The sequence below is a fragment of the Methylobacillus arboreus genome (assembly GCF_020532725.1).
Taxonomy (GTDB): Bacteria; Pseudomonadota; Gammaproteobacteria; order Burkholderiales; family Methylophilaceae; genus Methylobacillus; species Methylobacillus arboreus.
The window spans coordinates 74,274-188,195 of the sequence record NZ_JAJAVC010000007.1 but is presented as its reverse complement, the minus strand read 5'-3'; the positions used below and the strand labels follow the sequence as shown (position 1 = coordinate 188,195).

General features: G+C 55.0%; 111 protein-coding genes, 1 tRNA gene and 1 pseudogene (1 of these 113 cut by a window edge). 38 read left to right on the top strand and 75 right to left on the bottom strand.

All coding sequences use genetic code 11. From position 1 onward, the window contains the following. Positions 1-253, top strand: partial view of a YegP family protein gene (locus tag LG198_RS10895; protein ID WP_230343210.1) — the 3' portion only. Its footprint begins 83 nt before the window's first position; the window shows 253 of its 336 coding nt (coding positions 84-336); its start codon lies beyond the left edge, outside the window; it ends in the stop codon at positions 251-253. Here the strand turns inward: LG198_RS10895 and LG198_RS10890 are convergent. The 8 genes from LG198_RS10890 to LG198_RS10855 form a co-directional block, all read right to left on the bottom strand. Continuing rightward, the gene (locus LG198_RS10890) at positions 250-1,353 is read right to left on the bottom strand and encodes a response regulator transcription factor (RefSeq protein WP_230343209.1); all 1,104 of its coding nucleotides are present in this window, start codon (positions 1,351-1,353) and stop codon (positions 250-252) included. The genes LG198_RS10895 and LG198_RS10890 overlap by 4 nt on opposite strands. A 364-nt stretch (positions 1,354-1,717) precedes the next feature. Further along, entirely contained in the window at positions 1,718-4,051 is a 2,334-nt protein-coding gene (locus LG198_RS10885) for a LamG domain-containing protein (protein WP_230343208.1), read from the bottom strand. A gap of 82 nt (positions 4,052-4,133) precedes the next feature. Next, positions 4,134-5,282: a porin gene (locus LG198_RS10880; protein WP_230343207.1), complete on the bottom strand. Its 1,149-nt coding sequence runs from the start codon at positions 5,280-5,282 to the stop codon at positions 4,134-4,136. Between the two features lie 53 nt (positions 5,283-5,335). Beyond that, positions 5,336-6,973, bottom strand: coding sequence for a branched-chain amino acid ABC transporter permease (locus tag LG198_RS10875; protein ID WP_230343206.1), 1,638 nt, complete (start codon positions 6,971-6,973; stop codon positions 5,336-5,338). A gap of 2 nt (positions 6,974-6,975) precedes the next feature. After that, entirely contained in the window at positions 6,976-7,863 is an 888-nt protein-coding gene (locus LG198_RS10870) for a branched-chain amino acid ABC transporter permease (RefSeq protein WP_230343205.1), read from the bottom strand. 4 nt (positions 7,864-7,867) lie between these two features. After that, complete coding sequence (locus LG198_RS10865; RefSeq protein WP_230343204.1) at positions 7,868-8,593, bottom strand: ABC transporter ATP-binding protein; 726 nt, start codon at positions 8,591-8,593, stop codon at positions 7,868-7,870. A gap of 47 nt (positions 8,594-8,640) precedes the next feature. Continuing rightward, entirely contained in the window at positions 8,641-9,357 is a 717-nt protein-coding gene (locus LG198_RS10860) for an ABC transporter ATP-binding protein (RefSeq protein ID WP_230343203.1), read from the bottom strand. A 38-nt stretch (positions 9,358-9,395) separates the two neighbouring features. Then, on the bottom strand, positions 9,396-10,694 hold the full coding sequence (locus LG198_RS10855; RefSeq protein WP_230343202.1) for an ABC transporter substrate-binding protein: 1,299 nt from the start codon (positions 10,692-10,694) through the stop codon (positions 9,396-9,398). Positions 10,695-10,934: 240 nt separating this feature from the next. Here LG198_RS10855 and LG198_RS10850 point away from each other — a divergent pair, with 240 nt between their 5' ends. The 4 genes from LG198_RS10850 to LG198_RS10835 all read left to right on the top strand — a co-directional run bounded on the left by LG198_RS10850 (position 10,935) and on the right by LG198_RS10835 (position 14,565). Then, positions 10,935-11,360, top strand: coding sequence for a hypothetical protein (locus LG198_RS10850; RefSeq protein WP_230343201.1), 426 nt, complete (start codon positions 10,935-10,937; stop codon positions 11,358-11,360). A gap of 354 nt (positions 11,361-11,714) precedes the next feature. Next, complete coding sequence (locus LG198_RS10845) at positions 11,715-12,734, top strand: aliphatic amidase (RefSeq protein ID WP_230343200.1); 1,020 nt, start codon at positions 11,715-11,717, stop codon at positions 12,732-12,734. A 54-nt stretch (positions 12,735-12,788) separates the two neighbouring features. Next, positions 12,789-13,955 carry a transporter substrate-binding domain-containing protein gene (locus LG198_RS10840; RefSeq protein WP_230343199.1) on the top strand — a complete coding sequence of 389 codons (1,167 nt, stop codon included), beginning with the start codon at positions 12,789-12,791 and terminating at the stop codon, positions 13,953-13,955. Further along, positions 13,948-14,565: an ANTAR domain-containing response regulator gene (locus tag LG198_RS10835; RefSeq protein WP_230343198.1), complete on the top strand. Its 618-nt coding sequence runs from the start codon at positions 13,948-13,950 to the stop codon at positions 14,563-14,565. The genes LG198_RS10840 and LG198_RS10835 overlap by 8 nt, the downstream gene beginning before the upstream one ends. A gap of 463 nt (positions 14,566-15,028) precedes the next feature. Here the strand turns inward: LG198_RS10835 and LG198_RS10830 are convergent, their stop codons facing one another. The 8 genes from LG198_RS10830 to LG198_RS10795 are packed head-to-tail and all read right to left on the bottom strand — an operon-like array spanning position 15,029 to position 24,455. Then, positions 15,029-16,363, bottom strand: a complete 1,335-nt coding sequence (locus tag LG198_RS10830) for an FMN-binding glutamate synthase family protein (protein WP_230343197.1) — start codon at positions 16,361-16,363, stop codon at positions 15,029-15,031. Positions 16,364-16,365: 2 nt separating this feature from the next. Next, entirely contained in the window at positions 16,366-17,058 is a 693-nt protein-coding gene (locus LG198_RS10825; protein ID WP_230343196.1) for a GltB/FmdC/FwdC-like GXGXG domain-containing protein, read from the bottom strand. Further along, positions 17,046-17,942 carry a class II glutamine amidotransferase gene (locus LG198_RS10820; protein WP_230343195.1) on the bottom strand — a complete coding sequence of 299 codons (897 nt, stop codon included), beginning with the start codon at positions 17,940-17,942 and terminating at the stop codon, positions 17,046-17,048. Before LG198_RS10820 ends, LG198_RS10825 begins: the two co-directional genes overlap by 13 nt. Before the next feature lie 26 nt (positions 17,943-17,968). Continuing rightward, positions 17,969-19,348, bottom strand: a complete 1,380-nt coding sequence (gene glnT, locus LG198_RS10815; protein ID WP_230343194.1) for a type III glutamate--ammonia ligase — start codon at positions 19,346-19,348, stop codon at positions 17,969-17,971. 23 nt (positions 19,349-19,371) lie between these two features. Next, entirely contained in the window at positions 19,372-20,043 is a 672-nt protein-coding gene (locus LG198_RS10810; RefSeq protein ID WP_230343193.1) for an aminomethyltransferase family protein, read from the bottom strand. 8 nt (positions 20,044-20,051) lie between these two features. Further along, positions 20,052-22,943, bottom strand: coding sequence for an FAD-dependent oxidoreductase (locus tag LG198_RS10805; protein WP_230343192.1), 2,892 nt, complete (start codon positions 22,941-22,943; stop codon positions 20,052-20,054). Further along, positions 22,940-23,200, bottom strand: coding sequence for a sarcosine oxidase subunit delta (locus tag LG198_RS10800; protein WP_230343191.1), 261 nt, complete (start codon positions 23,198-23,200; stop codon positions 22,940-22,942). Before LG198_RS10800 ends, LG198_RS10805 begins: the two co-directional genes overlap by 4 nt. 13 nt (positions 23,201-23,213) lie before the next feature. Continuing rightward, complete coding sequence (locus tag LG198_RS10795) at positions 23,214-24,455, bottom strand: FAD-dependent oxidoreductase (protein ID WP_230343190.1); 1,242 nt, start codon at positions 24,453-24,455, stop codon at positions 23,214-23,216. A 660-nt stretch (positions 24,456-25,115) separates the two neighbouring features. Here LG198_RS10795 and LG198_RS10790 point away from each other — a divergent pair. Further along, positions 25,116-25,775 (top strand): MarC family NAAT transporter, encoded by a 660-nt coding sequence (locus tag LG198_RS10790; protein ID WP_230343189.1) that lies wholly within the window; start codon positions 25,116-25,118, stop codon positions 25,773-25,775. Between the two features lie 69 nt (positions 25,776-25,844). Here LG198_RS10790 and LG198_RS10785 read toward each other — a convergent pair whose 3' ends face one another. From LG198_RS10785 to LG198_RS10775, 3 genes are all read right to left on the bottom strand, one after another. Next, entirely contained in the window at positions 25,845-27,539 is a 1,695-nt protein-coding gene (locus LG198_RS10785; RefSeq protein ID WP_230343188.1) for an APC family permease, read from the bottom strand. 325 nt (positions 27,540-27,864) lie between these two features. Next, the gene (gene narL / locus LG198_RS10780; RefSeq protein WP_230343187.1) at positions 27,865-28,512 is read right to left on the bottom strand and encodes a two-component system response regulator NarL; all 648 of its coding nucleotides are present in this window, start codon (positions 28,510-28,512) and stop codon (positions 27,865-27,867) included. An 84-nt stretch (positions 28,513-28,596) separates the two neighbouring features. Next, entirely contained in the window at positions 28,597-30,393 is a 1,797-nt protein-coding gene (locus LG198_RS10775) for a histidine kinase (protein WP_230343186.1), read from the bottom strand. 57 nt (positions 30,394-30,450) lie between these two features. Between LG198_RS10775 and LG198_RS10770 the strand changes: the two genes are divergently transcribed. Next, positions 30,451-31,839: a PAS domain-containing protein gene (locus LG198_RS10770; RefSeq protein WP_230343185.1), complete on the top strand. Its 1,389-nt coding sequence runs from the start codon at positions 30,451-30,453 to the stop codon at positions 31,837-31,839. A gap of 72 nt (positions 31,840-31,911) precedes the next feature. Here LG198_RS10770 and LG198_RS10765 read toward each other — a convergent pair whose 3' ends face one another. The 5 genes from LG198_RS10765 to LG198_RS10745 all read right to left on the bottom strand — a co-directional run bounded on the left by LG198_RS10765 (position 31,912) and on the right by LG198_RS10745 (position 36,466). After that, complete coding sequence (locus LG198_RS10765; protein ID WP_230343184.1) at positions 31,912-32,955, bottom strand: heme-dependent oxidative N-demethylase family protein; 1,044 nt, start codon at positions 32,953-32,955, stop codon at positions 31,912-31,914. Positions 32,956-32,963: 8 nt separating this feature from the next. Further along, the gene (locus tag LG198_RS10760) at positions 32,964-33,917 is read right to left on the bottom strand and encodes a PDR/VanB family oxidoreductase (protein WP_230343183.1); all 954 of its coding nucleotides are present in this window, start codon (positions 33,915-33,917) and stop codon (positions 32,964-32,966) included. Continuing rightward, the gene (locus LG198_RS10755; protein ID WP_230343182.1) at positions 33,914-34,510 is read right to left on the bottom strand and encodes a dimethylamine monooxygenase subunit DmmA family protein; all 597 of its coding nucleotides are present in this window, start codon (positions 34,508-34,510) and stop codon (positions 33,914-33,916) included. The genes LG198_RS10760 and LG198_RS10755 overlap by 4 nt, the downstream gene beginning before the upstream one ends. 2 nt (positions 34,511-34,512) lie before the next feature. Next, a complete protein-coding gene (locus LG198_RS10750) occupies positions 34,513-35,631 on the bottom strand; it encodes an aminomethyltransferase family protein (protein WP_230343181.1) in 1,119 nt (372 codons plus the stop codon). 109 nt (positions 35,632-35,740) lie between these two features. Then, on the bottom strand, positions 35,741-36,466 hold the full coding sequence (locus LG198_RS10745) for a type 1 glutamine amidotransferase (RefSeq protein ID WP_230343180.1): 726 nt from the start codon (positions 36,464-36,466) through the stop codon (positions 35,741-35,743). Positions 36,467-36,658: 192 nt separating this feature from the next. Here LG198_RS10745 and LG198_RS10740 point away from each other — a divergent pair, with 192 nt between their 5' ends. The 3 genes from LG198_RS10740 to LG198_RS10730 all read left to right on the top strand — a co-directional run bounded on the left by LG198_RS10740 (position 36,659) and on the right by LG198_RS10730 (position 39,815). Further along, positions 36,659-37,297, top strand: a complete 639-nt coding sequence (locus tag LG198_RS10740) for a helix-turn-helix domain-containing protein (protein WP_230343235.1) — start codon at positions 36,659-36,661, stop codon at positions 37,295-37,297. Continuing rightward, positions 37,290-37,751, top strand: coding sequence for a GNAT family N-acetyltransferase (locus LG198_RS10735; protein ID WP_230343179.1), 462 nt, complete (start codon positions 37,290-37,292; stop codon positions 37,749-37,751). Before LG198_RS10740 ends, LG198_RS10735 begins: the two co-directional genes overlap by 8 nt. Positions 37,752-37,841: 90 nt before the next feature. Then, complete coding sequence (locus tag LG198_RS10730; protein WP_230343178.1) at positions 37,842-39,815, top strand: acyltransferase family protein; 1,974 nt, start codon at positions 37,842-37,844, stop codon at positions 39,813-39,815. Between the two features lie 108 nt (positions 39,816-39,923). Here the strand turns inward: LG198_RS10730 and LG198_RS10725 are convergent, their stop codons facing one another. The 4 genes from LG198_RS10725 to glnK form a co-directional block, all read right to left on the bottom strand. After that, positions 39,924-40,280 (bottom strand): type II toxin-antitoxin system ChpB family toxin, encoded by a 357-nt coding sequence (locus LG198_RS10725; RefSeq protein WP_230343177.1) that lies wholly within the window; start codon positions 40,278-40,280, stop codon positions 39,924-39,926. Beyond that, positions 40,281-40,541 carry an AbrB/MazE/SpoVT family DNA-binding domain-containing protein gene (locus LG198_RS10720; protein ID WP_230343176.1) on the bottom strand — a complete coding sequence of 87 codons (261 nt, stop codon included), beginning with the start codon at positions 40,539-40,541 and terminating at the stop codon, positions 40,281-40,283. 233 nt (positions 40,542-40,774) lie between these two features. Continuing rightward, on the bottom strand, positions 40,775-42,043 hold the full coding sequence (locus LG198_RS10715; RefSeq protein ID WP_407659191.1) for an ammonium transporter: 1,269 nt from the start codon (positions 42,041-42,043) through the stop codon (positions 40,775-40,777). A gap of 50 nt (positions 42,044-42,093) precedes the next feature. Continuing rightward, positions 42,094-42,432, bottom strand: coding sequence for a P-II family nitrogen regulator (gene glnK, locus LG198_RS10710; protein WP_011478800.1), 339 nt, complete (start codon positions 42,430-42,432; stop codon positions 42,094-42,096). 359 nt (positions 42,433-42,791) lie between these two features. On the opposite strand from glnK, the gene LG198_RS10705 reads away from it, so the two are divergent. The 4 genes from LG198_RS10705 (at position 42,792) to LG198_RS10690 (ending at position 49,258) form a co-directional block, all read left to right on the top strand. Continuing rightward, positions 42,792-43,505, top strand: coding sequence for a response regulator transcription factor (locus LG198_RS10705; protein ID WP_230343175.1), 714 nt, complete (start codon positions 42,792-42,794; stop codon positions 43,503-43,505). A 303-nt stretch (positions 43,506-43,808) separates the two neighbouring features. Then, a complete protein-coding gene (locus LG198_RS10700) occupies positions 43,809-45,440 on the top strand; it encodes a FecR family protein (RefSeq protein ID WP_230343174.1) in 1,632 nt (543 codons plus the stop codon). Between the two features lie 17 nt (positions 45,441-45,457). Further along, complete coding sequence (locus LG198_RS10695; protein WP_230343173.1) at positions 45,458-47,731, top strand: CHASE2 domain-containing protein; 2,274 nt, start codon at positions 45,458-45,460, stop codon at positions 47,729-47,731. A gap of 111 nt (positions 47,732-47,842) precedes the next feature. Beyond that, positions 47,843-49,258, top strand: coding sequence for a GGDEF domain-containing protein (locus LG198_RS10690; RefSeq protein ID WP_230343172.1), 1,416 nt, complete (start codon positions 47,843-47,845; stop codon positions 49,256-49,258). A gap of 187 nt (positions 49,259-49,445) precedes the next feature. Here LG198_RS10690 and LG198_RS10685 read toward each other — a convergent pair whose 3' ends face one another. The 6 genes from LG198_RS10685 to LG198_RS10660 form a co-directional block, all read right to left on the bottom strand. After that, the gene (locus tag LG198_RS10685) at positions 49,446-51,023 is read right to left on the bottom strand and encodes a sulfite reductase subunit alpha (RefSeq protein WP_230343171.1); all 1,578 of its coding nucleotides are present in this window, start codon (positions 51,021-51,023) and stop codon (positions 49,446-49,448) included. Continuing rightward, positions 51,020-52,018 (bottom strand): FAD:protein FMN transferase, encoded by a 999-nt coding sequence (locus LG198_RS10680; RefSeq protein ID WP_230343170.1) that lies wholly within the window; start codon positions 52,016-52,018, stop codon positions 51,020-51,022. Before LG198_RS10680 ends, LG198_RS10685 begins: the two co-directional genes overlap by 4 nt. 2 nt (positions 52,019-52,020) lie before the next feature. Beyond that, positions 52,021-52,818, bottom strand: a complete 798-nt coding sequence (locus LG198_RS10675; RefSeq protein WP_230343169.1) for a DUF4198 domain-containing protein — start codon at positions 52,816-52,818, stop codon at positions 52,021-52,023. A 38-nt stretch (positions 52,819-52,856) separates the two neighbouring features. After that, on the bottom strand, positions 52,857-53,372 hold the full coding sequence (locus tag LG198_RS10670; RefSeq protein ID WP_230343168.1) for a DUF2271 domain-containing protein: 516 nt from the start codon (positions 53,370-53,372) through the stop codon (positions 52,857-52,859). Between the two features lie 10 nt (positions 53,373-53,382). Then, the gene (locus LG198_RS10665; protein WP_230343167.1) at positions 53,383-54,006 is read right to left on the bottom strand and encodes a PepSY-associated TM helix domain-containing protein; all 624 of its coding nucleotides are present in this window, start codon (positions 54,004-54,006) and stop codon (positions 53,383-53,385) included. Between the two features lie 260 nt (positions 54,007-54,266). Further along, positions 54,267-54,351: transfer RNA gene (locus tag LG198_RS10660), tRNA-Leu, on the bottom strand. A 33-nt stretch (positions 54,352-54,384) separates the two neighbouring features. Here LG198_RS10660 and queA point away from each other — a divergent pair. Both queA and LG198_RS10650 read left to right on the top strand, forming a co-directional pair. Further along, positions 54,385-55,413, top strand: coding sequence for a tRNA preQ1(34) S-adenosylmethionine ribosyltransferase-isomerase QueA (gene queA, locus LG198_RS10655; RefSeq protein WP_230343233.1), 1,029 nt, complete (start codon positions 54,385-54,387; stop codon positions 55,411-55,413). Positions 55,414-55,715: 302 nt separating this feature from the next. Next, entirely contained in the window at positions 55,716-57,326 is a 1,611-nt protein-coding gene (locus tag LG198_RS10650; protein WP_230343166.1) for an inorganic phosphate transporter, read from the top strand. A gap of 3 nt (positions 57,327-57,329) precedes the next feature. Here the strand turns inward: LG198_RS10650 and LG198_RS10645 are convergent, their stop codons facing one another. From LG198_RS10645 to LG198_RS10630, 4 genes are all read right to left on the bottom strand, one after another. Further along, positions 57,330-58,436, bottom strand: coding sequence for a hypothetical protein (locus LG198_RS10645; protein WP_230343165.1), 1,107 nt, complete (start codon positions 58,434-58,436; stop codon positions 57,330-57,332). Between the two features lie 4 nt (positions 58,437-58,440). Next, a complete protein-coding gene (locus tag LG198_RS10640) occupies positions 58,441-59,070 on the bottom strand; it encodes a lytic transglycosylase domain-containing protein (protein WP_230343164.1) in 630 nt (209 codons plus the stop codon). Continuing rightward, positions 59,070-60,791: a proline--tRNA ligase gene (locus LG198_RS10635; RefSeq protein ID WP_230343163.1), complete on the bottom strand. Its 1,722-nt coding sequence runs from the start codon at positions 60,789-60,791 to the stop codon at positions 59,070-59,072. Before LG198_RS10635 ends, LG198_RS10640 begins: the two co-directional genes overlap by 1 nt. A 73-nt stretch (positions 60,792-60,864) precedes the next feature. Beyond that, positions 60,865-61,269, bottom strand: a complete 405-nt coding sequence (locus LG198_RS10630) for a hypothetical protein (protein ID WP_230343162.1) — start codon at positions 61,267-61,269, stop codon at positions 60,865-60,867. A gap of 246 nt (positions 61,270-61,515) precedes the next feature. Between LG198_RS10630 and LG198_RS10625 the strand changes: the two genes are divergently transcribed. After that, entirely contained in the window at positions 61,516-62,046 is a 531-nt protein-coding gene (locus LG198_RS10625) for a hypothetical protein (RefSeq protein WP_230343161.1), read from the top strand. Positions 62,047-62,069: 23 nt separating this feature from the next. Here LG198_RS10625 and LG198_RS10620 read toward each other — a convergent pair whose 3' ends face one another. The 8 genes from LG198_RS10620 to LG198_RS10585 all read right to left on the bottom strand — a co-directional run bounded on the left by LG198_RS10620 (position 62,070) and on the right by LG198_RS10585 (position 68,698). Beyond that, complete coding sequence (locus tag LG198_RS10620) at positions 62,070-62,579, bottom strand: TPM domain-containing protein (protein WP_230343160.1); 510 nt, start codon at positions 62,577-62,579, stop codon at positions 62,070-62,072. A gap of 3 nt (positions 62,580-62,582) precedes the next feature. After that, positions 62,583-63,422 (bottom strand): TPM domain-containing protein, encoded by an 840-nt coding sequence (locus tag LG198_RS10615; protein ID WP_230343159.1) that lies wholly within the window; start codon positions 63,420-63,422, stop codon positions 62,583-62,585. A 39-nt stretch (positions 63,423-63,461) separates the two neighbouring features. Then, positions 63,462-64,055 carry a LemA family protein gene (locus tag LG198_RS10610; protein ID WP_230343158.1) on the bottom strand — a complete coding sequence of 198 codons (594 nt, stop codon included), beginning with the start codon at positions 64,053-64,055 and terminating at the stop codon, positions 63,462-63,464. A gap of 64 nt (positions 64,056-64,119) precedes the next feature. After that, positions 64,120-65,058 (bottom strand): uracil-DNA glycosylase, encoded by a 939-nt coding sequence (locus LG198_RS10605; protein WP_230343157.1) that lies wholly within the window; start codon positions 65,056-65,058, stop codon positions 64,120-64,122. Positions 65,059-65,068: 10 nt separating this feature from the next. Then, positions 65,069-65,530 (bottom strand): ribosomal protein S18-alanine N-acetyltransferase, encoded by a 462-nt coding sequence (rimI, locus tag LG198_RS10600; protein WP_230343156.1) that lies wholly within the window; start codon positions 65,528-65,530, stop codon positions 65,069-65,071. After that, positions 65,527-66,222, bottom strand: a complete 696-nt coding sequence (gene tsaB / locus LG198_RS10595; RefSeq protein WP_230343155.1) for a tRNA (adenosine(37)-N6)-threonylcarbamoyltransferase complex dimerization subunit type 1 TsaB — start codon at positions 66,220-66,222, stop codon at positions 65,527-65,529. The genes rimI and tsaB overlap by 4 nt, the downstream gene beginning before the upstream one ends. Beyond that, positions 66,219-68,159 carry an ATP-dependent DNA helicase gene (locus LG198_RS10590; protein ID WP_230343154.1) on the bottom strand — a complete coding sequence of 647 codons (1,941 nt, stop codon included), beginning with the start codon at positions 68,157-68,159 and terminating at the stop codon, positions 66,219-66,221. The genes tsaB and LG198_RS10590 overlap by 4 nt, the downstream gene beginning before the upstream one ends. An 83-nt stretch (positions 68,160-68,242) precedes the next feature. Continuing rightward, a complete protein-coding gene (locus tag LG198_RS10585) occupies positions 68,243-68,698 on the bottom strand; it encodes a PACE efflux transporter (RefSeq protein ID WP_230343153.1) in 456 nt (151 codons plus the stop codon). A 92-nt stretch (positions 68,699-68,790) separates the two neighbouring features. On the opposite strand from LG198_RS10585, the gene LG198_RS10580 reads away from it, so the two are divergent. Further along, entirely contained in the window at positions 68,791-69,678 is an 888-nt protein-coding gene (locus LG198_RS10580; RefSeq protein WP_230343152.1) for a LysR family transcriptional regulator, read from the top strand. 10 nt (positions 69,679-69,688) lie between these two features. Here the strand turns inward: LG198_RS10580 and LG198_RS10575 are convergent, their stop codons facing one another. Then, positions 69,689-70,417, bottom strand: a complete 729-nt coding sequence (locus tag LG198_RS10575; RefSeq protein WP_230343151.1) for a proteasome-type protease — start codon at positions 70,415-70,417, stop codon at positions 69,689-69,691. A gap of 138 nt (positions 70,418-70,555) precedes the next feature. Between LG198_RS10575 and LG198_RS10570 the strand changes: the two genes are divergently transcribed. From LG198_RS10570 to LG198_RS10550, 5 genes are all read left to right on the top strand, one after another. Further along, complete coding sequence (locus tag LG198_RS10570; protein ID WP_230343150.1) at positions 70,556-71,596, top strand: aldo/keto reductase; 1,041 nt, start codon at positions 70,556-70,558, stop codon at positions 71,594-71,596. A gap of 168 nt (positions 71,597-71,764) precedes the next feature. Then, the gene (locus LG198_RS10565) at positions 71,765-73,852 is read left to right on the top strand and encodes a TonB-dependent siderophore receptor (protein WP_230343149.1); all 2,088 of its coding nucleotides are present in this window, start codon (positions 71,765-71,767) and stop codon (positions 73,850-73,852) included. A 447-nt stretch (positions 73,853-74,299) separates the two neighbouring features. Beyond that, positions 74,300-75,295 (top strand): 2-hydroxyacid dehydrogenase, encoded by a 996-nt coding sequence (locus LG198_RS10560; RefSeq protein ID WP_230343148.1) that lies wholly within the window; start codon positions 74,300-74,302, stop codon positions 75,293-75,295. Further along, positions 75,292-75,591, top strand: coding sequence for a DUF1971 domain-containing protein (locus tag LG198_RS10555; protein WP_230343147.1), 300 nt, complete (start codon positions 75,292-75,294; stop codon positions 75,589-75,591). Before LG198_RS10560 ends, LG198_RS10555 begins: the two co-directional genes overlap by 4 nt. Before the next feature lie 60 nt (positions 75,592-75,651). Next, positions 75,652-75,789, top strand: coding sequence for an AraC family transcriptional regulator (locus LG198_RS10550; RefSeq protein ID WP_230343146.1), 138 nt, complete (start codon positions 75,652-75,654; stop codon positions 75,787-75,789). Here LG198_RS10550 and LG198_RS10545 read toward each other — a convergent pair. Both LG198_RS10545 and LG198_RS10540 read right to left on the bottom strand, forming a co-directional pair. Next, on the bottom strand, positions 75,786-76,016 hold the full coding sequence (locus LG198_RS10545; protein WP_230343145.1) for a DUF2798 domain-containing protein: 231 nt from the start codon (positions 76,014-76,016) through the stop codon (positions 75,786-75,788). The two genes, LG198_RS10550 and LG198_RS10545, sit on opposite strands and share 4 nt — an antisense overlap. Before the next feature lie 12 nt (positions 76,017-76,028). Further along, complete coding sequence (locus LG198_RS10540) at positions 76,029-76,772, bottom strand: SDR family oxidoreductase (protein ID WP_230343144.1); 744 nt, start codon at positions 76,770-76,772, stop codon at positions 76,029-76,031. Between the two features lie 119 nt (positions 76,773-76,891). On the opposite strand from LG198_RS10540, the gene LG198_RS10535 reads away from it, so the two are divergent. Next, the gene (locus tag LG198_RS10535; protein ID WP_230343143.1) at positions 76,892-77,512 is read left to right on the top strand and encodes a TetR/AcrR family transcriptional regulator; all 621 of its coding nucleotides are present in this window, start codon (positions 76,892-76,894) and stop codon (positions 77,510-77,512) included. Here LG198_RS10535 and LG198_RS10530 read toward each other — a convergent pair. Continuing rightward, positions 77,509-79,428: a peptidase U32 family protein gene (locus LG198_RS10530; protein WP_230343142.1), complete on the bottom strand. Its 1,920-nt coding sequence runs from the start codon at positions 79,426-79,428 to the stop codon at positions 77,509-77,511. The genes LG198_RS10535 and LG198_RS10530 overlap by 4 nt on opposite strands. A gap of 438 nt (positions 79,429-79,866) precedes the next feature. On the opposite strand from LG198_RS10530, the gene LG198_RS10525 reads away from it, so the two are divergent. After that, complete coding sequence (locus LG198_RS10525; RefSeq protein ID WP_230343141.1) at positions 79,867-80,073, top strand: hypothetical protein; 207 nt, start codon at positions 79,867-79,869, stop codon at positions 80,071-80,073. Here the strand turns inward: LG198_RS10525 and LG198_RS10520 are convergent. The 6 genes from LG198_RS10520 to LG198_RS10495 all read right to left on the bottom strand — a co-directional run bounded on the left by LG198_RS10520 (position 80,070) and on the right by LG198_RS10495 (position 86,962). Then, positions 80,070-81,287: a hypothetical protein gene (locus LG198_RS10520; protein WP_230343140.1), complete on the bottom strand. Its 1,218-nt coding sequence runs from the start codon at positions 81,285-81,287 to the stop codon at positions 80,070-80,072. The genes LG198_RS10525 and LG198_RS10520 overlap by 4 nt on opposite strands. Positions 81,288-81,474: 187 nt before the next feature. Next, complete coding sequence (locus LG198_RS10515) at positions 81,475-82,266, bottom strand: transglutaminase family protein (RefSeq protein WP_230343139.1); 792 nt, start codon at positions 82,264-82,266, stop codon at positions 81,475-81,477. Between the two features lie 26 nt (positions 82,267-82,292). Beyond that, on the bottom strand, positions 82,293-83,243 hold the full coding sequence (locus tag LG198_RS10510; RefSeq protein WP_230343138.1) for an alpha-E domain-containing protein: 951 nt from the start codon (positions 83,241-83,243) through the stop codon (positions 82,293-82,295). A gap of 4 nt (positions 83,244-83,247) precedes the next feature. Next, positions 83,248-84,669, bottom strand: a complete 1,422-nt coding sequence (locus LG198_RS10505) for a circularly permuted type 2 ATP-grasp protein (protein WP_230343137.1) — start codon at positions 84,667-84,669, stop codon at positions 83,248-83,250. Positions 84,670-84,918: 249 nt separating this feature from the next. Next, on the bottom strand, positions 84,919-86,598 hold the full coding sequence (locus LG198_RS10500; RefSeq protein ID WP_230343136.1) for an ABC1 kinase family protein: 1,680 nt from the start codon (positions 86,596-86,598) through the stop codon (positions 84,919-84,921). A 22-nt stretch (positions 86,599-86,620) separates the two neighbouring features. Next, positions 86,621-86,962: a class I SAM-dependent methyltransferase gene (locus tag LG198_RS10495; protein ID WP_230343135.1), complete on the bottom strand. Its 342-nt coding sequence runs from the start codon at positions 86,960-86,962 to the stop codon at positions 86,621-86,623. A 160-nt stretch (positions 86,963-87,122) separates the two neighbouring features. Here LG198_RS10495 and LG198_RS10490 point away from each other — a divergent pair, with 160 nt between their 5' ends. Next, a complete protein-coding gene (locus LG198_RS10490; protein WP_230343134.1) occupies positions 87,123-87,629 on the top strand; it encodes a C40 family peptidase in 507 nt (168 codons plus the stop codon). Between the two features lie 15 nt (positions 87,630-87,644). On the opposite strand, the gene LG198_RS10485 is transcribed toward LG198_RS10490, so the two are convergent. The 5 genes from LG198_RS10485 to LG198_RS10465 all read right to left on the bottom strand — a co-directional run bounded on the left by LG198_RS10485 (position 87,645) and on the right by LG198_RS10465 (position 91,173). Further along, positions 87,645-88,547: a ZIP family metal transporter gene (locus LG198_RS10485; RefSeq protein WP_230343133.1), complete on the bottom strand. Its 903-nt coding sequence runs from the start codon at positions 88,545-88,547 to the stop codon at positions 87,645-87,647. A gap of 18 nt (positions 88,548-88,565) precedes the next feature. Further along, a complete protein-coding gene (locus LG198_RS10480) occupies positions 88,566-89,177 on the bottom strand; it encodes a superoxide dismutase (protein WP_230343132.1) in 612 nt (203 codons plus the stop codon). Positions 89,178-89,292: 115 nt separating this feature from the next. Further along, positions 89,293-89,781, bottom strand: a complete 489-nt coding sequence (locus LG198_RS10475) for a hypothetical protein (RefSeq protein ID WP_230343131.1) — start codon at positions 89,779-89,781, stop codon at positions 89,293-89,295. Between the two features lie 156 nt (positions 89,782-89,937). Further along, on the bottom strand, positions 89,938-90,723 hold the full coding sequence (locus LG198_RS10470) for an EAL domain-containing protein (RefSeq protein ID WP_230343130.1): 786 nt from the start codon (positions 90,721-90,723) through the stop codon (positions 89,938-89,940). Between the two features lie 162 nt (positions 90,724-90,885). Continuing rightward, positions 90,886-91,173 carry a SelT/SelW/SelH family protein gene (locus LG198_RS10465; protein ID WP_230343129.1) on the bottom strand — a complete coding sequence of 96 codons (288 nt, stop codon included), beginning with the start codon at positions 91,171-91,173 and terminating at the stop codon, positions 90,886-90,888. 197 nt (positions 91,174-91,370) lie between these two features. Here LG198_RS10465 and LG198_RS10460 point away from each other — a divergent pair, with 197 nt between their 5' ends. The 3 genes from LG198_RS10460 (at position 91,371) to LG198_RS10450 (ending at position 93,813) form a co-directional block, all read left to right on the top strand. Further along, positions 91,371-92,810: a S41 family peptidase gene (locus LG198_RS10460; RefSeq protein ID WP_328485407.1), complete on the top strand. Its 1,440-nt coding sequence runs from the start codon at positions 91,371-91,373 to the stop codon at positions 92,808-92,810. Positions 92,811-92,881: 71 nt separating this feature from the next. Beyond that, on the top strand, positions 92,882-93,502 hold the full coding sequence (coq7, locus tag LG198_RS10455) for a 2-polyprenyl-3-methyl-6-methoxy-1,4-benzoquinone monooxygenase (protein ID WP_230343128.1): 621 nt from the start codon (positions 92,882-92,884) through the stop codon (positions 93,500-93,502). After that, entirely contained in the window at positions 93,499-93,813 is a 315-nt protein-coding gene (locus LG198_RS10450) for a DUF2322 family protein (RefSeq protein WP_230343127.1), read from the top strand. The genes coq7 and LG198_RS10450 overlap by 4 nt, the downstream gene beginning before the upstream one ends. A gap of 63 nt (positions 93,814-93,876) precedes the next feature. Here LG198_RS10450 and LG198_RS10445 read toward each other — a convergent pair whose 3' ends face one another. The 7 genes from LG198_RS10445 to LG198_RS10415 form a co-directional block, all read right to left on the bottom strand. Continuing rightward, positions 93,877-94,254, bottom strand: coding sequence for a VOC family protein (locus LG198_RS10445; RefSeq protein ID WP_230343231.1), 378 nt, complete (start codon positions 94,252-94,254; stop codon positions 93,877-93,879). A gap of 14 nt (positions 94,255-94,268) precedes the next feature. Beyond that, positions 94,269-94,691 carry an OsmC family protein gene (locus tag LG198_RS10440; RefSeq protein WP_230343126.1) on the bottom strand — a complete coding sequence of 141 codons (423 nt, stop codon included), beginning with the start codon at positions 94,689-94,691 and terminating at the stop codon, positions 94,269-94,271. Between the two features lie 86 nt (positions 94,692-94,777). Next, positions 94,778-95,137 carry an FKBP-type peptidyl-prolyl cis-trans isomerase gene (locus LG198_RS10435; RefSeq protein WP_407659190.1) on the bottom strand — a complete coding sequence of 120 codons (360 nt, stop codon included), beginning with the start codon at positions 95,135-95,137 and terminating at the stop codon, positions 94,778-94,780. Between the two features lie 210 nt (positions 95,138-95,347). Further along, positions 95,348-96,751: a D-alanyl-D-alanine carboxypeptidase/D-alanyl-D-alanine endopeptidase gene (dacB, locus tag LG198_RS10430; protein ID WP_230343124.1), complete on the bottom strand. Its 1,404-nt coding sequence runs from the start codon at positions 96,749-96,751 to the stop codon at positions 95,348-95,350. After that, a complete protein-coding gene (gene bioA, locus LG198_RS10425; RefSeq protein ID WP_230343123.1) occupies positions 96,748-98,058 on the bottom strand; it encodes an adenosylmethionine--8-amino-7-oxononanoate transaminase in 1,311 nt (436 codons plus the stop codon). Before bioA ends, dacB begins: the two co-directional genes overlap by 4 nt. Before the next feature lie 18 nt (positions 98,059-98,076). After that, on the bottom strand, positions 98,077-98,622 hold the full coding sequence (locus LG198_RS10420) for a hypothetical protein (RefSeq protein ID WP_230343122.1): 546 nt from the start codon (positions 98,620-98,622) through the stop codon (positions 98,077-98,079). A 207-nt stretch (positions 98,623-98,829) separates the two neighbouring features. Next, positions 98,830-99,141 carry an ArsR/SmtB family transcription factor gene (locus LG198_RS10415; RefSeq protein ID WP_230343121.1) on the bottom strand — a complete coding sequence of 104 codons (312 nt, stop codon included), beginning with the start codon at positions 99,139-99,141 and terminating at the stop codon, positions 98,830-98,832. A gap of 132 nt (positions 99,142-99,273) precedes the next feature. Between LG198_RS10415 and LG198_RS10410 the strand changes: the two genes are divergently transcribed. The 5 genes from LG198_RS10410 (at position 99,274) to LG198_RS10390 (ending at position 103,713) form a co-directional block, all read left to right on the top strand. After that, positions 99,274-100,383 (top strand): NADH:flavin oxidoreductase/NADH oxidase, encoded by a 1,110-nt coding sequence (locus LG198_RS10410; protein ID WP_230343120.1) that lies wholly within the window; start codon positions 99,274-99,276, stop codon positions 100,381-100,383. A 303-nt stretch (positions 100,384-100,686) separates the two neighbouring features. Further along, complete coding sequence (locus LG198_RS10405; protein ID WP_230343119.1) at positions 100,687-101,415, top strand: TetR/AcrR family transcriptional regulator; 729 nt, start codon at positions 100,687-100,689, stop codon at positions 101,413-101,415. A 55-nt stretch (positions 101,416-101,470) separates the two neighbouring features. Further along, positions 101,471-102,349 (top strand): MlaA family lipoprotein, encoded by an 879-nt coding sequence (locus LG198_RS10400; protein ID WP_230343118.1) that lies wholly within the window; start codon positions 101,471-101,473, stop codon positions 102,347-102,349. Between the two features lie 48 nt (positions 102,350-102,397). Continuing rightward, on the top strand, positions 102,398-102,865 hold the full coding sequence (locus tag LG198_RS10395) for a siderophore-interacting protein (protein ID WP_230343117.1): 468 nt from the start codon (positions 102,398-102,400) through the stop codon (positions 102,863-102,865). A 62-nt stretch (positions 102,866-102,927) separates the two neighbouring features. Continuing rightward, positions 102,928-103,713: a MipA/OmpV family protein gene (locus LG198_RS10390; RefSeq protein ID WP_230343116.1), complete on the top strand. Its 786-nt coding sequence runs from the start codon at positions 102,928-102,930 to the stop codon at positions 103,711-103,713. A 200-nt stretch (positions 103,714-103,913) separates the two neighbouring features. On the opposite strand, the gene arsH is transcribed toward LG198_RS10390, so the two are convergent. Genes arsH through LG198_RS10370 form a run of 4 tightly spaced genes read right to left on the bottom strand, consistent with a single transcriptional unit; the run spans position 103,914 to position 106,487 of the window. Further along, positions 103,914-104,636, bottom strand: coding sequence for an arsenical resistance protein ArsH (gene arsH / locus LG198_RS10385; protein WP_230343115.1), 723 nt, complete (start codon positions 104,634-104,636; stop codon positions 103,914-103,916). Positions 104,637-104,653: 17 nt separating this feature from the next. After that, entirely contained in the window at positions 104,654-105,673 is a 1,020-nt protein-coding gene (gene arsB / locus LG198_RS10380) for an ACR3 family arsenite efflux transporter (RefSeq protein ID WP_230343114.1), read from the bottom strand. Then, a complete protein-coding gene (locus LG198_RS10375) occupies positions 105,670-106,158 on the bottom strand; it encodes an arsenate reductase ArsC (RefSeq protein ID WP_230343113.1) in 489 nt (162 codons plus the stop codon). The genes arsB and LG198_RS10375 overlap by 4 nt, the downstream gene beginning before the upstream one ends. Next, positions 106,155-106,487 (bottom strand): ArsR/SmtB family transcription factor, encoded by a 333-nt coding sequence (locus LG198_RS10370; RefSeq protein ID WP_230343112.1) that lies wholly within the window; start codon positions 106,485-106,487, stop codon positions 106,155-106,157. Before LG198_RS10370 ends, LG198_RS10375 begins: the two co-directional genes overlap by 4 nt. 399 nt (positions 106,488-106,886) lie before the next feature. Between LG198_RS10370 and groES the strand changes: the two genes are divergently transcribed. From groES to LG198_RS10355, 3 genes are all read left to right on the top strand, one after another. Further along, a complete protein-coding gene (gene groES / locus LG198_RS10365; protein WP_230343111.1) occupies positions 106,887-107,177 on the top strand; it encodes a co-chaperone GroES in 291 nt (96 codons plus the stop codon). A 46-nt stretch (positions 107,178-107,223) separates the two neighbouring features. Continuing rightward, entirely contained in the window at positions 107,224-108,861 is a 1,638-nt protein-coding gene (groL, locus tag LG198_RS10360) for a chaperonin GroEL (RefSeq protein WP_230343110.1), read from the top strand. A gap of 509 nt (positions 108,862-109,370) precedes the next feature. After that, entirely contained in the window at positions 109,371-111,563 is a 2,193-nt protein-coding gene (locus LG198_RS10355) for a UvrD-helicase domain-containing protein (protein WP_230343109.1), read from the top strand. A 61-nt stretch (positions 111,564-111,624) separates the two neighbouring features. Here the strand turns inward: LG198_RS10355 and LG198_RS10350 are convergent, their stop codons facing one another. Then, a complete protein-coding gene (locus LG198_RS10350; protein WP_230343108.1) occupies positions 111,625-112,377 on the bottom strand; it encodes an SDR family NAD(P)-dependent oxidoreductase in 753 nt (250 codons plus the stop codon). Positions 112,378-112,478: 101 nt separating this feature from the next. Here LG198_RS10350 and LG198_RS10345 point away from each other — a divergent pair, with 101 nt between their 5' ends. Then, positions 112,479-112,796 carry an ArsR/SmtB family transcription factor gene (locus LG198_RS10345; RefSeq protein ID WP_230343107.1) on the top strand — a complete coding sequence of 106 codons (318 nt, stop codon included), beginning with the start codon at positions 112,479-112,481 and terminating at the stop codon, positions 112,794-112,796. A 57-nt stretch (positions 112,797-112,853) separates the two neighbouring features. On the opposite strand, the gene LG198_RS10340 is transcribed toward LG198_RS10345, so the two are convergent. Both LG198_RS10340 and LG198_RS10335 read right to left on the bottom strand, forming a co-directional pair. Next, entirely contained in the window at positions 112,854-113,639 is a 786-nt protein-coding gene (locus LG198_RS10340) for a BPSS1780 family membrane protein (protein ID WP_230343106.1), read from the bottom strand. Positions 113,640-113,647: 8 nt separating this feature from the next. Beyond that, positions 113,648-113,922, bottom strand: a pseudogene (locus LG198_RS10335) (homoserine kinase); the annotation flags it as partial.

Sequence of the window (113,922 nt, the reverse complement as noted above, 5' to 3'; positions counted from 1 at the left end):
CCTGACAAGCGAGCAATATGTAGCTAAAGCATCTGCCGAGAACGGCATAGAGTCAGTGAGGACCAATAGCCCCAATGATGCACGCTACGAAAAACTGACGGCGTCCAACGGCAAGCCCTACTTCAACCTTAAGGCCTCCAATGGGCAAGTGATTGGGACCAGCCAGCTATATGCCTCCGCTGATAGCCGGGATAAAGGGATTGAATCCGTGAAGACAAACGGTTCAACTGAAACAGTCAAGGACAATACTTAAGCCACCTCTTCAAGAGCCAGGCATAGACCTGGCTCTTGTTTACCATTGCCTTGCTTGCTGGGAACATTACTCGCCAGGATATTGTTCACCCGATAGGATTGTATCCAGGTTTTCTGTGATGCCGACAAGCTGGTATTACATATGATAGCCGCCATTTCCGCCTTGTCGTTCACATCCAGCTTCTCGTAAATGACACGCAGGTAATACCGAATTGTGGTCGGGGAAAGGTTGGCCGACCTGGCAATTTCCTTATAACTTGCACCGGTAGAGAAGGCGTTGGCAACCATGAGTTCACGCTTGGTAAGCAAGTCTATTCGCTGCCTTTCTCTGATAGCCAGGATGCAAAAGTCACCAATAAACTCGTAATGAGCAATGATCTTGGAAAGCTTGAGTTCCCCGCTTTTTTCAGAGCGGTTTATTTTAGTGACAAAGCCCAACGGCAGCGTAGTGCTGTTAAGGGTAGGCCATTCAAGCCGCAGGACGTCAAAAAAAGCGGTATCCGCATCAAAAATCTGGTATTGCCGGTCGACAATTGCCAGATACGTTGAAGCGTCATTCAATTTCCCCTTGTATTGCTCGCTGTAGCGCATTCTATTGCTTTCCCAGAATGCGCAGAGATGGGGCATCAGATACTTATTGATAAGGCACTCTTTCATATTGAACCGCGGAGAACCATCCTCGCGGTACAAGGACAAGAAGACAAAAGCGTTTTCCGAAGGCAGGTAGTGCGAAGTACAGAAAGCCTGGGTGACAGCATGTTCGCCCATTAGTGTTGCCAGGCCAGGCGCTTCGTCAAAGGCAGGTTGGTCGAAATAGACGGTCTGGGCAGGCTTGACCTCTACCGCTTTTGCCAGGGCATCATCATATTTGAGCTCCTCCCACATGGGGACGAAAGAATCCGGCAAATTGTGCAAATGGGAACCATGCAAGCGGAAACTCACTTCGTTTGGCGACATGATGCCCCACCATGCCGTATCAAAAGGCAGAATTTCCTGCACGGCGTCCAACGCAAGCTCCTGATAGCGGTCAATAGGTGCAAACTCGGCGATATCATGCAACTTGAGCAATACTTTACTGAATGCCTCAACGCTACGGCTCATGGCTTAGCACTCCTTGCAATATCCCGGCAGAAATCCATGTCATCGAATTGGGGCAACCCCGCACAATCTTGGGTCACCTACTATGGAGTGTCCGCCAAGGCATTTGCTAAAAATAAATTTAATTTCTATTAAAACAATAGGTTAATTATTTTCATGGTGTTTCTTCATCAACGATTGCACTAGATTGGCTTTTCAATAGGTAAATAAGCAATTTGGATGCCAAAACCAATTCAAATCAAATAGATACTTACAGATAACTTGCTGATCTAAATTCAGAGACAAAAAAAGCCAGCTATGCTGGAAGCGATAGCTGGCGAGGGGGAGGATGGTTGAATTTGAAGAGGCTAATCCAGGTTGGATCCCGTCAGCGCCATTGTTTTTCGTTGGATATCCAATGGCCTCCGGGAAGCGGCCCCGGCTTGATGAAGGCATTGACCACATTGGCCAGGAGCTTGGAGATATTGTTGTCAAAATTATAGGCGGGCAAGGCCTGGCCGAACGCGATGGAGCCAGTCGAGAATACGCCGCCGTGGTTGGGTGCGGTGAAAAACACGATATCCGCCCTGATCCTGTAGTCCTGGGTGCCGCCCACGCCAGGGTGAGCATACAACAACTCTTCCGTCGACAGGCAGTAATTGTCTGTATGGCCGCCCGATGAGGCAATGATCTTGGCATGTGGCGGCGTACCCAGGCTCAGGTCGTAGCGGTCAAGCTCCACACCTGCAGCACCGCCATGTGCCAGGCCGAAGTCCCCCAGGATTTCGCCTTCTATCCCTTCTGTAATCCAGGATACCGTCCTGTGGTAGCTGTCCGGCATGCGCCGGAATGGACGACCGGTTTCAAAACCTTCGCCAATGAATCCAACACCCAGCAGTTTTTGCGGAGCCCGGCCAAGATTTTTCCAGATGCCGCTTTTCTGGCCGGTCGTCTGCAAATAATGCTCGCCGGGCCTGGCTGCCCAGGCACGCATGCCTGAATCCAGTTTCCTCACTTCCATGACCCATGGTTCATCATCGCGATACGCCACATTCCAGTAATAGCCATTGCCTCCCATGTAAATGAGACGGCCACCCTGCTCGACAAAATCTTCATGCGCATCAAGAATGCGTTCCGAGATATATTCAGGATGGGTGCCCGTCATGATGCATTTGTAGGGCGCCATGGCAGACAGGCCTTCCAAGTGGATGTCTTCCTCAGTGAGGACTTCATAGTCATACTTCATGTGCTCCAGCCAGCCGACTATCGATAAATCGGCAGGGAACTGCCAAGTTGAGCCCATGCTGGATATCCGGAACTTGGGCCGCATATTGACGATGGGACGGTGATAGGAACTGAAGCAAACCCCTGCGCCATCCATGTAGCTGTCATAGGTCGAGAGGCCGAATTCGGGATTCTGGTACATTTCGATATCAACTGCCGAGACGATAGGCGGCTGCCCGCTCATGGGCTGAATGATTTGGGCGTCAAAACTCAAGTGCTCATTGGCATAGGCGAGATAACTGCCAGTGGGAATCAGCAATGCCAGCGCACTCTTGGGCTGTTTCGCGCGCACAAAGAACACGACGTACTCTTCATCCAGTTCCTGCGTTGTCTGTTTGCTGTTGTCCGCACGCAAACGGATGGCATACACCCCACTGCGCAAATCATCGGGAATGCGTAACTTCTTGGTTTGTTTCCAGTTGCAGTCGATCATGGCATCGGCATGGAACTCAACCCCGCCATATTCCTGCGGCGCCAGCCGGAAGCTGTCATTGCGGCCGTTCCAGTTCCAGCCAGTCTGCGCGCGTACCGGCCGGTTATAACCGTACGCATGCAAATCATTGCCGGACACATCCACGACCTTGTCCCCAATGCCATTGTCGGTATAGCCTGCGGTGGTATCCCAGTGGGCAAGCAATCCATCTGGGGATGGCGGTTTACCTGACTTGAGCTGGTCCAGCTCTTCACGTGAAAGCGCCCGCCCATACATACCGGGACGGTCAATTTTCCCGCAATAGGCCTGGCTGACAAAATGTCCCCTGAGTTCGTGCCAGTCCTGGGAGCCCGCCATGAGGAAGGGAACTTCCGGGATATTGTTGGCCTTGAAGCGCATGGTTTCCCGCACATGCGAACGGTAATCCAGCGGGGAGACCTTGCCGAGCAGGCTGTTATAGCGGTTGGCAACGCTTTCCTGATACAACGTTGCCCTGCCGGTCGAAGCATCATAGCTCACCGCTACGAAGTACCACATCTTAGCAACAAGAGGCACTTCCGCTGCGACATAATCCACTTCTTTGCCATCGCCAAGCCAGAATTCCAGCAGCCCCTGTTTATTGATACCAAGACAATAACCCTGGTTGTTGTAACAATCCCAGCGCCCCAGCAGTGCCTGCCTCAAGCCGACGTCAGGAAGCGTCGGCCAGATATAGGCATAGAGCGTAAAGCTTCCGTTGTGTGCCAGTTTATTACCCGGATCGGCAACCTTAAGGAATGACCCCACCTGGGTAAACTGCTTTTGCACATCCCATTCGCCATTCACAGGGCAAGGCATTTCTTGCTCAATGAAACCGGGCCCATCCGGATGACCGTCACCATGAATCAGACGGACCAATTGCGCAGCAACTTTTTTCGTACCATCAACACTCACATGGAATCCGATATCGTCACCAGGCTTAACTGAGATTTTGTCGGTATAGCCGAATATCTTGATTTGAGACATACATATTTCCTGACTGAAAAAAGCGTTTAAACCCGCCAACCATGCAGCCTGGAACCATCATCGATGACCCCAGGCTGGGTAGTTAGAATTGCAGCTGAAGGCCAACGACAAACTTGTCGTAGCTATCCTGATTTTCCGTCTTGTTTTTGGTGTAAACACCGCTGATACGTGCGTTGTGGCCGTCGATGATGTAGTTCAGGCCGATGTCGTATTCCCTGACATCCAAGCTGGCATTTCCGTCGGCAGAAAACTTCTGATAGCGTGTGTAAGGCTGGAACTTCCCCCATCCCACTGTCTGGGGAAACATCCAGGACACGACGCCAAGGTAGGCCTTGCCTGCCTGCACCCGGCTAATGCCATTGATATCCGCTCCCGCCAGCACCGCATCGTTATCGAAGTCATATCGGTATGCCGCCGCCTCGATATCCAGCACACCGCCGGGCAATACCTTTTCCAGCAGGAAATCCACGTTGTAGCCCAGGTAATCATCCTTGGCGAACACACTGCCGACAGCATCCTTCTGGTAACGGCCGGAAAGCCCGAGGGAAAGTACGTCCTTGCCGAAATAGACGCTGCTGGTGTAGAACCCTGGGTCCAGGTCAGCCTCCCAGAAGTCATATTGCAGGCGTCCTGCATACATAAGGCTGTCACGGCGGTTGGGGTCCAGTGCATTGTTGCCCGCGAATGCTGAAGCCTGGTTGCCTTCATAGATGCCGGCGGAATACACCAGCCGCTTGTCCAGCAGCTTCCCCCAGAACAAGATGCCGTTATCACGCCCTGTTTGCTTGTTCTGGTATTGCGAGACCACGCCAGGGAAGCTCCAGCCGTTCATGAAGAAATGCCCATCCATATTGACGCGGTCGGAAGGCGGCAGCAGCAGCCCAAACCAGATGTTGAATTCCGGCATGAACTCCAGGCGCCCGTATGCATCAATGACCTTGAGTGAGTCTTCCCCCATTTTGTCCAGGGTCACGGTTCCCTTGATGTATTGATTCAAGGATGCCGATAGATAAATACGGGCAATATCCAGATCAAAATCCTTGCTTCTGGAATGTTCATTAGGTGCAGCATCCTCCGTACTGGTAAATGCTGTACGTATGCCAAATCCCAGCGACACCCATTTGTCTTCACCAAAATTGATGGTCCCGCCTGCTTGCGCAGTGGAAGCCAGGCCCACACTACAGGCCAGCATCATGGATGGTAAAAGGTTGTTTCTAAGCCTGTTCTTCATCACAAAATCCTTAAAAAATTAACGTGGTTGATTCGCAGATTTTGTTTTAGGCATTAACTCTCCAATAAGTCCTGTACACGACGCATGAACACAGCGTGATAGGCTTCTGTTTCTGATGTATAGATCTTGTCTTCCACCACGCGGGGCGGCACTCCACGCTGCCCTGACATCGCAATGATGCGGTAGGACTTGTAGAGCTCGATTGCCACGATGGCGTATTTGTCGCTTTGCGGTTGCCTGCGGAAATAAGTGAGCAGGCGCTCCAGTGGTTCGCTGTGCTGCCCCAGCGGGCTGCGCTTGTGCTCTTCAATGATTTCCTCAGTCACCAGCGTCTTCAGGTAGTCGCGCTGCATCTTGTCAAAGCGGCGCATGAATATCTGGTCCTTGTCATGTGTTTCTGTAGCTTCTTCAGGTAACATTTCCCCACCTTTTTCTGCACGAGTTGAACGGTTTTCACTTTTCTTCTTGTTGCGCCAGGCGCGAAACTGCTGCTTGATCCCGAAAACCCCGCCTTTCAGGAATAACACCACCAGCAGCATGATCAGGCCGATGAGGATCAATCGCAGTGGCCCCCATTCGATAAAGACCTTGTCGATGATCACCACTACCAATGTTCCGAACACGGCCCCTTCAGAGCGCCCGATTCCCCCAATCACCAGCATCGCCAGTCCGAGCAGGACCGCATCCATGGAAAACAGCGAAGGAGACGCGCCGTGGAAATGGCTGGCGTATACCCCGCCCAGCGCGCCCAATACGACTGAAGTAATGATGAAGACCTGGATACGCGCCCAGCGGTAGTTCACACCTGTCGCTTCGGCAAACGCCTCGCGCTTTTCAGGCGCCATGCGCAGGATGCGGCCCAGGCGCTTGCCTTGAATGAAACGGAACATGAACAGCACCACCAACATGACGACAAAGCACACGTAGTAGCTGATGGTCAGTTCGCTGAGTTCGCTGATGCCGTCAGGCAAATAACTGTCCGCTCCATAGACGCCGCCGGTTGCGGAGCCGAAAGTGCGCGACTGGATCACATACACCCGGCACAGCTCGACCAGCCCCAAAGTGAGCAGCGCGTAATAAAAACCTTCCAGCCGCGTTGCCGGCAATGCGATCAGGATGCCGAAGACAAGGCCAATCACAGACCCCACCATCGGCAGTGACCACCACGGCAGTCCATGTGTGAGGGATAGATATGCAGCGCCATAGGCACCTGCCCCGACGATGGCCATGGAGGCCAGCGAGAAAATGCCTGCCGTACCGATCACCAATGTCCAGCACAAGTTAATGGCGGCATAAATAAAGAACACCGCGCCCGCATTGAGCAATGTGCTTTCAAAACTGACCGGCATGAACAAGGGTGCCATCAGCATGGCGAGGAAACTCAGCACCCAGTACACCGGGCGTCGGTCAAGAATGGTCTTTTCCCGGCGCAGGCTCTTGGCGTTGTACTCGCCGCGAATATTCAGGATACGCCGGCGCGTGAAGGGATAGCGCCACCGGTGCCAGGTCCTGGCCCCGTGTCCGGGGAATTTATAGTAGTAGCGCAGGCGCCCTACCTTATACAGCTTCTGTTTCGCCTTGACCGTCTCAATCCAGGGCTTGATGGGAGAGGTCCATGGAATGGTCGGCGCATTGTCCACCTCTTCCTTGACGCCCCAGTTGGCGATGGGATTTTTCCAGAGATTTGCCATGATTACGCCTCGCGTTGTTTATCGAGAATGCCGGCGATACCGCGCGGACGGATAATGAGGACCAAGATGATCAGCAGGAACTGCGTAATCAGGATGTATTGCCCGCCGAGGATGTCGGCCGTCAGCGCCTCATTGACGCCAATCATGACGGCGGCAATCATCGCTCCCCCGACACTGCCCAGCCCGCCGCACAAGGCCACGCTCAATCCCTTGATCAAAGGCGTGACACCGGAAAAAGGGCTGACAAAGTAAGTCTGTGACAGCAACACGGATGCCAGGCCGGCAAGCCCCCCGGTCAAGGCCATGACATAGAACCCAGTACGGCGGACACCGATTCCCACCAGCGAGGCAGCATGCGGATTCATCATCATGGCCCGGATTTCAAGCCCGCGACGGCTGGAACGCATCCACCACAAAGCCAGGGTGAGCATCAGGATGGAGGTCAGGATCGCCCCGCCCTTGTCGGCAGTCAGCACCACCTCGCCGAGCTCAAGCTCCCAGTCCCCAAACAATGGAGGCAGCGTTTTCGATTGCGGCCCAAAGAAATAAAGCAATGCCTGTGTGCCGATCAGGCTCAACGCCAGCGATGCAATCAGCCCGCGCACCGTGAAGTTGGGTTTATCGTGGATGGGGATGAAGGCCACGGCACATACCAGCACGCCGACCAGCGCACCGGTGAGGATTCCTCCCAGAATCACGACCGGCCCCGATGAGGAAATATATTCACTGACCAGCCAGGCCCCATAACCTGATGTCGCAAAGGTAAACCCGTAACTCATATTGATCAGGCCGAGGCTGGACCAGGTGATCGACACCCCGATTGCCAGGGTGCCGTATATACAGGCCAGAGTGACCGCCGTGATGGCAACAAAACCGATATCAATATCCATGGCCCTATACCTCCCTTCTTGATTCATGGGCAAGCGAAGTGGATGCCTCGCCTTTCAGTTTCCCCACATGCATGCCAATCACCCGATCCACCTGCCCCTCAAGCAAGGCCATGTTCTGCTCCGCAATGATCATCGCGGAATTGCCTAACTGGATTTCCATCAACGCCTTCATGACGCCCTTGCCAATCTTCGGCGCCAGCCCCAGTGAGGGTTCGTCCACCAACAGAAGTGAGGCATCCGACATCAAGCCCCGCCCTAGCGACACCATGCGCCGCTCGCCGCCTGACAAGCGCCCGACCGGAGTACTCATCAACTTCCGCAGCGGGGGAAATATCTCCAGGATCTTTTCCTTGCGCGCCTTGCGATCACGCCATGCGGCAGGAGTAAAAGCGCCGCTATCCAGATGCTCCTCCACCGTCAGGCCTGTAAAAATCTCATCGCCCTGCGGCATCAGGGCTAACCCCTGCCTCACCACCAGGTGCGTATAGCGGCCGGGGCCCTGGCTGCGGGTTCCCCCTACTTCCTTGCCGTTAAGCTTGATGGAGCCGCGCTGCCAGTCCGTCATGCCCGCAATCGCGGAAAACAGGGTGGATTTGCCATGGCCGTTCAAGCCCACGATGCCGATGCGCTCACCGGCGTAAACAACCAGATCCAGGTCATGAATGACACGCATAGGCCCCCACCCGGCAGAAAGCCCATTGATATTGAGGATTTCTCTTCGCTCACTCACAGCAGATCCCCCATTGAATGCCATCCCTCATCATCTTCCCCATGTCTTTACTCGACGTTCTCGAAATAGGCTGCATGCACTTGCGGATTTGCCAGGACGCTGGCCAGGGAGCCCTCGGCAATCGGCTCTCCCGCATCCATCACCATGACCCGGTCCGCAATCATTTCCAGCAACTCCATGCGGTGCTCCACAATGATGATGGAGACGCCCATTTCCTTCGAAAGCAGGCGTATCAGGTGATCCAGCTCATCCACTTCGGAATTGATCAGGCCTGCCGCCGGCTCATCCAGCAGCAACAGCGGCGGGCGCCTCATAAGCAGGCATGCCAATAGCAATTTGCGCCGGTTCAGCGTTTCCAGCTCCCGGGCATACTGGTCAAAATCCACCTGCAGATTCACCAGATCCAGGCCCCACTCGGCATCATGGCTGGTGAGATATGGGAGATAAGCCTGGCGTGCTGCCTTCAATACTTCACCGACCCGGAGCTCATCCGGAACCAGCGGCGTCTGGTACGTGCGCCCGATCCCCAGCCGCGCCCGCTTGAAAAGCGGCATGGATGTCACGTCCTGCCCCTTGAACAACACCTGGCCGCTCTTGGGGAAAATCCGGCCGCTCAATACTTCAAACAGGCTGGTTTTTCCCGCGCCATTCGGGCCTATGATCCCCATCACTTCGCCCGTTTCCACGGAAAGCGAAATGCCTTTCAGGATCTCCCGTCCGCCGAGCTCCAGCTTGATATCCCTGCCTTCAAATAGAACTGTCATCACCCAAACCCAATAGAATCGTTGTATGGAAGCCTGGGTTACATCCAGGGGGCGGGCTTGAAATCGACTTCCTTGAGTTGCGGCGGGTAAATAATCTTGTGTTTGCCGCCCTGGACCTGGAAGTAAAGCTGGCTCATGCCGCTATCGATACTCTGTGTGCCAACCGGGAAATGCCGCGCTTCCTGCCTAGCATTCCCCATGTAGGACCAGCCGCAGACGCCCCGGAATGCGGTCTTGCGGAGATAGTCGTTCACGGCCTTGAAATCATCGGGAGAGCCCACGGCATTCCAGGCCTGGGCCAGCATATTGACGATGTCGTAGCCGCCGCCCGTGTAGCACAGCCCCATCGTCTTGGCCGGGAAGCGCTTCTGATACTTGCCGCGGAAAGCCTGCCCTTTCTTATCCGCGTAAACCCCCAGCACCGTACTCCAGACAAAGCCTTCAGCCGCGCTCCCTGTCAGCTCCAGAAACTCAGGCTGCGACGGACCATATTGCAAGTAAATCAACGTCCCCTTGAGCGGGTTTGCCCGGAACTGTTTACAGAATGCGGCATACTCGGCAGCCACCCAGTGATCCATCATCACCGTACCGGCGCCCGTCTTCTTGATCTCCCGGATCACGCTGCCCCAGTCCTGCACCGGATACTGGATATCCGTCACCTTGGCGAGCTCGAAACGACTCTTCTTGAGCGCCTCCTGGCAAGAACGAGAGATGGTTTGACAATAGGCAATCTGCTCCTGAACGATATGCACCTTGTTGTTCTTCGGCTTCCAGCTGCCACTGGCTTCCAGGCTTTCAAGAAACACCGGAAAGGTCTCCCCGTAGAACACCTCGGAAGGATCCATCTGGAAGATGTGGTTGTACTTTTCGGGATACTTGGCGACCAGATCAGTCGCCGCACGCTGGGTATTGCCATTGACATAAGGACACTTGTAATTGGCCGAAGCATCCATTGCAGGAATTGGCACAAACAGGAAAGGCGAGCTGATCGCATGCACTTTCAAGTCCACCAGCTTGCGGACAGAGGCTTGGCAGCTTTCTGCCGACAGGAGGTCGACATCAATCGGCCGCAGCTCCAACGGACGGCCGAGAATCCCGCCATTGGCATTGATCTCTTCCTGCGCGAGAATCGAGCCATTCATATGGTCGGCATGGTCCGCAACCCCAGCCGCTGCCGTTGTCGAAATAGTCAGGCCAAGTACGATAGGCTTGCCGGAGGGTTTCTTCGGCGGACTGCCATCAGCCGCAGCGGCAAGCGTGCTGAGAGGGGCTGCAGCGGCGGCAGAAGCCGCTGCCAAAACCTTCATGATATTCCTGCGCTCAAAATTCGTATCCATACTGATTTCCTCGCTGGTGACTTGAAATGAGATGAGTCAAAGTCTAGCGAGGGGAAAATCAGAAAAACACCGTTCAAATGTACGGTTTTTGGGCGGAAATACACAAAAAATGGCGATTCGGCTGATGAATGCAGTCATGCGGATGATGATCCGCATGACTGGGGATGCAACAGATCACCCGAGGCCGGCCATATTCATAAAAGACTGGAATACCTGCCAATTGGAGCAAGCGCTTGAACTATGGCAGAATGGGCCATCGAAAAAAAAGAACAAACCATGCTATCGGACGAAACCATTGCACTTGCCAAGGCAAGGGCAAATTACGCGGGCTTTGTTCCCGTGCATCAGAACAACGATTGCATCAGAATCGCTTATGCCTGGCTGGACGCGCAAATCAAGACGGCTGGAGTGCGCGAGGTTCCAGTCAGCCAACGCGGCCTGATACGCGCATGGGGTGGGGCATTGGTGATGTATGGCGACATCATCGTGGCGGCGGAGATTCATCCCGACATTCGGGGGACATACCCTCACCTAAACCTTTCCAACGAGCTGACGCTGCCAGACTCAGCCCGCCTGGCAGGGATTCAAGGCGCCAATGAACATCCCGGGTTGAAACAGTTTGATCCGGCACGTTTCTACAATCACATCGAGAAACTGCGCAAGTAAACTTAGAACGGCTAACAAAACTCAGCGAAGCGATCCTGGCTAGACGCTTTGCCGCAGGCAGTACAAGTAGTACGGCAAGGCAACAACGCCAGGAGGGTTTTGTTAGCCGTTCTTAAAGCGATCAACACCATGCCTGTTGACGGCTGCAAAAAAGAGGACTACATTTCCACCCAAGGATTACTCATGCCAACAGCGGCGTCCTGACATTTTTTCCATACCAGCAACAGCGCTGGTAATGGTCAGAGCAAAAAAGCTCGCCAACCGTTTCAACACGGTTGGCGAGCTTTTTTTTCGCCTGTCGCTAGCGTGGGAAGCCTGGATTTTTACGAATCAATTTACTCAAGGAGCAAGAAAATGATACATGGTGATATTTCCAGCAGTAACGATACCGTCGGCGTCGCAGTAGTCAATTACAAGATGCCGCGCCTGCACACAAAGGCCGAGATTCTCGACAACTGCAAGAAGATCGCGGACATGGTGGTCAACATGAAGGCCGGACTGCCAGGCATGGACCTGGTGATCTTTCCCGAATACAGCACGCACGGCATCATGTACGACGGCCAGGAGATGTACGACAACGCCACCACCATACCCGGCCCGGAAACTGCGATTTTTGCCGAGGCCTGCCGCAAGGCCAAGGTCTGGGGCGTATTCTCGCTCACCGGCGAACAGCACGAGGAACACCCGAACAAGGCACCCTACAACACATTAATCCTGATGAACGACCAGGGCGAGATTGTGCAGAAATACCGCAAGATCATGCCATGGGTGCCGATCGAGGGCTGGTATCCCGGCAAGGAAACCTTTGTCAGCGAGGGGCCCAAGGGACTGAAGGTCAGCCTGATCATCTGTGATGACGGCAACTACCCGGAAATCTGGCGTGATTGCGCGATGAAGGGCGCTGAACTCATCGTCCGCTGCCAGGGCTATATGTACCCCGCCAAGGAACAGCAAATCCTCATCAGCAAAGCCATGGCATTCGCCAACAACACCTATGTCGCCGTCGCCAATGCCGCGGGCTTTGACGGCGTGTATTCCTACTTCGGGCACTCCGCCATCGTCGGCTTTGACGGCCGCACACTGGGCGAATGCGGCGAAGAGGAAAACGGCGTGCAATATGCCGCATTGAGCAAGCACCTGATCCGCGACTTCCGCCAACATGGCCAGTCCGAGAATCACCTGTTCAAGCTGTTGCACCGCGGCTACACCGGCGTACTCAACTCCAAGGACGGCGAACACGGCGTGGCGGAATGCCCTTACAGCTTCTATGCAAAATGGGTGCAGGATCCACAAGGCGCGCGTGAAGTGGTAGAGTCGTTTACACGCACTACCCTGGGCACCAAGGAAGCACCGATCGAGGGGTTGCCTAACTAGGGCCTGTCCAGCAACCAGCCCCGGCCCAGCCGGGGCGCAGCATGAAAGTAAGCAATGGCGAACTCCGATCCTATCCATGTTGGCGTCTTGTTTTCGACCAGCGGGACCACGGCGACCATTGAACGCTCGCAGGCATTTGCCACCTTCTTCGCCATCGGCGAGATCAATGCGGCAGGCGGCATCAATGGACGTGAGCTGGTGCCGATCTATTACGACCCCCAGGGCATTCCCAAGCAATACCAGGCATTCGCCGAGCGCATGATTCGGGACGACTGTGTCAATGTGATCTTCGGCTGCTACATGTCGAGCACCCGCAAGGCGGTGATTCCCGTGGTGGAAAAATGGCGCAGGCTGCTGCTCTACCCCACGCCTTACGAGGGCTTCGAATTCTCGCCCCACGTGATCTACACCGGTGCCGCTCCCAACCAGAACAGCGCCCAGCTAGCCGATTACATGACCCGGCATTACGGCGCGCGCATCTACCTGATCGGCAGCGATTACATCTATCCTTACGAATCCAACCGCATCATGAGCGACTTCATCCTGGAGGTGCCCGGAGGCAAGAAGCTGGCGGAACGCTATGTGCCGCTGGATGCGAGCGAAAAGGACTTTATCGGCATCGTCAAGGACATCAAGGCCAAGGCGCCGGATTTCGTGTTCTCCACCGTCGTGGGCAAAGCCACGCGCATGCTCTACCAAGCCTATGCCGACATCGGGATTGACGCCTCGAAAACGCCGATTGCGAGCCTGACCACCTGCGAGGCGGAGATTGCCGAAATGGGCCTCAGGATCGCGGCCGGGCACATTACGTCCGCCCCCTACTTCCAGTCGATTGCGAGCGAGCACAACCAGGCCTGCCTGGCCCGTTTCCACCAGCAATTCGGTGAGGAAATCGAACCCAATATGTGCTGGGAAGCCGCCTATTTCCAGACTCACCTGTTCGCCGAGGCCATGCGCGAAGCGGGCGACGATGCCTATGATGCATTGCTGCCGCACCTGTTGGGCCGCGAATACCACGCCTTGCAAGGCAAGATCGCGATCAATCCGGCCAACCACCACACCCGCCTTAACCCGCGCCTGGGCCGCGTCAACCAGGAAGGCAACTTTGACATCATTGCCGAATCGGCACCCAGCGGCGTGGAACCCGACCCTTATCTGGTAACCCATACCGGGGAAGAATGGAATCTATTGCAGCGTCCGCCGGAGGCCCTGTATGGCTAGCCCCGGCAAAAGCCAGCGCTCTACGCTGGACCTGTTCCGCGGCCTGCGCAATGCGCGCATCATGATTTTCCATCCCAAGGACGAAAACCGCGACACGCTGGTGCAGCAATTGCAGCGCATTGGTTGCCAGGCCCTCACCATGTGGCCGCCGCTCGCGGAACTGCCGGAAAATACCGATATCGTGTTTTTCCTGCTCAATGCCGAAGCCAGCGCCAAGAAAAAACCTGCGTGGCTGGGCCCATCCTCCCCCATTCCGCTGATCGGCATTGTCGAATATGAAAACCCCACTACCCTCGACACTGCCACGAGCCTGGGCAGCCACGGCATCCTGGTAAGTCCCATCCATGCCAGCGGCATCCTCGCCACGCTGATCCTGGCGATCCATCATTTCCAGGAGATCAAGACGCTCACCAAGCGCAACCAGCGCCTGGAGCAAAAACTGCAGGCCGCAAACCAGATCAGCGCCGCCCAGGCCATCTTGGTGCGTACGCGCAACATCAGCATCACCGAAGCCTACAAGGTGATGCGCGAGCAAGCGATGCTGAAGCGAACCACCATAGAAGAAATCGCCCGCGCCATCATCCATGCCGATGGCATTTTATCCAGCTGAGTTTTTGCTGGCATCCCGCATGAGAGCACTCTATCGTTCGTGAAAAAATGAAGGAGGCACATCTGAGCAAAGGCTTGCTCCGGATGCGGCTCTTTCCAATACTCCATATGATGAACATGAAGCAGGCATCGCTAATAAAAGCCTGATTATTGTCAGCCACTACCAGCAAACAGGCTATTACCCTCAAGAATTACAACCAAAGAAGTAGCCCTCCTCGGTCAGGAGCTGGTACTGGGTGGAAGATGGTGAGTATTGGAGATAAAACTTGGCGATACCCTATGGCAGCCTAGCCACAACGGCACGATTGTATGAGAAGCCACCCGGTTTTACCTGAAAAAAATGGGTACATGCAAAGCAACGCGCCAATCAAACTACCAGGAGGAAAACCCGGCAGACTCGACAGTGGAATACTTACCTTGCATGTACCTAGGACAACCCAACAACGTCAGTACAACAAATACAACTAAAACTGGCTTACTCCAGGAATCCAGTTGGTACCCGCCAGCGGCACCTTGGCCATGGCCGAAGCCTCTAAGGTAAGCGCAACCAGGTCTTCCGGCTCCAGGTTATGCAGGTGCGACTTGCCGCAGGCGCGCGCAATCACCTGGGCCTCCATGGTCAGCACCGAGAGGTAGTTGGCAAGGCGGCGGCCGGCCTTGACCGGATCCAGGCGCTTCATCAGCTCAGGATCCTGGGTGGTGATGCCAGCCGGGTCCTTGCCTTCATGCCAATCGTCATATGCGCCAGCAGTGGTGCCTAGCTTGTTGTACTCTTCTTCCAGGTGGGGATCGTTGTCGCCCAGCGCGATCAATGCGGCCGTGCCAATTGCCACGGCATCCGCGCCCAGCGCCAGCGCCTTAGCCACATCAGCGCCGTTGCGAATGCCACCGGAGACGATGAGCTGCACCTTGCGGTGCATGCCCAGATCCTGCAGCGCCTGCACTGCGGGACGGATTGCCGCGAGGATGGGAATGCCCACGTGCTCGATGAACACTTCCTGCGTCGCTGCGGTACCGCCCTGCATGCCGTCCAGCACCACGACGTCGGCACCGGCTTTCACGGCCAGCGCTACGTCGAAGTAAGGGCGGGTCGCGCCGACCTTGACGTAGATAGGTTTCTCCCAATCGGTGATCTCGCGGATTTCGGCAATCTTGATTTCCAGGTCGTCCGGGCCGGTCCAGTCAGGGTGACGACAGGCAGAACGCTGGTCTACGCCCTTGGGCAGGCAGCGCATCTTGGCGACGCGGTCGCTGATCTTCTGGCCCAGCAGCATGCCGCCGCCGCCCGGCTTGGCGCCCTGGCCGATCACCACTTCAATCGCGTCGGCCTTGCGCAGGTCGTCCGGGTTCATGCCATAGCGGGAAGGCAAATATTGATAGACCAGGATGGATGACTGTCCGCGCTCTTCCGGCGTCATGCCGCCGTCGCCGGTGGTGGTGCTGGTGCCGACGGCGCTTGCGCCACGGCCCAATGCTTCCTTGGCCGGGCCGGACAATGCGCCGAAGCTCATGCCGGCAATCGTCACCGGGGTTTTCAGGTGAATGGGCTTCTTGGCAAAGCGGTTGCCCAGGATCACGTCCGTGCCGCATTTTTCACGGTAGCCTTCAAGCGGGTAGCGGCTGATGGAGGCGCCAAGGAACAGGAGGTCGTCAAAGTGCGGCAGCTTGCGCTTGGCACCTGCGCCGCGAATGTCATAAATACCCGTAGCAGCGGCACGGCGGATTTCAGACGCGGTGTTCTTGTCGAAAGTCGCGGAGTAGCGCGGCTCGGTTTGCGGGATTTTTGGTGCGTCGCTCATGATTAATAGGCTCCTGCGTTATCTACGTGGAAGTTGTACAGCGTGCGGGCGGAGCCCAACAGCGTGAAGCTGTCAGGGTCGACATCGGCATGGCCTGATTCTTTCAACAGCTTGACCAGTATCTGGCGTGCCTCTTCATCCATGGGCTTGACCTCGCAGTCGGCCCCCAGGCTCTGGATATTGCCGCGCACGAAGATGCGGGCTTCGTAGAGGGAGTCGCCCAGCGCTTCGCCGGCATCGCCCAGGATCACCAAGTTGCCTGCCTGCGCCATGAAAGCTGAGAAACTGCCGACAGAGCCGCCGACAACAATATCGACGCCCTTCATGGAAATGCCGCAGCGCAAACCCGCATCGCCGTCGATGACCAGCAGGCCGCCCTGTGCAGTGGCACCTGCCGCATTGGAGGCAAAGCCTTTCACATGCACGCGGCCGGACATCATGTTCTCGGCCACGCCGGTCCCGGCGCTGCCCTCGATCACCACGTTGGCGACCTGGTTCATGCCGGCGGCGTAATAGCCTGCGTGCCCGTCGATCACCACATCGACATCAGCCTTGAGGCCGACGGCAATGTTGTGTGTGCCGCCTGGGTTGGTGATGGTGACCGTCTTGCCATCAAGCTCGGCAGCATCGCTGTGCAGGTACTGGTTCACCTCGCGCAGCGGGGTTTTTTCCAGGTCAAATGTTACAGCTTCCATACGTACATCTCCTTTGGTGCAGGCTCGAATACCTTGGCGTTCTTGATATCGGGCAAGTGGGCCAGCGAGCGGAACTCGGACGCGATCGCGACATAGTCGTCGTGCTCGGCCACAATCGCGGGCTTGCAGGCGAATGGGTCGCGCACCAGCGCCAGTTGGTCCTTGGTGCCCATCAGCAGGGTGTAGAAACCGTCCAGCTCTTCAAAGCCATGCTCAAGCGCGGTCTTAAGGTCGTCGCCCTCGCGCATGCGCCATTGCAGGAAGCGGCAGGCAGCCTCAGTGTCGTTGTCGGTCTCGAACGAGATGCCTTCGTGCTCGAGTTTGCGGCGGATACTGTGCGCATTGGAAAGGGAGCCGTTGTGCACCAGGCACCAGTCCTCGCCCGCGGTGAACGGGTGGGCATGCGACGGGGTGATCGCGGACTCGGTCGCCATGCGGGTATGGCCCACCAGGTGGCTGCCTGACAGCTTGGAGAAGTCATAGCGGCTGGCCACCTGGGCCGGGGTGCCGGTGTCCTTGTAGATGTCCATGAGCTGGCCCACGGACAGCAGGTGTACCTGCGGATAATGTTCCTTGAGCCAGGCCTTGACGCTCTCTGGGCTGGTGTTGGTCGTCACCACGGCGTGGTTGACCTTCACTTCCACCTTGGCATCGGCCTTGAGGCCGTTGTTGAGGTCGACACTGAGCTTGGCCCAGTCGAATTCGGGGGAGGCGCAATACAGGCTGAACTTGCGCTCGCTGTTGTCCACGGGCGCGCCGAAAATCGCCAGGCCGGCGGAATCAGGGCCGCGTTCGGTCATGCCGATCAACATAGGCAGCATCAGTTCGCCAATATTGGCCCGCATTTTCTGGTTCTTTACCAGCAATCCAACGATTCCACACATGATGTTCTCCTTCAGAATCCAAATTTTTAGAAAAACTCGATGTAGCGGTTGATTTCCCAATCCGATACATGTCGTTGATAGTCGATCCACTCGGCGCGCTTGAGCTTGATGAATTCCTCGGTAAGGGAATTGCCCAAGGCATCGCGCAGCACCTGGTTGTTTTCAAGCTTATCCAGCGACTCGTTGAGGTTTTGCGGCAGGATGCCGATACCATGCTGCTTCATTTCCGCGAATGACAGGTCGAACAGGTTGATGGAGTGCCCCGCGCCGGGGTCAAGCTCGCGCTTGACGCCATCCAGGCCGGCTGCGATCACCGCAGCCGTGGTCAGGTAAGGGTTACAGCTGCCATCCGGCAAACGCAGTTCCAGGCGGCCATAAGGGATGCGCACCATGGTCGAGCGGTTGTTGTTGCCGTAGGAAATATAAGCAGGCGCCCAGGTGGATCCGGTGAGCGACTGGCTCACCACCAGGCGCTTGTACGAGTTGACGGTGGGTGCCGCCAGCGCGGTCAGTGCCGGGGCGTGGTGCAGGATGCCGCCCAGGAAGTGATAGGCCAGCTGCGAAAGCCCGTGGCCGGTCTTGTCCGCGTCGTCCTGGAACAAGCTCTTTTTGCCGTCGCCTATAGACATATGCATGTGCATGCCGTTGCCGGGGCGGTTGCCGAAGGGCTTGGGCATGAATGAGCAGATCATGCCCATCTCATTGGCGATGTGGCTGGCCGCCATCTTGAACAGGATGTAGTCGTCCGCGCTGCGCAGGCAGTCCGCATAGGTGTAATTGATCTCGAACTGGCCGTTGGCGTCTTCATGGTCTATCTGGTACACATCGAGGCCCGCCGCGATCAAGGCCTCAGTCAGGCGCTCAAGAAATTCCGCCTGCCGCGTCATGCCCTTGTAGTCATAACAGGGCTTCTGCAAGGTGTCGCTATCGTCACAGGGATGAATGCCGCCCTTCTCGTCCTTCTTAAGCAGGGAGAATTCAGGCTCTAGGCCGGTGTACAGCGTCCACCCGTTCGCGCTCAGGCGCTCGATCTGTTTTTTCAGCACCACGCGCGAGTCGTACTCGTAAGGCTTGTCTTCCACATGGCCGTCGCAAATGATGCGCGCGTATCCCGGCTGCCATGGAATCAGGCTGAGGGTGGACAGGTCGCCCACTGCCATATAGTCGGGGCCGTTGGGCAATATGCCCATGCCCCAGATGGCACCGCCGGCAAAACCCGCGCCTCCCTTGAGGATGGAACGCAAATGGGCGGCAGGCACCGACTTCACCTTGGCTACGCCGTGAATGTCCACAAACTGCGCCAGCACGTATTTCACATTGTTTTCCGCCAGGAACTGCTCTGCTTCAGCCAGCTCCTGGGCAGGAGTGCTTGGTTGGTATGTGAACTTTCCGTCTACTGTTTTCATATAACTCTCCGAGTCCGATTTATTCATTTATAGGCACTGAAATAGTTGCCTATCCCAATTGGTCCGCCACTGTGCTCGTTAGCTATGCCTGCCATCACTTCCCACAAATATGGACCGTACGAACTATCGCACCACACCCTGTAGCGGGCCTCCCCCTCCAGGTCCTGGTGCATCAGGACTACGCTTACCCCGGCAAATTGAGTCATGACGACTTCTTGTACGCCCAGGGCAGCGCGAGTTAAATCAATTGAACATACTTCCGCAAACAACTCCTGTACCGCGTTGCCGCTCAACACAAACGACGCTTCAACATGTGGTACCAGGTATACACCTGCCGGCTTTGCATCTGCTTTAAGCAGCTTTTCGCAAAGATTGCCGCCCGGCGCATTCTCGATCAGGAATTCACTGCCGCCCAGCCGCAACACCAGGCTGCCATCGGCGTTACCAGCCCAGCTGTTAGGCTGCTCGGGAACAACAATGCCCTGGTCTTGCAACCACTGCGCTGCGTTACGTCCCTTTACGCCAAACTTGCCAAGAAAACTGGCGTCGGCAATTCCCAAAAACTCTTTCCTGGCTTCTTCCTCATCACTACCCACAAACCGTGTCACCACCTGCATGCCGTTGATGACACCCCATGCAACTGATCCAACCGGAAAAGCATGGGCAATCGGGGTGATTAATTTTTCTGTCTGCATGGCGACGCTCACTTTTGCATTGCAAGAAATTGGGAAGAAACCACTGTGGCATTGACCAGCGCCCCACTGTCGGCACGAATCTGGAATCGTGATCCCAGCGCGCTATGTTCAGGCGCCACGTAGGCAAAACCGATCACACGGCCTATCGTCCTGGAGTAGGCGATACTGGTCACGCGGCCTTCGATTTCACCTTGGCGTATCACCAGGTTGCATTCAAACGGCATCTCGCCGGCATAGCCTGCATCCAGCTCAAACGCCACCAGAGTTTTCTTCACTGGGCGCTTGGCGATAATCTGCAGGCTGCGCTTACCGATGAAGTCAGGCTTGTCCAGGCTGATCGCATGCTCGGCGCTGATCTCGTAGGGGTTGGTCAGGCCGTCGGTATCAATGCCAGGCATGGCGTGGCCCATTTCCAGGCGCAACAATCGCTGCGCATCGGTACCGAAAGGCTTTAGCCCCAATGCCTGGCCTGCCCCCATCACGCGCTCCCAGACAAAGGCTGCCTGCGGCGTGGGGATATGCAATTCGTAAGTAGAATCCGAGACAAAAGCCACGCGTATCAGGCGTACCGGCACGCCGGCAATTTCAGTCTCGCGTATGCTCTGGGCGGGCAGTGCGCTGTCATCCAGGCTGATATTGACCAGCCCGGACAAGACCTGCCTGGCGAGCGGCCCGGCGACATTGATGGCCGCATAGGCGCCGGTGACATTGACCAACCCGATATCCAGCTGCCATATCTGCTGCCAGCGCTGCATCTCGCGGTAAACCGCGGCTGCATTGGATGTGCCGGAAGACAGGTAGAACAAATCTTCTGCCAGGCAGTGCGCCAGGCCGTCGTCCACCACCACGCCGGACTCGTCCAGCAGCATGGTGTAACGGGAGGAGCCGACTGCCTGAGGGATGTAATTGCCAGTGAAGAAGCGCTCCAGGAACAATGCAGCATCCGGGCCGTGCACTTCGATCTTGCCGAAGGAGCTGCTGTCGATGATGCCTGCCTTGGTCCTAACCGCCTCGACTTCGGCCAGCACGGTGTCCGCCACGCCGAGACCTGCCACCTTGTAATAAGCCGCGCGCTTCCAGGCGCCGACATCGGTAAATACGGCGCCAAGCTTATGGTTCACGTCATGCAATGGCGTGAGGCGATGCGGATGGAAACCGCGGCCGCCCAGATGGCCTATCGGTGTTGGGTGGAAGAACGGGCGCGATGTCGTGGTGCCGATCTGCTCTACCGGCACGCCGCGCACGCGCGCCAAGATGCGGATGGCGTTCATGTTGGAATGCTTGCCCTGGCTGGGGCCCATGCCGACCGTGGTGAAGCGCTTCATCAACTCAATATTGTCAAAGCCCTCTTTGGCGGCATTGATGAAATCCTTGACCTGGATATCCTCGTCGAAGTCGACGAAATTCTTGCCCTTGGGGTGCGGCACAATAGGATAGGCATGGCTTTGGGCGCGGGTAGAAGGCTGTACGGATGGCAGCTCAGGCACATCAAGGCCAATGTGAAGCAAGGCTTGTGCAGCCGCACGCGCACCATCCTGGACTTTTTGAGCCAGCTCATACACCCCATTGACACGTCCAGCGGCGAAAATGCCAGCAGGCAGCCTGTTGGGCACGAACTGGTGCACGCCATAGTCGTAGCGCATGGCGGTGCCGGCTTGGTACAACAGGTTGGCGGCAGGCGCCCACCCGGCGCACATGGCAACCCCGTCACATTCCAGGGTGACCTTGTCGCGGGTCAGCGCTTCATTGGTTTTTTCGTCATATTCGGTGACAGTCACGGACTTGACGCCGGTCTTGTCCGCATTGGCCTGTACTTCATAGATACAGCTGCCAGCAATGGTCTTGACGCCACGGCGCGCAAGCTGCGCAGCCAGCGGGCCATCCTTGGCATCGCTGCGCAAATCCACCACCGCCGCCAGCTTGATTCCGGCTTCCAGCAAATCCTGCGCGACGCGGTAGCCGTAATCGTTGGCGGTAAATACCACGCCATTGCTGAACGGCTTGACGCTGTAGCGGTGCAGCAGGCGCTGGGCGGCCGAACCCAGCATCACGCCGGGAATGTCATTGTTGCGGAACACCGGCGGCTGCTCAAATGCGCCGCTTGCCATGATGACCGAACCGGCGCGCACCTTGGTGATACCCTCACGCGTCACCACCGGAATCAAGTGGTCAGGATAGTAGCCAGCGGCATAAGCCCCGGCTATCAGGCTGACATTCGGCAGGCTCTCGAGCTTGGCCAGTAATTCCTGCAATAGATTGGCCGACTCCTGGCTGCCGCCCCAGTCGAACCCGAGGCTGCCGCCAAGTTGGGCATTCTCGTCCACCAGCACCACGCGCAAGCCGCTCTTGCCTGCCTCATAGGCCGCGGAAAGGCCTGTAGCCCCGCCGCCGATCACCAAAACATCGCAGTGGGCATGAAGCTTGCGCTTGAGAATGCGTGGATAGTTGAAGTTGACGACACCAAGTCCGGCTGCCTTGCGGATGATGTTCTCCCAGAACGGAAACATCTTCTTCGGCGTATGGAAAGCCTTGTAATAGAAGCCTACCGGCAGTAATGGCGAGATGGAGTCTATCAGCCGGCTGCGGTCCTTCTTCACGCCACCGTCAGTGTTCACCGCTGCCAATGCCATGCCTGCTGCCACAGGCACCACATCGCCGCGGATATTGGTGTCCATGCCGTCGGTCACCATCACGTTGATGTCATGGTTGGCAAGGCTCAGGATGCCGCGCGGGCGATGGTACTTGAAGCTGCGGCCCAGCACTTGCTCGCCACTGGCCCAGAGGGCGCTGGTAATCGAGTCACCTTCAAAGCCGCTGAACTCCTTGCCTTCAAAGCTGAACTTGATGGTTGAGGCACGGTTGACCCATTCGCCCTTTTGCCTGGCTAAACGCGCGCTCATTGCTTGCCCTCCTGGCCTTTCAGAAATGTACGTATCACTTGATCGGTTAATGTATTGCGCTCGGCGATAAACCAGGTGCCGCTGGGCGCGTGGTACCACCACTCCTGCTTGATGCCGGGGGCGCCGTGACGGTTGTGCACGTAATCGGCCCATACCTTGTCACTGCAATCCGCGGCGGGAGGCACGCGGCACTCGCCGCCAAACACAAATTCGCTCAAAGGCCTGGTGCCATTCACTGGGCATGTCAGTAGTTTCATGGTGCTTGTCCTCTTAATGGCCGACCGACGCCGCGCCTTTTTCACCCGTGAGCTCGTAATCCTCAAAGCGTGACAGGCGGAAGGAATGGATAAGGTCTGGCGCATGGTCGCGCGCGATGGTTTCCGCCATGGTCTTGCCGCTGATGGGCGTGGCCTTGAAACCCCAGGTGCCCCAGCCGGCATCCAGGTAGAAACCCTCTATTGGCGTCTTGCCCATGATGGGCGCGAAATCCGGCGTCATGTCCGCCATGCCGGCCCACTGGCGCACCACCTTGATATTGGAAAGAAAAGGGAACATGTCCAGCATGTGCGAAGTGAGGCCCTCGACAAAATCCAGGGTGGAACGGGTGGAATGCACTTCATAAGGGTCCAGCGAAGACCCCATGACCAGTTCGCCGCGCGAAGACTGGCTGACATATACATGCAGGCTGCCGGAAACCAGGATGGTATCCAGCCAAGGCTTCATCGGCTCGGTGACGCAGGCCTGCAATGGATGGATGACAATCGGCGTATCCAGCCCCACCATCTCGCAAATGCGCGGGGTAAAGCCCGCTACCGCTGACAACACCTTGGTAGTGGCAATATAGCCCTTGCTGGTCTTGACCCCTGCCACTTTGCCGCCTTGGACATCGATGCCCAGCACTTCGGTATTCTGGAAAATCTCCACACCGAGGCGGTCCGCGCCGCGGGCATAGCCCCAGGCCACGCCGTCATGGCGGGCGACAGAGCCAGGCGCGTGATACAGCGCGCCGAGGATGGGCGCCTGGCCGCTACAGCTCATATCGAGCTGGGGACAGGCTTTGGAGATTTCCTCGGGACCAACCACATAGCTTTCAACGCCGACATGCTTGTTGACCTCGGCACGCCAGCGCATGGTGCGCATGGCGGATTCGGTATGCGCCAGCGTGAAATGGCCGCGTGTGGAGTAGAACAGGTTGAGGTCCAGCTCTTCTGACAAACCCTCATAGATCTTGACGCTGGCGTCGTAGAACTTTACGCCTTCAGGCGTCAGGTAATTGGAGCGCACGATGGTGGTGTTGCGTCCGGTATTGCCACCGCCGATGTAGCCCTTTTCCAGTACCGCCACATTGGTGATGCCATGTTCTTTGGCCAGGTAATAGGCCGCTGCCAGCCCATGGCCGCCACCGCCGATGATCACCACGTCATAAGACTTCTTTGGGGTCTCATGCGCCTTGAAAAACCTCGTTCCCGGATAGTCTTTGCTTAACGCGTATTTGAGCAGTCTTAACGGCATCTATGGTGGCTCCAATGGATTGGTTCAAACATCCAGCGATTGAATCAAAAATAAACTTTTTTTCTTAACAAGAAACTTAAGCGTATTTATACCGAGTGCCAAAATCAGTGTCAACAGTTTTATGAAACTTTTTTTCATATCAAGAAACACTATCAGAATGTCAATACTTCCAAGGGAGTAATTGCCGGGTTTCATAGCGTCCTGAAAGAGAATATTTAAGGTATGTATTTCCCCACTACGCGGATAAATAAAAATCCACACCGGGTGCCTTTCACGCCTTGCACTGCCATTGAAAACAAGCAGGGCTCGTACCAATCAACCTTAAAATAGCGCTGGGGAAAAATTGCCTGATGCCAAGAGGTAGCGAGATACAGCCGGGAATGGCAGAGAGACTGGGGAGCACATGTAATCGAGAGGAAAGGCCAAGCTGACAAGCAGGAATTCAAGTACGATATCTGCGGTCAACATACGCACCAGAATGGAGCATTGGTGGAAGCCTGCTTCGGATTGGTGCCTGGCCAGAAATTATCTTTGCCATATGAAGCGGAAAATGTTGATAAGCTTGCGATCATAGAAAAAACAGACAAAGCCCACCCCACGCCATTGAATCTTGCGGATTAATGCAGATGGGATACAGGGGAAGACGAAAAGGATAATGCATTGACCATACTGGAATTCATCAAATACATCTCAATCGTGGTGATCGGCCTGCTGCCTATCATGAACCCGCTCACCACCATTCCGCTCTACATGGCACTGACACAGAAGATGACCGCCGAGACCAGGCAGCGGCAAGCCAGGAAGGCATGCCTGTATGCGTTTTGCATCCTGACCATATTCCTGCTTCTAGGGAATGGCATCATCAGCCTGTTTGGCATTTCCATGCCGGGCATCCGCGTTGCCGGCGGCCTTATCATCCTGATCCTGGCATTGCGCATGATCTTTTCCGGGCTGGACTCATCCTCGAGCGTGGATACCGAGCCTGATGAAATCAAGCATGCCAACCTGGATTACTCGTTCTCGCCTTTGGCCATGCCCAGTTTGGCAGGACCAGGTTCCATCGCGGTGATCATGGGGTTCGGTTCCCAGATTCCGGAAGGCTCGCATATCCTGGGAGATGCCATCGTCATCACCGGGATTGCCATCACCATCGGCATCGCCTACCTGGCGCTTTCTTCAGCAAGCTATATTGAAAAATTCCTGGGCGAGCACGGCATGCAGGCAGTGACCAAAATCATGGGGTTCCTGCTGACATGTGTTGCTGTGCAATTCCTGGCCTCTGGAATAAGGGACTTTTACATCGAGTTTGCCAAGATGTAGGCATGTTTTGAGTCTTAAGCAAAAGGCCTCACAAATGTGAGGCCTTTTTATCATGCAGCGTTACAGCCTTTACAACTGCTGCATATAGACCACGATGAAGATAGCCACCCCGATCGCCACGAACGGCAGGATACCCGCACGGGTTTTCACGCCCTCCTCATCGCCGATATGCATATGCTCCACCATAGCCTTGGGAAACACGCCCTTGTCCTGCACATAATGGCGGAACAGGAATACCGGCAGGATCAGCGAGGCGCAGATAACACCCGACCAGAGCGTGCCCTCTCCCCAGATATTGGCTCCCAGTCCCATCAAGGCCACGTTGACGAAACTGAGGATAGTGCCGAGCACCAGCAGAATCACCGGCGCCTTGTAGGGGCGCTCCCAGTTGGGGCGGTCCATGCGGTGGATCCAGCCTGCATTGAGGTTGAGGAAGTTGAACATGATATAGCAGACGTTGGACACCGCCAGCACAAACACATAGTCCGACATCAGCAGCAACCCCAGGTTGAAGCAGAGGTCAGTCCACATGGCGCGGGTAGGTGCGCCATGCTCGTTGGCATGTGAAAGGTATTTGGGCAGCCAGCCGTCCACTGCGCCCTGGTACAGCGTGCGGGAAGAACCCGCCATGGAAGTCATAATGGAAAGCAGCAGGGCCAGCACCAGCATGATCACGATCACGTTGCCGATCTGCTGGCTGCCGCCCAGCATGGCGGCAAGCGCGCCGGCAACACCCATGCCGCTGTAGATATCCGGCGCCAGCATGCCGTCATAAACGGCAGGGCTGATTTCATTGCCTGCGGCATCCAGCACAGCAGGCGTTACCAGGTGGCCCAACCCCAGGTCGGCCTGGAAAGCGATAGGCACCAGGGTAAAAACCGCAAGGCACAATAGGCCGGAGTAGAAAATCGCCTTGAAGGTGTCGGTCTTGGGATTGCGGAACTCGCGGGTGTAGCACACCGAAGTCTCGAATGCGTAAGTGGACCAGGCCGCAATGAACATGCCGCCCGCCATCAGCTTCCAGCCTTCGATATCCCACACGCCGTTGACCACGTTGCCGGCCTCGTCATAGGCCAGCGGCGCAATGGGCAGGAAATTGGCAGCGGAAATATCCCCGGTCAGCACAGGCACGATGCCGATCAGCATGAGCGGGATCAGCGCCGCCAGGCCCAGGATCATAGTCACGCGCGAGGAGCGCAAAATGCCGCCATGCTGGATGCCGAAAACCGCGAGCAGCACCGCCGCCCCGAGGATGAAGGTAGCGTCGATACGCAGGCTCAGCCCTGACTTGATGAAGCCCAGGTCCATCAAGGTGATCTGCCAGGTATTGATGACGGCGTCGGCGGGGAAAGACGCAAGCAGAATGTAGCCTGCCGCCAGGCCCGAACCTATCGCCAGCACCGGCGTCCAGGCCAGCCAGTTACACCAGACCGAAATCGGGGCAATGAACTTGCTGTACCGCACCCAGGCAATCGCGCCATAGACCGAGGCGCCGCCAGACTTGTGCGGAAACATACCGGCGATCTCGGCATAAGTGAAGGCCTGGATGAAACCGAACGTAATCGACAGCATCCAGGCCAGCCAGGCGGGCTTGCCGACGGTGGAGGCGATCGCGCCTATGGAAAACAGCACCAGGGCCGGTACACCGCTGGCAACCCAGAACGCACCCTGCCACCCTATCTTGCGATGCAGGCTGCCGCGTGTGGATTGATCAGTGACCGGAATATTGACAGCCGTGGCATCTAACGATGGGGTCGTGCTCAATTTGGAGTCTCCTGAAAATAATGACTTGGATGCGGACGGCATCCATCTCTCAGAGCCTGTTGATGATCTTTTCATGGGGTGCGCATAGCTTCAAAACGCGTCCAGTCAAGGCACAGTCCGCAGGTAATGCTCATTGCCTTGCCAAGGACTGCAACGCGGAATGGGCTCGTTTTGGGGCCATGCCCTCCGGGTTGTCTCGGCAGCGCAGCCGGGGCAACGCACCTCATGAAAAGATCATCAACAGGCTCACAGGACTCCATTGGATAACGGATGGGCTGGCTGCCACAATTCCCACTACGGATTACTTCTTTATGGGTATGAGCACTTACTTCTGCCGGTGCGCCCATACGGCCGCCTCAAGCCGGCTGGTGAGCCTCAGCTTGCTCAGCAGGTGTTTCACATGCACCTTGACCGTGGTATCGGAGATGCCCAGCTTGCGGGCGATGGCCTTGTTGCTCAATCCATCAGCCAGGCATTGCAGGATTTCCTGCTCCCGGTCAGTCAGGGAAACCTGGTCGGGCGTCACCGGCGCGGGCTTGACGGAAAGCTCCTGCAATGCCTGCTTGAGGACTTCGGTCAGCCTGTCCTGGATCACCGTCACGCCGCCAAGAATTTTCTTGAGACTGGTGCAGAGCTGTGCCGGGTCCATGTCCTTCAGCAGGTAGCCATCGGCCCCAGCACGCAGGGCTTCCAGCAAATCATCCTCGGCGTCTGACACGGTCAGCACCACAAACCGCGCCGCCAGGCCGCTACCCTTGAAGCGGCGCAAGGTTTCAAGCCCGTCGACCTCTTTCATGTTGAGGTCGATGAGGACAATGTCGGGCGCAAGCTGAGGGGCAAGCGCAAGGCCTTCCAGTCCCGATGAAGCCTCGCCCACCACTTCAAATTCAGGGTCTGAGCTTATCATCTGGCTGACTCCCTTGCGAAACAAGGCATGGTCGTCAATCAGGAATACTTTGAATTTCTTGTCCACTTGTTGTTCCCATCTATATATTCATCAATTATGCCTTGGAAGAACTGGCGGGATTTTGCCGCCTGTATCCAACGAGTCCATTCTCTACTGCATCAGCTTGGGCGTGAACACGAGCCTGACGCGCGTGCCGCCCTTTCTTCTCGAGGTCACGGTAATCTCGCCCCCCAGGCTGTAGGCACGGTCACGCATGATGCTCTGGCCGTAATGCCCGTGCTCGCCACTGGCGCCAGCCATGCCCACGCCGTCATCGTCTATGGTCACCACCACGGTGCTGCCCTGGGTATAGGCCAGCGCCACCACCACGTTCTGCGCCCCTGCATGGCGGATGATATTGGACAGGGCCTCGCGGATCACATGCAGGATATGGAATTCTTCGTTCACGGTCAGTCGGCAGTTCACCAGACGGTTATCGAGCGTGATGGATACGGCAGAACGATTGGAAAATTCGTCTATGGCGGCCTGGATGGCGAATCCTAGGCCGCGCACATCCATATGCATGCGGAAGGTCGAAAGCAGTTCACGCAACTCGCGGTAGGCGTTATCCAGCCCTTCGCGCAATTCACTGGTGATTTCATTAGTTTCACCCTGCTGCAGATCCTTGTGCGTTTGCAGCCGGGCGATCTGGATTTTCATGAAGGAAAGCGACTGCGCCAGCGAATCATGCAGCTCGCGCGCAATCGCCGCCCGCTCTTCAAACAAGGCCAGGCGCCGCGCCTGCTCCTCGCGGCTTTGCGCGCCCATCACCATGGATAGCAACTGGGCAGTGATTTCCGCCAGTGTGATGTCGGACTCATAAAACTCCTGGCCCAGCTTGGCCTCCAGGATCAGCAGTCCGAAACTGTCACCCGGACAGGTAAACGTGGCGGCAATGCACTCGGTGCCGCTGGAAAAGCGGAACTTGGCTGAACGCTGGTTTGCCAGGTCGCGCAATACCGCATCAGGAAAAGCCTCAGGTTCATATTGCGAGAACAGCAGCTTCTCCCCCTGCGAGTCCACACCGCCCAATACAAAGCGAATGGACACATTGCGTAGGTCCAAGCTGGTTTCCATGGAGTAGATGATAGTCTTGATCGTGGATTCGTTGAGCTGGCTGTCTTGCAGCGACAACACCAAGCCGTGCAGAAAGGTCCTTGCCCGCAGCATGCGGCGCAACAGCTCGCTCTTAGTACGGTTGAACCATTCGGTTTCCGCCTTGAACCCCTGGCTCTGGACAGCCAGCTCGTGCACCATGTTCTCCAGCAGGGAAAACTCATCCATGTTGCGCCTGTCCTGCCGCTGCGCGCCTTCGCTGGGCAATATCGACACCAGGCTGGCCACGCGGTCGATCAATACCTGCTTGGCCGTATAGGCAGCGGAAACCAGGCAGAGCAGCACTAAGACCAGTCCCATCAGCTGCAGCATGGCCAGCACGGTCTGCTTCTCCTCGACGTCGCGGCGCAAGGCATTCATGACCTCGTCGTGGTCATCCAGAATTTGCTGGGCAAGCCGATGCTCCCCTGCCACCTGTTCCTGCAATCCGCGATAGGCTTGCTCATCGGCATTGAGTTTCGCCACCAGGGCGGCAAGCTTGCCTGTTTGGTGCTCGGCATACCAGCCATAGAGCGCGTTGCCCCCGGCGAGCGCGGAAGCGCTCCATTTCGATGGCTGTTTGGATGACTGCCCACTCAGGCTGGCGTTGCTGAAGACCAGACTCCATTCGAGCTTTCTCTGGCTGACTTCCTGGATTGCAGATTGGCTGGCAGGTATGTAATCTAGCAGGAAGAAAGAGCCAACCTGCATCATCACGCTGAGGATGGCCACACACGAAAGCAGCATGGTCAGCCGCAGGTATAGCGTATGCCGCAACAGCCTTTCCACCAGCGCTGCGAACTGTTGACGCATACCAGCCAAAAAAAATTTTATAGCAAGCAAGTTTCCTAACCTTTATCTGAGCGCGCCATGAGCCTATACCTGTTCAGCACCATGATACTTAGCCTGATATTCCTGCTGGTGTTCAACAGCTGGTGGACAGCCAGCGCCCCTTTTGCCACTCACCTTACCGGCATGCTGATTGCAGGCAGCACACTGCTCTCGCTATTGCTGATGGCCGCCCTGGTGCCGGTGCTGACCCGCCAGCGGCTCGGCAAGATACAGTCCCGCTTGCATGCCCCGAACTGGGAAATGGAAGTTTCATCCCGCCTATCCGCACCTGCGGCAGTGATAGAGGGCCATACCGTCACCTTTGCCAACAAGGCGTTTCTTAACGACCTGGGCATGGCTGGCATGTCGGACCAGATCGTCGGCATGCCGCTCACCAATGTAGTATACCCCGGCGATCACAAGCTGCTGGCCGCATTGCTGGCCAATCTCGATGAACCCGCCAAGGAGGATACCACCCTGCGCCTGCTCTGCGTCGACGGCACCATACTGCCGGCCAAGCTTTCGCTTTCGCCCATAAGCGGCTCCTCCATGAGCGACAGGCTGCTGCTGCAATTCTCGCTGATCTCCAGCAGCCCCACCACCGGCATCAGCTTCAACGAGCAGTTCAACTACCACCTGCTCATCAACCGGCTGGAAGAAGTGGTATTCCAATTGCAACGCGGCAACCGTATCGCCTTTCTCAACCCCAGTTGGGAAACCCTGCTCGAATATACCCCTGAAGAGTCCCTGGGCAAGTCGTTCATTACCTTTGTCCACCCCGAAGACCAGCCGCTCATCATTGCCAGGCTGGACTCCATATCCAAAGGCAAGCGACAGCGCTGCAACGAGCAGATACGGCTGATCAGGCGCAATGGCGAATCATGCTGGGTGGAAATCCGCGCCAAAAGCTCCTCCACCATGCAGAACGAGGGAGCCAGCGTGGTCGGCACCATTACCGATATCAACGAGGCGCGCCAGGTCGAGGCCAGCCTCAAGAGCAACCGGCACTCCCTCAGCAGCCTGCTCAACAATGTGCCCTGCATGATTTATCGCCGCAAGGCCGACGCCGGCCTCAACTTCGAGTTTGTCAGCGACGGCTGTGTCGATATCACCGGCTATGGCGCGCACGAGCTGATAAGCGACCACTCACTGACATTCAAGAAACTGCTGCATCCGCAAGACCGCCCGACCTGGGAATCCGCCCATGAAAAACTCATGCAACAGCAACAGCTTCAGGCCGTCTATCGTCTCTATTCACGCAACGGCACTTACCAATGGGTATGGGAACATGGCACCGGCATCTATGCCAGCACAGGCGAACTGCTGGCAGTGGAAGGCTTTATCGCGATCCTGGATCGCGAAAGCGATGCAACTATCGGCGCAGATATCCTGAGCCAACTGCAACAGCAAATTTCTCACCAAGAGTGACTTCCCTTAACAACTCAGGCGGCCCACATGAGCCGCCTGAAAATTAAAGGCCGTCAGCCACTTGCCATTGCATTACTCAGGGTGGGCGCCCAATGCAAGCTCTGCCCCGTCATCATGCTGGGACAGCCACGCCAGCACGGCTTCGTGATATACCTTGATACCCTTGTATTCCAGCAGGTCCGGATGCAGATCTCTTAATACGCGGTGAAAACGCTTGGCCCAGCGCGGATAGGTCGCGAGCTCTTCCAGGCTGATCAGGTAGCAGCGGATGCTAAACAGGATGGCATTGCTGCGAGGCAAGCGGAACATGGTCTGCAGCTCCACCCGCAAATGCGCTTTCTCGCCGGCATTCTGCGCCGTGACTTTAAGCTTGTCCGGCCCCCATTCAGGAAAATGCTCCGGGGAGGTATCCAGGCGCGGGTTAATCGTCATGGTCCAGTTCAGCCGCCGGACCGGGTTGCCCTGCTGCAAGCTCATGAGGAACTTGAGCGCTCTGTCCATGATGCCCATTTTTTCCACCTGCGGCACCGGACCATGCCATTCATGCCAGGACATGCCGACATCAAATGCCAGCGACCAGTCGGCCTGGCTGGTGATGAACCCGGCATCGGCAAACAATGTGCCTTCCCGCTGGTCCAGCAGCACAAAATCCCCTTGCACCTGCCGCCCCATATACTCGAACGGCTCCAGCGGCAATGTAGCGGCATCGCCAAAAACAAAACTGTCCTCTATCCCCAGCGGGCCATTGCGCCATGTCCAGCGCTCACCGTCCTTGGTGAGGGTGAACAGGTGCGGATAATCGCGCGACAGGCTTTCCATGCTGAGTTCGAGAAAATCCCATTGCGCATCCATCATGTGCGGCAATGCCGCATAGCGGCCCTTATCCTGGCCTAGGGTAATCAGCTTGTCCTCGCATTCCGAGACATAATGCTCGTCTATATCAAACGCATGCTCCACGATGGAACCCTTGGCGCCGGGCTGGTGTTGCTCGATATTGACCGAGTACATGTAGTGATCCTCGGCAAACGGGAACGGAAAGCGCCTGATGGCATCAGGAGAATTGCGGTAGGTGTAATCGTCGCGGAAGGTTTCGTGCTTGTATGCAAGGTTATTCATGATTCACCTCAAAGATTGAGTTCAATGAAAGAGCACTTGGCTCTTGAGACGCAGGGCATGATCTTCTTGCCCGCACCCTTTTCGGCATCGGACAGGTAATGGTCGTGATGCTCGATCACGCCGTCAGTCGCCAGTACTTCCAGTTCGCAACGTCCGCAGGCACCGCCACGGCAGAGGTAGGGCACGTCTACCCCGGCGGCCTCCATGGCTTCTAGCATGCTGACTTCAGCGCCCACATCCACATTCTTCTGCGACTGCCTGAGCCTTATGGTGAAAGGCTCGCCCACTGGCGGCGCCAGGAATTCCTCGTTGTGGATATGCGCATCGGGCCAGCCTAGCTCATGAGCGGTAGCAATCAGCGCATCCACCATACCGTCCGGGCCGCAGACATACACATGGGTACCTAGCGGCTGCCTGCTGAGCAGAGCATGCAGATCAAGAATCTGGCCCTGGCTCTGGTCGTGGCAAACCAGCTTATTACCCAGCAACTGCTTGAGCTGGTCGATAAAGCCCGCATGCCGGGGAGAGCGGAAGGCGTAATGCAGTTCAAACCCGGCCCCTGTGCGCAGCAGGTCGTGCACCTGCGACATGAACGGCGTAATGCCTATGCCGCCGGCCACGAGGATATGTTGATGCCCTACCCGTGAAATCGGGAACAGGTTGACCGGCCAGGAAATATCCAGCCTGGTGCCCACCTTGACCTGTTCATGCATGAACCTGGAACCGCCGCGCGACTGCTCCTGCAAGCGCACGGCAATCTGGTAATTGCTGCGGTCCGCGGGCGAGCTCAGGAGCGAATAGGCATTGCGGTAGGTACGATTACCCGCAGGCATGGACACCACCACATGGCTGCCGCCGGAAAACCCGGGCAGTTCGCCGCCATCGGCTGCGATGAACGTGAAATGACGTATGCCGTCCGCTACCAGCTCTATGTTGGAGACAATGACGTTGAGCGCGCTCATGGATAGACCTCCTCGGCATCGGGCACATTGCCGGGATCCTCGGCATCTATCATCAGGCCCATGTAGGCACCTAGCCGCCGCGAGAAGTGATCGCGTACAAACAGGTGGCGCTGGCAACCTGCGCACACTGCGATATTGGTAGTCACGCCATGGGTCGTGGTCTTGCAGTGCACACAGTAGACCGGGCGTGCCAGCGACGCAGGCTGCTCGCGCATGACGTCGGCATTCAGCACGCCATGCTTGACTGCCAGCGTCGTCGCCTGCCAGAGGAAACTCTCCGTGCCGGCGGCATAGAGGCGCGTACCCATGCGCGACTGTTGCAGGACCTGGTCAAAACGCTGCCACAATTCCCTTGCATCCGGAAACACCTGCAGACTGGTGCCAACCACCGTCACCAGTGGCGCACTGTAATCCTCATTTTCTGCGGGAAGATAGAGCACGGTGACCGGCTGGTCGGGCAAACGCTGCTGATACAAACGCAAGACGGAGCGCCCTCCCTCACCGCTGGCAAGCAGCACATGAGCCTGCGCCTTGTATTGCCAGGCAAGGCTGTGATAGATGGGCTTGCTCCTGATCCAGTATCCATGCTGCATGGTTAGGCTCCGGCACGGGGATGGGTACGCAGGCGCAGTGGGTCGTAGAATGGGATTGGGGCGACATAGGCCCTGCAACTCGTCGTCTTGCCCTTGATTTCCACCTCGGTGCCATTGGCGGCAAACTCCGGTGCAATATGCGCAAGCGCAAGGGATTGCATGAGATAACGGCTGTAAGAAGCGCTAGTGACTACGCCTACCTTTTTGCCTTCACGGATAATCTCGGCACCGGCCTGCACCGCCACCGGGGAACGGCAGATCAGCCCGACCTGGCGCAAACGCTCCTTGCCCTTCAGCGCCAGCACGGCAGCCTTGCCGATATAGTCGCCAGGCTTGTCAGTATCCACGCCCCAGCCCATATTCACCTCCCATGGTGTGGTATCGCCTTCGATCATTTCAAACGGGAAGAACAGCAACGCGGCCTCTATCCGTGTCAGTTCCAGCGAGTTCCACGAGGCTGGAATCACGCCGAGCGGGGCACCCGCCTTGAGGATTTCATCCCAGATCAGGACGGCGTCTTCCGCGCGGCAATATACTTCGTACCCGAGCTCGCCCGAATACCCTCCACGCGCGATATAGACATTCTTGCCGAATATCTGGGTGGCCCTGTGCTGGAAATATTCCAGCTGGCCCAGATCAAAATTCAGCAAGGGATTGAGCACTTCCAGCGACTTGGGCCCCTGCAGCGAGAGGATATGCGAGCCCAGGTCCGGCTCCACCTTGACGTTGAGGCCAGCGGCCAGTTTGGCAAGGTTCTCCGGGGTCTTGCCGCTACCGTGGGACAGGCGGAATTCCGTCGCTGAATCACGGATCACCATAATGTCGTCGCAGATGGCGCCGGCCTCATTCAGTTCAGCGGCCAGCAATGAACTGCCGGCCTTGAGCCGGGAAATATCCCTGGCCACCAGCTGATCCACCACTTTTTCCGCATCGGGGCCGCTGACATTGACAATATTCAGCGCGGAAACATCATAGAGGCCGGCCTTGGAGCGTACTGCCACCACTTCATCATGCACGTCCGAATCATAACTCCATGGGATAGGCATCCCGTTCCATGTCTCTCCGTCCAGCTTGGAGCCCAGGGCACGGTGGCGTTCATTCAGAATTGAGTTCCTTGACATGCGCATATCCTTAAAATGGTGATTTCAAGGCTAACGATAGTCAAAATGGCATCAATGGAAAATTCTCTCGAAGGTGTACTTCAAAGGTGGTATGTGCTGCCGGCCTGCATCAGGCACGCTTCAAGCCTTGGACCCAACGCTCGTATACATGCTCGGCCAATTGATTGAGATGCAGTATCCGCGCATCCAACCCATCCAGTATCTCTTCGGTAGACTGAATTGCAGGCTGTGCCGGATCAGCCTCTGTGCCGCCCTTGAGTTCTTCTGAAGACATACGGCACCATTCATTGACCATGCCTGACTGCATTTCGATATGGCACTGGAACCCTATATGCAGGTCATCCAGCACATAGGCCTGGTTTGCACAGTGCTGGCTGCGCAGGATATGCACCCCGCCTGGCGGGATCGAAAAAGTTTGGTAATGCCATTGGAACAGGGTCAGCTCGGACTGGCTACCCAACCACTCGGCAGCTTGCGGCGCAGATGTCGGGTAACCTTTCGCCCAGCCAATTTCCGTAAAAGGGCTATCAGTAATCTCTCCGCCCATTGCCCTGGCCAGCATCTGTCCGCCAAGGCAATGGCCAATCACCGGCACCCGCTGCTGCACGGCATCAACTATCAATGCCAGAAGCCGCGGTATCCACGGCAAGTCATCATTGACGCTCATGGGGCCGCCCATCATCGCAAGGCCGGCATAGCCATCAATATGCACAGGCAATGCATCGCCCAGGTCTATTCTCAACACCTGGAATGGGATATTCTGGCGCGCTAAAAAATCCGCAAGATAGCCAGGCCCTTCGGAAGCGGTAAATTGCACGATAATGATGGGTTTCATGATTTCATCCTAGATTTAAAATTGCAAAACCGTTGCAAGCTTGTTTCCCCCTTGCTGCTCCGGCACCTATGCAATATTATAAATAAACTTTTTTTATTATTATGAAACTTACATTGCCATCTGATGTATTCATATGTCAAGGCGGCTCCACGTAACATTCGGATGAAATACGCTGAGGAAAACCAACACGACATGGCGGACAATGTGAAAAAAAATGGAGCAATAGGCACCGATACCGACACCAAGCCCTTGGGCAAGCACCTGGGCAATGTCATCAAGGACATCCGCCAGCAACACGGGCTCACCATTGCCGAGGTCGCGGAGCGCGCCAATATCAGCCGTGGCATGCTAAGCAAGATCGAGAACGGCCTGGTGTCCACCAGCCTGGACACATTGGAACAGCTCGCCAACAGCCTCGGCGTTACCATATCACGGCTGTTCCAGGGCTATAACCAGCCGACAGGCGGCGCACAGCTCGTGAAAAAAGGCCAAGGCATGGAAGTGGTACGCAGAGGCACACGGAATGGACACACTTATCACCTGCTAGCCTACGACCAAGGTCCCAAGAAACTGTTTGAACCCTTCCTGATCACGCTTGAAGACCCGGGCGAGGAATTTCCGTCTTTCGAACATGGCGGCACCGAATTTCTTTATATGCTTGAAGGCGAGCTTGGCTACCGGGTAGGCGAGGAAGTCTATATGCTGGAGCCGGGCGATTCCCTGACCTTCCGCGGTGAAATCCCACACCGCCCGGAAATCCACGCCAAGCTGCCGATACGCTTTCTCGCCATCATTCATTACGATACGGAGGAACCGGCCGAACATGAATGACGCCAGCGCCATCATTCGCCCAGCGCAGGCAGCCGATATCCCGGCATTATGCAATCTATTGCAGCAATTATTCAGTATAGAACAGGACTTCACGCCCGACTCTGCCAGGCAAGCAACGGGGTTGCAACTGCTGCTCGCAAATCCCAAACAAGGCGCCATCCTGGTAGCGCAAAATACAGAAGGCAAAGTGGTCGGCATGGTGAGCGCGCAGTTGGTGATCTCCACCGCCCAGGGCAGCCCGGCAGCCTGGATAGAAGACATGGTGATAGACAAGCAATGGCGCAGCCAGGGCCTGGGGCGGCGCCTGCTTGACGACGTCCTCGCCTGGGCCAAGGCACAAGGCGCCACCCGCGCGCAGCTATTGGTGGATATGGACAACCAGCCCGCCATCGCCTATTACGACCACCTCGGCTGGAACACCACGCGCTTGCAGGCGCGCAATATCTTGCTCTAGCCTGCATTGCCTTACGGCTCTGGCTGAATTTCAGGCCTATCCCACTGTCACACCCTGCAACAATAACGAAGGTGGATAGAAAGGGGCAGTTTGAAATACAGGCGAGAAGTGGATGGTTTGCGTGCGGTTGCAGTGCTGGCGGTGGTGTTTTTCCATGCCGGCTTATCTGGTTTCAGTGGCGGCTATGTCGGGGTGGATGTCTTCTTCGTCATCAGCGGCTACCTCATTACTTCCATCCTGCTCGCCGAGCTGGAAGGCCAGCGCTTTTCCATCGTCAACTTCTACGAGCGGCGCGCGCGCCGCATCCTGCCCGCACTCACCGTGGTCTTGCTCGCCACCAGTGTGGCGGCCTTTCTCCTCATGCCGCCATCGCTGCTCAGCGGATATGCGCAAAGCCTGGCCTCGGTAGCCGCATTCTGCTCCAACGTCTTCTTCTACCTGAGCAGCGGCTATTTCTCCACTGCCTCCGATGAAAAACCCCTTCTGCACACCTGGAGCCTGGCCGTGGAGGAGCAGTATTACCTGCTGTTCCCATTGCTGCTCGCAGGGCTATGGTTCTTGCGGCGCGCAGGAATCGCATGGCTCCTGCTGGGCCTGGCCGCCATTTCTCTGCTGACTTCGGAATACCTCTTGCGGCAAAAAGCAATTGACGCCAATTTCTACCTGATCTTCAGCCGCGCATGGGAACTGCTGGCGGGTTCACTGCTCGCCCTGGTTAGGCCCGAAAGCTGGTCGTTCATTGGCCAACGCGCACGGGCATGGTTAGCATCGATAGGATTGCTGCTGATTGTCGGCGCGGTGTTCCTGCTTGACCATAAAACACCATTTCCGGGCTTATATGCACTGCTCCCAGTCATGGGCGCCTGCCTGGTGATCACGTTCTGCGATGCCGGCAGCACAACTGGCAAACTGCTTTCCAGCCGCTTGATGGTAGGCATTGGATTAATCTCCTATTCGCTTTACCTCTGGCACCAACCCCTGTTTGCCTTCCTGCGCATGAAAACCGCATACCCGCCTACGGTCATGATGTTTGCCGCCGCCATTGTGGCTGCTTTCGCGCTGGCAATCCTGAGTTATTTTTATGTCGAACAACCCTTTCGCGACAAGCGCCGCTATTCCAGGCACAGCATCTTCCAGCTTTCCGCCGCGTCCCTGGCTGTCATGCTGCTCCTGGGTGCAATCGGCATGCAAGGCGACGGCTTGCCCGGCCGGTTCAAACAAGCGGAACTGATGGCCAGCGCCACCGCTAGCCCGATGCGTGAGCGCTGCCATACCAGCGGCACCGATTACCTCAAGCCGCAAGATGCCTGCGAATATTTCGGCAAGCAGACCACCTGGGCCACGTTGGGCGACAGCCACACCGTGGAACTGGCTTACGCGCTCGGGGAAAAGCTGCAAAAACAGGATCAGGGCGTATTGCACCTCAGCTTCAGCGGCTGCCCGCCCGGCCTGCTGTTTGAAGCCAAGCAGCCCGGTTGCAGCGCCTGGCTGCGCGAAGCCGTCGCCCACCTGGAGCAACGCGACGACATCCGCCACGTATTGGTCGGCTTCAGCTACACCCGCTTCCTGTTCGGCGACCTGGGCCACCTCTACCCGTCCATCCCCGACTACAGCCCTGCCAACAAATATCTTCCGGCCTATGCCAGCCTCAGCCCGGAAGAACTCAGGGAACAGTACTGGCTAAGCCTGAAAACCATCGTCGACCGTCTGCTTGCCGCAGGCAAGGAGGTGTATGTGGTGTACCCCATCCCGGAACTGCCCATGGACATTACCAAGGCCATTACGCCGTTTTCCATCTTCAATGACTCCTCAGCACACAATCTTGACCGCATCACCAGCCAGGATTTCTATCTTGCGCGCCACGCCTACATGCTTGAGAAGCTGGACAGCCTGACTTATGGAAATAAGCTGCATGCCATCAAGCCGCTGGAAACGCTATGTGTAAATGGCGATTGTCCCGCAGTGATTGACGACGAAGCCCTGTATTTCGACGATAACCACCTCAGCCTTGCGGGTGCGAGAAAGGTGATTACCGACCCGGAACTGGGCCTTGATACAAAATGAAAAAGCCCGGCTCATGCCGGGCTTGCTTGTCGCGTTTTATTGGTTACTCACATGCCAAATGTGTTACTGATGCATCTATCCAACTCCCGCTCCGATCGCATTTTATTGTCAGGTTGCAGGTGTTTCTGCATCAAGGATGGCAGTGATGATGTCCATTACTTCTTCGACAATATAGCCAGGCGCCTTTTCAACAAAGGTAGCACTCCTTGCATTTAGATCAAGGTTGCGGATTCCATTGCAAAGTACCACGCCTTGAGTCTCAAGGCCTGTCCCGGCCAAGGAAACAGCAAACCCCTCAACACGCGCATGCACTCCGCCCTGGCTTATCGGGACAATCCAGCTCAAACCCACCTGGTTAAAGGCTTTTGGCGTAATCACGAGTGCAGGCCGCGCTTCGCCTTGCAACTCTTTTCCAGCAACGGGGTTGAAACTAGTCCGGACAATATCCCCTTTATTAAAGACCATCTACACAAACTCCTGGCCTACAGACGGCGCGTTTTCCACTTCCACCAGCACATCAGGCATGGGCGCAGAAAGATCACATTTCGCAATCAACTCGGCCAAGGTAGGCTTTTTCCTTGCATTGCCACGCACAATAATGACCAAATCGGCCTCGCGTTCCTGAATTTCAACCAAGGCCCCGGCCGTAATGTTTCTAGGCTTGATCAAGTTGGTAGGTAAAAATATCGCGGCACTATTTCCAGATTTTTTTACAACGGTTTCCATAGAACCTCCGTACAACAATGTTGTACGATAGTGTCATAGAGGCTTATGATTGTCAAACATTGTATTACTACAGTTTAATGAGACCCAGTATCGAACCTATTGATCATCGCCTCTCAAAAATCTGGGTGTCATTAACATTCTAAATATCAAGCAAGTCAGAAGCATTTAGTGAACAAAATAAAAAAACCCGGCATTCGCCGGGTTTTCTTTAAGCCTGAAACTACCAGACTATTTTAGTTGTGATAAGCGCGCTCACCGTGGGAGGCAGTATCCAGGCCTTCACGCTCATCTTCTTCAGAGACGCGCAGACCAACTACCAGATCGACGATCTTGAACAGGATGTAGCTGACGATACCGACATAGACTACGGTGAAGCCGACGGATACCGCTTGGATGTAGAATTGCTCACCCATGGTCACGCCTTCTTCGTAGCCCACGCCGCCCAGGGATGGCGCCATGAAGATGCCTGTGCCCAGCGCGCCAATGATACCGGCAACACCGTGGACACCGAATACATCCATAGTGTCATCGTAGCCCAGGGCATTCTTGAGCTTGGTGACAGACCAGAGGCTGATGATGCTGGCAATGAAGCCGAGGACAATCGCACCCATCGGGCCAACGAAGCCGCAAGCCGGGGTGATGGCGACCAGGCCGGCAATCGCGCCAGAAACAGCGCCCAGCATGGAAGGCTTGCCCTTAATCAGCCATTCAGTCACGACCCAGCCGACAACAGCGGCGGCGGTTGCCAGTTGTGTGTTGACCACAGCCAGGCCGGCCATGCCGTCAGCTGCGAGTTCGCTGCCGACGTTGAAGCCGAACCAGCCAGCCCACAGCAGGGAGCCGCCGATCATGGTCAGGACCAGGTTGTGCGGAGGCATGGCTTCCTTGCCGTAACCGATACGCTTGCCCAGTACCAGGGCACCGACCAGTGCGGCAATACCGGCGTTCATATGCACCACGGTACCGCCAGCGAAGTCAGCTGCGCCCATTTCGCCGATCCAGCCGCCGCCCCAGACCATATGCGCCATTGGCAGGTAGGAGAAGGTCATCCACAAGACCATAAACAACAGGACTGCGGAGAACTTGATGCGCTCGGCAAAACCGCCCACGATCAGCGCCGGGGTAATGGCAGCAAACGTCATCTGGAACGTAACGAACAACAGTTCAGGAATCGTACCCTCCAGGCTATCCGGGGTAATACCAGACAGGAAAGCCTTGCTGAGACCACCGATGAAGGCATTGCCTTCTGTAAAGACCAAGCTGTAGCCATAGACTGCCCACAGTACGGATAGCAGAGAGAATGTCACCATGACCTGCATCAATACCGAAAGTATGTTCTTGGCACGCGCCATACCGCCGTAAAAAATCGCCAGCCCAGGAACTGCCATAATAATGACGAGTACCGTGGCCACAATCATCCAGGCAGTATCGCCGCTATTCAAGACTGCTGGTGCTTCTGCTGCTACTTCTTCCGCCATACAGGAGCCTGTTACGGCCAGCATGCCACCCAGCAAGGTGGATATAGATAAGAATCGCTTCATGGCTTCCTCCCTCAAAGCGCATCGCCGCCGGTTTCACCGGTGCGTATGCGATAAGCCTGTTCAAGATCAAACACAAAAATCTTGCCATCCCCGATCTTGCCGGTGCTGGCTGACTGTTCGATCGCGTCAATCACCTGGTCCAGCAAGCTGTCCTCAATGGCGACCTCCAGTTTTACCTTGGGAAGAAAATCCACCACATATTCAGCGCCGCGGTAAAGCTCGGTATGCCCCTTTTGGCGCCCGAAGCCTTTAACCTCAGTGACAGTAATCCCCTGTACGCCAATAGCGGAAAGAGCTTCCCGCACCTCGTCAAGCTTGAATGGCTTGATGATAGCGGATATGAATTTCATACATGCTCCTTGCATCAAAGTTGTTGATAATCACCAGAGTCCTGGCCCATCCATTTATTTCACTTGGAACAGGCGATGTTCAGCAACTCTTGTGCCAGCATTAATTTTCCTTATTTTTCAAATATATATAAAAAAACCAATTCCCCACCTCATTGATCACTCCGTTTTTAATGCACCAAAAACGATCAACGCACCAATAATGTGCGAACGGTCATACAAGCGGGATGGTTAACATTTGTTGACAATGTCTCTTACAGACGAAGGTATAAGATTGGCTAGGGCGGTGCGCGATATTGCCAGCAATGGCTTGGCACGTTTCGGTTGCGTATGCCTATAATGCAAAAAAGGAAAGAAAAGAAATGCGTTTTGCTGCCTTGGATGACAACAACTCAGAACTGGAACTCATCCAGAAAACCGTCGTCTCGCTGGGACACGATTGCCATACTTTTACTGATGGCAAATCCTTGCTTCGCACGTTGCAGCATGAGACTTTCGACTTCCTGATCCTGGATTGGGAGCTGCCGGATACCTCCGGCCCGGAAATCGTGCAATGGGTTCGCGCCAACATCAAGGAGGCCGTTCCTGTGCTTATGATCACCAACCGCAGTGATGAGCGCGATGTGGTGCATGGCCTGACCTGTGGCGCTGACGACTTCATGAGCAAGCCTGTGCGTGTGCGTGAGCTGCATGCGCGCATCAACGCCTTGTTGCGACGCTTGTATCCTCAGCAAACCCAGCAGGAATTCGTATGGGGAAACTACACGTGCAATGTCGCGCAACAACGCTTTGAGCATCACGGTGTGCCTGTGGCACTCAAGAACAAGGAATTCGAGCTGGCGCTGCTCCTGTTCCAGAACCAGGGCCGCCTGCTATCGCGACAGCATATTCAGGAGCAGATATGGGGCATGCAGTCGGTGGACCTGCAAACCCGTACGCTGGATACCCATATTTCCGCCATACGTTCCAAGCTGAAACTGCATCCAAACAATGGCTATAAGCTCACAGCGGTTTACGGCATGGGTTACCGGCTGGAAAGCGATACACTTATGCCGTTAGTGGAAGAAAATACTTAAGAGCCTGTTGATGATCATTTCATGGGGTACGTTGACCCGGCAGGATAGGCGAAGCAAGGCGCAACCGCAGACGGGCTGATTGCCCGGCGAGGATTTGCAACGCAGCAGCGGCTGCGCTGCCGGGGCAACCCAAAGGGCATGGCCCCAAAACGCGCCCGCTCTGCGTTGCAGTCCTTGGCAAGGCAATGAGCATTACCTGCGGACTGCGCCTTGATCGGACAAAGGGGTGAAACTAAATCTGAAGCCATGCGTATCTCATGAAATGATCATCAACAGGCTCTAATATACAAGGGGAATCAAGCAATGTGGAATTACGGAAACTCGCCGTGGCGAGCGCTCTGGCAGCCCGTCTGCATCCTGGGGTTTGCACTGGCTGCCAATCACCCGGCACAGGCAGACACGCTCAACCATACTGTGGAACCCGGGGATAACCTGCATAATCTTGCTGCGCACTATCTGGGCGATCCCAATGCCTGGCCTGATATCCAGAAACTCAACCGCATTGCCAACCCCCATCGGCTCAAGCCTGGCTCCACCCTCGTCATTCCCCGCATCAGCAGTACCGTCACAGCAAGTTTCGTTCATGGCGAAGTCATGCTGCTCGATAATACGGGACAGTCAATCAAGGCCATTGCATACGGCGAACAGCTGGCTGAGGGCAGCACCGTACGTACCGGTAACAACAGCTACTTGTCGCTGGAGTTTGCAGATAAAACCGTTGCACGCATCCTTGCCAACACCAGCATCCGCCTTGACCGCATCAAGGAAGGCAGCCTGATGCCACAAGGCCAGCGCGTCATCTATCTCGAGCAGGGCGATGTGGATGTTTCCGCGACACCAGCGCCCAAACGCAAGCAACAACACTTCAAGGTCATCACGCCACAGGCAGTTGCAGCAGTGCGCGGCACCCGCTTCATGGTAGGGACTGGAGAAGCATCGACCACCAGCAGCGTGACACAAGGCCAGGTGGAAATGCAGCAAGGCCAGGCAGCCAAACGCAAAGCAGGCACTACCTTGCAGGCTGGCCAGGGCATAGCCGCGACGGCAAATGGCCTGGGGCAGGTTCAAACACTGTTGCCGGCCCCCAATCTGAGTCAGTTGCCAGCCAGCCTTGCCGAGCAGGAACTGCTGCAATTCAGCTGGCCCGCACTGACCGACAGCAGCGAGTATCAATACCGCATTGCCCGGGACGAAAGCATGGAGCAGGTCATCTGGAATGAAGCCTCGACATCGGCAAACGCAACGCTGCCGGGCCTGGATGATGGAGACTACCGTCTAGCGGTAAGGGCACTCGACGCTCACGGTATTGCAGGATATGAGTCGCAGCACCAATTCAGTATCCGCAGCCACCCCTCCAGCCCCTGGCTGCTGGCACCACAGGCCGGACAAGCCACTGGCAGCAGTACCGAATTGCTTTGCACGCCCGTGGAAGGCGCCCATGGCTACCATCTGCAAATTGCCAGTGATAACAAGTTTGAGCAAATTATTGCGGATGCCGATCAGTTGGAAAGCTGCCAATACCAGCCAGCATCGCTGGCCCAGGGCGAATATTACTGGCGAGTAGCCACCATTGCGCCAGATACCGCCGGCAACCTGCAACAAGGGCCTTACAGCTTGCCCAGTCCGCTGGTTATCAGCGAGGATGCCGGCATATCCCGGGCCAACCCGGGCCAGGCTTACTGGATCAGCGGACAGCAGAATATCCGCTACCTGGCGCAAATCAGCCGCAATCCGCAGTTCGAGCCAGTGGAGGCGGAGCAATTGCTTGACAGTCCAACCATCGATATCCAATCATTCCCTGCGGGACGCTATTACATCAGGCTGGCAACCCAGTTGGAAAACGGCACTGGTCCATTCTCGGATGCGCGCATCATTGAAATCGAGCAGCAGGACGATGGGTTTGACCGTACCTGGTTTGACAAACCCAAATCCTGACCATTGCTTCGCGCTGCATGACTTTGTCCCACCTATCTTCAGCACCCTCGCGTAGCAAACTGCTCTGGCTGCTGATTTCGGGCACCATTCTCGCGCTGGTAGCCTTGCTGTCACAACAGCGCACGCTCATCATCGCCGATGACCTGATACAGGACTTCACCATCGCCAGCCAGCAGCATGCGCTGACCGGCAAAGTGATCATTGTGGCAATCGACGATGACAGCATTGCCACGTTTGGCCGCTGGCCCTGGCGCCGCAGCCTGCATGCTGAACTGCTCAATCGCATTAGTGAGCAGCACCCGGCTGCCATCGGCCTGGATATTCTCTTCAGCGAGGCGGACCTGCAACATCCCGAAGACGATCAGCTACTGGCAGCAGCGATGGAGAAAAGTGGCGTGGTCATACTGCCTGTCGTGTTTAGCGAGACTGGCAGACTCCAGCACGTGCAGGTACCGCATCCACTCCTGTCACGCCACGCTGCCGGCATGGGGCATGTGCACATCAAGGTGGACTATGACGGCGTTGTGCGCTCCATCCATATGCAGCAGGATGCAGACGGCAAGCATCATCCGCACTTCAGCCAGGCAACCCTGGATGCGGCAAACCACCCAGGCGTAGCCACGCCTTCACCGAAAACACAAACCCAACTGATTCCCTATGCCGGCAACGCAGGATACTTTCCGCGCATCTCCTACCGGGACGTGATTGAAGGCAGGATTCCCGATGATGTTTTCAAGGACAAGCTGGTACTGGTAGGCGCAACCGCAACCGGCATTGGCGACCAATATGCCACGCCCGTGTCTCGTGATGGGCAGTTGATGCCCGGTGTGGAAATCCTCGCCAATATCCTGGAAAGCCAGTTGAGTGGCCACCTACTCACTCCAGCCAGCCCCTGGCAGAACATTCTGCTCAACCTGACTTTTGTCGCCCTGGCATTGCTCGGCTTTATGCTGCTCAGCCCGCTCTGGGCACTACTCTTGAGCTTTTCCCTGCTGTTACTCTTACTGCTTGTCACCTATATTATTGCTCTCTCCTGCGGCATCCTGCTGGCACCATCTGCAGGCGGACTGGGGCTGATGCTGATTTATCCTCTCTGGAGCTGGCACCGCCTGGATACTGCCGCCCGCTTCCTAGCCTCGGAGTTCGAGTCTTTCAAGCGCGAATTCCCCATGCTGTCGACGCCACTGCACAATACCGCATTCAACGACTTCCTTGACCGGCGCATCAACGCCCTACACGAAGCCACCAGCCAGCTCCAGGGCATGCACCGTTTCATCAGCGACAGTGTCAACGGGCTGCCCGACCCCACCCTGGTCTGCGATCCGCACGGCATTATCCGCATCGCCAACCAGGCCGCCGCACGCTACTTTGGCGTTCACTCAACTGCGATCCTGCTCCAGCAACCACTGATCCCGCTCGTGAGCGACATTCACGAACACCAGGCCAATCAACCAGTCATCAATGCACAGTTATTACAGGCGCCGGTGGAAATCGAAGTTGAAGCACGGGATGGCAAACAGCGTGAACTGCTGATCAAGTTCGCCCCCTGCAAAGACGCGTCAGGCCATCATATCGGCTGGATATTGAGCATTATCGACGTTTCCAAGCTATGGCAGGCCGAGCGTGACCGCGACGAAGCATTCCGCTTTATCACGCACGATATCCGAGCGCCCTTGTCATCCATCATTTCCCTCGTGGAACTGCAAAAGCTCACGCCGGATAAAATTGAAGAGCGTTGGCTCGGCATGATAGAAAAACACGCCGATAACGCCTTGGCACTGGCAGATGACTTTGTGCAGCTGACCCGCGCCAAATCCGGCCATTACCAGCTCAATGACATCAACCTCGAGGATCTGCTGCATGAAGCCATTGATGATGCCTGGATTCAGGCATACTCACGCGACATCACGATAGCGTTGACAGACGCACCGCCGGAAGTCCATGCCCGCGTGGACCGCACCCTGTTCAAGCGCGCCATTGCCAACCTGCTGAGCAATGCCATCAAGTTCAGCCCGGACCACGCCACAATCACATGCAGTATTGCCGCAGAAGGACAATACTGGAGCATCGCCGTGAAGGATTCCGGTATCGGCATCTCGCCGGAGGCACAATCACAACTCTTCCAGTCCTTCAGCCGCATCCACCAGCAAAGCCATCCGCACATCGAAGGCACAGGCCTGGGCCTGGCCTTTGTCCACGCCGTTGCAGCCCGCCACCAGGGTGAAGTACGCGTCACCAGCGTACCAGGCGCAGGCAGCACCTTTCATCTTCTCGTCCCCATACAGCAATAACACCCCACATCCCCGCCTGGAGCGGCCAAATGTCAACAATTGTCAGATCGCTATGACAAGACAAGTAGCTACTGCAAGATAGGGGCAGATTAATCAAAGGGGGAGGAGGCAATGGATGCCGTCCTGAATGAGGTGATCTCATCCAGGTTACGCTGGATGACACGCCTGCTGATGTTGTTACTTGTCGCGGCAAGCCTGCTGTCCATGCTGCATACGGCACAACCGTGGCCGCAGCTGGCAGCATTCGCTCCCACCGTTGCCATCATCGTCGTACTGAGCACCACAACAACCGCCCTGCTCCTGCTGGTGCAATTCAGGATCCAGAAGCAATTCTTCCTGGTACCCCTGGCAGGCGCCTATGCCATCTACGCACTGGCCGCAGCAACCGGGCTGTTTGCCATGCATGCCGCTTCCACCAATACGCTCCCAGTCACATCCAACACCATGACAAGCTGGGGATCGTACTGGCACTTCGGTTATTGTGGTTTTATTATCATTGCGCTGTTGTTCCGCAAGATTGCGGATTCATTCCCACAGCTCAACCGCATCAGCCTAGGCAAGAATACTGTACCGTTCATGCTGACGCCGCTCATCGGCATTATTCTCTACATGCTCGCCCTCAACTCGGGCAGCCTGTTTTCTTCACTGATGTACAGCAGCGCTACTCAAGCTGCCACCGAGCAACTTGGCTGGGCCAGCTGGGCTATCTCAGCTGTTACCTTTGCGCTGGTACGCTGCATAGGCGGCGACAACAAATTCGTAACAACATTCCTGTCAGTGGCAGCGCTGTCGCACCTGTGCCAGGTATCCCATCTCCTGGTAGACAACACACCGTTCAGCGCCAACTGGTATATGGCGCAATTGCTCAGCCTGTTTTCATCCACCACCCTGCTTGCGATCCTGATCCTGCAACTGAGCCAGTTCACCCGCGACCTTGCCCGCTCACATTCGGAACTGGCAGAAAAAGCCAACAAGGATGGCCTCACCGGCATATACAACCGCGGTTACTTCGATGAAACCGCAGCCATGGAGTGGCGCCGCGCCCAGCGTACAGGCAAGGCGCTCTCCATCATCATGCTGGATATTGATTACTTCAAGGAATACAACGACCAATATGGCCACCTGAAGGGCGATAAATGCCTGAAGAACATTGCCCAGACACTGCAAGCCAACATGCAGCGGCCCGGAGATTTCGTTGCCCGCTTTGGCGGTGAGGAGTTCGTGGTGCTATTGCCCAACAGCACGCCAGAAGGCTGTCATACCGTAGCAATGAAACTACATGCCGCGATCAACAAGCTCAAGATACCGGCCCGTACGCACCGGCAAGTCACTGTCAGCATCGGCCATGCCACCTGGAATGCGCCTTATGAGAACCGCTCCATCAGTGAACTGCTGGTGCAGGCGGACCTGGCCTTGTATACAGCAAAAAGCATGGGGAGAAATCGCATCGTCCGCCATGAGGACCTGGCGCACAATTTATCCTGGAGTAAATCCCTATTCCCTCCGGAAATAATGCCACATCAATAGTCTTACGCATGCCTGGTGTCCGTCCACCCCCCGTTTTCCAGGTATGCTTTTTTATTCCCCCGGCAGCGGGACTTAGACTGGCTAACAAAACTCAGTGAAGCGATCCTGGCTAGACACTCTGCCGCAGACCATACACGGAGTACGGCAAGGCGGAGCAACAACGCCAGGAAAGTGTTGTTAGCCGCTTTTAATAAACATCCCGCCGGTACCTGCCATTGGATGCCAGTTCGGTCAATATATCCTCGCCCAAGGCCTGCAGCAGCACGGCATGCACCTCTTGCGCCATGCCGTTTGCACTGCCGCAGACATAGATGGCCGCCCCCTGCTTCACCCACTCGCTGACCAATGCGGCATGGCGTGCCAAGATATGCTGTACATACTCCCTGCCAGCCTGGTCACGCGAGAAAGCCGTGTCCAGCCTGGCCAGCACGCCACTGGCCTGCCAGGCAACCATCTCATCCATGAAATGAAAATCATGGGCAGCGTTACGCTCACCAAACAACAGCCAATTAGCTGCCTGGGAACTGACTGCCCGCGCTTTCAAATGCGCGCGCAAGCCGGCAATCCCGGTGCCATTGCCAATCAGAATCAATGGCAGGTTTTCTGCAGGCGGATGAAATGCCGCATTCTCGCGGATACGCAGTGCCACTGCGGCGCCAAGCTCAGCATATTGCGTGAGCCAGCCTGAACCCAGCCCCAGCCTGCCATCCGCATAGGATGCCTGCCGCACCAGCAACTCCACCTGCCCGTCGCCAGGCAGGGACGCAATCGAATATTCACGATGCGGCAATGGACGCAGCAGCTGCAACAACCTTTCCGGCGACAAGCCCTGCAAGGCAGCGATTTCAGCTTCGCCATGGGGTAGCAGGCGCTCTTCCAGCCACGCGGCCAAGGTCTTGTCATCCAGCACGACATCCGGGTCCAATGCCAGTTGCGACAACAGCTTGTCCACTTCATGCCGGGGATTGCGCGGCCCGATTTCAGCAATATCACCGGCCTGCCACTGCATGCCCTCCTCATCAGGGCGCAGCGCCAGGTGATAAACCGGCGCACCTGCACTGCCAGCATTGAGTTGCCTGCGCATGGCCATTCGCCAGAACTGGTACTGCGGCGCCTGCCAATCCGGCATTTCCGTGCTCCCTGCCAGCAATCCCAGCTGGTATTGCCAATGCCGCAATGCGCCCGCGTCGCCTGCATCTACCGGTACAAGATCAAACAAGGGGAGCGCATGCACATGCTGGAGCCAGCCATCCAATTGGTGGCCAAACCCGCAGAAATTGGCATAGCTGCTGTCGCCAAGCGCCAATATGCCATATTGCAAACCCTCAAGTGACGATGCCGCAGGCATCACCTTCTGCACAAATCCACGCGCATTGTCAGGCGCATCGCCTTCACCTGTCGTGCTGACGACAAACATGGCGCGGCTGGCCTTTTCCAATATAGGCAGGTCTATTTCATCCAGCGCCAGGCACCGTGTTGCCAATCCGGCCTCCCGCAAGGATTGTGCGGTCTTCAGCGCCAATTCACGCGCATAGCCGGTCTGGCTGGCATAGCCGACCAGCACGGCATCGACACCGTCTCCCGCCACTGGCAAAGCGATGCGCGATGGCCGCCGGTGACGCCTGAATATCCAGATGCAAAACAACAGATAGGCCACGCACACAGCCAACGCCAGCATGGTGCGGTTGAAAGCGGGATGATTGACCGCAGCCTGCGCCTCACTACTTAATAACAAACTGAGCGTCAGCGCATACAACCTGCTCACTGCAGCATTTCCTGCAGCCTGGGAGAAGCGCGTTGGACTAATTCGTCCTGCGCATGCACCGTGAACAAGGCAGCCAATTCATGGGTTCTGGCAAAAGCCAGCCCGCGCTCCAGTCCCATTACAGTCAAGGCCGTGGCAAAAGCATCGGCCTCCATGCAGCTTGAAGCCAGCACGCTAACTGAAACAGGCGCCTCAGCCACCGGCCAGCCTGTCGCCGGGTTGATGGTATGCGCATAGTGCCGGCCTTCATGCTCGAAATAACGGCGATAGTCCCCTGAAGTTGCCAGCCCCAGGCCATGGGCGGCCACAATATACTCATCCAGCATAGCCGCGTCCGGCGTCCGCTCCAGCGCAACCCACCAGGGCTGCCCATCCGGCTTGACGCCATAACCGTAGAACTCCCCGCCCACTTCCACCAGGTAATGCTGCAAGCCAGATTGGCGCAAGGCGGCGGCAACCTGGTCCACGCCAAAGCCCTTGGCAATGCCGGAAAAATCCAGGGTCAGCCGTCCTGACTGCTTCAGCTCACTGCGGACAGGATCAAATTGCAGCTTCTTCCAGCCGCTATCCAGCAGAGCAGCTTCCACACTTTCGGGTGCAGGCGGCAACTCCCGGCCTTGCTGTGGCCCAAATCCCCACAGGTCAACCAGGGTGCCCACTGTCGGATCAAAACAGCCATCTGTCTGGGACGCCACTGCAAGCGCCTTGGACAACACTGCCGAAAATTCCCACGGCACAGGCAAGACTGTCCCAGGTTCGGCATGATTGAACTGGTTGATGACCGATCCCTGCAACCAAGTACTCATTTGCTGCACCACCTGGTCCAGGGCAGTTTCTATGGCACTCGCCACCGCGACTTTCGGCAATCCAGGAAGATTGATATAGCGGACAGACCATGTAGTGCCCATGGTCTGTCCGCTGAGCGCGACAATATTGCCGCTCGGCAGCTCGCGCGGCAAATCGGCGAGCTGTTGCGGAATGATGACCTGGCGCATGCCTATTGCGGCAGCACTTCCAGGGTCAGCACATAGGCCAAGCTGCGCTCCTTGGCTTCCTTGGTTTGCACCTTGTTGTCGGTATAGTCTGCATCCAGCCAATACAAGCCAGCTTCAGGCAGGTGGATCGTGACCTTGCCATCGGCATCGCTCTTGAGTTTTTGCTCGCCTTTCTGGTTGCGGTAACGGGTCTGGCCCTTGATTACTTCAACCTCTACCCCTGCCGTTGGCTTGCCATCCACCAGGAATTGCAGCGTCAACGGCTCGCCTGCCACCAGGTCATTCGGATGCGTACTGGCCACGGCCTCCAGGCCGCGCCCTGTCGTTTTGACTGGGGTGGGCGATCCGACGGTCACATAGGTTTCGAGACGGTTGGCGATTTCCGCTACCTTTAGGTCCTTGGCGCCGGCAGGGACGCGCTGCTTCAGGTCCTCAGCCTTGCCCATGAAACGCTTGGGCTGGTCGCCCTCTTTCCAGAAGGCCCGCACACCTTCGCGGTACACGGATAAGCGGTAGGTGCCGTTTTTCTCGAAATAGGCATCGAACGTCGTACGCAACTCGCCTTTGCTGACATTGACCGGTTTTTGCAAGCTTTCATCAGGCGCAACAATCTGCAATTCATCCACCGGCAATGGGCGATGATTGAAGTGGAATGGATCATTGGAGACCGCAGCGTCAAAAGTCACGAACTGCGGCGCCGACAACACCGTACTCGACGGCAACAGCCAATAACCATGGGCATGGGCGACGCTGGCGCTCAAGGCAACGGCAACGGCCAGTAAATACTTCACAGGTTTCATATCAGTCAGGGCTCCGTAGTCAAGTAGTCAATATAAAGTTAAGGTTTCAATTCCAGGCTAATCGCACCGAGTTCGGACTCGCCGCTAGCTTTGAGGCTTGCAGCCTGCTGCACCGGCCACTTGAACGGGATGCGCACCAGTTCACGGTCGCCCTTCTCGCGTGCAGCCTCGACCACAAGGTTATACTCACCCGGGGCCAGCGTACCCAACGGCGGCTTGCCTTCAGTATAGGAAAGCGTGTGCTCACCTACAGGCTTGGTCGCGCCAGAGACGCCATCCAGCGGCAAGTCCAGATCGCGTCCGCCTTTGCGCCACCATTGCCGCAAATCCTTGAGCCACTTGGTGCCCTTGTTCTCAGCCTTGTCCTTGGCATACCAAACCGACAGGGTTGTGGCGATATCTTGGTTTGGCGTTTCCACCCATACAGCGAGATAGGGACGATGATATTCAGCGGCATTGATCCTGGGGATCGTCACTTTGACATCCAGCCCAGCCGCATAGCCGCTACTGGCAAACATGGCCGCGATCAGGGCCGGGATAAGTGCATGTCGCATCAAACTCTCCTTAATGAATAAATAGTATGGCCAAGACCCAGGGCAACACCATCCCCAGCCCCACCAAGGGCCACGTCAATGGGCGGTTGCCTGCATGCATATGCAGCAGGCACAGGCCTGTGATTGAAAAAACCAGCGCCATGATGGAAAAAACATCCAGAAACCAGCTCCATGCCAGCCCGGCATTGCGGCCTTTGTGCAGATCATTGAAATAGGACACCCAGCCACGCTCGGTCAATTCGTAGTTCAGTTCCCCGCTCTCACGGTCTATCACTACCCAGGCATCCCCTCCCGGGCGCGGCAGGGAAACATAGACCTCATCCTCCGACCACTCGGCCGCACGTTCACCGGCCTCAATCGCCAGCGCCCCTGCCATCCAGTCGGCAATCACCTGGGGTAAGGGCGCGTTTTCAGGTTGGGACTGCTGCAGTCTCGGCAGCAGCAAGGCAGGAAGCTGCCCGCTTTTCTTGGTCACGACAGGGTCGGACTCAATCCGGCTGGCATTGTTGAGCGTCAGGCCCGTAGCTGCAAACAGCAACATGCCGATCAGGCAGATAGCGGAACTGATCCAGTGCCAGCGATACAGATGCTTGAGCCAGAATGAGCGGTTTTTTTGTGCTTGGTTATTTTGCATGTCAACGTGCAAACGCTAGCGAGCCACCAAATGAGAATTTTTCTCATTATAACAAAGACTACAGACGCAGCCGTGCTAAGCACTGCGCTTGTACGAAAAAATATGTTGGATAAATGTAAAGAAGTGTAATGAAGGCGGAGCAAGTTGCTGCAAGCTCCGGTATAATCCCGCCTCCGCCAGGCATGAAGCATGTCGTGCATAGGCTCTAACAACTAACCGACGGAATAATAAAGGGAATTTTCTGAAGAATATTGCCTGACTGGTGCCGGGGGGGGGACTCGAACCCCCACACCTTGCGGCGGCGGATTTTGAGTCCGCTGCGTCTACCAATTCCGCCACCCCGGCAACAAGGTCGGCATTATAGCAACCCTTATGACAATGCGCACTACTGATTTCGATTTTTTATTACCTGATGATTTGATTGCCCAGTTTCCAGCCAAGGAACGCAGGGACAGCCGCCTGCTGCATCTCGATGGCAATACCGGCCAACGGCATGACCGCCTGTTTCTAGACCTGCCCACATTGGTCAATCCAGGCGACCTGTTTATCTTTAACGATACCCGCGTTATCAAGGCCAGGCTACATGGAGAAAAACTCAGTGGTGGCAAGATAGAAATTCTGGTAGAGCGTATTCTCGGGACATTTGAAGCACTGGCCCATATTCGCGCCTCACGTGCTCCCAAGCCCGGTAGCCTGCTGCGCATTGCAGATGCCATTGATGCCGAAGTCACAGCACGACAGGATGATTTATTCCAGGTGAGATTTCTTGGAAATGTGCCCTTGCTCGACTTGCTGGAGCAATATGGCGCCCTGCCGCTGCCGCCTTACATCACCCATGAGGCAGGCAACGCAGACGAAGAGCGTTACCAGACCGTTTATGCGCGCGAGCCGGGTGCCGTGGCAGCTCCCACGGCAGGCCTGCATTTCGATACCGCCATGCTGGAAACCTTGAAAAACCTGGAGATCAACCTTGCCTACGTCACCCTGAATGTCGGTGCGGGCACGTTCCAGCCGGTGCGCGTGGACAATATCAGCGAGCACAGGATGCATAGCGAGCTTTATTCCGTGCCGCAAGCCACCGTAGATATGATCCGCAGCACGCAGGCAAACGGCGGCAAGGTGACGGCAGTGGGTACAACCGCATTGCGTGCGCTGGAAAGCGCTGCACGCAGCGGCACATTGCACGCCGGTTCGGGTGACACGGATATTTTCATCACGCCTGGCTATCGCTTCAAGGTAGTGGAGCGACTGCTCACCAACTTCCACCTGCCGAAAAGTACCTTATTGATGCTGGTATCGGCATTCGCCGGCATGGATCATATCCGCGATGCATATGCCCATGCGGTAAAAGAGCGCTATCGCTTCTTCAGTTATGGCGACGCGATGCTGATCGAACGGCAGGACTAAGAGCCTGTTCACCCTCTTTTCATGGAGTGCGCATGGCATCAAAACGCGTCCGATCAAGGCGCAGTCCGCAGGTAATGCTCATTGCCTTGCCAAGGAGTGCAACGCAGAGCGGGCGCGTTTTGGGGCCATGCCCTTCGGGTTGCCCCGGCAGCGGCTGCGCTGCCGGGGCAACGTGCCCTATGAAAAGAGGGTGAACAGGCTCTAAGACACCAGTGTAGGCAAGCGTATGAAACACAAATGACATGAATATGTCATAATGCGCCAGCATAATGCTGACTCGTCCAGCGCAAACAGAATTTTTAATGAATACCAACGCTTTAGACTCCAACAAACCCGTCAGCGGACGTCCTGAACTCCGCATGAAGCCCAGCTTCATTACCCAGATTCTGTTTTTTGGCATACTCATTGCCGGCATAGTATTCACCGCTATAAGCCTTAACAATGATGTCAGCGATACTGGCACCTCGACCACGACCTGGCTCCCTTTCCTTCTTCTGGGCGTGGCTTTGCTAATCGCGCTAGGATTCGAGTTCGTCAATGGCTTCCACGATACGGCCAATGCGGTTGCCACCGTCATCTATACTCACTCTCTGCCTGCCAATTTCGCTGTGGTGTGGTCGGGCGTCTTCAATTTTCTTGGAGTGATGGCATCAAGCGGTGCCGTGGCCTTTGGCATCATCTCGCTATTGCCGGTGGAACTGATCCTGCAGGTAGGCTCTGCAGCGGGTTTTGCCATGGTATTTTCCCTGCTGATCGCCGCGATTATCTGGAACCTGGGCACCTGGTTCCTGGGCTTGCCGGCTTCATCCTCCCATACCCTGATCGGCTCCATCATCGGCGTTGGCGTAGCCAATGCGCTTATGCATGGCCGCGATGGCACCAGCGGCGTAGATTGGTCACAAGCCAGCAAAGTGGGTTATTCGCTACTATTCTCGCCACTTATCGGATTCATCGCCGCCGCACTGGTATTGCTGGCCTTGCGCACCATCGTCAAGAATCGCGAGCTGTTCCGCGAACCCAAGGGCAACAAGCCGCCACCAGCCTGGATCCGTGGCATCCTCATCCTCACCTGTACCGGCGTTTCATTCGCACATGGCTCCAATGACGGCCAGAAAGGCATGGGCTTGATCATGCTGATACTGGTCGGTACAGTGCCGATGGCTTACGCACTCAATCGCGCTATGCCAGTAGACCAGGCCGTGCAGTTCGCCGCAGTGGCACAGGTCACCCAGGCTTCATTACAAAACACTGCACCTGGCGCTGCACCTGCCGAACCTCTGGAAACGCTTTCCACCTATATCCGCACCAAGAAAGCCACATCCGAATTGTTACCGGCTCTGGCCGCAGTGACAGGCAATATCGGTGAACAGGTCAAGGGTTATGGCAGCCTGAGCAAGGTGCCTGCAGATGCCGTCGCCAACGTGCGTAACGACATGTATCTCACGTCCGAGGCCATACGGCTGATCGACAAGAATCCGGCTGCCGTGCCGCTGGATGCGGACACCCGGGCCAACCTCATGGCCTTCAAGCAGGAAATCGACAAGGCCACCAAGTTCATCCCGCTTTGGGTGAAAGTCGCCGTGGCAATCGCACTGGGCCTGGGTACCATGGTGGGCTGGAAGCGCATCGTGATTACCGTAGGCGAGCGCATCGGCAAGACACACTTGACCTATGCCCAGGGCGCTTCTGCCGAAACCGTCGCCATGCTCACCATAGGCGCGGCAGACCTTTACGGCCTGCCGGTATCTACCACGCAAGTATTATCGTCCGGCGTAGCTGGCACCATGGCGGCCAACCGTTCCGGCTTGCAAATGGCCACTATCCGCAACCTGCTGATGGCCTGGGTACTCACATTGCCAATGGCAATGCTGCTTTCAGGCTCCATCTACTGGCTGTTCTCGCAGTTCATCTAATCTTTATTCCAGCCCAAGCTGCCCGCTAATCCAGTGGGCAGCTTCCTGATTGCCACGTGGCCTGACTCTTGGCGGCTTTGGTGTTGCCAGCATGTTCAGCACTTCAGCAGCAAAGTCCCCGCTCCACAACTGGCCAGCATTGACCTCCAAACATTGACCATGCGTTTCCAGCCAGGAAACCAGGCAGTCCTGCTCGGGCCAGCCATCACGCGGCACATACAGCACAGGGATGCCATGGCATGCTGCCTCGACGAATGTGCCATACCCAGGCTTGGTAAGCACCAGGTCGCTGCTCGCGAGCAAAATGGAGAAATGCTCCTGCAAAGACTCCAGCGCATGAAGGTCCGCCCGCCTCAAACCCTGCATCCATGCCTGCGGCAATAACCAATGTACACCAGGTAACGCGGGAAAGCTGGCAGGATCGATCTCGGTATTGATGCCCCCCATGCCCACCAGCACCAACTTATGCTGGTCAGCGGTATCCAGCCCCAATCGTTGCAGGATCAAGTCACGTTTATCTTCCACAATATCCGCTACCGGCCCAACCTCATGGCAATTGAGCCAGGGCATGCTCATCGAAGGCTCCAGGCGCAGGAAACTGCGTGCACAGGCATAGGCTTCCCGTATCTGCCGCTGCACATCATATAGAGCAGTATCATCCGCATAATGCCTGAGGATATCCGCCCAATTGAGCGAGCACGTCGCAAGCGCAGGCAAACCCAGCTTGGATGCTGCTGCAAGTGGCAGATAGGCCACATTACTGAGCACCGCATCGGCTTCCTGACTTGCAATCCATGCCTGCTCGCGCTCAACCCGCGCATCCCAGTCAGCGTGGAAATCCAGATAGGCCCCAATGCTGGCGGCTGTATCCACTTCCAGCGCCGACTTCATCAGCATGCCGAAATCGGCGCTGCGTTGCCGGTAGGCAAACCCGGCATGGATGCGTGAACGTAAAAACGCCTCGCTCACCGCGCTGCAAACAATCAATTCAATATCAGGATAATCCTGTGCCAGTTGATTAAGCACCGGCGCAATCTGCGCGACATGGCCATAGCCATGGCCGGAGATATAAACCAGCAGGCGATAGCGGCGACCAGATACGGCAACCATGCGGCTAATTGAACGCCGTTGCCGTAACCGGGTTCAGGGGTGGCTGGTAAGTCCAGGATTTGCGCCAGGCATTGACGACCAGGTTGGGATATTGCGGCTTGCCCAGGCTGCCGTTGTAACGGCCCAGGGCGCGGTAGAGATCGCCCTGTTCGATATCGAGATAGTGGCGCAGGATGGTGCAGCCGTAACGCAAGTTCAATCGCATATGGAACAGGTTGTGGTCATTGGCGCCGATGGCCTTCACCCAGAAAGGCATGACCTGCATATAGCCACGCGCGCCTACCGAGGAAACCGCATATTTGTTGAATGCGCTTTCCACATGGATCAACGCCAGCACCAGCTGCGGGTCTAGGCCCGCGCGCACCGCCTCGTAATGCACGGTCCGCAGAAAATCTTCACGCATCCTGTCATCCGGGATACGCTTCTGCAAGCGGCCGGACATGGCCTGCAACCAGGCCGCCCCTTCCTCCTTGCTGGCAAACACCAGCTTGGGAGCGGCGCTGTCGCTGATGGAGCGTTGCATCATGGCACGCACGCTATTGGATAAGGGTTCCTCTCTCTGCGCACCGGCATGCGCGGGCACGCTCATGCACAACAGGCTGGCCACAACAAGCAGGAAGCCAGCCTTTGTCATCACAATGCCCGCTTGATCACGGCTGCGATGTCAGCCAATGCCACTGCCTCGGCAGCAGAAGCCGTGCGCGCCTGATATTCAACCTGGCCTTCCTTGAGGCCGCGGTCGCCAATCACGATGCGATGCGGGATGCCGATCAGCTCCAGGTCGGCAAACATGACGCCCGGACGTTCGCCGCGGTCATCCAGCAAGACGTCGATACCGGCAGCGGTCAGCTCTTCATACAGCGCATGCGCAGCGGACTGCACGGCCTCGCTCTTGTCATAACCGATAGGGGCAATCGCCACGACAAACGGTGCCATGGCGGCCGGGAAGATAATCCCGCGCTCATCATTGCCCTGCTCGATGGCAGCGCCGACGATACGCGATACGCCGATGCCGTAACAACCCATCTCCATGATCTGCTTCTGGCCATTTTCGTCCAGGTAGGTTGCTTCCATGGCGGCTGCATACTTGGTACGCAGTTGGAAAATATGCCCTACCTCGATCCCGCGGCAGAGGCTGATCGTGCCCTTGCCATCCGGGCTGGGATCGCCCTCCACGACGTTACGGATATCCGCCACCACAATCGGCTCGGGCAGGTCGCGCCCGAAATTGACGCCAGCCAGGTGGAGCTTGGGCTTGTTTGCGCCGCAGACGAAATCGCTCAGCACTGCTACGCTGCGGTCTGCAACCACCTTGACTTGATCGGAAACGCCTACCGGGCCGATAAACCCAGGCGGGCAATTGAGATGGTCGCGGATTTCCTGCTCGCTAGCAAAACGGAAACTCGCCAGCCCAGGCACCTTGGCCGCCTTGATTTCGTTCAGCGCATGGTCGCCGCGCAGCAACAGCAGGTAGAACTGCGTATTACCGGCATCATCCGTCGCCACCACGGCGATCGATTTCACGGTCTGTTGCAGCGTAATACCCAGCAATGCGGCGACATCCTTGCAAGTCGTTTGTTTAGGAGTATCTACCTCACGCAATGCTTCCCTGGCTTCGCCCCTCGTGGCTGCAGGGGCCAATGCCTCGGCCAGTTCCACATTGGCGGCGAAATCAGAACTCTCACAGTATGCAAGCGCATCCTCGCCAGACTCTGCCAACACATGGAACTCATGGGAGCCGTCACCGCCAATCGCGCCGGTATCCGCACGCACGGCACGGAACTTCAAGCCCAGGCGGTTGAACACATTGCTGTATGCCTGGTACATGTTGTCGTAGGTAGCCTGCAAGGATTCCAGGTTGATATGGAAGGAGTAGGCATCCTTCATGACAAACTCGCGCGCGCGCATCACACCGAAGCGTGGACGAATCTCGTCGCGGAACTTGGTCTGGACCTGGTAGAAATTCAGCGGCAACTGCTTGTAGGAACGAATCTCGCGGCGGGCGATATCGGTAATCACTTCTTCGTGCGTCGGACCGAAACAGAAATCACGCTCGTGACGGTCGCGGATTTTAAGCATTTGCGGGCCAAACACGGCCCAGCGCCCGGTCTCTTCCCAAAGCTCTTTTGGCTGTACCGCAGGCATGAGCAACTCGAGCGCGCCGGCGCGGTTCATTTCCTCTCGCACGACGGCTTCCACCTTGCGCAATACGCGCAAGCCCAGCGGCATCCAGCTATATAGGCCCGAACCCAGGCGCTTGATCATGCCGGCACGCAGCATGAGCTTGTGGCTTGGAAGTTCAGCCTCTTGGGGTGCTTCTTTTTGTGTTGCTATGAAAAACTGTGACGCACGCATGTTATCGTTTCTTCGAAATTTCGGATGCTGCGGATTTTATCGGGAAACGTGCGTTACGTCAGCCGCAAACAGATCAGGCAACTGCCGCAGCGTTTTCCACCAAGGCATTCAACTTGTCCCGCAACGGCACATACTCGGGTTCCAGATCCACCACATAGTAATTCGCATTATGGCCGAAGCTCAGGTTGACCGCATAGCCAAGTGCTATCGAACGCGCCGGGAAGGGCCCTCGCGCCACGATGCCGCGTGTCAGGCTGCCTGACGCCAGCACCACGCGTGACTGCGGCGGGATATCGCCATACTGCGTCGATTGGGAAGACGGGATGAGATCAACAAACTGGTGGAAAATCTTGTCATTATTAGTGACGGGGCTGTCCAGCTTGTCCAGATATTCCTCGATGATGGCCTGGTCTTGGTCTTCAAACACACCAACCAGCCTCATCCCCTTGATGACACTACCTCTAAACAAGGCTTTCATTTTCTTGCCTTTCTATGGATGGTATCCATTTACTATAACGTCATGCTGCCGCAAAAACTGAGGCCGCATGTTGGCAGGCTAGACTTTTGGCCTTTACCCACCTTCTCCCGTAAATACACAGCAAAAACTGTTCCTGCTGTTTTTACGGGCAAACACCACAATAATAAGAAACTGTTATAACCTTATTGCCGCACGGCCTATGCCTGCGTAACCTGCTTTCAACACAGAGAGATTGACGCCGTACACATGACCACACTCACATCTTCCGAATGGGCCGCCTGGGTACAGGCCATTGGCTCCATCATTGCCATTTTTGCCGCTATCGGCATCTCAGCCTGGCAAAACTATATTGACACCCGTCGTCGCAGCATGGAGCAGCGCGGCTACTCCAAGCGGCTGATGTCAGTGACGCATAAAATCGCCTACGACATTTATCTGACACTGCACAATATCGAACAGTTGCGCAGCAATCCATTAAAAAACGAAACCCGGCAGATGCGCGACTTCAACCGCAGCAAACTGGGCAGGCTGGAGCAAGCCCTGCATGCGATTCCGCTACACAACCTCGGCACCATCACCGCAGTGGAGCAAGTCATGATCATTTTCTCCCAGATTGAGGCGGCAAACAATTTGCTGGCCCCGGAGCCTGCCGACATGAAGCACCACATCGACCATGTGCCCTGCAGCGAAATCTACGGCCGCGCTTGGCGGCCCATCGTCGAGGCATGCCGCGTGGCGAGTTATACCTTACGCGGAGAAGTGCTCAACTACACTTAATCCTATAATTTCAGCATACGCAGCTAAAGCACGATAGGTTTGTTGGGTAATTCATTCTTGTCGTCGGCCGTTGCAGGAAAATATTGCTGCAATGACTTGCCGATTTCATTGATGCCGTAAATCACGCCTTCTTCAAACTGCCCCTGGCGGAACTTGGCCTGCATGACCTGGCAAATGGCTTCCCAGCCTTGCTGCCCCAGATGGCGGTTGATACCGCGATCGGCCAGGATTTCCACATCGTGGTCAGCCAGCAGCAGATAAATCAGCACACCGTTGTTCTGCTCCGTGTCCCAGATGCCCAATTGTGAAAACAGGGCAATCGCCCGGTCCCTGGGTGATACGCCGCGCATTACGGCCATCGGATGCAGATCGCCTTCGACCACAAAGCGGATTTCGCCATTATGGGTACGCTCGCTGGCAGTAATCGCCTGCTCTATGCGTTGCAAGGCGGCCTTGGAAAAATGCCGGCGCACATGCCATGGCGTACTAAACACATGGCTGAGCAATCGCAGGAATGTATTACGCTTCTTCATACCTTACCAATCGCCCGAGGCGCCCCCTCCTCCAAAACCTCCGCCGCCACCGGAAAAGCCACCGCCCCCCCAGCCACCGCGACCGCCATAGCCTCCGCCAATGGGCAGACCTCCCATCGCAGAACCGACCATGGTAATAAAAAACGCCACAAAACCCAGCGCAGCAGCAAACAGGATGCCGCCGCCGAATAACATAACGGCAGCCCCGATCAGCCCGCCATTAATGGCGCCACCCAGGAATTTCCCAAACATGGCACGCAGCACGCCGCCAAGAATCAGGCCGCCAAACAGTAACAAGGGCAGCATGTCGCCAAAACCGCCTTGCCCTTGGCTACCCTGGCGCTGCGGCGGAGCAGGCAAGCCCTCGCCTGCAATCAGCCGGGTGATATAACCCAGCGCCGCATCAATGCCCCCATAAAAATTGCCCTGGCGGAATGCAGGCGCCATGACGTCCGACACAATGCGCTTGGCAATCACATCGGGAATGGCGCCTTCGAGGCCATAACCCACCTCGATGCGCATCTTGCGGTCATCCTTGGCCACCAGCACCAGTACGCCGTCATCCACCTTGCCGCGGCCCAGGTTCCAGGCCTCCACCACACGCATTGAATATTGTTCTATCGCTTCAGGCGCAGTAGTGGGTACCAGCAAGACGGCAATCTGGCTGCCTTTCTCCTGCTCAAACTGCATGAGGCGGTTTTCCAGTGCCGCCTGCTGTTGCTGGCTTAGTGTTCCGGTAAGATCGGTCACCCTGGCCGTGAGTTGCGGCACGGCCACTTCGTCCGCCTGCGCCAGGCTGGCAACGGCCAGCCATAGCCACAAGAGAGGAGCCAGCAGCTTCATATATGAATGTTTGCTCAGCAAATCCAAAACGCTGCCCTGTTACTTGTCGAAGCTGACGGCGGGCGCCTTGGAAATCTCGCTCTCGTTTTCGACCGAGAAGTTCGGCTTGGTCTTGTAGTCAAACAGCTTGGCGGTCATGTTGTTGGGGAATTGGCGAACCGCAGTGTTATACGCCTGCACCGACTTGATATAGCGGTTACGTGCCACAGTCACGCGGTTTTCTGTACCCTCAAGCTGTGCCTGCAGATCGCGGAAATTGGCATCCGCCTTCAGTTGCGGATAGTTTTCCGCTACTGCCATCAAGCGCGACAATGCAGAAGTCATTTGGCCTTGTGCCGCCTGGAAGCGCGCAAACGCCTGCTCATCGTTCAGCAGTTCAGGGGTGGCCTGGATACTGCCCACCCGGGAGCGCGCATCCGCCACCTGGGTCAACACTTCCTGCTCATGGGCAGCATAGCCCTTGACGGTGTTCACCAGGTTGGGTACCAGATCAGCGCGACGCTGGTATTGGTTCAATACTTCAGACCAATCGGCATTGACCTGTTCATCCAGTGTCTGGAAGGTGTTATAACCACAGCCGCTCAAGGTCAGTACCATCAGTACCGCAGTTAATTTCAACCAGATTTTTTGCATGTTAAGCCTCTCCATAAAGACTAAATCCAACTTATAAAAACGTGGGCAATATCCCACGCCGAAACTATTCCGCAGATGGGGACGATGCTGCCGATTGCAAGCCCCGCATGGTTTCCCGCGCAAAACACAAGTCATCCCAGGCACGCGCCTTGTCTGGCAGATTACGCAGCAAATACGCCGGGTGATAGGTCACGATCACCGGCACGCCATGGAAATCATGCAACTTGCCGCGCAAACTGGCGATGCTGTTATCACTCGCGAGCAACGATTGTGCAGCAAACTTGCCCAACGCCACGATCAGCCTGGGTTTGATCAGTTCCACCTGGCGCTTGAGGTAGGGATCGCATTTGACCACTTCCTCGCCATGCGGGTTACGATTCGCAGGCGGACGGCATTTCAACACATTGGCGATATAAACATTATCGCCCCGCTTGAGCGCAATCGCAGCCAGCATGCTATCGAGCAACTGACCGGCTGGACCGACGAATGGCTCGCCGCGCCTATCCTCTTCCGCTCCCGGCGCTTCGCCAATAAACAGCCATTCGGCATTGGGATCCCCCACGCCGAACACGGTCTGGGTACGGGTCTTCTCCAGGATGCAGGCAGTACATTCCTTCACACTGGCCTGCAAAGCTTGCCAATCCATCCCCATAATGTCCGCACGCCTGTCCTTGCCCGGCGCTTCAGCCAGAAGCTCTGGCTCGGCCCAGTCAGGCGTCATGCTCTCAGCATACTCCGGCCATGCAGGCATGGCTTCATCAAAATAAGCAAGTGGCTCATCGGCATTGGATGCCGGGGCTTCAGGTTCAGCTTCAACTGCCAGCGGATGCTCTGTCACAGCAGGAGCATCAGGTACCGAACTACTCGCTATAGGATCCGGGACAGAAGAAGACACTGCAGCATCCGGTTCGGCTTTCGGCTTGGGCGTTTCCGGCTGTGTGCGCAATCGCCAAACCGGTAGCAACTCCAGTTCACGCAGGATATCTTCGCGAGTCAGGCTCATATTGTGCCCTTCACAGCGCAGCACCCATCAATACCGCATCTTCGCGCCCATATGGGGCCGGATAATAACCGCGACGAATGGCCATTTCATTAAACCCCATGCTTTCATACAGGCTAATTGCCGCATAGTTGGATGGCCGCACTTCAAGGAACATATTCAGCGCGCCATGCTGGCGGGCCACATCCATCATATGCGCGAGCAAGCTGCGGCCATAACCTTTGCCCTGCCGGGGAGCGGCAATGCTGACATTAAGCAGGTGAGCCTCGTCCAGCACCAGCATGAGCACGGCATAACCGAAAATCTCGCTATCCTGCTCATAGACCCAGCAGCTATAACCCGACTCAAGCGAGTCACTGAAATTGCCGCGCGTCCAGGGATAAGGGAAAATGGTCGGCTCTATACGCGCAACAGTATCCAGGTCATCAAGCTGCATGGGGCGCAGCGTGGCATCCGGCTTGAGAACCGCATTCATGCGCCAACTGCCCTAGCTTGCCGCTCGCTGGTCGTCATGGCCACCTTGTTGCGGATATAAACCGGCGCGGCTTCTTCCGCGCGCCTGCCTCGCCCGGCTGCGAACAACGGCAATGCCAGGGCACCCATTGCAGCCGCACGCGGATAGGCATCGGGCAAGTATTGCAAGAGTTGCGCACTATAGCGCTGCTCCAGTGCTGCCGTATAACTTTTCCAACCGCTGCCGATCCCTGTCCAGCCTGCGCCAGGCACTCCGGGTACGGCATCAGGCGCATATAAGCCGGGGGCAATGGCTTCCTGCCAGCCTTGTACTGTTTTCTCATAGGCGGCGTGATACACCTCGCCCATGCGCGCATCCAGGCAAGCGATCACCTTGTCGGCGCCCTGGGCATCTTCGGCCAGCGCAAGCAGGGTGCTGATGCCCACCACCGGCAAATTTGCGCCGAAGGCCAACCCCTGGGCGACGCCGCAGCCTATGCGCAAACCAGTGAATGACCCTGGGCCTGCGCCAAAGGCAATCCCATCCAGGCCATGCAATTCCACACCTGCCTCGTCAAGCAACTCGCGCAACAATGGCAGGATACGTTGGGAATGGGTCTGGCCTGCGAGTAGCTCGCGCTCTAACAACTTGCCATCAAGCAGCAGGGCAAGCGAAAGGTATTCGGTAGAAGTGTCTAGGGCGAGGAGTTTCATGCCGCATCAACTGGGAAAGAAGCAAAGAATTCTACTACATCTTCCACATTGCGCGTCCGGCGCATGGGCGGCAGGCTTTGCCAGATGCGGCGCCCATAAGGCTTGCTGATCAGGCGCGGATCGCAGATCATCAACACACCGCGGTCTGCCTCATCACGAATCAGGCGCCCAGCGCCCTGCTTCAAGGTGATGACAGCGTAAGGCAATTGGTATTCCATGAAGGCGTTCTTGCCCTCGGCATTCATCTTGTCGATACGCGCAGCCAGCACAGGGTCATCGGGCGGCGCGAACGGCAGCTTGTCGATAATCACCGCAGACAAAGCCTCGCCCCGTACGTCGACGCCCTCCCAGAAACTCTGCGAGCCCACCAGCACGGCATTGCCCAGCCTGCGGAAACGCTCCAGCAACTCGCTGCGGGCGGTATCGCCCTGCATAAGCAAGGGGTACTCCAGGCCCTCGCTGGCAAAAGCGTCCTTGAGCAAGGCATGCAGTTCACGCATCGCGCGCAAACTGGTGCACAGCACAAACGCGCGCCCGCGGCTGGCCCTGATCACGGGCAAAGCCATCGCCGCCACCGCAGCGGCGTACCCTGCACTGTTCGGCTCCGGCATGCCCTGCGGCACATAGAACAAGCCTTGCTGGCCATAATCGAACGGACTGTTCCAGTACCCTGTGGTTGCCTCACTCAGCCCCATTTGCGCCAGGTAATGGCTGAAATCGCTCTTCACAGCCAAGGTGGCAGAGGTAAATATCCAGGAACGAGGCTGGGCATTGAGTTGCTTGCTGAAACCTTCCGCCACGGAAAGCGGCGTGGCATGCAGTTGCACGGACTGGCTGAATACCTCGATCCAGCGCACCAGGTTGGTATCCGCAGCCACAATCCAACGCTGCAGCAAGGCCTGCAAGGCCAGGGTGCGCTGCCAGCAATTATCCACTGCCGGGTCACGCTCGGCCTGGCTTTCCAGCACATTCGCCAGATCTGCCAGCTTTTCCTGCATCATGGCATAAGCGGGCTCGAAATTACGCAGCGCCAGGGCTTTTTGCACTGGCAACCGCGCGCCTTCATAGGCAAAAATCAGGCGAAAGTCGCGCACCGCCTTTTCCAGTGCAGCTGTTGCATCGGGCAAGGCGGTGCAATCCTTGATGGTCGTGAGATATTCATTATGCGCATCACGCGCCAACTCCATGAGCTGGCTGGTGGAATAACCCTCGCCAAAGAACATGCCCGCCACCTCCGGCAATTGGTGCGCCTCGTCGAAGATTACGGTATTCGCCGCCGGCAATAGCTCGGCCACCCCTTCATCGCGCAGCATCACATCGGCAAAAAACAAGTGATGGTTGACGACCACGACGTCCGCAGCTAGGGCGCGCTTGCGCGCTTCCATGACGAAACATTCCTTGTAGAAGGCGCACTCCTGCCCCATACAATTGTCGCGGGTCGAGGTCACTGCGGGCCAGACCGTGGCACTTTCCGGTACAGAGGTCAGCTCGCTCTTGTCCCCGGTGGCACTGTTTTCGGCAAAGGCCTGGATTTTATGGACATATGCAGCATCTTCACGCGAATAAAACTTGCCCTCGCTCATCGCGCGCTGAAGGTGGAAATGACAGACATAATTTGCTCGCCCCTTGAGCATCGCCACGGTGACAGGCACTTTCAGGGCATCGCGCACGGCAGGCAGGTCGCGGTTGAATAGCTGGTCCTGCAGGGTCTTGGTGCCGGTGGAGATAATAACCTTGCCGCCCGAGAGCAAGGCAGGCACCAGGTACGCAAAAGTCTTGCCCGTGCCGGTGCCTGCCTCGGCCACCAGTTGGCGGTTATGGCTAATCGCCTCGGCGATCGCCTTCGCCATTTCCTGTTGCTGGACGCGCGAGCGATAGCCGGGAATGGTCTCCGCCAATGGGCCGTTGGCAGAAAAAACATGATCTAGGTCGCTCAAGCGGGGCCTTCAACATCGTTCGGGAACAAGACCTTGCCATTATACTGGAGTTGGCCGGCACGTCTGGCGGAAAAACCTGTCCATCATGCCTTGCAACCTTCGGGATGCTGCCCCGTATTGGCCTGGGCAGAGGCAGGCAGCCCGAATACATGGTCGAACAGCAGGTTGAAGAGATAGGTATAAACCAGGAAAAATATAATCAGGCCAATATCCATCCATAATGCCTCCCACAAGCTCACCTGCAGCCACCAGGCGAACAAGGGTACCAAAGTCAGCACCAGGCCGGCCTCGAACCCCGCAGCATGAAGCAAACGGCGGCCAACACTACGGCCTGTTCCCGGCTGCTTAGCCTCCCATGCTTCAAACCCGGTGTTGTAGATCAGGTTCCAGATGAACGCCACGGTGGATGAAGCCACGCCGGCAACACCAGCATGTGCCAAGCTCTGGCCGGAAAACAGGGCCAACCCCACACTGGTGAACAGCATGGCGAATGCCTCATACAGAGTGACATAGACCAGCTTGCGTTTGATGCCTTGCATAAAATGACTCCTGACAAGATTTGACATGAGTCTACCGGGCTTTATATGATAGAAAAAGTCAATATCTTTCAGTTTTATTGAAAGTTAAATGCATGGCTTTTTCCAGCGACAATGTAAAAATATTTCTTGCCGTGATGGACCGGGGCTCGTTTTCTGCGGCCGCCCGCGTGCTGGGCCGCGTGCCTTCGTCTGTCAGCATGGCCATCGCCCAGCTAGAGGCCGAACTCGACTTGCTGCTGTTCGACCGCAGCGGGCACTCTCCGGCCCCCACACCGGCTGCCCTTGCCTTGGAGCCCTTGGCTCGCCAGCTGGTGAGCCAGCTCACGCAATTGCAGGCGCATGCGCTATCGCTGCACCAAGGATTGGAAAAGCGCTTAAGCATCGCCATTGCCCCGGAACTGCTTTCCGCGCCATGGAGCCTTCCCCTTGCGCATCTCGCAGAAGAATTCCCCGCGCTGGAAATCGAGGTACTGTCCGCTCCCCAGGAAGATGCCCTGCGCATGCTGCACGAAGGATGCGTCCAGCTTGCCTTGGTATTCGAGCGGCCGGCGCTCGACGAAAGGGAGGCTTTTCAGGAGTTGCGCAGCGAGGTGTTGACTGCGGTAGTCGCACCATCACATGCCTTCTGCCGGCCCAACGGCCGCAAATTGCGCGAGAGCGACTTGATGGCGGCCAGGCAGATCGTGATTGCGAGCCGGGACGAGCAGTTGACCGATCCGCGCTTTATCGTCGGACGCCAGGTTTGGCGTACCGACAGCTATCTGGCAAGTCTCAGCATGGTGCAGGCCGGCCTCGGCTGGGCCTACCTGCCGCAGGCATTAGTCGAACCGCTGATCAAGGGCGGAACGCTTTACGCGATCGAATTCGAGAACATGAGCAACCAGTTAAGGCTGTGGGTAGACATGGTATGGAGCAAGGACCGTCCGCTTGGATTGGGCGCCAGCCGCCTCATCGTCCTGTTGCGGGAAATGCGGCAATAAGCGGCCGCAATCAACACCAGTCGGGATTAGGCAAGCCGGAAAACACCTGGCGCAAACCATCCGACCAACCCTGGCGTATCATGGTGTAGTAAGGGTCGCTGTCGGCAAGGCGCTGCTTGCAATCGGCGTGAAAGCTGTCCGCACGGTAGATCAGAATATCAATGGGCGCTGCAACGGAAATATTGCTGCGGATGGTCGAATCAAACGAGATCAGCACACATTTGACGGCTTCCATGATGTCGCTGTCATGGGTAATCACGCGGTCAATAATCGGCTTGCCGTACTTAGTCTCGCCGATCTGGAAATAAGGCGTTTCCTGGCTGGTTTCTATGAAGTTGCCTGCGGCATAGATGGAAAACAAGCGTGGGGACTCGCCGCGAATCTGCCCACCGACGAGGATACTGGCACTGAATTCGGTATTGTGGTTCTTCAAGTGTTCATTATCTAACTCATACACGACGCGCAGTTGTTCGCCAACCAACTGAACAGCATCAAACATGTTGCCGACATTGTGCAATGTCGTTCCTTCGCTGAGCTTGACCGCGTCTCGCAGGCGATTGATCACCGCCTGGGTGATCGCGAGATTGCCCGCCGTCATCAGGGTGATCACGCGCTCGCCCGGCACCTCGAACACGGTCATTTTCGGGAAAACCGCCACCTGGTCCACACCGGCATTGGTACGGGTATCGGACGCCAGTACCAAGCCCTGGTCCAGCAATAAGCCTACACAGTAAGTCATGCTTGCAACACTATCATTGAGTTGAGTCCATCATACGCATGCCCGCCTGGCTCCACAATACTACGTCAGGGGTAGTGCCATGTGTCTACGCAAAATGACGTACACTTTAGTTTTTTGTTCAAGATTCAGGCCAGTCAAATGGAATATCGCAAGTTAGGCAAATCCGACCTCCATGTTTCCCCCATCTGCCTGGGCACCATGACGTTCGGCGACCAGAATACCGAAGCCGAGAGCCATGCCCAGCTCGATTACGCGCTTTCGCAAGGCATCAACTTCATCGATACCGCAGAGATGTATCCGGTGCCGCCCAAGGCCGAAACCGTGACCCGCACTGAAACCATCATCGGCAGTTGGCTCAAAAAACAGCCTCGCGACAAGATCGTCCTCGCCAGCAAGGTCGCAGGCGGCAACCGCAAGCTGGAATGGATACGCGGCGGCCCGTCCGCGGTAGACCGCGCCAATGTACGCGCCGCTATCGAAGGCTCGCTCAAGCGGCTGCAAACCGACTACCTAGACCTCTACCAAATCCACTGGCCGGAACGCAACGTGCCGATTTTCGGGCAATACCAGTTCGACCCATCCCAGGAAACCAAAACTTGGGTTTCCATCCACAATCAGCTTGAATCCCTGGCCGAATTGGTGAAGGAAGGTAAGGTGCGCTATATCGGCGTGTCCAACGAACAGCCGTGGGGCGTCATGGAATTCCTGCGCATATCCGAGCAATATGGCCTGCCGCGCATCGCCTCTATCCAGAACAGTTACAGCCTGCTCAACCGCGGCTTCGAGTTCGGCATGACAGAAATCGTCTACCGCGAGCAAGTGAGCCTATTGCCCTATTCCCCGCTTGCCTTCGGTCACCTCTCCGGCAAATACATCGACGATCCGCAGGCCAAGGGCCGCGTCAACCTGTTCCCAGGCTATGCCCAACGCTACACAAAACCCAACGTCACACTAGCTAGCGCCGCCTATGCGGAACTCGCCCGCAGGCATGGCATTACACCTACCGAACTGGCGCTCTCGTTTGTCTACCATCGCTGGTTCGTCACCAGCACCATCATCGGTGCTACCAGCCTGGCGCAACTCCAAGAAAACATCAGCGCATGGCAGAAACCGCTTGCCCCAGAACTTCTACAGGCTATCGAAAATATTCACTTACGCTACATGAACCCCGCCCCTTAAGCCTCCCAAGCCCTATCGCCATTTCGGGAACCACTCCTGCCACCCTTGTTGATACTTCCTGTATTAACAAGGGTTTACAACATCCTCACTTCGCCACATAATAGAAATGATAATCAATAACCCAATCCGATAAAGTCATTTAGAAGCAATCCAGGGAAGAAAAACAAAATGCATCATCACGTCAGCACAGCCTTATTCCCCAAGCTCAAACTTGCCATGCAATTGTTGCTCATGGCTGGTGTATTTCAAGGCCCTCAACTGGTTTATGCGCAGGAAAATTCCGATGAGGAACTCAATCCAGTCGCGCTTCCTGTCGTCACTGTGGTGGGCTCCGCGGACAAGACTGGTGATAACTTTAAATCCACGGCGCAGTCCGTTTCCATCATTGATGAGTCTAGAATCAAAGAAATAGGTGCGAACAAGAAATTAGACGACCTGCTGCTCTATGAAACCGGTATTCTCAGTCAACAATTCGGTCCAGACAATAAAAGTAACTGGTTCAAAATTCGTGGTTTTGATGCGAATACTACGCTGGACGGCACTTCTGTCGCCAACAACGGCTTCTTCGTATGGGAACAGGAAATCTATGGCCTGGAAAAGGTTGAAGTCTTAAAGGGAGCAAACTCATTTAATTATGGCGCTACCGACGCTGGCGGCACCATCAACCTAGTATCCAAGCGCCCCAAAGACATTGAGCAGGGTGAAGTCAGCTTCAGCATCGGCAATTTCAGCCGGAGAACCATCAGCGGTGATTACAATGGAATATTGAGCCAGGAACATGGCGTGCGCTACCGCCTGGTGGGCCTGTATTCCAAAGGCAACTTTCCCCAAGATCACACGGGCATGGAACAGTATTACTTCGCTCCCAGTATCGCCTGGGACATCACCGATCGCACCAGCCTGACGATACTGGCTAGCACTCTGAAAAAACAGGGAACTCCCACTAGTACTTTCATGCCAGCGTTAGGCACGCTTACTCGTACCGGCTATGGAAAAATTGGTTACGACACCAATCTTGGAGAACCAGAAATAGACCGGTTCGAACGCAAACAATATTCTCTAGGATACGAGTTCAGCCATGATTTCGGCAACCGCTTGAAATTCAGCCAGAACTATCGCTATGGCAAGATGGACAATTATCTGCTCAGTGTCTACGCAAATGGCAACGTATCAAATGACAGAGAGTCCGGGCGCAGCCTGACTTTCCGCGATGGTGAATCCAGCGTCCACACGGTGGATAACCGCCTGAGCAAAAGTTTCATCGTAGGTGATATCGAAAATACCATCTTGTTAGGGTTGGACTATCAACGCAGCCGCATTGATTTTGATAGTAATGGCTTTGCCGCCACTATAGATAATATCGACATGTTCAACCCGCAATATGGAGCGCCACCCACCTATCCAGTCACCAGAGACAAAATTAGGCATAAGCAAACCGGACTTTATCTTTCCAACAAATTTAATTGGAACGATGCGATATTGGTCAATTTAGGCATTCGCCGGGATAACTATGAAACGAGCGCTTTGGCTAATAATGCCCGTACTACCGGTGATAACGATAAGAATACCTATAATGCAAGCATCATGTTCCGAGCAGAAAACGGTATTGCACCCTATCTGAGCTACTCTACTTCATTCAGACCTATTCTTGGTACAGATGCCAACGGCAAGGCTTACATTCCTTATGAGGGAGAGCAGTATGAAGCAGGAATCAAGATTGAACCTGAGTGGCTTAAAGGCAGTATTAACCTGGCAGCTTTCAACCTCAAGGAAAAAAATGCCTTAGTTTCCACGGGCACATCACAAGTACAGTCAGGTGAGCGCACCAACAATGGGTTTGAAATTCAATCTGATCTAACACTCAACGATAATTTTTCTACCCGCCTGAATTACACACGCAACCATGTAAGACAAGATACGGATACGGGCACTGTGCGCGGCGCCTTAATTCCAAACAACCAGTTTTCAGCTCAGATTGACTATCGAAAAACAGAAGGAGAAATATTGAAAGGCCTGAAGCTGGGCATTGGTGTGCGTTATAACGGCAGCACAAAAGATGAGCAGTATCATCCTAATGAAACGATACCGTCATATACCTTGGTAGATGCAGTAGCAAGTTATCCTGTTTCCGATCACTGGAATCTACAAGTCAATGTTTACAACTTGCTGAACAAAGAGTACTTGAGTGTCTGCGATTATTTGTGCTACTACGGCACCTCTCGCACCGTAGATGCGCAACTCAGCTACCACTGGTAGGCGAAAACGGGATGATAGTTCATACCTGCCATCCTGCCACAATCAAATCGGCCCGCAGCAATTTATCCAGCGTGGAATCGCTAAGTTGAAGCGATTCCTGACAATATTTCACCTTCTGCCTCCCGGCAATTCAGGGCCAGAAAAAATTACAATAAAAATAATATCTTATGAAAATATTATTTTACAAGAGTGTCCTTTTTTCATTCTCGCGTGTCATTACTAGTAGAAGGCCTAAAAATTTTAGGGCTACTGCAATAACAACTCGAAGCGAAGTACATTCGCCAGCACATTTCCCTGACTACTGGATGTATCCACCCTCCCCTTGCGGGAGGGGTTTGTTTTTCCTGATATTTACCATGGCCTTGGCATCCAGTTCGGATTGATGTTTTAATCAAGCCATATGCCTATGCGACACTAGGTAACACATCCTTTACTCATGGAAGCCCAATGCGCATCGTCTTTTTCAGTACCCAGGTTTATGATCGCGAGAGCTTTCTCGCATTACCCAGGTCTCCAAATACGGAATTCGTATTCCAGCAACCCAAGCTAACAGCAGATACAGCGGTGCTTGCTGCGGGCGCAGAAGTTGTCTGTGCCTTTATCAATGACGATTTGTCTGCCCCGGTATTGGAAACACTGGCGGCGGGTGGTACCAAACTGATCGCGCTTCGCTCGGCCGGCTACAACCATATTGATCTTGAGGCCGCACACACACTCAAGCTAGAAGTCGTCCGCGTGCCAGCCTATTCGCCACATGCCATTGCCGAGCATACCGTGGCGCTTATCCTCGCACTCAATCGCCACCTCACCCGCGCCTACAACCGTACGCGCGAAGGCGATTTCAGCCTGCGTGGTCTCACTGGCTTTGATCTGGTCAACAAGACCGTAGGTGTCATTGGTACCGGGCAAATTGGGACGGCGTTTGCCAGGATCATGGCTGGGTTCGGCTGCAAGATACTTGCTTACGATCCCTATCCCAACCCGGAGGTAGAAGCCCTGGGGGTGCGTTACCTGGAACTGGATGAGTTGCTGGCGCAATCGCAGATCGTGAGCCTGCACTGCCCGCTGAGCCCGGCCACTTACCACTTGATCAACGAAAGTGCGCTTAACCGCATGCAGCGTGGCAGCATGCTCATCAATACCAGTCGTGGCGCACTGGTAGACACGCCTACCGTGATTGACGCTTTAAAGAGCGGGCACCTGGGCTATCTGGGCCTGGATGTCTATGAAGAGGAAGCGGATTTATTCTTTGAGGATTTGTCGGATTTCCCGTTGCAGGACGATGTGCTTGCAAGGTTACTGACCTTTCCCAACGTCATCATCACCGCGCATCAAGCTTTTCTCACACATGAAGCGCTGGATGCCATTGCTAGCACCACCCTTGACAACATCGTTGCCTGGGCTGAAGGTAGGCCACAAAACTTGGTGAAGCTGGAAACATGAGCCAGATTCCTACTCAACTGCCCCGCGGACTGGAAGCCTACAAGCGAACGCCGGAATTCACGCCTGACAACCTGCCTGCCGCCCTGCAATCACAGCACTCGACCAAGCCCGGCGTCTGGGGACTGCTACATGTATTGGAAGGCCAGGTCATCTACCACCTGGCTTCTCCGCATGAAGCATCGGCAATTGCTGATGCCGGTGAACATATCGTCATAGAACCGGAGATTGTGCATTGGGTGGAATTCGGCATCCCCGGCAGGTTTTACGTTGAGTTTTATCATGCGGCTCCTCTGTAATAATTGGCTTCTGCTGCTTCGTGCGTTATGTCTGGCAGTGCAGGTTGGAAAAGTGCAGGCATGCAACCTGCCCAGCACGAACAGACCGTTGCCAGCATCGCCTACTACTGGAGCTTTGGCGAACTGGCCCACTTCAGCCGCAGCTTCAAGCAATCCTTCGGCCTCTCGCTGCGCGCCTATCGCGCCCTGGAACGTTAATTCCAATCCACTACACGTTCCAGCATCCTGTCGATAGGCGGTGCCAATAACAGGATGACCGCGAATACCACCGGCCAGGCACTGGTAAATGCCTGCAGCCACTGCGCCAAGAACACCTCTCCCGGCACCCCGCGCAACCAGAGGATGGTCGCGGACACAATCAGCGAGGTGCTGGCCGACATGAACACGGCAAAGGTCGGCAGCTTGTATTTGCGGTTTATTCTCATGCGTGGCCTGCATTACCAGGGCAATGTCTCGCCATCATGGAAGAAGCCACCCGTCGGCCCAGTCGCATCGAGGATAGCAAGCTGGACACTGGTCTTGCCGCTGCCATCGACTTCCATCGGCGCCTGTGCCCCACCCAGTTCGGTCTTGACCCAGCCAGGATGAGCGGCATTGACCTTGATGCCGGTATCTTTCAACTCATGCGCGAGATGTACGGTATAAGCGTTGAGTGCCGTCTTGGAAGTGTTATAGGCCACGCTCTTTGCCTGTTCAATCGGCGAGTCAGGCATACTGTGCAGGCTAAGCGAGGCCAGGATGCTGGAGAGATTGACGATACGCCCAGCAGGTGAGCGCTTGATCAGCGGCAACAGGGCCTGGGTCAGTTCGATCACGGCAAAGAAATTGACTTCGAAAGTATCTCGCAATACCTGCCCTTCGACCTGGCTGCTGTTATTGCCTCCAATCAGGTTTTCCTTCAATACGCCAGCATTGTTCACTAGGATATCCAGTTTACCGAAGTGCTGTTCAAGATACGCCGCCACAAGTTGTGCACTTCCCGGCTTCCCGGCCTCGTAAGCCACCACACTGGCATCCACGCCAAGCGCCTTCAGCCTTGCGGCAGCATCTTCCCCACTCGCCAAGTCACGCACCGCCAGCACAATCCTAACCCCTTGCGCGCCCAACTCCTTTGCTGTCTCAAAACCAATGCCACGATTGGCTCCAGTAATCAATGCAACCCTATTTTCCACTTGACTCATGATAATTTCCCTTATTTATTTACCGATTGGTAAATAAATAATACGGTCAAGCAAATCCAAGTGTCAAATATTTTTTAACCAAATGGTACAATATTAAAAACTCTCAGAAGGATAGACTGATGGAAAACAACAGCATCAAGAAAGGTCGAGGGCGCCCGAGCAAGTTTGACCCAGCTGCATCACTAGAAACTGCAATGCGGCTCTTCTGGGCGCATGGCTATGAAGGCACTTCCATGGCTGACTTGACTGCGGCAATGGGCATTAACAAGCCAAGCCTATATGCAACATTCGGCAGCAAGGAAAGCTTGTTCGAGAAAGCCCTGGAGAAATATGTCTCCGGCCCCATCGCATTTGTTGCTGCTGCACTCAATGAGCCAACCGCATACCGTGTGGTAGAAAAACTGCTGTTGGAAAGCGCTGAATTCCTGACCGCCGCTAATTCACCACATAGCTGCATGGTCAATATGGGCGCATTGAGTTGCAGCAAGGAAAGCGAACAAATAAAAAACATGCTTATCTCACGCAGACAGGCCTTTGAAACAGCGCTGACAGCGAGAATGCAGCAAGCACATGATGAAGGCGAACTAGAGGCCGGAACCAATCCTGCTACCCTGGCAAAGTACGTCGCAACTGTCCATCAAGGGATGAGCATTCAGGCCACCAGCGGAGCTAGCCAAGAATCACTGCTGGAGGTGGCCAGGACAGTGTTGGCCCACTGGCCGGGAAAGCGGGCTAACTAGACCGGGCGCTTGGCAAAAAACTGGACCGGCTGTGGCGGCGCCATCTGCAGGACAGGCTTGCGCACCTTGCCCATCACATGCATCTCGCAGCGCTTGCAGTCGAACTTGAGGCTGATCCTGTCCTTGCCGCTGATCAGCGTCATGGGTTCGGCGGTAATTGTACCTTGCACGCCGATCACACCCTTGGCTTCCTTCGGACACATGGCAAAGCTGTAGCGCAGGCAATGCTTGGTGATCATCACCGGCACCTCGCCAAGCTCTTCATTCGCCTCATATGCAGCAGTGATCGCCTTGACGCCGTGCGCTTCGTAAAATTCGCGCGCCTTCTTGTTGTAGACGTTAGCAAGATAGCTGAGCGTGTCCTGGGGATATTGCGCTGGCGGCTCCACAGGCTTGCCCGGCTGCGGGCGTTGATACCCCAGCAGGCGTGTTGCCTGTAATTGGGCGATGGCGTCACGGCGGAGCTGGTTGATCATTGATGCAGGCAGGAACCAGGAGGAATTAAGGTCGAGGGTAATGGACTTGGTGCTAAACTCCGTATTGCCAAGTTTGGCAAGATTCTCACGGATGCTGGCTTCTGCCTTGCTTGCTTGTTCCGCAGCCTGTTTATCGGCACCAAGTTGGGCATAGGCCATGAAACCATCTGCATCCTGCACACTCAATGCAAACCCGTCAGGGGTTTCCTGCAGGATCATCTCGATATCAATCCTGCGCTGGGCGGAGTCTTTTTCCATCAGGCGCATAAAGGCCTGGTCGCGATTGCGGTATACCATCATGTTGCGGCGCATGTCGGCGGGCATTTCATTCGGGTACAGACGCTTGCCCTGCACGGTGTTAATGCGCATGCCGGACAATTCCTTGTGCACATCAAAGAAACACACGCCATCGCCATTATGCAACTCCAGCGTGGTTTCCACCTCAAAGTAGTCCGGCCCAACCTTGGTCACACGGCCGACTTCCTCGCCTGCGAACTTTGGCGTATCGAACGCGCCGACATCCTCGCCGCGACCATGCAGAAAGTATTCCGTGGTACTGCGGTTGAAGGTTTTTTCCGGTTGCGGCACAAAACTGAATATCGCACGCCCGGAAGACGCCCGCTGGTAATGTGGGTTATCTTCGAGGATTTCATCGAGCAATTGGCGGTAATAAGCCGTGCTGTTCTTGACGTAGGCAATATCCTTGTAGCGCCCCTCGATCTTGAAGGCGCTCACGCCGGCATCGACCAATGCACGCAGGTTGGCGCTCTGGTCGTTGTCCTTCATGGACAATAAATGCTTGTCCTTGGCGAGGATGCGCCCCTGGCTGTCTTCCAGGGTATAAGGCAGGCGGCACTCCTGCGAACACTCGCCGCGGTTGGCGCTGCGCCCGGTGTGGGCATGGCTGATGTAGCACTGGCCGCTGAACGCAACACAAAGCGCGCCGTGGATGAAATATTCAAGATTGCAACTGGTAGCGGCAGCGACCTTGCGGATGGTGTTGAGGTCCATCTCGCGCGCCAGCACGATCTGGGTGAAACCGACCTGGTCAAGGAATACGGCTTTTTCCACGGTGCGGATATCGGTTTGCGTGCTCGCATGCAACTGGATGGGAGGAATGTCCATCTGCAACAGACCCATGTCCTGAACAATCAATGCATCCACACCTGCGTCATACAATTGCCAGACCGTCTGGCGCGCGGCTTCAAGCTCGTTGTCATGAAAAATGGTGTTGAACGCCACGAACACTTCGGCATGGTAGCGATGCGCATGGGCGACCAGCCGGGCAATATCCTCTATCGAGTTTTCCGCCTTGGCACGAGCACCAAATGCCGGGCCGCCGATATAGACGGCATCGGCACCATGGTTGATCGCGGCAATGCCGTAATCGGCATTTCTCGCAGGCGCGAGCAATTCAAGATGGCGGCGGCTTTGGGTCATGGCATTACCAACAGCGAGAGGATGTTCGGTATAAAAGGATGCGCAATATACCACAATCACGCAAGGGTTTGAGACGGATTGCCCAGGCGCATCAACGTGATAGAACCACTTTCCGCCGCCTGAGGTATGATGCTTAGAGCCTGTTCAATGTCATTTCATAGGGTACGTTGTCCCGGCAGGGTAGTCGAAGCAAGGCGCAAACCGCAGACGGGCTTATTGCCCGGCGAGGATTTGCAACGCAGCAGCGGCTGCGTTGCCGGGACAACCCGAAAGGCATGGCCCCAAAACGCGCCCGCTTCGCGTTGCAGTCCTTGGCAAGGCAATGGGCATTACCTGCGGACTGCGCCTTGATCGGACGCGTTTTGGAGCCATGCGTGTCCTATGAAATGATATTGAACAGGCTCTGAGTGCAACGCAATACAATAAGGAGACGCTTCAATGCGCATCAACACCATACGCAATATCTGCTTCGCCATTTGCATACTCTGCATTCTCGCCAGCCTGCTGCTGGGGATTGCCATGATCTGGGACTGGGTCAAGGACTCGGACTTCATCCACAAAAGCTTCATGACACTGGGAGCATTGTTTGTGGCATCGCTGCTGACCCTGTCGGTAGCGAAAAAACTGGGCGTCGGCAACGACTAAACGCCGGCCTTGACCCCTTCTTCACGCCCTGCGGCTTCGGTGAGCACGGCCACGTTATCCTTGGTGAAGAAACCCTGGAAATCACCAAAGCGCTGCACATACTCCACAATCAAGGACGAATGTTCGGAAGCGTTGGAGAATATCTGCTTCAAGCCTTCTTCGCGCGAGCCGATCACGTCCAGCAGGAACCCCTGGCCCTGCGAGGCAATCGCATTGACCGCGAACTCGATATGCTCCAGCCCGCCCCGCTCGCCATCCCTGACGGCAATGGCAATGTGGTGCAAGCGCGGCCCGTAGTTGCGCACAAAAGTCTCGGTGGGCGAAGGCAGTTTCTCAAGGTGATTCACAAAATAAGGCGTATTGTTGGCAGTGAACACCTTGGCCGGGCTCTTGGACTCCGGCAAGCCGTGTGCGCTTTTGGTGACGTTGGTCGAGGAATTCTGGTCAAAGATGTTGTAAGCGCCCCAAAAGTAATAACTGGACCAGGACAGGTATTCCAGAATCGCAACTTCGCGGTTTTGACTATACACACGGGTTGCCAGGTGATCGATTGGCAACAATAAGTCACTGATCTGCAATTTCTCCTGTAAGCCTTTGGCTGCCTCATATACCAGCTGTATTTCCGGGTCGATACGACTCATCCCGAGTGCGTATACACGCATTTCATCAGGCTTGCGTTCGAGATATGCCACGATATTGTGGGTGTAGGGCGAGGGCTTGCTCACGGCCAAATTGCCGGGCAATTCCAGTTTGCGCAGCTCATCCTGGCTAAAGAAGCGGAATTCACGCGACTGCTGCAACTTGACTACATCATGCAGGCTATCCACACGGATGATTTCCCCCATGTAACGGCTATTCGGCTTTTTCGCGCCCACCGGGTAAATTTCGTTGAGGCTGCGGAAAATACCGCGTAGGTTGGGATCCTTCACTTCGCGGATCAGGATATCCGGCGAATCCAGGTCAATTCGCAAAACATGCGTCCAGTGCGATTCGCTCTCCAGCGTCACCAGGTAGTGATATGACGTCATGAAGCACAGCTCTCCGACATACTTGGCAGAATGCCCGGGATCAACCGTGATCATTAGCGCGTCTATCTCGTGCACCATGCCCGTCAGACCCACTGCATCGCGCTCTTCCAGCAGCTTGACGAGATATTCCTCGAAAAACGGCGAGTTTTCCTTATCCCCATAGCGGGGAAACTGCAGTGAACTCATGCCTTCTCCTTACATGACAACCACTTACAAGACTTTACTTTAGAGCGAGTTCCTCGCTCACGTTTTCATTTTAGCGCCCAAACATGAGCGGTTCAGAAAGCATAGCTGGCAAGGCGCAAACACGCAGACAGTACACTAAGTACGGCAAGTGGTTGCAACGCCGCCAGCTATGCTTTCTGAACCGCGATCATTGTTGGGATTGGAGTTGGTCGACGTGTACACCCACCGTCATCGTCTCCAACCCGCCCCCCACCCGCATTCCGCTCACAGGGCATGCATCACGGTAATCCAGCCCTGTTGCAAGCCGTATATGCACGCCATTGGTGCGGCAACGGTTGGAGATATCAAAACTCGCCCAACCTGACGGCAACCAGGCATCAGCCCAGGCATGGCTTTCCATCAAGCTGCCATCATCCGTGAACAGGTATCCGCTCACATAGCGTGCGGGAATGCCGAGATACCGGCAGCAGGCAATAAAGATATGGGCATGGTCCTGGCACACGCCATGACCGCTACGGAATGCTTCTGCCGCCGTGGTATCGACACTAGTGATGCCACGGTTATAAGGCACTTGCTCCACGATCGCATGCACCATGTCATCCAGTGCCTGCCCACCGAAATGCTTTAGCGGAAACTGACTGGCAAACTTGCGCAGGGCTTCGTCAGTATCCGTCAAGGAAGTGGCACGCAAATAAATCTCGCGTGGCAAGATGTCGTGGGCAGGCGGGGTGTCCAATCCGGTTTCCACTTCCCCAGTCGCCAGTATGTTGATCTCCTCGTGCGGGGTATCCAGCACCAGAAGATGGGCGGCATTGCCATAAGCATCATCGTGGCGCTGCAGATGACCATTCACACGGATTTCCCAACGCCTGACGCGCTGCCCGAAGCCGTCCTGTGGCGTCAGGCGCAGCTGCTGGATGGTGTAGTTGACGATATCCGTATAAAGGTAATGGGTACGGTGATTAATAGTGAGCTGCATGGTTGTAGACTCCGGTCATTCAAGCTCTATACATGGCTCGGCGCATTCAAAAAGGTACGCTGGATCTCGGCGCCGAGATTGTGGTTGGAAAAAATGAAATCCTCTAGGAATTCGTGCAGGCCCTCCTGGAAAATGTCGTTCATGCGACCATAGCGGAAACGCGCGTGCAGCTCCCCGGCGAGACGGCGGCATTCACTGCTATGCCGGCCGCTCAACTGGTCAAGAATCGGGGTAATCTCAGAAAAACAGGCATGCAATGAGCGCGGCATGTCTTCACGCAGCACCAGCAACTCTGCGACTTTCCAGGGTTCTATCGCATCGCTGAATACTTTCTGGTAGGCTTGGAATGCCGATACGGCACGCAATATCGCGCTCCACTCGTAATAATCCACCGCGCCGCCGACCTCTTCGCCGCCGGGCAATAGCAAGTGATATTTGACATCCAGCAAGCGCGCCGTGTTGTCAGCCCGCTCAATAAACGTCCCCAGACGCAGGAAACGGAACGCATCGTCGCGCAGCATGGTGCCGAAGCTTACGCCACGGAACAGGTGCGACCGCGATTTCACCCAGTCGCAGAACTCGCCCAGCCCTTTCTGCATCAGGTCCAGACCGAGGAACTGCCCAAACTCCAGCCACAAGGCATTGATGTTTTCCCAGGTTTCGGCAGAAAGCGTCACGCGCACCGAGCGTGCATTTTCGCGTGCACTGCGCAATGCAGAATAGACACTGGAAGGATTTTGCGTGTCCATCGCCATAAAGCGCACTACGCCAGAAGCGGTAATTTCCCCATAGTCGCGACGATAAGCCTCGATGCCGCCTGCAATCTGCAAGGCAGGCTCCCAGAGGTCAGACTCGGTTTGCGCGGCATTGGGCACCAGCGACATGTTGTAGGTCACATCCAGTACGCGTGCGATGTTTTCGGCACGTTCAATATAACGCGCCATCCAGTACAAATGATCTGCGGTTCTACTTAACATGGCATCAATCTTTCAAAATCCAGGTGTCCTTGGTGCCGCCACCTTGCGAGGAATTCACCACCAGGGAGCCTTCACGCAAGGCTACGCGGCACAGTGCTCCAGGCACCAAGCTCACCGTTTTCCCCGACAGAACAAACGGCCTGAGGTCCACATGCCGGGGGGCAATGCCTTTTTCCACCAGCGTCGGGCAGGTCGACAACGCCAGGGTCGGCTGGGCAATATAGTTGGCCGGATTGGCCAGGATACGCTGACGGAACTCCTCAAGCTCATGCTTGCTGGCTGCTGGCCCCACCAACATGCCATAACCGCCCGACCCCTGCACTTCTTTCACTACCAGCTCAGCCAAGTGAGCCAATACGTATTTAAGATCATCCTCCTTACTAAGCTGGTAGGTCGGCACATTGGAAAGGATAGGTTCCTCGCCCAGGTAGAAGCGGATCATTTCTGGGACGTAGATATAGGTGTCCTTGTCGTCCGCCACACCGGTGCCCACCGCATTGGCCAAAGTCACGCCACCATTGCGGTAGACCGAAAGCAAGCCGGGGACGCCTAGCATGCTGTCCGGACGGAAGCTCAGGGGATCAATGAAGTCGTCGTCAATGCGGCGATAAATCACATCCACGCGCTTCGGCCCTTCGGTAGTGCGCATGTAAACAGCATTGTTTCTGACAAACAGGTCCTGCCCTTCGACCAGCTCTATCCCCATTTGCTGAGCAATGAAGGCATGCTCGAAGTAGGCACTGTTGTAGGCGCCAGGCGTCAGCAACACGACCGTGGGTTCATGCACGCCGGCTTGTGCTACAGCACGCAGGTTGTTCAGCAGCACTTGCGGATAGTGCTCGACCGGCGCAATCGGATAGCGACGGAATAACTCAGGGAACAACCGCATCATCATCTTGCGGTTTTCCAGCATGTAAGAAACACCGGAAGGCGTACGCAGGTTATCTTCCAGCACGTAGAAGTCATTTTCGCCAGTACGCACTAGGTCAACACCGGCAATGTGGGCATAAATGCCCTTGGGCACATCCACGCCGAACATCTCGGGCCGGTACTGGGAGTTGGACAATATTGTCGAAGGCACGATGCCTGCCTTGATAATCTCCTGATCATGATAGATGTCATGCAGGAACAGATTCAGCGCCTTGACGCGCTGGATCGCCCCATCTGACAGGCGTGACCACTCGCTGGCAGAGAGGATGCGCGGCACGACATCGAACGGGATCAGGCGTTCGGCGCCAGCGTCCTCGCCATAGACATTGAAAGTAATCCCCACCCGACGGAACAACAGTTCAGCTTCCTGGCGTTTGCTCTCTAGCTGCTGGTGCGGCACGCCCTCCAGCCAGGAAGCATATTCGGCATAAATCGGCCGAATCGCCTCATCTTGCAGGTACATCTCATCAAAAAGTTTCTTAACTGCAGTATCCATGCAATTACTCTCGCAAGGGTCATGCCAAGTAAAAAATCATTGATATTCAGTCCATTAACAATGGATGAATAGGCAAGAGACTAGAACTGCACCAAAATAGTGCACCCAACCTGGGCAGTATTGGTGCGCGGCCCAAACCAGAAAGCGACGTAGAACGGGCGCATTTTAGGACTATGCCCTTCGGGTTGCGCCTTGCATCTACTACCATGACAGGGCAACATACTCCCTGAAATGATCATAAACAGGCGCTTAATCCTTGCCTGAGCGCCAGATGGAAATCATCAGCAAGATACCAATGACAAAGGCGAGGAAAAAGCCCAAGAAGCCAAATGCAGGAAGGCCAAACAGTTCCGGACCACCGCGTACCGTCATGACAATGGAGGACCCAATAATCAGCGAGGCTGTAATCAACGCCATGGTGAGGCGATTGGTGCTATGGTCAAGCTGGTGGCCAAAATGATCCAGGCGCTTCAAGTCCAGGTTGAGTTTAAGCCTGCCACGCCCGGCTTCTTTCAATACCTGGGACACGTCGCCAGGCAAATCACCCATGGCACCAATGGTCTTGCTGAGACCGCGTGTTCCCTTGCGCCAGAGCGTGCGCGGCATATAGCGATCGATGATGATCTTTTTGACAAAGGGCGTGAGGTGACTGATGATCTGAAAGTCCGGGTCAAGCTGGCGCCCTAAGCCTTCCAGGGTAATCAACGCCTTGAACAGCATGGTAAGGTCTGGCGGCACCGATAAATGGTTCTCGCGCATGATGGTGGTCAGGTCGTTGAGCAGGATGCCAAAACTGATGTGCTTGAGCGGGGCATTGTCATAGGTGCAGATAAACTCATCCACATCGGCGCTGAGCTTGTCTTCATCCACCACCACATTGCCTGCCCAGGTAATCAGGATGTCACGCAGGGTATCAATGTCACGCGCCACCAACGCGGCAAGCAGATCGGCAATCTCGTTTCGCCGGTCGATGCTGATACGCCCCACCATGCCGCAGTCGATCACGGCGATCCTGTTTTCCGGCAGGAAGAAAATATTGCCCGGATGCGGGTCGGCATGGAAAAAGCCGTCGATCAGCACCATTTTCATGACGGCATCGGCCCCGCGCGCTGCCAGCAGGGGCAAATCCATGCCGGCCTCGCGGGCTTCTTGCAGGCTATTGCCGGGAATGCCGTTGATCTGTTCCATCACCAGCACACCTTCGCTGGTGTAGTCCCAGTAGATTTTCGCAAAACTGGTGGTTTTGTCATTGAGGAAGTTACGGGCAAAACGCTCGGTATTGCGCCCTTCCAGCGCAAGGTCCAGCTCGCGCTTCAATGACTTGGAAAACTGGTCGACGATCTCCATCGGGTTGAAACGCCGCGCTTCTTCCACTTCCGCTTCAACCAAGCGTGCCAGATGATGTAAAAGACGCAAATCCGCATCGATACGCTCTTGTATTCCGGGACGGCGCAATTTCAGGATAACTGGCGTACCATCCTGCAGCTTGGCCTGGTACACCTGGGCAATCGAGGCACCTGCCACGGGTTCGGTATCAAAATCACGAAACACTTCAAAAGGCGACTTGCCCAGCGCCTCCTGCAAGCCGGGCAGCATTTCTTCAAATGGCACCGGCGGCACTTGGTCTTGGAGCTTGGAAAGCTCAGTGATCCAGTTAGGCGGGAAAATATCCGGGCGCGTTGCTAATACTTGGCCCATCTTGACAAAAGTCGGTCCCAGCTCTTGCAATGCCATGCGCGCGCGCACTTCAGAAGGCAATTGCATGATCTCGCGAGAGGCTTCAGTGTTGAGCGCATTGCCTGCGCGGCGCAGCCAGCTACGCTTGCCCAAACGTTCAGCGATATCTCCCCAGCCGTAATACATGAGAATGCGGGCAATCGCACGCACACGCTTGAAATCACGCATTACCGAAATTGTTTCACGCAGCATAATCTTCCCGGGAAAAATCTGGTTAGTTTTGTTCGTCCTGATCCAGGCGCTTGGCACGCTGTTCAATACGGGCGGCAACCTCCATGAGCTTGTGGCTGGCAGCATGCGCTACCTTTGAGCCTACATGCTTGACTGCCTGCTTGCCCGCACGCTTCAGGCGGCTACCGGTACCATGAATCCTTCTGGCAATGGATTCCGCCATCAGGCGCGCGCGCTCACGCGAACCCAACTTCAAATGCCGGGCATATTCCGCCAGGGTTTGTTCCATTTCTTCAGGACTCAGGTGATGCAACATCTCTCGCCTTCTTGCATCCTCAAGATCCGTCTTTAGTTTTTGCATCAGTGGATAAGTGCTTGGGTTCATGATGGCATGCCCTATTCCAGCGTTGATAGAGTCATTCTACACCATGCAAATGATGGTTCCGCTCCTTCTTGGCAAGACAGGTTTCATGGCACTTCAGTTTCAGCAAAACTAAAGAATTGGTTTACACAACCGAAAACAAACTAATAAAATCGGAAAAATAATGAGATTACCTGCCATTTTGACCACACTACTGCTGTTGAATAGCCCCCATGCATATGCTGGGGAGATTAGCCATGCACGGCAATTTCAGCAAGAAAATGTGGAAACTGGCAGCCACTGGGCAGATACGGCGCACGAGGTACTCATTAACGCCCTGAGCCTGACCGGAATCAAATACAACTACGGCGGCAAGTCTCCGGAAACCGGCTTTGATTGCAGTGGTTTTGTCCGCTACGTTTTCCAGCAATCCGCCAGCATGACCCTGCCGCATGGTGCCAAGGCCATCAGCCAGATCGGACAACCGGTGTCACAGGAACAGTTACAACCGGGGGACCTTGTATTCTTCAACACGCTGAAATCCGCTTTCTCGCACGTTGGGATTTACCTGGGCAACCAGAAGTTCATCCATGCTCCCAGCTCCGGCAGCGGTGTACAGGTGGTCGACATGTCAGAGAATTACTGGGCCAAACGCTTCAACGGTGCCCGCCGTATAGAAAGCAACCGTTAAGCTTGCAATAATCGCCTAAGCCAGGGCGGTATCCAGCATCATCATCAGCACAAAGCCGACGATCAGCCCGCTGGTGGCAAATACCTCATGACCCTTGCGATGGGATTCGGGAATAATTTCGTGGCTGACGACAAACAACATCGCTCCTGCAGCAACGCCCAGCCCCCACGGCAGCAAAGCCGCAGAAGAACTGACAATCGCAGCGCCAAGCACTGCGCCGACAGGCTCAACCAAGCCACTCGCCATACCGATGATAATCGCCGTCCGGCGTGAATAACCAACGACAGCCAACGCCATCGCGACAACAAAACCCTCAGGAATATCCTGAATAGCAATACCGGTTGCCAATGCGCTACCGCTCACCACGTCGCCTCCGGCAAAACCAACGCCTATTGCCAACCCCTCAGGCACGTTATGCAAGGCAATGGCAAAGACAAACAACCAGGTACGTTTCAGCGCAACGGTATTTTCGCGCTCGATTCCCTTGATGAAATGCTCATGCGGCACCCAGCGCTCCAGCGCCAGTAATAATGCCGCTCCAATCACGATGCTGATGCCCACCATGGAAGCTGCACCCCAAGGACTCGCACCCTGCGCTTGCGCGGCATCTATGCCCGGAACAATCAAAGAAAAAGCACTGGCAGCGAGCATGACGCCCGCCCCAAAGCCAAACAGCGTATCCATGATACGGTCCGGCAACTGCTTCCAAAACAATACTGGCAACGTCCCTGCGGCTGTTGCCAATGCTGCTGCTGAACCTCCCCAAAAAGCATCGCGTACCTGGGGTACGCCCCAGGCCGCCTGCCCCCAGTCACCTAATAGCTGTACAAGCAAAAGAATGACGCCCAGACCAGCCAGGGCAATCGCCCATAGCCATATCTTTTGCCGGCTGTTAGCGATCATGAAGGGGAAGTTCATGCAAAGTTCCAGTACTTATTAGGACAAAGCTGCCTGATAGCGACGTGCAACTTCATCCCAATTGACGACATTGTAAAATGCGCCAATATATTCCGGACGACGGTTCTGGTAACGCAGGTAATAGGCATGTTCCCATACATCCAGCCCAAGGACGGGCGTATTGCCATGCGAAAGCGGACTATCCTGGTTGCCAGTGCTTTCCACGATCAGTTTTTTCTCAGGTGTCACAGACAACCAAGCCCAACCACTGCCGAAACGTGTCAGCGCGGCTTTGGTAAAGGCTTCCTTGAATACATCAAAACCTCCAATGTCGGCTTTGATGGCATCCGCTAAAGCACCAGTAGGCTCGCCACCACCGTTCGGGGACAGCACCTTCCAGAACAGGCTGTGATTGGCATGACCGCCGCCATTATTACGCACCGGACCGCGCAGGTTTTCTGGCAGGCTATCGAGCTTTGCCACCAGCGCCTCTACCGGCTCATCAGCAAAAGGGGTGCCCTCCAATGCAGCATTGACGTTATTGATATAGGTCTGGTGATGCTTGGTGTGGTGGATTTCCATGGTCTGGGCATCAATGTGCGGCTCAAGCGCCGTGTATGCATAATCGAGGGGGGGTAGTGTATACGCCATTATTTCACTCCTTAGAATTTTGAATGGAAAGAGAAATTGAATTTAGCTGTCGCAGTAAATTCGCACAAGCTATCTTATGCTTTTTCGGACAGAAAATCTCTCTGGGATTGAGGATCTAGTGTAGCGGCTGCTTTTGCAGCGTGCAGAACTCGCCGCAAATACGCAAGGTTCTGGCCACTAAAGGATGTTGACTATAAAGATGGCTAAAGTTCACTAACTCTTTATAAGTACGGCGACCATGGCGCTGTGCTGCCTCACGCAATGCACAACTCATGTCAGGATCAGAACAGATGCGCGACAGGCATTGATGCGCTTCACACAATCGGCAGGCCGCAGTGTTGATATCTCCCTGGCGGGCATAGACATTGGCAAGATTATGGTAAGAAACGACGTAGGCAGCAAACACAGTATCGATCGACAACACAGCCAGCTCATCCGTATGCACGCACTCCCTGAGCAGGGACTTGGCTTGGTCAAGCGCAGCCTGATATTGCTTTAGTGCAAGCTGATCCTGCTTTTGTGAATATGCCTGATTGCCCTGGCGGATGGTATTTTCCCAAGCCGAGATCATATTTTCAGGTGCATCGACAGATGCGTGAGGCATAGGGTTGTGATGCCTGACTGGACTCATTTACGTTATTTCGCCATTAGGAATAACAATGAGAAGAATTATTATTTATTTACAAAAACAACACAACTCCCTCATGGCAAAAATCTGGAAACCCAATTGCATTGAGCACAACAGAAAACCAACAAGGCGTTAACTCGCTTGCAGCATCTGCCTGGAAAACAATTGCCCCTGCACGCAATCGACTCCCATTCTCCGCGCCCAATCCAGGGCTGCGCAAGTATCCACATCCGTCATTACCGTCTGCACCCCGATTTTGCGCGCCGCGCTCACCAGCCAATCCACCACGGCCTGTGATGCCTTGGCATCAAGGTCTCTCAAGGCACGACTGCTGAACTTCACTATCGCAGCATCCAGAAATGCGCTCAGGGAAAACATGCCCCAGCAAACCCCGGTATCTTCCAGCGCAACAGACGTTCCGGATTGCTGCAGCAAATCCATCATGTGTTGGGAGCGACAGGCATCATGCGCATTGTGATTCTGGACAATATTGATGACAATCTCGCGTTCGGACCAGGCATGCTGCTTGAACAAGACCAGAAAAGGATTCTCCGGAGTATCGCCACCGGCAAAAAAGCTATCCATGTCGAGGTCCAGCATCAGCCAACCCTCGCCCGGGAACTCGGTAATTTGCAGCTTCTTCAACTCCAGCTCCAGATGAAACAGCAACAAGGGATTCTTGCGCAAACTCATCTGCAATTTGCCGGCATTGAGCGGACGGCCATTCCACGCCCAGAAACGGGCGTGGGCCTCGTAGCCCAGCATTTCCGTTGACTGCACATCCACAATAGGCTGGTAATAAGTGCCAAACTGCCGTGCCATGATCACATCGAGCAGCTCATTGGGCATCATGTCACGCGGCTCAATCTCATGATCAAGCAGCAACGCGCCCATTTCTGATTGATTAAACGCATTCATTTTGATGAACCTTCCACAAAATCCCTGTCAGGAAACATCATAAATGAGAACAATTTACATTTAAAGAGTTATTTCCAACTATTTTAGTCGGATATTATTTCATCCCTACCGATAGCGCTTCCATAAGCGCCTGTTTACGATCTTTTCATAGGGTGCCAGCAGCTATTTTCGATCGCTATGTCCGAGGTCACGTCCAGGATCAATGCGGTCGCGCACCAACTGCTTCAATTCCTTGGATTCAGGAAAGCGTCCCTGCGCCTTGCGGGAGAATAAAAGCTCGCCGTTCAGCCTGACTTCAAAAATACCTCCAGTGCCTGGAACCAGACTGACACGTCCAATGTCTGATTCAAACGTTGTGAGCAGCTCCTGCGCCATCCAGGCTGCCCGCAACAGCCAGCGGCACTGCGTGCAGTATTCGATTTCCAGTTCCGGTAACTTGGTCACACCCATTTCCAAAGGCTCCATGTGTAAAATTAAAGAAATTAGCGCTCAAGAGATTGAAAAGCAAAAAATGACTGTGCGATACTCTGCAACGCTTTGCAATGACAAGATAAATAGCGGAAAATGAGCTAATTGTTCTCCTATCTTCACATGCACTGCCTTTAACATTCAACCATCCTGGTTTATCCATTGAGGACTTGTTTTACATGCGCAAACTTAAAAAGATCGGCTTGATTGTCGCAGGCCCACTCCTTGGGGTCATGCTGAGCTTGAGCTATTCCGCCATTGCTGACAAGGAAACCAAGCCGCAATTGCCGCTGGATGACCTGCGCACATTTGCCGAGGTGTTTGGCAAGATCAAGAGCGACTATGTTGAACCTGTTGAAGACAAAAAGCTGCTGACTGAAGCCATCAACGGCATGCTTTCCGGCCTCGATCCCCACTCGGCCTACCTTGACGCCGACGCCTTCAAGGACTTGCAGGCAGGCACCCAGGGCGAATTTGGCGGTCTGGGTATTGAAGTCGGGATGGAAGACGGCTTCGTCAAAGTGGTCGCCCCGATCGAAGATACCCCTGCCTACAAGGCCGGCCTCAAAAGCGGCGACCTGATCATGAAGCTGGACGACACCCCGGTCAAGGGCCTGTCTCTCACCGATGCCGTAAAGCGCATGCGCGGCAAGCCAGACACCAAGATCACCCTGACCGTGTTGCGCAAGGGTGAAACCAAGCCACTGACCTTCGTACTCACGCGCGCCATCATCAAGACCCAGAGCGTCAAGTTCAAGCTGACAGAACCTGGTTATGCCTATATCCGCGTGACACAGTTCCAGGATCACACTGGTGAAGACCTTGCCAAGGCCCTGAAAACCCTGCGCGAAGAAAACAAGGAAACCTTCAAGGGCCTGATCCTTGACCTGCGCAACAACCCAGGCGGGTTGCTGAATGCAGGCGTGGGCGTATCCGCTGCCTTCCTGCCCAAGGGCGAACTCGTGGTGTATACCGAAGGCCGTGGTGAAGAAGCCAAGATGCGCCTGACCGCCAACCCAGAAAATTACGTCCGTGGCGGCGCGCGTGCAGACTATCTGCGCGACCTGCCGGCAGACCTCAAGACGCTGCCTATCGTCGTGCTGGTCAATGGCGGTTCTGCCTCCGCGTCGGAGATCGTTGCCGGAGCATTGCAAGACCACAAGCGCGCCATCATCATGGGTACACAGACCTTCGGCAAGGGCTCGGTTCAAACCATCCTGCCGATGAACAATGGCTCAGCCATCAAGCTAACGACTGCCCGTTACTTCACTCCCAAGGGACGCTCCATCCAGGCCAAGGGCATTGTGCCGGATATCATCGTGGAAGAAGCCACCGTGAATTCGCAGGAACATGCCGCCATGCTGCGCGAAGCCGACCTGACCCGCCACCTGAGCAACCCCGCAGAAGCGGAAGAAGCGCCTGTCGTGCAACCGCCTGCTCCTGAGCAAGAAAAAAAGGATGACAAGCCGGAAGAAGCGCCTGCTGCACCCGACAGCAACGAGCAGAAAGACAAGCCAGCAGCCCCAAGTGGCCCGATTGAGCCAGGCTCGAAAATCGATTACCAGTTCAACCAGGCACTCAACCTGTTGAAGGGCATCCAGATCCTGCAACGCAAATAAATCAAAACGGGCCGCCCAAAGTATCATCGGGTGGCCCTGTTGTTTCCCCTGCCACCTTGCCTGCACCCACCATGCTAGACCGCCTGATCATTGAGTTTGACAAAAGCCTGCGCACCTTGCTGGCCACCCCCGCAAGCCAGCGGCCGCATCCAGGCCAGGCATTGCCTGAGACACTGACAGAAAAGCAGGAAAAACGTTATGCAGCAGCCCTGATGCGTGTCAACCACACGGGTGAAGTATGTGCCCAGGCGCTTTACAGCGGCCAGGCCATTACCGCCCGTGATCCGGAAACCATTGCGACACTGCAACGTGCCGCACAAGAAGAAACCGAGCACCTGGCATGGTGCGAGAAGCGTATCAAGGATCTAGGCAGCCATACAAGCCTGCTCAACCCCGTGTTTTATGGCGGCTCCTTCGGGCTGGGCCTGCTGGCTGGCACATTGGGTGACCGCTGGAACCTGGGATTTGTGGCAGAAACCGAGCGCCAGGTCGGCAACCATCTTGCCCGCCACCTTGAAATCCTGCCCGCCCACGATCAGAAAAGCCGGGCGATTGTGAGCCAGATGCAAGCAGATGAAGCCGCGCATGCACACCACGCCATCTCCCACGGGGCTGCCGAGCTGCCCTTTCCGGTTAAAGTAGGCATGCGCATTCTTTCAAACATCATGACAACGACAACTTACCACCTATGACAACATTCAGCGAAATCCTGGCTGGCCTTGAACCCAGCGACCACATCGAAAAAATAGAATTGCTGGACAGCAACGGCAACCTCGCCGGCCAGATCGAGAACAAGCCCGGCAGCCAGGGCTCGGTAAAGGTCTACCAACACCTGTACAAGAAATACGGCAGCATCAACGTAGCGGCTGCGCAGGAGGGGCTTACCATCTATGCGGAACATACCGCGGATGCCGAAGCCAATCCCGGCAAGCACCCGAATATTGACCGACTATTCGCTATCATCAAGCACAACAGCCCGCTCAGTGTCCGCATTGCTCAGTAGCTATCCTGGCTGAAGAGCTAAATAAAAAGCCCTGCAATGCAGGGCTTTTTATTTGATTTGGAATTACACATGTCCGGAAATCGGCGGATGGTAAATGATCTGAACATGCGTCCCGGCCGGGTCGGCACAATAAAAACTGCGCGCACCATCCCGGTGGGTTTTGGGTGGCATCAGGATTTTCACACCATTGGCAACAAAGTGGGCATGCCATTCATCTACGAGATCAGGCTCACTGATGATAAAGCCAATATGATCCAGTCGCTGCTTCTCTGCCAGGACCTCGTTGCTGCGATGCAGGGCAAGGTTGTCGTTGCCTGAAGTCAGGTAATAGTTGTCTGGATCAGGCTGCCACTCGACCTGCATACCGAGCAAGTCGACATAGAAATACAGGCAGGCTTCAATGTCCTGCACAAACAGGGCGACATGGCGCAGCCCGCGCATACCTTGCGGACAGCTCAAATCTCGGACTCCCGGATTTCAAAATCGTGGGTTATCTCGGCAGCCTTGCCAAGCATGATGGAAGCTGAACAGTATTTTTCGGCAGACAGTTTGACTGCGCGCTCCACCTGGGCCGGATTCAATCCTTTGCCAGTGACAACGAAATGTACATGTATCTTGGTAAATACCTTGGGGATTTCGTCTGCACGCTCTGCCGTGATCTCGGCTACGCAGTCCGTCACGGGTTGGCGGGATTTTTTCAGGATAGTGACCACATCAAATGAGGTGCAAGCCCCCATGCCGATCAGCAACATTTCCATTGGACGCATACCAAGGTTACGGCCACCGGCATCCGGCGCACCATCCAGCACCACGGCATGCCCGGTCTCGGACTCACCCATGAAACAGACATTTTCAACCCATTTAATGCGTGCTTTCATTTTTGACTCTTGATTCCATTCAAAGCATAGAGGTAAAAGCGCCTGTTGCAGCAGTATCTTGCCTGCAACAGGCGCCGTTTGCAGGCTTACTTGATACCTAGCAATTCCACATCGAACACCAGGATGGCATTAGGCGGAATCACGCCGCCTGCGCCGCGGGCGCCATAACCATACTCTGGGGGGATGATAAGGGTGCGCTTGCCGCCCACTTTCATACCTGCAAAGCCTTCATCCCAACCACGGATCACCTGGCCACCGCCAAGATAGAACACGAAAGGCTCACGGCGATCGAGAGAGCTGTCGAACTTTTCACCCTTGCCGTCAGGCTTGCTAGGATCATATAACCAACCTGTGTAATGCACGGTCACGTTCAAGCCGGCTTCAGCTTCACGGCCCTCGCCTACCTGGGTGTCGATTTTCTGCAATTCGGTTACGTTATCACTCATTACGATTTTTTCCTTGTCACTATTGGTATCGGCTGAACAGCCACTAATGGCTAGCATGGCAAGCATCACAGCGCTCGCCAGCATGGCAATTGATCTCATTGATTACTCCGATAGCGGGTTATACAACAACAGCGCTGACTTGCTCAAAAAAGAAACTCATCGCGCTGCGAGAGGCTAATATCATACATAGATTATGTCCGCCTGTGCGGATCAGGGTTGCTTGTATACCCAGTCTACAAGGGCATCCTGCGCCGTACGCGAGTTGCTGGCCTTGGGATCGTTAACCATGACCACCACCACCCAGCGGCGGCCTTTATGGTCGTGAACATATCCAGCCAGGGCACTGACGCCATTAATGGTGCCGGTTTTCAAATGGGCATTGCCGCGCGCGGGGCTGGTGCGCAAACGGTTGGCCATGGTGCCGTCCACAGAGGGAATCGGCAGCGCGGAGAGATATTCCGGCATCACCGGGCTGGCATATGCCGCCAGCAGGAAAGCCGCCATATGCCTGGCCGCGATCTGCTCATTGCGCGAAAGCCCTGAACCGTTTTCCAGCACCAACTCCGGGAAATACAGCCCCTTGCTGGCAAGCCATGCCCTTACGGCATGAATACCATCGGCCTCCATTGCCGGACTGTCAACCCGCTCGGCGGCAATGGTCAGGAATAGCTGCCTGACCATGAGATTGTTGCTGTATTTGTTGATGGTGCGGATGATCTCGGACAGGGGTTCGGAATGATGGGTCACCAGGTGTCGCGCGCCTTCAGGCACAATACCATAGCGCCAGCCGCCTGCGAGCTTGCCCCCCAATAACAACCAGTTGCTGCGAAACAGGCTATAGGCATACGGCCCGTCTTCCAGCACGTTGAGCTCCAGGGTTTTATCGCGGCATGCAGCGGGATAATCGCCGTTGAACGTCACCGCCACATCATTCTCCTGCGGCTCCACGATAAACCGTAAGCGGCTTTTCCAGTCACCGCACTCACCTCGCACCAGGTTCATCTGGTTGCGGATATGAATCTCAGGCAGGTCGGGATCCGGCTCTATCTTCAGCTTGCCGCCCTCGACAAGAAAATGAAAGGTAGTGGATTTGATATTGACGGCAAACGCATTGGGAGCGGCGTTATAAGGGGCGTGCGGCTTGTCATCAAACGCGGCCGCATCATGGTGCCTATCCGCAAAGAAGCGGGTATCGAGCACGATGTCGCCGCGAATATCCCCTACCCCTGCCAGGCGCAAATCCTCAAGCATGGTACGCATGTCTGCCGCCAACAGATAAGGATCGCCGCGCCCCTGAATAATCAAATTACCGTGCAGCACGCCATTTTCCAGCCTGCCATCATGGTAAAGCTCGGTTCGCCAGCGATATGCCGGCCCCAACAGCTCCAGCCCGGCATAGGTACTGAGCAGCTTCATGGTGGAGGCCGTTTTCATTGGCCGGTCGCTTTGGTGATCGATCAAGGGCGCTTCCTGATCGACACGCTGCACGTAGACCGCGGCATTCTCAGCAGGAATCCCGTTCTTTTTGAGCAACTCGCTGACAGGCGCAGGCAGACCAGCAGCATGAACCGTCAAGCTGATTGCCAACAACAGACCCGCAAACAAACTTTTCATATGCATTCCTTAAGGGCGCCCAAGGTTTGTTCCAGCATCCAGTCAATTTCGCTTTCGCTAATGACATAAGGCGGCATGAAATACACCGTGTTACCGACTGGCCGCAGCAGCAAGCCACGCTGCAGCACAGCCTGGTAGAAGCGCTGCTGAAAGCCGGCCTGGCCGGAAGTGACGTCAAATGCCCAGATCATGCCGGTATTGCGCAAGTGGACAATGGGCAGATCGGCCCAATCGACCAGTTGCCTGTTGAGGTAAGCAGCCTTGCTGCGGTTGCTTGCCAGCACATCCTGTTGCGCGAAAATTTCCAGCGTTGCCAATGCCGCACTGCAGGCTAAGGCATTGCCGGTGTAACTGTGGGAATGCAAGAAACCGCGCGCAACGCTGTCATCATAAAAAGCGCGATACACTTCATCTGTAGTCTGCACAACGGAAAGCGGCAAATAGCCGCCTGTAATCCCTTTGGACAAACACAGGAAATCCGGCCGGATGCCTGCCTGTTCCGAGGCGAACATGGTACCGGTGCGGCCAAACCCCACGGCGATTTCATCGGCAATCAAGTGCACATGATATTGGTCGCATAGCGCACGCAAACGCCGCAAATAAACCGGATGATGCATCGCCATGCCTGTGGCGCACTGCACCAATGGTTCGAGGATCAAGGCTGCAATTACAGCATGATGAGCGGCAATATACTCCTCCGCCCGATCGGCACAGCGCAAGGCATATTGCTCGGCACTTTCGCCGGGCTCGGCAAGCCGCCAATCGGGACTGGGCAATTGCACGGATTCTCGCAGCAACGGTGCGTAAGTATCCTTGAATAAATCCACATCCGTCACGGAAAGCGAACCCAGGGTTTCCCCGTGATAGCCGTTTTTCAGGCTGATGAAGCGCGTCTTGCCGTGCTGGCCGCCATTGCGCCAGTAGTGAAAGCTCATTTTGAGCGCGATTTCGGTAGCCGAGGCACCATCAGAAGCATAAAAACTATGGCCGAGGCCGGTCAGCGCAGACAGCTGTTCTGAAAGCCGCACGACCGGTTCATGGGTAAAACCAGCCAGGATCACATGCTCAAGCTGGTCGAGTTGCGCGACAATCGCCGCCTTGATATGAGGATGGTTATGGCCGAAAAGGTTGACCCACCAGGAACTTACTCCATCCAGATAACGCTTGCCGTCGAAGTCTTCCAGCCAGACGCCATCGCCACGCCTGACGGGCACCAGCGGCAGCGCTTCATGCTGCTTCATCTGCGTGCATGGATGCCAGACACTGGCATGGCTGCGCTGTAACAGGGATTGGTTGCCGGATACCATTAAACCGGAGCCAGTAGATTAATGCAGGACGTGCTGGGCTGCCTCGTCAGCCAGCACAATGCGGTCGGTTCTCAGCCCCAGGTCCCAGGCGGCCTCTTGCGTCGCCAGTTGCAACATGCTGCTCAGGGCATGGTTCAGCTCTGCGGTCATCGCAATGCTATAAACCTCACCAGCCTGGCTGTACAAATCCAGCATGGACTCCATATGATCCATATGCACCAGCTTGCAATCGGTAATCAGCACGGGCGGTTCCTCCCCTGCCGGCTTCTGGTCGTGATAGGCGCCGGAAAGGTTGATGCCCTTGATCAAGGGCAGGCTGACAACCTCTTGGTTGAAATGCTCAAGCAACTCTTCGGCAGTCACCGCCAGCACGTCATGCATGGGCATGGGCGACAGTTCGCTGTCCTGCAACAACCCCCATAGCACCCGCACCACACGCCGCGTCAACCAGGCATTCAGCTCAGTTTCATCAGCCAGGCTGACTTTCAGCAACATGCGGTCCTGATGGCCGCTATAACTCAAATGCAGCTGCTGAATTGCCATATCCGCGAATTCATCCGACATTCACCACTCCCGCGCTTACAAAACATTGAATATGGGATTATAAAGCACTACACAATTCTTTATCGGATCATCCCAGCATTCCCTGGAAAATGTTCGTTACTGAATTTTCAGATTTGCACCAATGCATCAAAGATGCTTCCGGGCACTTCAAATGAAACGATTACAAAGATGCAACCGGCTATTGCACTCCGGCTTTGGCCTGCCTAGCTAAGGAGAAGCTATTGCCTTGAGTACAGCATTCAATACCCCGGGGAATTTTTGCTCGATCTCGGCAAGTCGCAAGGAATTCAAATGCTCTTTACCATCAATAATGGTTTCGACAAGCCCGGCGCTGCGTAATATCTTGAAATGATGCGACATGCTTGATTTAGGGCGGTTCAACTCCAGCTCGCCGCATGTCATTTGTCGCCCTTCTTTTGCCAGGAGCCCCACTATCTCGAGCCGGGCAGGGTCGGAAAGCGCATACATGATATCTGTCAGCTCGACCTGCTCGATTGGGGGATGCTTAATTTGCCTCATGGACAAAATTTAACATAGCTATTATTATATTTCTATAGTTCGAATATATTGGAACTATAGAATCAATCCTGTTGAAGTGAAGGCAATAGTGACACAACACCACCTCAACATTAACAACCAAGAGGAATTACCATGGCAGACCTGTTTTCTTCATACAAATTGAAAGATGTCGAATTAAGGAACCGCATCGCGGTACCTCCCATGTGCCAATATATGGCAACCGATGGCTTGGCCAATGATTGGCATAAAGCCCATTATGCAACATTGGCCCGTGGCGGCAGCGGGCTGGTCGTCGTCGAGGCCACGGCTGTCGCCCCAGAAGGACGTATCACGCCTCATTGCCTGGGTATCTGGAATGACGCCCAGGCTGACCAACTGCGCGAGATTGCAGCGTTGATCAAGGCTGCCGGTGCCGTGCCGGGGATTCAGATCGCCCATGCAGGCCGCAAGGCAAGCGCAAATATTCCTTGGGAAGGCGACGACCACATCCCTGAAACCGACGCACGCGGGTGGCAACCCATAGGCCCGTCCGCCAAGGCGTTTGGAGGCGGACTGCCGCGCGTACCGGAAGAAATGACGATTGAGGATATTCAACGCGTGCAGCGCAACTTTGCGGATGCGGCCCGCCGTGCTTATGCAGCAGGCTTTGAATGGCTGGAATTGCACTTTGCACATGGTTACCTGGCGCAAAGTTTCACATCAACCCATTCCAACCTCCGCACGGATGAATATGGCGGCAATCTTGAGAACAGAGGCCGTTTCACGCGCGAAACGCTTGCCGCCGTGCGCGATGCCTGGCCAGAAAACCTGCCGTTGACCGCCCGTTTCGGGGTACTGGAATTTGACGGACAAGATGAACAGACGCTGGGAGAGTCCATTCAATTGGTGAACAATTGGCGTGAGCTGGGGTTGGATATGCTTAGCGTCAGCATCGGGTTCAGCACGCCTGATGCCAATATCCCCTGGGGGCCTGCATTTCTGGGCCCGATTGCTCAACGTGTGAGAAATGAAGCCCGGATACCCGTTTCATCTGCATGGGGCTTTGGAGCGCCAGATCTGGCTGACCAGGCAATACGCAATGAACAGCTGGACCTGGCCATGATAGGCCGTGCACACCTTGAGAACCCGCACTGGACTTATCAAGCGGCTAAAGACCTGGGCAAGGAGAACCCGGCTTGGGTGCTTCCAGCGCCTTATGCGCATTGGCTGGCCCGCTATCACGATCCTAAACAAAGTAAATAGTTAGGTAGCCTTCCTTTTGTTCCAGCACGATCAGGCCCAATCTTTGATTGATTGGGCCTGATTGTTTATACAGACTGAATAACCAATCACATCCACTGTTCATTCAGCCTTTGCAAAGTTTGCAAATTCACTTCAGATTTAATTGCTTTTTACAATCCAGGTCCAGATTCAGTTAGCTACGGGAATGGACACATTCTGGGCTTTAAAACCATCCCAAGACTCTCCCGATACAATATTACGTAATTAATTTAACTCAACCATTGACCACAACAAAACGAAACCGTATAGTTTCGTTAAGGTTTGATGGCATTTAATTCCAAACTGAATTTGCCATCTGCCAAGATCAATGATGTGGAGCACCCAATGGTAAGAGTTAAAACAAACGCACGCCGTGAAGCTTTTTTAGCTGCCGCTGCGGAAGTCTTTCAAGAAATGAGCTTTGACCAAGCCTCGATGGATGTGATTGCTGCAAAAGTGGGCAGCTCGAAAGCAACCTTATATCGATACTTCAAATCTAAAGAAGCCTTGTTCACGGAATTGATCCATCGTTCTGCTAGCGACCAGGGTGGCAATATGATGTCGATTGTTCATACCAGTGGCGGCGTTCCGGCTGATAAACAATCAGCCGTAGAGGCAGTAGATACCCTAGGCTTACTCAACCCGGATGAAGATATCAGGCTGACACTGACCAGGTTTGGTGAGCATGTTCTTGAAACCTTCCACACCCCCCAATCATTTGCTGTGCAACGCATGGTCATTGCCGCCTCAGTGAGTTCCGATGTGGGCAAAACCTTCTATGAACAAGGTCCGGCCAGGGCAATCGTCTATCTGCAGCATTACTTTGCTCCTCATATTCAGGCTGGTCGTTTACGTCAAGCCGACCCTCATGTTGTTGCTTGCCATTACTTTGGATTGCTTCAGGCAGAGGTATATCAGGCAGGGTTGTTCAATGTTGTGACAGCGCTTGATAAGAGCACTATCCCAGAAATCGTAGCTCGGGCGATTGATGTGTTTATGCGGGCATATGGGTAAACCGCCCCTTTCTGTCATTCCATCACCCACACTCTCAATTTGAAAGGCTCCGCAAATGAAAAGCCGTTACCTCCTTGCCCTGCTGCCACTATTTGTGAATGTGGCCCATGCAACCGAATCTGTGCATTCAGACACTTTTCAGGCACCTCCTGTCCAGGAAGAGCAGGCCAGCTGGAAAAGCAAGGTCACCAAAAAAGAACCCCCGTTAAGACTTGCTGTGAATTTACCGCTTCCAGGAAGTGGCTCAATTAATGACTTTGCAACCTCTGGCGTTTCCTCTGCCTCTGAGCAAAGCGCCGATCTGGATGATGATGAATTGATAGACCAGGCTGAAATCGCTGACCCTTGGGAAGGCTATAACCGAAGCATGTATGAGTTCAATAATGGCTTTGATAAGTACGTTGCCCGTCCATTGGCAGTGACCTATGACACGGTGACACCAACCTATGTGCAGGGATGTGTGAGCAGATTCTTTTCAAACCTCAGAGAACCAGGAACAGCTGTAAACCAGGCCCTACAAGGCAAGCCGCTAAACAGTATCAAGTCTTTAGGCCGTTTTGTGATGAATACAACTCTGGGGATCGCGGGCCTGTATGACCCAGCAACCTATTTTGGATTGCCCAAAGGTTATGAAGACTTTGGACAAACGCTTGCGGTATGGGGTTGGGACGAATCTCGTTACTTTGTAGCCCCGCTGCTTGGCCCACGCACGTTGCGCGACATGGTGGGAATAGTAGGAGACCAGCCGTTATCACCAATCAATCAAATTGATAATAGTAATGTCGTGCTTGGCATGAACATCGCGCAATTGACAGACGCCCGTACCCGCATGCTGCCTTACGATGAATTGCGACACCAAGCAGTTGATGAATACATCATGGTGCGGGATGCGTGGATCACAAGGCGAACGAATCAGATCAACGAGGATAAATAGATACCTGAAGCCCCTAGTTTATGGCCACGTGGAAAGGTACGTAACCAAGTGAGTGACAAAGTGCCAGGTAAAGATGAATCAGCAGAGTTATTGCTGTTGCCTCACGGCTTTGACTGGTATCTGTTAATTGGCGATGAGACAGGATTACCAGGCATCGAAAGGGAGCTCAGGCATTTGTCTGGCGATTGCCGTGTCGCAGTATTCTTGGAAGTCGATACGCCTGAAACGCGCAGATACCTCGATACTGATTCAACTCCCTATATTGAGTGGTTTTACCGCAACAACATTCATGACAATCGGGATTTTAAACAAAGCCTAGAGAAACTCTACATTCCCGGAGGCAAGGGCTTTGTATGGGCCACAGGCAAACATGAGTTTCTTGACTCCGTCGGGAACTCCTTACTTAACCATCACGCTATTAATGTGTCGCTTTTTACCCGGCCACAACAATCTCATGGCCACGGCATACAAAGAAAAAGCTATGAGGTCAGGCCAATAAAGAAAAGTTTTTGGTAGTAATTTTTTAATTATCTATACGTTCTTGAATATTTATTAAGCGAAAGGCAGCGATAAAACCCATGAAACCGATCAATTATGCAATAGGACTGTTAGGTATAGCGCTGATGAATACAAACGCACTGGCCGAGTCAAAAATAGACCGCCAAACTGAAACCGCCATGCCACGGCAAAAAAATATGTATGGTGTCGGTGCTGGATTTATTCCCAAAACCTCAGGCTCGAAGGACTCACGCGCTATCGTACTACCAGTAATCAATGCAAATTATGGAGATCGCTTCTATGTGAATGGCCTGCAAGCTGGCATGTGGTTGCTTGAGTCCAGCGACAAGAGAATTCGGCTGGGGTTGTCTGCAGACGCCAGATTTGGTTGGGATGCCGATGATAGCAGCCGCACCAAGGGCATGCATGACCGTGACTTTTCCGTCGATATTGGCCCAGTACTACGCTGGCAAACTGATTACGGTACGGTTAATGCACAGTGGGGCTTTGATGTTGGCGGAGCCAGCAAGGGACAAAATGTTCAGTTGCAGTTTATTCGCAGTCTTTATCGCTCAAGTCAATTCCGCCTGAATGGTTTGGTAGGGCTCCAATGGAATGACAAGAAGTTCAACGACTATTACTTTGGCGTTGATGCAGATGAGGTACGTCCGGGCCGGCAAGCCTATGAAGCAGGTGCTGGTGTTCAGTATCAGCTTGGAATTAATGGCATGTACAGCGTCAAAGAAAATCATGCTTTATTCTTTGGAATGATTGTGAACCGCCTTAGTAATGAACAAGCGGACAGTCCTATCGTGGAGACGAAGACTCAACCTATGGGTTTCATAGGCTACTCCATCGGGTTTTAAAAACAGCTGGATTGATGATGTGATCGGTCTTCATGAACATGAGCCGACGCCTCATCGGCTCATTCATACACTCTCTTCTGCTTAATCCTAGCGACATCAGAAAACGAACACCATGGCAACACAACGCACCGTGCCTAAACCGTTGACCCTTGCCGCAGTAGAAATGGTGAGTGTCATTTGCAATTTAATTTCAGACGCAATCAAATCGAACCTAAACCCACTCTTTTTGATGCAGCCTCAAATGACTCCTTTCGTTCGCTGTATCGATCCACCAGCAATGGAGAAATATCTCGGGTCAGGAGAGTGAACTTAACCAGCTCCTCCATCACATCCACCACCCGATCATAAAGGCTGGATGGTTTCATCCGTCCCTCATCATCAAACTCCTGGAAAGCTTTGGGAACCGAAGATTGATTGGGAACCGTGATCATACGCATCCATCGGCCAAGCACCCGCATTTGATTCACTGCATTAAATGACTGCGAGCCACCCGACACTTCCATCACAGCGAGAGTCTTGCCTTGGGTTGGGCGTATAGCCCCAATTGATAGTGGTATCCAATCGATCTGGGTTTTCATGATACCTGTCATAGCGCCATGTCGCTCTGGTGAACACCACACCATCCCTTCTGCCCACAATGCCAAAGCACGTAGTTCCTCGACCTTGGAATGAGTTTCAGGGGCATCGTCAGGCAAGGGTAATCCGTGTGGATCAAATATCCTGACTTCACATCCCAGCGCTTCTAGCAGCCGTGCAGCTTCCAGTGTCAGTAACTTACTGTAAGAGCGTTCTCGTAGAGAGCCATACAGCAAGAGGATGCGGGGTGGATGAGTTGAGGGGGTATATTGGGTTAGTTGCTCAATAGTAGCCTTGTTGAACAACGATACTTCCACATTGGGTAAGTCGATGCATTTAGAATCCATCCGAATCATTTCCTTAATTAACGGCGCAGATACCATGCCTTGCTATTGTTCACAATGTAGACCACCGCAAGCATCGCAGGCACTTCAATCAATACTCCCACTACCGTTGCCAATGCAGCCCCGGAATGAAAACCGAACAGACTAATGGCCGTGGCAACCGCCAGCTCGAAGAAGTTACTGGCTCCGATCAAGGCTGAGGGGCCTGCAATATTGTGTTGTTCCCCCACTTGACGATTAAGCCAATAAGACAGGCCTGAATTAAAAAATACCTGGATCAGGATAGGTACAGCTAACAAGGCAATGACCATAGGCTGCTCTATGATGGCATGCCCCTGAAAGCCAAATAGCAGCACAAGAGTCAGCAGTAATGCGGCTATAGACCAATGTCCAATTCCATGCATAACTTGATCATAGTGAGCCTGGCCTTGGCGCAGTAATATTTTACGTAGCACTTGGGCCAAGATCACCGGAATCACGATATACAACACGACAGAGGTAGTGAGTGTTGCCCAGGGGACGGTAATTGCAGAAATACCTAGCAGCAGTCCCACCAGTGGCGCAAAGGCGAAAATCATGATGCTGTCATTCAGGGCCACCTGAGACAAGGTAAATAATGGATCACCATTAGTCAGGCGACTCCAGACAAATACCATGGCAGTACAGGGTGCTGCCGCCAAAAGTATCAATCCGGCAATGTAACTGTCCAGTTGATCAGCCGGCAGAAAATCGGCAAAAAGATGGCGAATGAACACCCAGGCTAGAAATGCCATGGAAAAAGGCTTCACCAACCAGTTAATAAACAGGGTAATCCCAATACCCTTTACATGCTGGCGTACTTGCCCCAATACTGAGAAATCCACCTTGGCCAGCATTGGGATGATCATAATCCAGATCAGGAAACCAACCGGCAAATTGACTTGGGCAACTTCTAGCCGAGCTATGGCCTGGAATGCTCCGGGAAACCATTGCCCTAAGACCACACCAACCAAAATACACAAGGCCACCCATACAGTGAGATACCGCTCAAATACACTCATTTGATGCCATCCAGCTCATGCTTGATGCTGGGGCTGTCCATGGACTCTAGAGGCAGGCGAATGAAACGCTCAACATAACCCTGAATCTGACCCCAGATCAGCGCGAAAGCTGCACGTTTGTCCTCATCGCTACCCTGGACAGCTGCGGGGTCTTCAAAGCCCCAATGCCCTGAAATGGGCGTGCCAGGCCAAATTGGACATACTTCGCTAACAGCGTTATTACACACCGTAATCACAATATCCATCTTGGGAGCATCTGGTGTAGCAAACTCATCCCAGCTCTTACTCCGCAATTCATCAGTGGGATAGCCCAACGCAGCCACCTGTTCAACCGCAAAAGGATTTACCTTGCCAGTGGGATGGCTGCCTGCACTGTAAGCCTTGAATTTGCCCTGACCAAGCTGGTTGAACAAGGCTTCTGCCATGATACTGCGTGCAGAGTTGCCTGTGCACAGGATCAGCACATTGAATATCTGGGTAGTCATTTGCTAGGTACTTCACGTGATTGGAATTGAACAGGGGTACAAGGATCACCACCACAGCAGTTCTCTGTGAGGTATGCCAGAACATTGTTCATTTGTTCATAGTTGGCGGAGTAAATGACAAAGCGGCTTTCGTTACGTGAAGTAACTAGGCCTGCATGGGTTAGCTCTTTAAGATGAAATGACAATGATGAGGGCGCAATACCCAGCGTCTCGCTGATCTTGCCTGCAGCCAGGCCATCAGGGCCTGCCTGAACCAGTAGACGATATACAGCGAGGCGAGACTCTTGTGCAAGTGCAGCTAATGCGGAGACAATAATTTTAGATTCCATATTTCAATAATAATTGAAATATGGAATCTGTTCAAATTTTAAATTGCCATCCATGTGGATTATTCCGAGTAGAAAACAATGCTAGGGCTTGGTAATTGGAGGCTTCCTCAGGAAATATGCACTCAATCTAGAAATAGATTGGAGGAATCTGACTTTCGATTGCAAACGACACCTTCAGCCCCAAATCTCAATCTGAACTTAGGCTGCAAAAATCTGGACTTAAACTGCAAAAATCTGGATTTAAGTTGCAGACGACAAAAAAAATTTCAAATCCAGCTCTTGAAAAACCACTATGTCGTCCCTATCATTAGCACTCAATAGGGATGAGTGCTAAACCACCCTAGTAACCGAACTTGTAACAAAACCAATGTTAATTTCAAGATTTTAGGAGAGAAACCCATGGCAATTCGTCCATTGCAAGACCGCGTTATCGTGAAACGTCTGGAAGAAGAACGCAAGACCGCATCCGGCATCGTGATCCCTGATTCTGCCGCTGAAAAGCCAGACCAAGGCGAAGTGATTGCTGTTGGCCCAGGCAAGAAAGACGACAACGGCAAGGCAATTCCTCTGGACGTCAAAGTTGGTGACAAAGTGCTGTTTGGCAAGTATGCAGGTCAAGCCGTCAAGGTAAGTGGCGATGAAGTCCTGGTACTGCGTGAAGATGACATTCTGGGCGTTGTAGAAGCCTAATTGTCCGCTAAACATTCGTTCAAACAAGTTTCAACAGGAGATATAAATGGCTGCAAAACAAGTTATTTTCGGCGATGAGGCACGTGCCAAGATCGTTAACGGTGTTAACGTTCTGGCTAACGCTGTCAAGGTGACACTGGGTCCAAAGGGCCGTAACGTCGTTCTGGAGCGCTCGTTCGGCTCCCCAACCGTAACCAAGGACGGTGTTTCTGTTGCCAAGGAAATTGAACTGAGCGACAAGCTGGAAAACATGGGTGCCCAACTGGTGAAGGAAGTCGCTTCCAGAACCAATGACAACGCCGGTGATGGCACAACCACCGCAACCGTTCTGGCACAGGCTATCGTACGTGAAGGTTTCAAGTACGTTGCTGCAGGCTTCAACCCGACTGACCTCAAGCGCGGCATCGACAAGGCTGTTGCCGAGATCGTGAATGAAATCAAGGCCATCTCCAAACCAACCACCACCAGCAAGGAAATTGCCCAGGTTGGTTCCATTTCCGCCAACTCCGACCTGGATATCGGCCAGATCATTGCCGATGCGATGGACAAGGTAGGCAAGGAAGGCGTGATCACCGTTGAAGACGGTTCCGGCCTGGAAAACGAGCTGGACGTAGTGGAAGGTATGCAGTTTGACCGTGGCTACCTGTCTCCATATTTCATCAACAACCCGGATCGCCAGATCGCCCTGCTGGAAAATCCTTTTGTCCTGCTTTACGACAAGAAGATCTCCAACATCCGCGATCTACTGCCGACACTGGAGCAAGTTGCCAAGGCTGGCCGTCCGCTGCTGATCATCGCTGAAGATGTTGAAGGCGAAGCGCTGGCTACACTGGTTGTCAACAACATCCGTGGCATCCTGAAGACTGTTGCCGTCAAGGCGCCTGGCTTCGGTGACCGCCGCAAGGCAATGCTGGAAGATATCGCCATCCTGACCGGCGGTACCGTCATTGCAGAAGAAGTTGGCCTGAACCTGGAAAAAGTGACCCTGGAAGACCTCGGCCAAGCCAAGCGCGTTGAAATTGGCAAGGAAAACACCACCCTCATCGACGGTGCCGGTTCCGAAAGCAACATCAAGGTACGCATTGACCAGATCAAGCAGCAGATCGAAGAAGCGACCAGCGACTATGACCGTGAAAAGCTGCAAGAGCGCGTAGCCAAGCTGGCTGGCGGTGTTGCCGTGATCAAGGTCGGTGCTGCTACCGAAACCGAAATGAAGGAAAAGAAGGCGCGCGTTGAAGATGCATTGCACGCTACCCGCGCTGCGGTTGAAGAAGGTATCGTACCTGGCGGCGGCGTTGCCCTGCTGCGCGCCCGTTCTTCCATCAAGGAACTGAAGGGTGACAACCCAGATCAGGACGCTGGTATCAAGATTGTGCTGCGCGCAATTGAAGAGCCTCTGCGCCAGATCGTTGCCAACGCTGGTGACGAGCCATCCGTCGTAGTGAACAAAGTGCTGGAAGGTACTGGCAACTATGGTTACAACGCTTCCAACGGCACTTATGGCGACCTGGTTGAACTCGGTGTTCTGGATCCAGCCAAGGTAACGCGTTCTGCCCTGCAAAACGCTGCTTCCGTGGCTTCCCTGATTCTGACAACTGACGCACTGGTTGCTGAACTGCCTAAGGAAGAAGCACCAATTGCGCCTCACCATGATGGTGGCGGCATGGGTGGCATGGGCTTCTAATCCAGGCAAGTCTTCAGGTTGCCCACAAGCGCCTGATGCTCATGAAAACCCCGGCATGCCGGGGTTTTTTATTTCAATGTTCCTTAAGCACGCCAGGCCATGAACGGCCTAGATTCCCTGCCGTCAATCCGTCACATTTCCCCATCAGAATATTTATTCACCCAAACGGATAAATTGAGCCTATACTCGGAAATGATTAGCATTGATAATTAAAAACGACAGGGCAAAGACCCCTGCAACAGCAACCCTGGAAACGACAGGCAAAAAAAACCCCGATTAAAGGGGAGTAAAATCGGGGTTAAGCATTTAAGCCTCATTGGGATAAGGCTTCCCGCTCAGGGAGGAAAGCGGGAGACGAGCATGTCGTCTGCAAATTAAGACCGGGGTGAATTGCTATAGTTCACCCAGAGTGCGTTTTTTACATCTGCTTACAATTACGCACCTAAAGTGCACAGATGTTTGTTACCCAACACCTGCAACGGTTCTCTTAGCCTCTTTCACCTGCGATAATGCCGGCTATGACGAATTCGACTTCCCCTACTTCGCTGCTTGAAGGCCTCAACGATAAACAACTTGAAGCCGTCACCCTGCCTCATCAATCGGCCTTGATCCTGGCCGGTGCCGGCAGCGGCAAAACGCGCGTTCTCACTACGCGCATCGCCTGGCTGATCCAGACCGGACAAGTCTCTCCTCATGGCATCCTCTCGGTGACATTCACCAACAAGGCAGCCAAGGAAATGCTCACACGGCTGGGCGCCATGCTGCCGATCAACATCCGCGGCATGTGGGCGGGCACTTTCCACGGCTTGTGCAATCGATTGCTGCGCGCCCACCATCGCGAAGCCGAGCTTCCCGCCACCTTCCAGATTCTTGACACGGCCGACCAGCTTTCCGCCATCAAGCGCGTCATGAAAGCCATGAAGGTGGACGACGAGAAATTCCCTCCCAAGCAAATACTGGGCTACATCAACAGCTGCAAGGAGGAGGGATTGCGTGCCTACGCGGTGGAGGCTTATGACAGCCACTCGCAGCGCATGCGCGAGATTTTCGAGGAGTACGACAAGCAATGCCAGCGCGAAGGCGTGGTGGATTTTGCGGAATTGCTGCTGCGCTGCTATGAGCTATTGAGCCGCAGTACCAGCATCCGCGAGCATTACCAGCACCGGTTCAAATATATCCTGGTCGACGAGTTCCAGGATACCAACCGCCTGCAATACCTCTGGCTGAAACTGCTGGCAGGTGCGGACAACTGCATTTTTGCCGTTGGTGACGACGACCAGTCGATCTACGCTTTCCGCGGCGCGCGCGTGGGCAATATGCGCGACCTCGAACATGACTTCAACGTGCAGAACATCGTCAAGCTGGAACAGAATTACCGCTCCCACAGCAATATCCTGGATGCGGCGAATGCCATCATCATGCATAACCGCAACCGCCTGGGCAAGAATCTCTGGACCTCCGCTGGCAAAGGCGAACCCATCCGCGTGTATGAAGGCTATAACGACAAGGACGAAGCGGTTTTCATCGTCGACGAGATCAAGGCCTTGCATGCCGAAGGCACCGACCTCAGCCAGATTGCCCTGCTCTACCGCTCCAACGCGCAATCGCGCATCCTGGAGCATGAACTCTTTTCAGCCGGCTTGCCTTATCGTGTCTATGGCGGCCTGCGCTTTTTCGAACGGGCCGAGGTCAAGCATGCGCTCGCCTATTTGCGCCTGATCGCCAGCGGCGATGACGACACGGCATTGCTGCGCGTCATCAATTTCCCGACCCGCGGCATTGGCGCCCGCAGCCTGGAGCAATTGCAGGAGCTCGCACGCCAGCAGGATTCCAGCCTATGGCAGGCAGCCCTGTCCAAGGCAGGCGATGGCCGGCCTGGACGCGGGCTGGAAGGCTTTGTTGCGCTCGTCAAGCAAATGCAGGAAGAATCCATCGGCCTGACATTGCCGGAACAGGTCGAGCTAGCCACCAGCCTTTCCGGCCTGCGTGACCATTACGCCGCCGATAAGGAAGGCGAAGACCGCATTGCCAACCTGGATGAACTGGTCAATGCCGCGATTGCATTCAACAACCAGGAAATCGGCATGCAGGTGGATGAAAATGGCGAGGTTGCCATGTCCATACTGGCGCAGTTCCTTGCCCATGCCAGCCTCGAATCCGGCGAACACCAGGCCGATGCCGGACGCGATGCGCTGCAACTGATGACCGTGCATGCCGCCAAGGGACTGGAATTCAACACGGTATTCATCAGCGGCATAGAAGAAGGCTTGTTCCCGCATGAGCAAAGCAGCTTTGAAGCCAATGGCCTGGAAGAAGAACGCCGCCTGATGTACGTTGCGGTGACGCGTGCGCGCCATCGGCTCTATCTCAGTTTTGCGCAGAGCCGCATGCTGCATGGGCAAGTGCGTTACGGCATTCCATCGCGCTTTCTCGACGAGATTCCTGAAGAGCTGCTCAAGCGCCTGAACAGCCACTCGAACAAAGCATCTGGCTACAGCCAGCCTGCGCCTGTCACTGCGGCAGCAAGACCACAAGCGCATATGCCATGGAAGATCGGCCAGGCCGTTGCCCACAGCAAGTTCGGACAAGGCGTGGTGGTGAATTACGAAGGCAATGCCAATGACCTGCGGGTACAGGTCAATTTCGGGCCTGAAGGCTTGAAATGGCTGGCAATGGAATACGCCAAGCTGGAAACGCTATAGCAGTTCTACGGTGTCCAGCCGCGCACTGGGGTCTGACATTCCAGCCACCATCATCAATGGGTTATCTCATTCCGCCTGAAATATTGATCGTTTCACCCGTGAGATACTTCGAATCTTCAGATGCCAGATAAACTGCTGAAGGCGCAATGTCATCAACCTGGCCAATGCGTCCCAGCGGCGCGGTCGACTCGACCCAGGTTTTCGTATCTCCCTCGGTAAATCCCCCTGCATGCGCGCCTTCCGTTGCAATCAAGCCCGGATTAATGGCGTTAACCCGGATTTTCCGGGCACCGAGCTCCTTGGCCAGCACGCCAGTCAACGCATCGACCGCGCCTTTTGTGGCGGTATATACGGATGAATTAGGAGGCGTCAATGTTGTGACGGATGAGCTGATATTGATGATACTGCCGCCATTTTCCCCAAACAATGGTAGAGCTTCTTTGATGGTGAGCAGCAGGCCAAGCACATTCAGGTTGAACTGTTTATGAAAATGCGCTTCATCCACTTGCTCAATAGGGGAAAACTCAAATACACCCGCATTGTTGACCAGAATATCCAGCTGGCCATAAATGGATTTGGTCTGGGAGAATAAATTGGTGATATCTGCCTGCTTTGAAACATCACCTTGAACTGCAAATGCCTTGCCGCCTGCATTGATGATTTCCGTCACCACCTTATCCGCACCCTCTTTGCTGGATGCGTAATTGACGATGATTGATGCGCCCTCGGCAGCCAATGCCTTTGCGATCCCGGCACCGATACCTTTCGAAGCGCCAGTAACCACCGCGACCTTGCCTTCCAGTTTTTTAGCCATTTTTAACTCTCCAATTGAAAATGAAATTATGTAAATTGTTCAATAATTCATTATTATTGAACTAATGTACCAATGTCAATTGCAAATGTTAAAATAAGCCTATGGTTCAGTTTGTTCATCCCGCTAAGGAAGATATTAAACTTGAAGGCATCCTTGGTGCCCTTGCCGATCCTATGCGGCTGAGGATCATGAAAAGCCTGATGGGCAATGAAGGCTGTATGTCTTGTTCAGAAGCAGCACCTTGTCCGAACATAGCCAAATCTACCCTTTCACATCACTTCCGGATACTTAGAGAAGCAGGACTGATACATACTGCAAAGAAGGGGGTAGAAAACCGGAATATTGTCCGGACTGAAGAGATCAATCAGTTATTTCCCGGATTGCTCGATTTAATCCTGAAACTATCTGAAGAACAATAGATACGGCCAAGGCTGGAAGCGTATTACCGGCCTTCGTCTGAAGAAAGGCTGAGGCCTTTACGGTATCAGCCTTTCTTCATTATCATGCGACATCTTGAAGATATCCCGGTTACTGACATACTGGAATGCCAGCATCAGGGCACTGGCAAACAACAGGCAGGCAAACACCAGCGCCAGCATCAAGAATCCACCCATGGCCTTGGATGCCGCGGACATCATACCCACCAGCACGCCTGCCAGCGTCATGCTGAGCATGATCACCAGGGTGACTGCGACCCATGTCAGGACCAGAGGCAGCAGGTACTGGATGAAGGCGGCCAGGCTGGACTTGATGGCCCGTGCCACGGAATACTGCTGGAAAGCCACCAGTGCCGGGGCGAACCAGATAACCAACACCAGGGGGACGAGCAGCAACATCAGCTTGGTGATGATCGGCATGGACTGCTCGAGCACTTGCTCGGGTTTCGGCTCGCTCTTGGCAAGCTCATCCAGCTTCATTGCATCTTCCGCAGTCAGGATATTGATCAGCAGCACGTAGCCCACGCAGATCGCCCCCAAGACCAGCAACTTGGGAAAACTGGGCTTGATTTCATTGAGCAGGTCGCCTAGATCGCTTTCACGGCCAAAATCCGCATCGCGATAAAAGCCGACAGCCAATGCCAGAAATGCGGGCAGCAGCAGGAAAGAGATAAATTTCAGCCCAAGCAGGCCAGGCAACATGGCAAAGAAGAATACATGCGCCAGACCAAGCAGCATCCACTTGCCCGGCGTCTTGCGGAACAAAGTAAGGATATCGCGCATCCAGGCGTTCACCTGGCCGAAAATCGTTGGTTTGACTTGCATGTTGCCCCCTAGGGTATGTTGACCCAGGTAGTAAGTGTTTGCTCATGCGCAGCAATAGCATTGCGCAAGATACGCTCGAAATATTGTGGATCCTTGGCATGCGTCAATTCCCCGGCCTGCGGGAAATGCAGGTCGTTGAGGCGCGAAAGCCAGAAGCGCATTGCCGCCACTCGCAGCATGCCGGGCCAGGCCGCATGCTCGGCATCTGTCAGCGGACGCACCGCATGATAGGCATTGAGCAAGGCGCTCACCCGTGCGACATCCAAGGTGCCATCAGGGTTGA

What these genes read in the sequence shown, in the direction of transcription:
- LG198_RS10890 (WP_230343209.1), bottom strand. Translation starts at nt 1,353, where the DNA reads ATGAGCCGTAGCGTTGAGGCATTCAGTAAAGTATTGCTCAAGTTGCAT.
- LG198_RS10480 (WP_230343132.1), bottom strand. Translation starts at nt 89,177, where the DNA reads ATGGCGTATACACTACCCCCCCTCGATTATGCATACACGGCGCTTGAG.
- LG198_RS10390 (WP_230343116.1), top strand. Translation starts at nt 102,928, where the DNA reads ATGAAACCGATCAATTATGCAATAGGACTGTTAGGTATAGCGCTGATG.
- LG198_RS10755 (WP_230343182.1), bottom strand. Translation starts at nt 34,510, where the DNA reads ATGCAGCATGGATACTGGATCAGGAGCAAGCCCATCTATCACAGCCTT.
- LG198_RS10545 (WP_230343145.1), bottom strand. Translation starts at nt 76,016, where the DNA reads ATGAGAATAAACCGCAAATACAAGCTGCCGACCTTTGCCGTGTTCATG.
- LG198_RS10740 (WP_230343235.1), top strand. Translation starts at nt 36,659, where the DNA reads ATGGCGGACAATGTGAAAAAAAATGGAGCAATAGGCACCGATACCGAC.
- LG198_RS10670 (WP_230343168.1), bottom strand. Translation starts at nt 53,372, where the DNA reads ATGCGACATGCACTTATCCCGGCCCTGATCGCGGCCATGTTTGCCAGT.
- LG198_RS10615 (WP_230343159.1), bottom strand. Translation starts at nt 63,422, where the DNA reads ATGAAGCTGCTGGCTCCTCTCTTGTGGCTATGGCTGGCCGTTGCCAGC.
- LG198_RS10650 (WP_230343166.1), top strand. Translation starts at nt 55,716, where the DNA reads ATGAATACCAACGCTTTAGACTCCAACAAACCCGTCAGCGGACGTCCT.
- arsB (WP_230343114.1), bottom strand. Translation starts at nt 105,673, where the DNA reads ATGAGTGTATTTGAGCGGTATCTCACTGTATGGGTGGCCTTGTGTATT.
- LG198_RS10705 (WP_230343175.1), top strand. Translation starts at nt 42,792, where the DNA reads ATGCGTTTTGCTGCCTTGGATGACAACAACTCAGAACTGGAACTCATC.
- glnT (WP_230343194.1), bottom strand. Translation starts at nt 19,348, where the DNA reads ATGAAAACAGTAGACGGAAAGTTCACATACCAACCAAGCACTCCTGCC.
- LG198_RS10585 (WP_230343153.1), bottom strand. Translation starts at nt 68,698, where the DNA reads ATGCAAGGCATCAAACGCAAGCTGGTCTATGTCACTCTGTATGAGGCA.
- LG198_RS10400 (WP_230343118.1), top strand. Translation starts at nt 101,471, where the DNA reads ATGAAAAGCCGTTACCTCCTTGCCCTGCTGCCACTATTTGTGAATGTG.
- LG198_RS10720 (WP_230343176.1), bottom strand. Translation starts at nt 40,541, where the DNA reads ATGGAAACCGTTGTAAAAAAATCTGGAAATAGTGCCGCGATATTTTTA.
- LG198_RS10850 (WP_230343201.1), top strand. Translation starts at nt 10,935, where the DNA reads ATGGCAGAATGGGCCATCGAAAAAAAAGAACAAACCATGCTATCGGAC.
- LG198_RS10880 (WP_230343207.1), bottom strand. Translation starts at nt 5,282, where the DNA reads ATGAAGAACAGGCTTAGAAACAACCTTTTACCATCCATGATGCTGGCC.
- LG198_RS10620 (WP_230343160.1), bottom strand. Translation starts at nt 62,579, where the DNA reads ATGAAGAAGCGTAATACATTCCTGCGATTGCTCAGCCATGTGTTTAGT.
- LG198_RS10855 (WP_230343202.1), bottom strand. Translation starts at nt 10,694, where the DNA reads ATGGATACGAATTTTGAGCGCAGGAATATCATGAAGGTTTTGGCAGCG.
- LG198_RS10565 (WP_230343149.1), top strand. Translation starts at nt 71,765, where the DNA reads ATGCATCATCACGTCAGCACAGCCTTATTCCCCAAGCTCAAACTTGCC.
- LG198_RS10495 (WP_230343135.1), bottom strand. Translation starts at nt 86,962, where the DNA reads ATGAACCCAAGCACTTATCCACTGATGCAAAAACTAAAGACGGATCTT.
- LG198_RS10520 (WP_230343140.1), bottom strand. Translation starts at nt 81,287, where the DNA reads ATGAGTTCACTGCAGTTTCCCCGCTATGGGGATAAGGAAAACTCGCCG.
- LG198_RS10475 (WP_230343131.1), bottom strand. Translation starts at nt 89,781, where the DNA reads ATGCCTCACGCATCTGTCGATGCACCTGAAAATATGATCTCGGCTTGG.
- LG198_RS10555 (WP_230343147.1), top strand. Translation starts at nt 75,292, where the DNA reads ATGAGCCAGATTCCTACTCAACTGCCCCGCGGACTGGAAGCCTACAAG.
- LG198_RS10420 (WP_230343122.1), bottom strand. Translation starts at nt 98,622, where the DNA reads ATGTCGGATGAATTCGCGGATATGGCAATTCAGCAGCTGCATTTGAGT.
- LG198_RS10630 (WP_230343162.1), bottom strand. Translation starts at nt 61,269, where the DNA reads ATGAAAGCCTTGTTTAGAGGTAGTGTCATCAAGGGGATGAGGCTGGTT.
- LG198_RS10470 (WP_230343130.1), bottom strand. Translation starts at nt 90,723, where the DNA reads ATGAATGCGTTTAATCAATCAGAAATGGGCGCGTTGCTGCTTGATCAT.
- LG198_RS10640 (WP_230343164.1), bottom strand. Translation starts at nt 59,070, where the DNA reads ATGACAAAGGCTGGCTTCCTGCTTGTTGTGGCCAGCCTGTTGTGCATG.
- LG198_RS10370 (WP_230343112.1), bottom strand. Translation starts at nt 106,487, where the DNA reads ATGGAATCTAAAATTATTGTCTCCGCATTAGCTGCACTTGCACAAGAG.
- LG198_RS10505 (WP_230343137.1), bottom strand. Translation starts at nt 84,669, where the DNA reads ATGGATACTGCAGTTAAGAAACTTTTTGATGAGATGTACCTGCAAGAT.
- LG198_RS10500 (WP_230343136.1), bottom strand. Translation starts at nt 86,598, where the DNA reads ATGCTGCGTGAAACAATTTCGGTAATGCGTGATTTCAAGCGTGTGCGT.
- LG198_RS10775 (WP_230343186.1), bottom strand. Translation starts at nt 30,393, where the DNA reads ATGCGTCAACAGTTCGCAGCGCTGGTGGAAAGGCTGTTGCGGCATACG.
- LG198_RS10695 (WP_230343173.1), top strand. Translation starts at nt 45,458, where the DNA reads ATGACTTTGTCCCACCTATCTTCAGCACCCTCGCGTAGCAAACTGCTC.
- groES (WP_230343111.1), top strand. Translation starts at nt 106,887, where the DNA reads ATGGCAATTCGTCCATTGCAAGACCGCGTTATCGTGAAACGTCTGGAA.
- dacB (WP_230343124.1), bottom strand. Translation starts at nt 96,751, where the DNA reads ATGAAAAGTTTGTTTGCGGGTCTGTTGTTGGCAATCAGCTTGACGGTT.
- LG198_RS10825 (WP_230343196.1), bottom strand. Translation starts at nt 17,058, where the DNA reads ATGGAAGCTGTAACATTTGACCTGGAAAAAACCCCGCTGCGCGAGGTG.
- queA (WP_230343233.1), top strand. Translation starts at nt 54,385, where the DNA reads ATGCGCACTACTGATTTCGATTTTTTATTACCTGATGATTTGATTGCC.
- LG198_RS10580 (WP_230343152.1), top strand. Translation starts at nt 68,791, where the DNA reads ATGGCTTTTTCCAGCGACAATGTAAAAATATTTCTTGCCGTGATGGAC.
- LG198_RS10760 (WP_230343183.1), bottom strand. Translation starts at nt 33,917, where the DNA reads ATGAGCGCGCTCAACGTCATTGTCTCCAACATAGAGCTGGTAGCGGAC.
- LG198_RS10440 (WP_230343126.1), bottom strand. Translation starts at nt 94,691, where the DNA reads ATGAAAGCACGCATTAAATGGGTTGAAAATGTCTGTTTCATGGGTGAG.
- LG198_RS10675 (WP_230343169.1), bottom strand. Translation starts at nt 52,818, where the DNA reads ATGAAACCTGTGAAGTATTTACTGGCCGTTGCCGTTGCCTTGAGCGCC.
- LG198_RS10645 (WP_230343165.1), bottom strand. Translation starts at nt 58,436, where the DNA reads ATGGTTGCCGTATCTGGTCGCCGCTATCGCCTGCTGGTTTATATCTCC.
- LG198_RS10750 (WP_230343181.1), bottom strand. Translation starts at nt 35,631, where the DNA reads ATGTCAAGGAACTCAATTCTGAATGAACGCCACCGTGCCCTGGGCTCC.
- LG198_RS10795 (WP_230343190.1), bottom strand. Translation starts at nt 24,455, where the DNA reads ATGCCGTTAAGACTGCTCAAATACGCGTTAAGCAAAGACTATCCGGGA.
- LG198_RS10575 (WP_230343151.1), bottom strand. Translation starts at nt 70,417, where the DNA reads ATGACTTACTGTGTAGGCTTATTGCTGGACCAGGGCTTGGTACTGGCG.
- LG198_RS10840 (WP_230343199.1), top strand. Translation starts at nt 12,789, where the DNA reads ATGGCGAACTCCGATCCTATCCATGTTGGCGTCTTGTTTTCGACCAGC.
- LG198_RS10375 (WP_230343113.1), bottom strand. Translation starts at nt 106,158, where the DNA reads ATGACTACCCAGATATTCAATGTGCTGATCCTGTGCACAGGCAACTCT.
- LG198_RS10810 (WP_230343193.1), bottom strand. Translation starts at nt 20,043, where the DNA reads ATGCAGACAGAAAAATTAATCACCCCGATTGCCCATGCTTTTCCGGTT.
- LG198_RS10570 (WP_230343150.1), top strand. Translation starts at nt 70,556, where the DNA reads ATGGAATATCGCAAGTTAGGCAAATCCGACCTCCATGTTTCCCCCATC.
- LG198_RS10680 (WP_230343170.1), bottom strand. Translation starts at nt 52,018, where the DNA reads ATGCGCCAGGTCATCATTCCGCAACAGCTCGCCGATTTGCCGCGCGAG.
- LG198_RS10805 (WP_230343192.1), bottom strand. Translation starts at nt 22,943, where the DNA reads ATGAGCGCGCGTTTAGCCAGGCAAAAGGGCGAATGGGTCAACCGTGCC.
- LG198_RS10690 (WP_230343172.1), top strand. Translation starts at nt 47,843, where the DNA reads ATGGATGCCGTCCTGAATGAGGTGATCTCATCCAGGTTACGCTGGATG.
- LG198_RS10485 (WP_230343133.1), bottom strand. Translation starts at nt 88,547, where the DNA reads ATGAACTTCCCCTTCATGATCGCTAACAGCCGGCAAAAGATATGGCTA.
- LG198_RS10845 (WP_230343200.1), top strand. Translation starts at nt 11,715, where the DNA reads ATGATACATGGTGATATTTCCAGCAGTAACGATACCGTCGGCGTCGCA.
- LG198_RS10625 (WP_230343161.1), top strand. Translation starts at nt 61,516, where the DNA reads ATGACCACACTCACATCTTCCGAATGGGCCGCCTGGGTACAGGCCATT.
- LG198_RS10550 (WP_230343146.1), top strand. Translation starts at nt 75,652, where the DNA reads ATGCAACCTGCCCAGCACGAACAGACCGTTGCCAGCATCGCCTACTAC.
- LG198_RS10415 (WP_230343121.1), bottom strand. Translation starts at nt 99,141, where the DNA reads ATGAGGCAAATTAAGCATCCCCCAATCGAGCAGGTCGAGCTGACAGAT.
- LG198_RS10540 (WP_230343144.1), bottom strand. Translation starts at nt 76,772, where the DNA reads ATGAGTCAAGTGGAAAATAGGGTTGCATTGATTACTGGAGCCAATCGT.
- tsaB (WP_230343155.1), bottom strand. Translation starts at nt 66,222, where the DNA reads ATGAAACTCCTCGCCCTAGACACTTCTACCGAATACCTTTCGCTTGCC.
- LG198_RS10820 (WP_230343195.1), bottom strand. Translation starts at nt 17,942, where the DNA reads ATGTGTGGAATCGTTGGATTGCTGGTAAAGAACCAGAAAATGCGGGCC.
- LG198_RS10435 (WP_407659190.1), bottom strand. Translation starts at nt 95,137, where the DNA reads ATGAGTGATAACGTAACCGAATTGCAGAAAATCGACACCCAGGTAGGC.
- LG198_RS10465 (WP_230343129.1), bottom strand. Translation starts at nt 91,173, where the DNA reads ATGGGTGTGACCAAGTTACCGGAACTGGAAATCGAATACTGCACGCAG.
- LG198_RS10800 (WP_230343191.1), bottom strand. Translation starts at nt 23,200, where the DNA reads ATGAAACTACTGACATGCCCAGTGAATGGCACCAGGCCTTTGAGCGAA.
- LG198_RS10490 (WP_230343134.1), top strand. Translation starts at nt 87,123, where the DNA reads ATGAGATTACCTGCCATTTTGACCACACTACTGCTGTTGAATAGCCCC.
- LG198_RS10445 (WP_230343231.1), bottom strand. Translation starts at nt 94,254, where the DNA reads ATGCGCGGGCTGCGCCATGTCGCCCTGTTTGTGCAGGACATTGAAGCC.
- LG198_RS10450 (WP_230343127.1), top strand. Translation starts at nt 93,499, where the DNA reads ATGACAACATTCAGCGAAATCCTGGCTGGCCTTGAACCCAGCGACCAC.
- arsH (WP_230343115.1), bottom strand. Translation starts at nt 104,636, where the DNA reads ATGGATTCTAAATGCATCGACTTACCCAATGTGGAAGTATCGTTGTTC.
- LG198_RS10605 (WP_230343157.1), bottom strand. Translation starts at nt 65,058, where the DNA reads ATGAGCCTGACTCGCGAAGATATCCTGCGTGAACTGGAGTTGCTACCG.
- bioA (WP_230343123.1), bottom strand. Translation starts at nt 98,058, where the DNA reads ATGGTATCCGGCAACCAATCCCTGTTACAGCGCAGCCATGCCAGTGTC.
- LG198_RS10870 (WP_230343205.1), bottom strand. Translation starts at nt 7,863, where the DNA reads ATGGATATTGATATCGGTTTTGTTGCCATCACGGCGGTCACTCTGGCC.
- LG198_RS10860 (WP_230343203.1), bottom strand. Translation starts at nt 9,357, where the DNA reads ATGACAGTTCTATTTGAAGGCAGGGATATCAAGCTGGAGCTCGGCGGA.
- LG198_RS10535 (WP_230343143.1), top strand. Translation starts at nt 76,892, where the DNA reads ATGGAAAACAACAGCATCAAGAAAGGTCGAGGGCGCCCGAGCAAGTTT.
- LG198_RS10745 (WP_230343180.1), bottom strand. Translation starts at nt 36,466, where the DNA reads ATGAAACCCATCATTATCGTGCAATTTACCGCTTCCGAAGGGCCTGGC.
- LG198_RS10830 (WP_230343197.1), bottom strand. Translation starts at nt 16,363, where the DNA reads ATGAGCGACGCACCAAAAATCCCGCAAACCGAGCCGCGCTACTCCGCG.
- groL (WP_230343110.1), top strand. Translation starts at nt 107,224, where the DNA reads ATGGCTGCAAAACAAGTTATTTTCGGCGATGAGGCACGTGCCAAGATC.
- glnK (WP_011478800.1), bottom strand. Translation starts at nt 42,432, where the DNA reads ATGAAATTCATATCCGCTATCATCAAGCCATTCAAGCTTGACGAGGTG.
- LG198_RS10405 (WP_230343119.1), top strand. Translation starts at nt 100,687, where the DNA reads ATGGCATTTAATTCCAAACTGAATTTGCCATCTGCCAAGATCAATGAT.
- LG198_RS10725 (WP_230343177.1), bottom strand. Translation starts at nt 40,280, where the DNA reads ATGGTCTTTAATAAAGGGGATATTGTCCGGACTAGTTTCAACCCCGTT.
- LG198_RS10350 (WP_230343108.1), bottom strand. Translation starts at nt 112,377, where the DNA reads ATGGCTAAAAAACTGGAAGGCAAGGTCGCGGTGGTTACTGGCGCTTCG.
- LG198_RS10665 (WP_230343167.1), bottom strand. Translation starts at nt 54,006, where the DNA reads ATGCAAAATAACCAAGCACAAAAAAACCGCTCATTCTGGCTCAAGCAT.
- LG198_RS10735 (WP_230343179.1), top strand. Translation starts at nt 37,290, where the DNA reads ATGAATGACGCCAGCGCCATCATTCGCCCAGCGCAGGCAGCCGATATC.
- LG198_RS10770 (WP_230343185.1), top strand. Translation starts at nt 30,451, where the DNA reads ATGAGCCTATACCTGTTCAGCACCATGATACTTAGCCTGATATTCCTG.
- LG198_RS10525 (WP_230343141.1), top strand. Translation starts at nt 79,867, where the DNA reads ATGCGCATCAACACCATACGCAATATCTGCTTCGCCATTTGCATACTC.
- LG198_RS10340 (WP_230343106.1), bottom strand. Translation starts at nt 113,639, where the DNA reads ATGCAAGTCAAACCAACGATTTTCGGCCAGGTGAACGCCTGGATGCGC.
- LG198_RS10765 (WP_230343184.1), bottom strand. Translation starts at nt 32,955, where the DNA reads ATGAATAACCTTGCATACAAGCACGAAACCTTCCGCGACGATTACACC.
- LG198_RS10530 (WP_230343142.1), bottom strand. Translation starts at nt 79,428, where the DNA reads ATGACCCAAAGCCGCCGCCATCTTGAATTGCTCGCGCCTGCGAGAAAT.
- LG198_RS10610 (WP_230343158.1), bottom strand. Translation starts at nt 64,055, where the DNA reads ATGCAAAAAATCTGGTTGAAATTAACTGCGGTACTGATGGTACTGACC.
- LG198_RS10355 (WP_230343109.1), top strand. Translation starts at nt 109,371, where the DNA reads ATGCCGGCTATGACGAATTCGACTTCCCCTACTTCGCTGCTTGAAGGC.
- LG198_RS10460 (WP_328485407.1), top strand. Translation starts at nt 91,371, where the DNA reads ATGCGCAAACTTAAAAAGATCGGCTTGATTGTCGCAGGCCCACTCCTT.
- LG198_RS10345 (WP_230343107.1), top strand. Translation starts at nt 112,479, where the DNA reads ATGGTTCAGTTTGTTCATCCCGCTAAGGAAGATATTAAACTTGAAGGC.
- LG198_RS10700 (WP_230343174.1), top strand. Translation starts at nt 43,809, where the DNA reads ATGTGGAATTACGGAAACTCGCCGTGGCGAGCGCTCTGGCAGCCCGTC.
- LG198_RS10635 (WP_230343163.1), bottom strand. Translation starts at nt 60,791, where the DNA reads ATGCGTGCGTCACAGTTTTTCATAGCAACACAAAAAGAAGCACCCCAA.
- rimI (WP_230343156.1), bottom strand. Translation starts at nt 65,530, where the DNA reads ATGAATGCGGTTCTCAAGCCGGATGCCACGCTGCGCCCCATGCAGCTT.
- LG198_RS10885 (WP_230343208.1), bottom strand. Translation starts at nt 4,051, where the DNA reads ATGTCTCAAATCAAGATATTCGGCTATACCGACAAAATCTCAGTTAAG.
- LG198_RS10560 (WP_230343148.1), top strand. Translation starts at nt 74,300, where the DNA reads ATGCGCATCGTCTTTTTCAGTACCCAGGTTTATGATCGCGAGAGCTTT.
- LG198_RS10875 (WP_230343206.1), bottom strand. Translation starts at nt 6,973, where the DNA reads ATGGCAAATCTCTGGAAAAATCCCATCGCCAACTGGGGCGTCAAGGAA.
- LG198_RS10715 (WP_407659191.1), bottom strand. Translation starts at nt 42,043, where the DNA reads ATGCTGGCCGTAACAGGCTCCTGTATGGCGGAAGAAGTAGCAGCAGAA.
- LG198_RS10410 (WP_230343120.1), top strand. Translation starts at nt 99,274, where the DNA reads ATGGCAGACCTGTTTTCTTCATACAAATTGAAAGATGTCGAATTAAGG.
- coq7 (WP_230343128.1), top strand. Translation starts at nt 92,882, where the DNA reads ATGCTAGACCGCCTGATCATTGAGTTTGACAAAAGCCTGCGCACCTTG.
- LG198_RS10835 (WP_230343198.1), top strand. Translation starts at nt 13,948, where the DNA reads ATGGCTAGCCCCGGCAAAAGCCAGCGCTCTACGCTGGACCTGTTCCGC.
- LG198_RS10510 (WP_230343138.1), bottom strand. Translation starts at nt 83,243, where the DNA reads ATGTTAAGTAGAACCGCAGATCATTTGTACTGGATGGCGCGTTATATT.
- LG198_RS10515 (WP_230343139.1), bottom strand. Translation starts at nt 82,266, where the DNA reads ATGCAGCTCACTATTAATCACCGTACCCATTACCTTTATACGGATATC.